Origin of the sequence: Lentzea sp. NPDC058450 (assembly GCF_042721395.1) — a bacterium.
Taxonomy (GTDB): Bacteria; Actinomycetota; Actinomycetes; order Mycobacteriales; family Pseudonocardiaceae; genus Lentzea.
Genome location: NZ_JBHXLO010000040.1, coordinates 1 through 93546 on the forward strand (window position 1 = coordinate 1; position 93546 = coordinate 93546).

The window sequence follows — 93546 nt, forward strand, 5'->3', positions numbered from 1 at the left end:
GGCCTTTTCCGGCCGATGAGCGCCTCGCAAGGGCCCCGAAGTCAAGCCCCAATCTCTATCGACGCGGCAGCGGCGATGACTCGACCACGCTCGTCCGCAGTTTCTTTGCACCCGACGCAACCACCGCACTGGTGACGTGACGTGCCAGCTACGCAACCCACCTACGTAACGACTACCGACGCGAACCGGGCCAGGCCACCACCAAGCTAGCTCTCGTGACAACACGAACTGCGCCAACGCGAACGGCAAGGGCGGTGGTCCTGGCCTCCGCCACCCTCACGATCATGGCAGCGGCCATCATCGCCCCCAGCCTCCCCGCGATGGGCGAGGTGTACGGCGAGGGCGTCCTGATCCGCCTGGCCCTCACCATCACCTCCCTGGCCATTGCGGTCAGCGCACCAGCAGCGGGCCTGATAGCAGACCGAACGGGCAGGAAACCCCTGCTCACCGCCAGCCTGGCCCTCTACGCCACCGCAGGCACCGCCGGCTACTTCGTCACGAGCATGCCCCTGCTCCTCACCACCAGAGCCATCCTGGGCCTGGCGGTAGGCGGCATCATGACCGCCGTAAGCGCCCTCATCGCAGACTGGTTCGAGGGCGCAGAACGCAGCAGGTTCCTCGGCTACCAACAAGCGGCAGCAAGCCTGGGTGGAGTCGTCTTCCTCCCGCTGGCAGGCATCCTCGCGGCCAGCGACTGGCGCCTCCCGTTCTGGCTCTACAGCGCAGCCGCCGCAATAGCCGCAGCAGCCGCAACGGGCCTGACCAACGAACGCCCAGAACCAAAACCCGCACACAAACAAAAAATCCCCAACCAAGCCATCGCAATCTACGCAATGGCCCTGACCGCCACGCTCATCTTCTACATGGCCCCGACCCAGCTGCCATTCCTGCTCAAATCCCTCAACGCCACCCCGACCACGATCGGCATCGTGATCGCCGGTAGCACAGCGGCAAGCGTCGTAGGTGCCCTGCTCTTCCCCAAACTCACGACCAAACACACCACCGCCATCAGCGTGGCACTGCTGGGCGCAGGCTGGCTGACCATCGGCGCCGCACCGAACACAGCCCTGATCACCACAGGCCTGCTGATCGGCGGCCTGGGCGTGGGCCTGGTCGTCCCGAACCTCAACACCACCCTCGCCAACCTGGCCGAACCGTCCCAACGAGGCCGGATCCTGAGCGGCCTGGTCGCAGGCATCTTCCTCGGCCAGTTCCTCTCCCCACTGGCACTCGAACCCCTGATCCAGGCGACTGGCATCGCGAACGCCTTCACCTGGACCGGAGCAGCAACCACCGCAGGGGCAGCAGCACTGGCCCTCATCTACAAGGAGACGAAATGATCTACCACGGCAACCGCCTCACCCTGCGCAAGGACGCCTCCCCGGAGCAGATCGAGGAGGCCCTGGAAAGCCTGCGTAACCAGGGCCGCGTCATCCCGAGCGTCAAGTCCTTCGTGGTCGGACGGGACTACGGCGGCGAGTACGAGTGGGGCGCCACGTTCGTCATCGAGGACCTGGAGGGGTACTGGGAGTACCTGATCCACCCGGCGCACCGCAACACCGACCGCGTCGGCCTCCCGCTGGTCGACAAGTTCGTGTCGTTCGACATCACCGACGACGAGGACCCGGAGATGGGCGCGAAGATCGCCGCCCTGCACCAGAAGCGGTACGACGCGGACCCCGAGCTCACGAAGCTCGTGTCGGACCTCGGCGAGTACTCGGGCAGCGCCGCCCCCGGACAGCACGGAGACAAGTGATGGACACGCACGCCTGGATCGACTTCTGGAACGGCGACCTCGCCAAGGCCGGCGACATCGTCGCCGACGACTTCACCTGGCACGTGGCACCGCTGACCGGCGGCCCGCAGCAGGACCACACCGGCCGCGACAACCTCGTCGAGTGGGTCCGGAGCTCGCACGAGAACATGCCCGGCCTGAAGTTCACCGTCGACGTGGGCCCGATCGAGCAGGCGCCGTTCACCGTCATCCGCTGGTTCGCCGAAGCCGGCGAGATCTCCTTCCACGGCACGGACATCCTCCGCGTCGAGGACGGCAGGATCGCCGAGTACTGGCTCAACGCGGACGGCCTGTGGGCCGCCCAGCAGCTCGGGATCATGCCGAGGAGCTGAACACCCCGGCCAGCTGACGACGTGAGTTGATGCCCACCTTGCGGTAGATGTTCCGCAGGTGGGCATCGACCGTGCGGGGACTGAGGAACAACCGGGCCGCCACCTCCTTCGAAGTGGCACCGGCGGCCACCAGCCGCGCGATGTGCGTCTCCTGCATGGTCAACGAATCGACCGCATCAGCCGACCGGCTCCGGGCCACCTCCCCGGTCGCCTGCAACTCCGCGGCCGCACGGCCAGCGAACGCCGACATCCCCACAGCACCGAAGATCTCGTGCGCCGAACGCAACTGAACACGGGCGTCGACCCGTCGACCGGCCCGCCGCAACCACTCGCCGTAGACAAGATGCGCCCGGCCGAGATGGGGACGAGCGGAACTCGCCGACAACTGCTCCACAGCCGCAAGAAAACACTCCTCCTCACCCGACACGAGCGCCTGCGCATAGGCCGCCACACCACCAGCCCACGGCGTGCCACAAGGAGAAGTCCGGGCGACCAGATCGGCCAGCGCCTCCGCCGCCAGGTTCGTCTCACCACAACGGACAGCCGCCTCGACCAACTCGGGCAACGCACTCCCGGCCAGGTACAGGTCGCCCGGCTCGACCGCGGCACGGGCAGCGGCCAACGCCACCGGATACTCACCAAGACTGTTGTGCAGCACCGCGGAGGCCCAGAAACCATTGGCGACCAGCACCCCGGCCCGCCGAGAAACCTCCCGCGCGGAGTGCTCGGTCTCCGCGAGCACCTGCTGAGCCTGCCCGCGATACGCCGCCAGGTGCAGCCGCGCGTACCGCAACGGCGGCACCCCGAGAGCGTCCGCCAAGGCCTCCTCCTCGGCGATGGCGGACACGGCAGCACCGAAGTCCCCGTGCAGCACGGAACCCACGGCCGACTGCGCCAGCCCGAGTCGCAGCACGAACGGCGACCCGGCCTGCTGCCCGGTCTTCATCAACCACGAAGTCACCGAAGAGTGCACATCGGTGTCCCACAGCTCACCCGCGAGCATCGTCGCCAGCGCCGGATGCCGGGTCCACACCTGCTCGTCGCCGGAGAACAGCCGCCGCAGCAACGGAACAGCCGCCGCATGCCCCTCGTCGGCGAGCACCACCAACGCTTCCAGCACATCCGATCCGCCAGAAAGACCCCGAGCCACGGACACCACCGAGTCCATCACGCCGCTGGGCCGCCCGAACGCCAACGCGATCTCCAACGCGTCCAGCACCCGGTCCCGCACGTCGATCCCGGAGGCCAACGCCGCCCGCAACACGTAACCGGGCCCGTCGTTCGCAGCGGAACGCACGAACGCGATCCGCCCCCGCAGCAGATCGGCCCGGGAGTCATCGGCCGAGAACGTGGACAGCAGCTCAGCCGCCACGTCCACCGCACCCGCGTCGAGCTTCAACTCCGCCGCCGCCAACGTCCGCGTGGCGCGCACGGAAGGATCGACCGACAACGCCGCCGCACGCTCCAGAAACGCCGCGGCGGCAGCCACCCCGCCGCGGGACCGCGCCCGATCGGCCGAGAGCTCCAGTTCGGCGGCCAGCGAGTCGTCCGGCGCGGTCTGGGCCTGGGCGAGGTGCCACACCCGCCGATCCGGATCGGTCTCCGCGTCCGTGACCGCGGCCAGCGTCAGGTGCACGGCCCGCCGCTCGCCCGCCGACGCCGCCAGGTACACGGCCGACCGCGCCAGCGGGTGGCAGAACCGAACCCGAGCCGAGATGCCCACCAGCCCGGACGCCTCCGCCTCCGCACCGGCGACGGTCACGGCGTCCCCCAGCAGCACGCGGGCGGCCGCCCACAGCAGTCCCGGTTCCCCCGTCGGGTCGGCACTGGCGAGGGTCAGCAGCATTCTGGCCGGGTCCGGCAGCCGGGCGGCGCGGTCCTGGAAGCTGCGTTCGATCATGCTCGGCACGGACGCGACGTCTGGCATCGCGAACCCGCCGGCCTTCGGGAGTTCCAGCAACGCCAACGGGTTCCCGCGCGCCTCCGACAACAGCCGTTCGCGCACCTTGTCGTCCACCACCGCGGACGTCAGCAACGCCCGCGCGTCGGCGTCGGCCAGCCCCCGGAGCTCCAGACCGGGCAGTTCGTCCATTCGGGACGGTGCGCCGGGCCGGGCCGCGAACACCAGCACCACGGCCTCGGACGCGAGCCGCCGCCCGAGGAACGCGAACACCCCGGCCGACGCCTCGTCCAGCCAGTGCGCGTCGTCCACCAGGCACAGCAACGGCCCCGACCGGCTCAGCAGGTCCAGGGTGGCCATGCCGACCCGCAGGACATCAGGTTTTCCGATGGCCAGCCCGAACGCGACGTCCAAAGCCTCCCGGTGGTGGCCGGACGACGACCCGAGCAACGGCTGGCACAGCTGGTGCAGCGCGGCGAACGGCAAGGAGGTCTCGAACTCCGACCCGGACGCCTCCAGCACCCGGAACCCCGCCGCGTCCCGCACGTGGCCGAGCAGCGTGCTCTTGCCGATGCCCGCCTCTCCCCGCAGCACCAGGGCACCGCCCCGGCCTTCGAGACCGGCGGCGAGCATCCCGGACAGACAACGGATCTCGTCGTCCCGCCCGAGCAGCGAAGGGGTGGTGAGCGCGTCCATGGAACGAACCGTATGCGAGGCCAACCGAGACGCGTCACCCGTTCGGCCCACAACCTGAGGAGGATGAGTAGTCGCCTGAAGTCGGATGCGTCCCCATTGCGAACCTCAATAGCCTGAGGTCCACACGAGGGGGAACTTGTGATGAGACGTGTTCTGGCGGCCGCGGGGGTGGCCGCACTGACGGGTGTGATCCTCACGGGGGTACCGGCGCAGGCCGCGCCGGGAGTGACGCTCCTGGCCGACACCGACCGCAACGGCACGGTCGACTGGGCCGACCAGGCCGGCAAGACGAAGTGGACGCAGACCAGGGGAGCGATCTTCCTGCCCAACCTGGACGACGACGCGAAACGCTGCAAGGTCACCGAGGAAGACCTCAAGGACCGCGCCATCGCCGTCGACGAACGCCTCGCGGCCTGCAACGACGCCCAGGACGACGTGCTCAACGGCCCGCAGGACGCCCAGGACTTCGCGCCACTGCGCACGATGCCGCGCACGACCCAGGCCGACGGCACGGTGGAGATCGGCGCGGACCAGGGCCGCTACGCCCGCCTGTGGGTCGAACGCAACGGCACCTGGACGTCCCTGAACGACAAGGGCACGCTCACCGCCGCCGAACTGCGCAAGGGTGTCAAGCTCGGCCTGGAGGGCAAGGACGTCATCCGCGACAGGGCCGTGTGGGACGGCACCGTGACCGTGACGCTGAAGGCCGGCGGCACCGACTCGGTGCGGCTCCGCGTCGCCCCGCTGATCATGCAGAACGACCTGAAGGCGCCGAGCAAGGTCGTCACCTCCAAGCCGATCACGCCGGGCTACGACGCGGGCTACCCCGAGTTCCTCGCCGGCCTCAAAGCCGCGATGAAGGCCGCCAGGCTGCCGGACGAGACCCTCCAGATCGTCGGCAACGACGACCGCTGGTTCCAGGACATCTTCGAGCCCACCACGGCGTCCATGCCGGGCCCGAACGGAAAACCGCAGGTCATGCGCGTGCTGTTGCGCAGCGCCAACTACCGGCCGGGCGTGGAGTTCGAAGGCGTCTACTACCCGCCTGCCCTCCGAGCGGCCGGACGCGTCGTGTTCAGCGCCCTGCGCGGCCCGGACGTCGGCGTCGTGCAGCAGTACACCCCTGACCGCACCGAAGCCGTCGACGACAGCCTCAACTCCACCGGCAACTACGAGAGTCTGCCGCCGTACCGGGGCCACGAACTGGGCAGGCCGCTCTTCGGCAGCACGGCCGGACGCATGCCCGACCCGTCGTTCGCCAGGATGATCGGCTCGCAGTACGCGGACCCGGTCGTCATCGACACGTCCTGGCTCGCCGTCGGCCACTCCGACGAGACCGTGCACGCCGTCCCCGCCCGCAACGCCCGCGGCTGGACGCTGATGGTCGCCGACCCGAGGCTGGCCCTCGACGTCATGCGTAAGGCCACAAAGGACGGTCACGGCGGCGCGGTCCTGTTCGAGGGCACCAGCGAGCAGGACAAGCCCACGATCGACCAGGCGCTGGCCGACCAGGAGTTCCTGCGGCGCAACGAGACCGCGGCGCAGCACATCGACACCCAGCTCGCCGTGCTCACCAGGGAGACCGGCCTGACCGACCGCGAGCTGATCAGGGTTCCCGTGCTGTTCCAGGAGTTCCGCTGGCCGCAGCTCGCCGCGGCCGCCGGCGAGCTCACCGCGTCCGGGCGGATCACCCGCGAGCAGCTCACCGGCCTGGGCGAACGGATGCGCCGGGGCCAGGCACCGGAAGCGGTGTTCGTCGCGCACTCGGCGGGCATCCCCAACGGCATCTCGCTCGGCGGCGGCGTCTTCGGCGCCCCGGACCCCCACGGACCGCGCGTCAACGGCGTCGACCTGTTCAAGGCGAAGACCGAACAGGCGCTCGCGCACACTGCGGTCAAGATCAAGTGGGTGGAGGATTGGGACTTCCTGCACGCCGGTGCGGGAGAGGTGCACTGCGGGACCAACGCGTTCCGCGAGCCCACCAGGGCGGACTGGTGGCGCGCCTGATGGAGTCACAGGGGGTTTCACCGGAATGAAGAGGCTGAGCCTCGCGCTGGCGGGCGCCGCCAGCGCGGCTTTCCTGATGGGCACGTCGGTGGCGGCGCCACCGGAGCAGCCGGTGGCGCAGGAAGGCGCCACCTACGTCTACCGCGTCCCCGCGCCGCTGGGGCAGAAGGCGCAGGACCTGCTGGCCCGCGGGTTCGACGTCCTCGAACAACGTGACGGCGACGACCTGTTCGTGCTCGGGTCGAAGACCACGCACACCGACCTCGCCGCCGCCGGGTTCACCGGCAAGGTCGAGTCGGTCATGGCCCCGCCGTCGGCGGACCAGAAGACCCAGGGCCACGGCGTCACCGAGACGTACTACGGCGGCTACCGCACGGTCAAGGCGCACTACGCCCACCTCGACCAGGTGGCGTTCAAGTACGCGGGCCTCGCCAAGGTCGTCGACTACGGCGACTCGTGGCGCAAGACCCAGGGCGCCGGCGGGTACGACCTCAAGGCCGTCTGCCTCACCAAGTGGCGTCCGGGCGACTGCAAGCTCGCGCCGAACTCCCGCAAGCCGCGCATGGTCGTCTCGGGCCAGATCCACGCCCGCGAGATCACCACCGGCGACATGGCGTGGCGCTGGATCGACCACCTGACCCAGGGCTACGGCAAGGACTCCGAGGTCACCTCGCTGCTCGACACCACCGAGGTCTGGGTCATCCCGATCGCCAACCCGGACGGCGTCCAGATCGTGCAGTCCGGCGGCGACTCGCCCAAGCTCCAGCGCAAGAACGCCAACTACACCAACGGCCCGAAGGAGTGCCCGACCACGCAGGACCCCGGCGCCCAGATCGGCATCGACGTCAACCGGAACTTCGACGCGCAGTGGGGTGACAACGGCACGTCGGCCGACCCGTGCCACCAGGTCTACCGCGGGCCGAAGCCGGACTCCGAGGTCGAGACCAGGGCGCTCGAGAAGCTCATGCGGTCGCTCTTCCCGGACACCCGCGGCCCCGCCCTGACCGACCCGGCGGACCCGAAGACCCGCGGCATGGTCGTCACCATGCACGCCGCGCTCAACGTCGTGCTGCTGCCGTGGGGCTACACCACCACGCCGTCGCCGAACGACGGACCGCTGCGCGCGATGGCGAAGGACATGGCGCAGCTCGCCGGGCCCGACTGGCAGTACGGCCAGCCGGGGGAGCTGCTCTACACCGCGGGCGGCTCGATCGACGACTGGGTGTACGGCGAGCTCGGCGTTCCCCACTACACGTGGGAGATCGGCAACTGGGAGGGCGAGTGCACCGGGTTCCTGCCCGCGTACTCGTGCCAGGACGGCCACTGGGCCAAGGTCAAGCCGATGCTGACCTACGCCACGAAGAAGGCCGCGAACCCCTACGGCGGGTGACTGATCGGATACCCGTACGGATGTCCTGCATCACGTTTCCTGGACACCCCGTACGGGTATCCGCCCGGCATGGACCGCGGCATGACCATTGACTTCGGCTTCGACATCGACTTCGACGACTCGGCGGCGCGGCAGCTCCGCCGGTACGTCCGCGAGGTGGTCACCGGGCTCGGCCTGCGCGGTGACAGCTCGTGCTTCGAGCTCACGCCGCTGCCCGGCGCGTACATCGCGCTCGAAGGCCGCCTCGCCGAGCACCCCGACCACTACGTGGCGCTGGTGTGGAAGGAGAGCGCGGGCTGGTCGATCGCGATCGAGAACCGCCTGGGGGAGCTCGTGGAGGTGGCCCGGCTGGAGGGCCTGCACCCCGCGCCCGCCTCAGTGGTGAGCTGGGTGAGGGAAGTGCTGCACGGCGACAAGCGGTCGAACCGCGACTTCGCCGCGCTCCTCCCGGAGCCGAGGACTTCCTCGTCCTAGTGCCGCGTCAGCCAACCTTCACCGCGTCTTCGGTGTTCAGCAGGTCGCCTCGCCGCACCGGCCCCACATCCCGGTACGCCCAGTACAGGGATGTGGGGCCGGCACCACGATGCGACCGTCTGAACACCGAATACGGGGCAAAGGCTGACTGACGCGGCACTAGTTCCGGGACAAACCGAAGAGCGTCGTCCCCGTCGCGGGACAGCAGAAAGGCCCGGTGTCCGCCGTCTTCGGACACCGGGCCTTTCGTCTATCCACCTACGCGGGCACGGTCCACCGCTGGTTGGCCCCGCCCGTGCAGTCCCAGATCTGCAACTTCGCGCCGTTGGCGTTGTTGTTGCCGATCACGTCGAGACACTTGTTGCTGCCGACGTTCACCAACGTGCCGCCGGACGCCGTCCACCTCTGGTTCGTGCCGCCGAAGCAGTCCCACAGCTGCACCGCCGCGCCGTTCGCCGTGCCGTTGCCGGTCACGTCGAGGCACTTGCCCAGGCCGCGCACCGTGCCGTCCGAGGACAGGGTCCACGTCTGGTTCGGGCCGCTGAAGCAGTCCCAGATCTGCGGCAGGTTGCCGTTGGTGGTCGAGCCGTTCGTCACGTCGAGGCACTTGCCGCCCAGACCGGTGATCGCGCCGGTGCGGCCCGTCGGCGGCTGACCCGGGTCGAGCGTGCCGGGCCACGTGAACGTCGCCATCGCGCCCGCGGGCATGTTGTAGCCGAACGTCTGGCCGTTGTACTGGACGCGGAAGTTCTGCTGGCCGCCCGAGTTCAGCGCGACGAGCACGATCTGGCCGTCCGGGTTGCGGAAGGCGACGTTCTGGATGCCGCCCTCGCCGTAGCCGGTCGAGTCGATGCGGACCGCGCCGGGCTTCACGAACTTCGACAGGTGCCCGAGCACGTAGTACTCGGCGTTGTACGTGACGTTGCCGCCCGCGGTGGTGACGACGCCCGTGCAGTTGGTGCAGCTGCCGATCACCGGTCCGTTGTTCTGGTCGAGGGCCATGTTCCAGATCGCGACGCTGCGCGCGTGGTTGCGGGTCGCGCCGATCGCCAGGTTGATGCCCTGCCAGCGCAGCGTGTCGCGGAACGTCGCCGCGTCGTTGGCCGACTTCGTGCCGGAGCACTCGGTGAAGAAGATGTCCTTGCCGGGCTGGTTCTGCTTCACGACCGACTGGCCGCTCGGGTTGCCGCCGTAGCAGTGCCACGCCGAGCCGATCACGTTGTTGCCCGCGCCGTTGTTGACGGTCTGCGGGTAGTTCGTGTCGTCCCAGTTGTGGTCGTAGCCGAGCAGGCGGGCCTGCTCACCGGCCGCGCGCAGCTTCGGCACCAGGGTGTTGATGACGTTGACCTGCTGCTGCGCCGACATCCTCATGCCGGGGTAGCCCGGCGGTTCGAAGTTCGGCTCGTTCTGCACGGACAGGTAGTCGATCGGGATGCCGGCGGCCTTATACGCCTGGGCGAACTTGACCAGGTAGTCGGCGTAGACCCCGATGCGGCTGTCGTTCAGCTGGCCCTGGATGAGGCTGTTGTTGTTCTTCATCCACGCCGGCGCGCTCCACGGGGTCGCCATGAAGGCGACCTGCGGGTTGAGCTGCTTGGCCTGCTGCAGCAACGGCAGGATGTACGCGCGGTCGTGGTCGATGGAGAACCGCGACAGCGACGGGTCCGCCGCGCCGTCGTTGTAGGTGTAGAAGTTGCGCGAGAAGTCCGACGCGCCGATCGGCTGGCGGACGAAGCTCAGCCCGATGCCGCTTCCCGTGTTGAACAGGTTGTTCATGATCTCGTTGCGGCGCGGCGAGTTGAAGATGTTCCACGCCGCCGCGTCGGTGAACGACGCGCCGAAGCCCACCATGGACTGGAAGGTGGAGTTCGGGTTCACCGTGATCGTCGATCCGGAACCGCCCGAGCCGAACGTGACGTCCGCCTGCCGGGTCAGCTGGGCGGAGCGGTCACCGGTCGTCAGCCAGACACCCGCGTTGGTGGCCGCCGTGGCGGCGGGGGAGGACACCAGCGTGCTTCCCACCGTCACCACGGTTGCCGCGATCGCGATGCCGCGCCAACGTTTCGTCATCATTGACATAGCGCTCCTTGCAGGGGTGTAAGCGCCCGATAGCGTTTATTCAGTTGTAAAGCCGGAAATCGGCGATGCTCCACCAGTTGCTCGCGGCACCGGTGGACGTGATGCGGACGTAGCGCGCGCTCGTGCGGCGGACGTCGACGGTGGTCAGCTGGCCGACACCCTCACCGGACGCGATCCTGCGCCAGCTGGTGCCGTTGTCGCTGACCGAGAGCTCCCAGCTGCGGGCGTAGTCGCCGAGGTTGCCGCCGGAGTCGACCGCGACGCGGCGGAAGTCCTTGCGGCGCCCCAGATCGACCTGGAGGAACTGGCCGGGAGCCTGGGCCCCGTTGTTGGACCAGCGGGTCGAGGCGTCGTCGTCGATCGCCGCCGCGCCGTCCGGGGTGGCGGTGGCGCCGGCCAGCGACACGGCGTCGAGCCTGCTCTTGTGCTGCGTGGTCCAGGTGAACGTCGCCAGCGCGCCGCCGGGCAGGGTGTACTCGAACGTGCGGTCGCCGACGTTGACCGCGAACGACCGCGGGTCGTCGTGCTGGTTGTGCACCACGAGCGCCGTGGAGCCGTCGGGGTTGCGGAACGCGGCGTCCATGATCTGGCCGTTCCAGCCGGTGGTGCCGAACGACGTGCTGTGGATGCGGCGCGCGCCCGGCTTCACGAACTTCGACAGGTGGCCGATCGTGTAGTACTCGGCGTCGGTGACGACCGAGCCGTCCGGCTGCACGGTGACGAGGCCGGTGCAGGTGGCGCAGCCGCCCAGGTGCGGGCCGCCGGTGCTGTCGAGCGCGATGTTCCAGTTGACGGCGCTCTTGGCCCAGTTGCGGGTGGTGCCGAGCACGACGTTGCGGGCGTGCCAGCGCAGCGTGTCGCTGAAGACCTTCTCGGGCGGGTCGGCCGCGCCCTTGGAACCCGAGCACTCGGTGAACCAGATGCCCTTGTCCGGGAAGGCGTTGTGCAACGCGGTCTGCGCGCTCGGGTCGCCGTAGTAGCAGTGGTACGCGGTGCCCGCGACCCACTTCGCGGCCTTGGACCGCAGGACCTGGTACGGGTAGTCGGCTTCCGCCGTGCCGTCGTTGGGGTGCGTGGCCCAGTTGTGGTCGAAGCCGAGGATCTTGGTGCGCGGGCTGGCGAGCTTGAGCTTCGGGCCGAGTGCGGTGATCACCTCGACCTGCGCCGCGACGCCCATGTCGGTGCCGGGGTAGGCGTCGGGCTTGCGGTTCTGCGGCTCGTTCTGCACGGACAGGAAGTCGACCGGTACGCCCGCCTTCGCGTACGCCTGCACGAACTTCACGAGGTAGCGCGCGTACGCGTCGTAGATCTTCGGGTCGTCCTTGAGCTTGCCGCCGACCAGCGAGTCGTTGTCCTTCATCCACGCGGGCGGGCTCCACGGCGTGGCCATGATCTTCAGCCGCGGGTTGAGGCGCTTCGCCTCGCGCAGCAACGGAAGGATCTTCGCCTCGTCGTGACGGATGCTGAAGTGCCGGAGCGGGAAGTCCGTCTGCCCGGCGGGCACGTCGTCGTAGGTGTAGTGCTCCTTGGCCGCCGTGAAGTCGGACGAGCCGACGGGCTGGCGCAGGAAGCTGACGCCGATCCCGTCCTTCGGGTCGAACAGCTTGCGCATGGTCTCGGCGCGGGCGGCAGGGGGCAGGCCCGCGAGGACCTCGGCGGACGAGTCGGTGATGGACGCGCCGAAGCCGTCGATCTCCTGGTAGCGGCGGTCGGGGTCGACCACGATCGTCGGGTGCGCCGACTCGCTGGTGCCGAACGTGACACGGGGGCGTTCGTGCATCAGTTCCGCCCGGTCCGGGGTGGTGACCCAGACGCGGACCTGTGGGGCACTGGAGGCCTCGGCGGCCGGCACGGCGGTGAGCCCGACTACCAGGGCGACGATCGCGGTTGTTCTCATTGACGTCCTAACGGCGGCGTGTAACACGTCTAGATCACTGTGAAACAGTGGTGTTTCAGGATGAAACACCGGGGTGTGCCGATCGTCAATGGCCTGGACGAGTTCCGGTACAGTGACCTGGTGGAACGCAAGATCGAGAACGTGAAACAACGCGCGAGCCTGCGGGACATCGCGGCGGAGACCGGTGTCTCGATCGCGACCGTCTCCCGCGTGCTGAACGATCACGTCAACGTCGCCCAGCGCACCCGTGACCTGGTCCTGCAGGCCGTGGAACGCCGCAAGCGAGTCGTTCCCGAACAGCGCACGCGCACGGTCTACGTCCGCTGCCCGTACGTCCTCACCGACTACTTCGGCCTGATCGTCTCGTCGATCGCCGAAACGCTGAAACTGCACGGCCTGCGCATGCTGCTGGACGCGGGGGAGTCAGGCCAGGGCTCCGCCGCGTTGCGCGCGCTGCCGGACATGGACGACGTGGACGCGGCGATCCTGATCCTGCCGCCCGAGGAGGGCGCCGAACTGCTGGCGCTGACCCGCGCGGACTACCCGTTCGTCGTGGTCGACCCGCGCATCCTGCCGCTGCCCGACATCGCCTCGGTGTCCGCCGCGCACTTCGCGGGCGCCCGAGCCGTCGCCGACCACCTCATCGCCCTCGGGCACCGCGACATCGCCGTGATCGCGGGCCCGGAGGAGTGGCTCGCCGGCGACGCCCGCCTGGCCGGCCACCGCGCCTCGCTGGCTCAGGCCGGTGTGCTGCTGTCCCCGGACCGGCTGCGGCACGTGGAACCCACGACCGCGCACGGCAAGGCGGCGGCTTCCGAGCTCCTGGCACTGGAACCGCGGCCGACCGCGGTCGTGTGCTTCAACGACAAGGTCGCCGTGGGCACCCTGCAGGCCGCGCGCGAGTACGGCCTGCGGGTGCCGGAGGACCTGTCGGTGGCCGGATTCGACGACATCGACCTGGCCGAGGCGACCAACCCGCGCCTCACGACCGTGCGGCAACCGTTGCAGGAGATGGGAAGCATCGCCGTCACGCAGCTCATGCGCGTGCTGGACGGCCACCGGCCCGAGGCGTTGCACATCGAACTGGCGACGACGTTGGTGGTGCGGGACTCCACGGCCGCTGTCTAGTGCACGACGGCCCAGGTGCGGTCGCTCGGGTCGACCAGCACCGGGAGGTGCTTTTGGTCGCGGTAGCTGGTGCACTGGTGGCGTACCTCGAATCCGCTGTCCTCCAGCGGAATCCACAGCGTGAGGTCGTGCGTGACGGACTCGCCGTCGAAGTCCTTGGTGCTGCTGACGACCTCGGCGGTGGCGGTGGTTCCCTTGGCGTGCAGGGCCGTGGTCCTGGCGGCGGACCTGCCGGCCGACGACCAGACCGCGTACATGACCGACACGCCGCCGAGCAGGGCCAGTTCCCAGAGGACGATCGCCCACCACGGCTCGTCCGAGAAGGCGAGCGCGACCATGCCGACGGCCAGCGCGGCGGCGACGGTCCCCGCGAACGCTCGTTGCGCGACGGCGATGGCCGGGTTCGTCAGGACGACTTCGGCCGCGGTGGTGGTCACCTGCCGATCCTAGTTCGGCCGGGAGACGGCCCGCCTGCCAGCTGGTGTTCTCCTCGCTCACACCGTCGGAACGGTGCCGCCGTCGATCACGTACTCGGCGCCCACGATCGCCGAGGCGCGGTCCGAGGCCAGGAAGCCGACCAGGTCCGCGATCTCCTCGGTGTGCGCGAACCGACCCAGCGGTACCCCGCCGAGCGAGTCGAAGATCGTCTGCTTGGCAGCTTCACGGGTGAGTCCGTTGCCCTCGGCGATCCGGTCCACGAACCGTTCGTAGGCCTCGGTCTCGATCCCGCCGGGGCTGATCGCGTTGACCCGCACGCCGCGCGGCGCGAGCTCGTTGGCGAGTCCCTTGCTGTACGTGCGCAGAGCGGCTTTGGCCGCCGCGTACGCCAGGGAGGCGTCGTACTGGGGCAGTTCGCGCTGGATCGAGGTGAAGTGCAGCACCACGCCCGACCCGGACTCGATCATCGCCGGGAGCAGGGCCCGGTCGAGCCGCACCGCTCCCAGGAAGTTGAGGTGCAGTTCGGTGAGCCACTGGTCATCGGTGATGACCGCGAACCCACCGGCCGGCGTCGACGCGCCTCCGACGACGTGCACCAGGACGTCGAGCCCGCCGGCCTCGGCGATGCGGGCGGCCACCGCGTCGGTGCCCTCGACCGTCGTCGTGTCCGCCGCGATGAACCGGTCGGGGTGCTCGTACCCGTCGGGCATGGTTCGCGCCGTCACGTACACGTCGGCCCCCATCTCCCGCAGCCTCTCCGCCACGGCCTTGCCCGAGCCCTTCGATCCGCCCGTGACCAGTGCCCGGCGACCGTCGAGACGATCGCGATCCGAACTACGCATTTCTCTTGTCTCCGTTGATGATCGGCGCGGTCAGGCCGGGTGGTTGGCGATGACGAGTTCGGCGACGAGGTCGTTCCGCACCGCGAACCGGTAGTCGAGCTCGGCGACGCCGCCCGGGAAGGTGCCCTCGAGCCGCAGGGTCACCACCCAGTGGGCGTCGTCGACGCGGCGGGCGCCGATCTGCTCGGTCGTGTACTCGAACTCGGACCCGGCGTCCCGCAGGAACGCGTGGACCTCCTCGCGGCCGCGGAAGGTCTCGTCCTGGTCGACGATCACCACGTCCTCGGTGAGGAACGACGACGCGGTGCCGGCGTCGCGGACGACGTGGGCGGCGAGGAACCCGCGCACGGTGGCCGGGAGCAGCTCGGACGGGAGATCGGTGTGCTGTGTCATGAGCACACCGTGCGGCCTCGCCGCGCGGGAGGGTCAAGCCGTGGACCCTCTCCCAGGGGGAGAGTCCACAATGGCGGGATGCTGACCATCGGGGAGTTCTCGCGGCTGACCCACCTGAGCGTGCGGACGTTGCGCCGGTACCACGAGGCCGCCCTGCTGGAACCCGCCGTCGTGGACGAGAGCACCGGGTACCGCTACTACGGCCTCGACCAGATCCCGGCCGCGCAGGTCATCCACCGGCTCCGCGAACTCGACGTCCCCCTGAGCGACGTCCAGCGGATCCTGCGGACCCCCGACCCCGGCGTCCGGGCGGCCCTGGTCGCGGACCACCTGCAACGCCTCGAAGGCGTGCTCGACCGCACGCGGGCCGCGGTCGTGTCGCTGCGCCGCCTGCTCCGGCCCGACCCCGCACCGATCGACGTCGAGCTGCGCGCGGAGCCCGCCCGGACGGTCGCGGCGGTGGAGGCCGTGGTCGACGGGGGCGACGTCGAGGCCTGGTTCGCGGGCGCGATGGCCGAACTGGAGGCGGCCGTCGGCGATGCCGCGACCGGACCACCGGGCGGCTGCTACGACAACGCCCTGTTCGAGGAGGAGCGCGGTCACGCGCTCCTCTACCTGCCGACCGCCGCGCCACCTCGCACCGGACGCGTGCACCCCGTGGTCCTCCCGGCCGCGGAACTGGCCGTCACGACTCACGTCGGCGAGCACGACGGCGTCGAGGTCACCTACGGCCAACTCGGGACCTGGGTGGTGGAGAACGCGATGTCGGTGGCCGGGCCGGTGCGGGAGGTCTACGCCGTCGGCCCGCGTGACTCGGGCGATCCCGCCGCGTGGCGGACCGAGATCGGCTGGCCGGTCTTCCGCGTCACCTGATGCGTGGGGTCATCGGCCGAGCGCAACGGCCGATGACCACACACCGCCGTGAGATCAGGGGCGCAACGTCACCGACTGACCCTTGTTCAGCTTGACCTTCTTCTTCCAGGTGCCGAAGCGGACCTCGGTCTCCGTGCCACCGACGCTGCGCACGGTCACGCTGGTGACCTTGCTGTCCTTCCACGTCAGGTCGACGGTGAAGCCGCCGCGCGCGCCGATCCCGGTCACCGAACCGGTCTTCCACGCCTTCGGCAGCGCGGGCAGCAGTTCGATCACGCCGGGACGGCCGTACAGCAGCATCTCCAGCATGGCGGCCGGAGCGCCCAGGTTCGCGTCGATCTGGAAGATCGAACGGTCGCCGAAGCTGTACATGTCGAAGAAGTTCGGCGCCGTGCCGTTCGCGTAGTCGATCGAAGGCCGGATGACCTTCTGGATCAGCTCGTACGAGCGGTCGGCGTCCTTCAGCCGCGCCCAGCAGGCCGCGCGCCACGCGAGTCCCCAGCCGAAGCTCTCCATGCCGCGCGTGATCAGGTGCTGCTTCACGCCGTCGAGGATCGCCTTGGGGGAGTCGTCGCGGTTGATGCGGTCACCGGGGAAGAAGCCGACCAGCGGAGACAGGTGCCGGTGGGTGGTCTCGCCGAGGTCGTCGGGCGACATCCACTCCTGCAACATGCCGGTCTTCGGGCTGACGACCGGCAGGTACAGCTTGTCCCGCAACGCCGACATCTTCCGGCCGTACGCCTGGTCGCGGCGCAGCACGTCGGTCGCGGTGCGGTACGTGCCGAAGAGGTGGTGCACCAGCTCCTGGTTGTAGGTGTTGCCTCGGGTGTCCTGCGGGCCGTGCTCGGGTGACCAGTCGTGGTCGTCGACGAGGCCCTGCGGGGTCTCGACGAGCCGGGCCTCCCAGAACTCGCAGGCGCCCTTGAGCAACGGGTAGATCTTGGCCAGGTAATCGCGGTCGAGCGTGTACTCGTAGTGCTCGTACAACGACATGCACAGCCACGCGTTGCCGCCGGGGTGCCACCACCAGCCGCTGCCGCCGTAGATGTTGGTGGAGAAGGCGATCGCCCACCCGGCCACGCGGTTGTTGGTGTTGCGGAACCGGTTGCGCTCGTCCTGGTACACCGCCTGCGTCGTGTTGGTCCACGCTGGCAGCTGGGAGACGCAGTAGTCCGCCAGCGCCTCGAACGTGTCCGACAGCGCGGCCCGGTCCGCGAGCCAGTAGTTCATCTGGATGTTGATGTCGGTGTGGTAGTCGCTGTACCAGTCCGGGTTGTTGTTCGACAGCCACAGACCCTGCAGGTTGATCGGCAGGTTGTCGCGCGACGCCGTGATGGCGAGGTAGCGGCCGAACTGGAGGTAGCTCGCCTCCAGCTCCGGGTCCGGCGCGTTGCTCGACGCCCTGGCCTGCAAGCGGGTCCAGGTGTCCATGGCGCGCTGGGCGTCGGTGGAGCGGCCGAGGTCGACGCGCTGCCGGTCGTACTTCTTGCGGTAGTCGGCGACGTGCGTGCGCAGCAGGGCGTCGGCCTTGGCGCGCACCCTGGCCTTCTCCAGCGCGAGCTTCGCCGGTTCCATCAGCGGGTCCATGAACCCGACGCTGTGGTCCGGGACGTAGTTCGTGCCGCCGGAGAACACGATCACCAGGTCGGAGCAGCCGGTGAACGACAGCTTCGCGCCGTCCACCTTGACCGTCCCGTCAGGACTGAACGCCGTGACGACACCCGCGTACGCCAGCTTGTTCGCGAACGAGCCGGTGAAGACGGCCGCGGTGTGCGGGGCGTCGCCGACGGCCGGTTCGCCGTGCGCGCCGACGAGGTCGATCGTGCCGGTCTGGTTCGGGCCGACCAGCCGGACGATCACCACGTCGTCCGGGTGGCTCGAGTAGATCTCGCGGCGGTACTGCTTGCCGCCGTGGGTGTACTTCGTGGTGACGAGGCCGTTGCTCAGGTCCAGTTCGCGGCGGTAGTTCGTGGCGCCCGCGTGGCCGGGGACGTTCACGTAGAGCTTGGCCAGCATGGAGAACGTGCCGAAGTGCGTCGGGTCGTACGGCAGCTGGCCGTCGCCTTCGAGGGCGTCGTTCAGCTCGCCGGTCCACAGCGTGACGTCGGTCAGGTACAGGAAGTCCTTCTCGACGCCACCGCCGACGAGCGCGCCGAGGCGCCCGTTGCCGATCGGCAGACCCTGCTCGATGATCTTCGCCTCGTCGGCGGGAGCGGGGTACCAGAGCGTGGTCGGGTCGGCGGTGAGCGGGTTGCCGCCCGGCCGGTACGGCTCGGCGTGCGAGGTGAAGGTAGGCAGGACCATCGCACCCAGGCCGAGGGCGCCGGTGGCTTTGAGGAACGTGCGGCGTGAGGTCATCTTTGAGCTCCGGGGAGGTTCATCGGGTGACTCCTGGCAAAGGGCCTGGTCAGGGTGCGGTCAGGTTCGACACGTGCACCGCGTTGTCCGGTCCGCGCACCGCGACCCAGGTCGTGCCGCCGTCACCCGCGGCCGCGCCGACCGCGCCGGTGAGCGCGTTGCTCACGAACTGGTCGCGCTTGAACCACCAGGTGCCCGCGCCGCCGACGAGGTCCTGCTGCCACAGCGTGTAGTCGCTGCCGCGCACGAACACGTTGACCCGGTCGCCGTTCGCGACGGCCGTCGGGCTGCCGCTGATCACGCCGCCCAGCGAGGTCCACGCGGACCAGCCGTTCGCGGTGCGCCTGCGGTACCAGGCGGAGTCGTCCTGCAGCCGGACCGTGACGAACGTGCCGGCGGACACCGTCGCGGCAGAGGGCCTGCCGTAGATCTGCTGGTTGCCGGGGGAGCCGACCGACGTCCAGGTGGCGTTGCCCTTGTCGCGCGTCCACACGCGACCGTCGGCGCCGCGGCCGAAGAGGCTCCAGCTGTCCGGGCTCGTGAACGCCACCGACACCGAGTCGGTCAGGCTGCCGCCGAGCGAGGACCAGTTGCCCCACTTGTTGTTCGCGAAGGTCCGTTGGTACGCGACGTTGTCCGTGCCGCGCACGAAGAGGTCGATCCGCCCGTTCGGGCTCGCGAACGCACTCGGCTGGCCGAGGATCTGGCCGTTCTTGGGACCGCCGAGCACGACCCAGTTGCGCCACTCGCCGTTGACCATCGACCGCTGCGTGAGGCGGCCGGACTTGTCCCGCGCGAACGTCGCCATCGTCCGGTCGTCCCATCGGACGAGCGCCGGGCTGGCCGAGGTCTCGCCGCCGACGTCGGTGCCGGGCACCGCGGTCTCGCCGCGCAGCTTGAGGAACGCGGTGCCGTGCGCGGGAACCGTGACGGTGATCTTGTCGGTCGTCGTGCCCTTGTCCGCCCGCGCCCGCAGGTCCCGCACACTGACCGTGCCCTTGAGGCCGGTGTCGGCGACGTTGACCGTGAACTCGGCCGGCTGGTCGTTGCGGTTCAGCACCGCGACGGCCCGCTCGCCCTTGCCCTGCAACACCTTGCTGTACACGTCGACGTTGTTCGAGCCCGCCACCCGGACGCCCTGGACGGCCAGCGGGTCCTGGTTCACCGCGATGATCTCGGGGTTCTTCAGCGTGTCGATCATCGACTGCGGCAGCGTGCGCGGGTCCGACCCGATGATGAGCGGCGAGGCCATCACCGACCACATGACGAGCTGCGAGGTCGACTCCTCCTCGTTGAGCTCGTACGTCCCCTGCTCCGTCTTGCGCATCGGGATCAGGTAGTCGGGGTCGTTGTAGTGACCGGGCCCCTGCGCGCCGGGCCGGTAGAGGTTGCGATCCATGTTGCGCAGCACGTCACGCCAAATACCTTCGTACGGCGTGCCGAACGCGACGTCGGTGCTCGTCCGCCACGAGTCACCAACCCGCGGCCCGTACGTGTAGGCCACATAAGCCGTCTGGTCCCACCGGTGCGGCACACCCCACTCGTCGGTGACGGGGTTGCACAGGTTGAGGATCATCTTCCGCCCGGCCTTCTGCACGGCGGCGGAGAACTGCGTGAAGGCGACGGCCGGGTCCATGTTCTGCGCGATGCCGCACAGGAAGTCGATCTTGATGGCGTCGAACTTCCACCCGGCGAACTGCTTGGCGTCGGCCTCGTAGTACCCACCACCACTGCCGGCGGCGCAGTTCTTGCCGTCCCAGGCCCCCGCGTCCGTGTAGATGCCCGCCTTCAACCCCTTGGCGTGCAACGTGTCCACGAGCTTGGTGAACCCGGACGGGAACCGCGCCGGATCAGGCACCAGCGAACCCTTGCCGTCCCTGGGCGGGCTGGCGTTCCACCCGCCGTCGATCCACACGATGTCGTAACCGGCCTTCGCCAGGCCACTGCTCACGAGGTGGTCAGCCACCCCGAGCACCTTCTCCTCCGACGCCGCGCCAACGGCGAAGTAGGAGTTCCAGCCCATGTACGGCGTGCGCGCAACGCCGGAGTCGTAGTAGGTGGGCGCCCCTTGGTCAACGCCCGCGTGCTCAACGGGGGCGGACGTGGCAGCAGGAGCGGCGGCGACCGCCGTGGGCGCCACCAACGCCAACGCGATGGTGGCCGCGGACAGCAGGGTTCTCGGCATACCCGTACCTCTCGTCGTCGAGTGGCCACAGCATGCGTGGGTCACTCGATCGCGTCAAGAATAAATACTAAATTAAGTTTAGAAATCCCTGCGCCCGTACGCACCGTAACAGCCCTCCGACCTATGGCAACGGTTCGTGGCCAATCGGCCACGAACCTGTCCGATCCGAGCCAAGGTCCTCCGAGGTATGCCGTCTCTTCGGGTAACGCGACCTGCCCCCGAACGCACGTCCGCCCGGCTCGTGACGACGAGCCGGGCGGTGCGCTGGGGGTGTGCTGGGAGAAGGCGAGGAGTGGGTGAGGCGGAGGAGCGATGGTGCCAGCCGTGATCGCCATCGCAAGGTGACCACCCGCATGGTCCGGCGCGCGGTGCCAACCGGACAGCCGTCAACGCAAAGCCAACCACCTACGAAACCTGGCACGCGATGCCGCAGGCGAGCCCGAACGGGCTGATGCCCGCCACAGAGCCGGTTACGCCCCTCAAGGCGATTGGGGCTTTACCTTGAGGGGGCGGGATGCCAACCTGTTCGGTCCGGCCGGGGCGCTTTCAACCCCGGCTTTAGAGGCCGCGAACGCATCCCGCCAGAGGCTCAAGGTCAAGCCCCAATCGCAACCCCCCAGGTCTTTCGTCACGACCCGCGCGCCCACCCTCGCAACCGCCGGCCGAAGTGTGGGACGTGACCAACCCCGCTGGAACAGGACCCCAGGGCATCACGGCACCACGAGCACCGGCCAGTGCCCGGACCGGATCAGCCGAGTGGCCACCGACCCGGCGAACCGGTGCCCGGCCTGCTGCGAAGCCCCGACCACCACCATGTCCGCCTGACACTGGTCGGCCGACTCCCGCAGCACCGTGTACGGATCCCCGAACGCCTTCACGAACGTGACGGGCACGTCCAGCTCCTCGGCGAACGACCGGACCTGATCCCGCAACTCCGCGTACAACGTAGCCGCGGCTTCGTGCTCGAACACCGAGGCCACCGCCGGACTCAAAGCCGCCAAGGACGAGTGGCAGGCCACGAACGTGACCACCAGCCGGGCCCCCTGCCGCCGGGCGAACCCGAACGCCGACGCGGCGGCCCGCATCGCGGTGTCCGAGCCGTCCAGCCCGACCAGGACGGTGCGGGCGGACGGCAGGGGAGCGGGACCGAAGTCGTCCACTGTGGACTCGAAGGCGTTGGACCTGAAGGCACCGGCGCTCATTGGGTTTCCCCCTCCAGAGATCAGCGAGCGACCGCTGAGTCTGCTTCCTTCTTCTCGAGGTCGATCGTCGTCCGCAACGTGATCGGCTTGAGCAGCAGCGCCGCGATGATCCCGACGACCCCGACCGCGGCCGAGATCAGGAAGATGTGCGCCGTGGCGTCGCCGTACACCGTGTGCACGACGGTCTGCACCTGAGGCGGCAACGCCGAGAGGTTCAGCGCGCTCGTGCTGCCGGTCGACTGCCCGGCCGGCACGTGCAACGCGGCCGACAGATCCGCGGTGACCCGGTTGGCCAGCACGGCGCCCAGCACCGACACGCCGATCGTGCCGCCCAGCGAACGGAAGAACGTCACGGTCGCCGAAGCGGCACCGAGCTCGCTCAACGGCACGCTGTTCTGCACCGCCAGCACCAGGTTCTGCATCGTCATGCCGACACCGATGCCGACCACGGCCATCGCGATGCCGACGATCCAGAGCGCCGTGGCGTGGTCGACGAACCCGAGCCCGAGGAACCCGAGCACCAAGATGATCGTGCCGGCCACGATGTACGGCTTGATGCGGCCCGTGCGGCTGATCATCCGGCCGGACACGGTCGACGACACCAGCACACCCGCCATCAGCGGGATCGTCAGCAACCCGGCCTCGGTGGGGGAGTAGCCGCGGCCGATCTGGAAGTACTGGCCGAGGAACACCGCGCCACCGAACATCGCCATGCCCACCGAGAGCGAGGCGATGATCGCCAGCGCCGGGGTGCGCTGGACGACGATGTGCAACGGCACGACGGGTTCGGCGACGCGCGTCTCCACGGCAACAGCCGCACCCAGCAACACGAGGCCGGCCGCGACCATCGCGCCGCTCTGCCACGAGATCCAGTCGAACGAGTTGCCGACGAACGACACCCAGATCAGCAGCACGCTCACGCCCGCGGCGATCAGCGCGGCGCCCAGGTAGTCGATCTTCACGTTCTCCCGGCGCACGGTCTCCAGCTTCAAGGTGGCCTGGAGGACGACGAACGCGATGGCGGCGATCGGCACGGCGACCCAGAAGCACCAGCGCCAGCCGAGCCACGACACGTCGACGATGAGGCCGCCGAGCAGCGGGCCGCCGACGGTCGCGACGGCCATGACCGCGCCGAGGTAGCCGTTGTAGCGACCGCGTTCGCGGGGCGGGATGATCGCGGCGATCACGACCTGGACCAGGGCCTGGAGGCCGCCGACGCCGAGGCCCTGGAACGCGCGGGCGGCGATCAGCTGGCCGGTGTCCTGGGCGAAGCCGGAGAGCAGCGAGCCGATCACGAAGATCACGATCGCGGCCTGGACCAGCGTCTTCTTGTTGAACAGGTCGGCGAGCTTGCCCCAGATCGGGGTCGTGGCCGTCGCCGTGAGCAGGGTGGCCGTGACCACCCACGTGTACTGGGTCTGCGTGCCGTTCAGCGAGCCGATGATCCGCGGCAGCGCGGTGGAGACCACCGTGGAGCTGACCATGGCCACGAACAGCGCGAGCAGCAGTCCGGACAGCGACTCCAGCACCTGCCGGTGCCCCATCGCCTGAGTCTCGATCTTCACATCCGCCCCTTCGTCGCCCTAATTCTTGCGCGTCGTGCAAATTTGCGCAATGGGCAACGTACACCCGCTAGGCTGGACGGCATGGAGACCCTCACCACTCGCCGCGAGCACAAGAAGGCGGTGACCAGGCGGGCGCTGGCCGGAGCGGCGTTGCGGCTCGCGATGGAGCACGGCCTGGACGGCGTGACGGTCGAGGACATCGCGGACGCGGCGGGCGTCTCGCGCCGGACGTTCTCCAACTACTTCACCAGCAAGGAGGACGCGGTCCTCGACGCCGACCGCCAGCGCATCCAGGCCCTCGTGTCGCTGGTCGGCGACCGGCCGGAAGCAGAAACCGCCTGGCAGGCCCTGCGCGCGTCGACCGCCGAGCTCTACGAGGCGTGGCCCGTCCCCGACGTCGAGTGGATGGCCCAGCTCCGGCTGCTGCGCCGGCACCCGTCGTTGCTCGCACGACAGGCAGGCGACCAGGTCGCGCTCGAACGCGACCTGACCGCCGTTCTCGTGCTCCGCGAACCCGACGGGGAGATCGCCCGCCTGATGGCCGCGACCTTCCTCGCCACGATCCGCACCGGCATCGCCCTGTGGCTCGAAGGCGCGGGCGAGCAGCACCTGCCCACCCTGGTCGACCGCCTGCTCAGCCGCGTCGGGGTTCAGGGAACGTAGACCTGCCCGGTCTGCCGCCCCTCGATCGACCGCACGTACGCCCGCGTGACCTCGGCCAGCGGCACCGGCTTCAGGCCGGGGAAGAAGTCGCCGTACGCGTCGAGCGACTCGGTGAAGACCGTCGGACTGATCGCGTTCACCCGCTTCGGCGCGATCTCGACAGCGGCCGTCCGCACCCACCCCTCCAGCGCGCCGTTGGCCAGCGCCGCCGCCGCGCCACCGGGCACGGCCTCGCGCGCCAGCATGCCGGTGATCAGCGTGAACGAGTCCGTGACGTGCGCGAGCCCTTCGCGCACGAGCAGGATCTGGGGGAGCACCTTGCCGGTCATCGCGGCCTGGTAGTCGTCCACGGTCAGCTCGCTCACCGGCCCGAACGGAATGTGCCCCGCGGCCGACGCGACGGCGTCGAACGGACCCGCCGTCCGGTACATCTCGGCCACCTGGGCCGGGTCGGACACGTCGTACCGCAGGTCGCCCGAGGTGCGGGAGACGGTGACGACGTCGTGCTTGCGTTCGACGAGCTCCGAGTGCAGTGCGGTGCCCAACGTGCCTGAAGCTCCAACGAGCAAAATCCTCATGACACCGACGCTAGGTGCGTTGCGCGCGCCTGAGAAATGCCGATCGTGCAGCACTTATACTCGGCAGTCATGAATGTCGAGCTGCGTCACCTGCGAGCGCTCGCCGCGATCGGCGACCACCTGTCGATCACCGCGGCGGCCGAGGCGCTGCACGTCACGCAGCCCGCTCTGTCCCGCACGCTAGGACAGCTCGAACGCCGCGTCGGCGTCAAGCTCGTCGACCGCACCACCCGCCACGTCGCGCTGACCGACGCGGGCCGCCGCCTGTGGGAGCACAGCCACCGCATCCTCGCCTCGCTCGACACCGCGCTCGCGGAAACCGCTGCCCCGCAACCACTCAGGCTCACCTTCGCGTGGGCCGCGCTCGGCGGTCACACCACCCCGTTCCTGCGCGAGTGGCGCGCCGAACACCCCTCGGTCGACGTCCGAATCCACCAGTCCGAGGACCCGGTCGGTGCGTTGCGCCGCGGGGAGGCGGACGTGGCGATCCTGCGCACGCTGCCCGACCAGCCCGGCGTCGAGCACGTTCCGGTGGCCGAGGAACCCCGCGTGGCGGCCTTGGCGAACGATCATCCACTTGCGACCCGAGACACGCTGGTGCTCAGCGACCTCGTGGGCGAAAACGTTGCGGTGTGCGAGATGTCGGCGACCAGCTCGGCCGAACTCTGGCCCGCCGGCGACCGCCCGCACACCGTCGACGTGCCAGGCGCGGTCGAGTGGATCACCGCGATCGCGGCCGGCACCACAGTAGGCGTGACCACGGCCGGGTCGAGCCACGACTACCCGCACCCGGGCGTGACCTACCTCCCGCTGACCGACGCGGGCCTGATCACCGTGCACCTGGCGTGGCCGACACCGGCGGCTCACCCGGAGACGGCGGCGTTCGTCGCCCTGGCACGGCGCCATCTGGCCGCCACAACCGCAGCTGGAGCATCGCCGCGAACCGCGCGTCCGAGTCGCTGAGGTCGATCTCCCCGACCTCGGCCAACCGCCGCAGCCGGTACCGAAAGGTGTTGGGGTGCACGAAAACGGCGGCCGAAGCGGCAGTGACGTCCCCGAACGCGTCGAGCCATGCGGCGAGCGTCTCGACCAGGCAGGCACCGTGCTTGCGGTCGTACGCCACGAGCCGCGCAACGGGCCCGGTCAACACGTCCCCGCGCTCCGCGATGAGATCCGCCAGCTCCAGCAACAACCCCTCACCGTGCACATCGGACACACGCGCGACCCGCAACGACGACCGCCCTGCCCGCAACACCCGCAACACGAGATCGGCACCCGCCCGCGACCGGGACAACGCCAGCCCGTCCGCCTCCAGCCCGACCCCGACCAGCACCGGGTGGCCGATGCGGCTCTGGAAGTCCGCGGCGATCCGCAGCGCGCGGTCCTCGTCGACAGGCAGGATCGCGTAGGCGACATCCCCGACCAAAGCCGCCGCCGCACGCGGATGCACCGCCGTGAGGTGCATCGCGAGCGCGTCGGCGACCTGACGCCGTTCGGCCAGCAAACGAGCGTGCGAGGCAGGGTCGTCCCCATGCGAGTCGGCGAGGGCCAACGCCAGCACGACGCACGTCTGGTTCAGGCCCAGCCGCCGCACCGCCTCCGCCGCCCCCTGACCACCCTCGACGGCCGTGGACACCAGATCCGCGCGCAACCGCCGTTCGACGTCAGCGCCTGCCCGCTGCCGCATCAGGTGCAACGCCACGAGCTTGGCCGCGTCCCGGAACGTCTCGGTGCTCTCCGGCGACAACGGCTCCCGCACCGCGGCCCAGATCGAGCCGAGCAACTCGTCGCCCGCCCGCACCGCGACGGCCACCCTGGGCAGGCAGAACGTGCCGTCCTCCTCGGGGAGTCCTTCGACGTGCACGGGCAGATCACTGCGGTGCAAGTGCTCGAAAACCCCGCGCTCGGCCAGCATTCGCGAGTACCGCTCAGGCACCTGCCGCCCCAGGATCGTCTGCACCCGCGAAGGGTCCGCCTCGTCCTGCCGCCCGGAGAACGCGAGCACGCGAGAGCTCCGGTCCTCGATCGTCACGGGCGCGTCGATCAACGACGCCACCGCGTTGGCCAGCGCGAACAGGTCCCCGGACGGCACCCCGCCGAGGGTCTCGGACGGGTCGGGCTCCAGCAACGACCGCACCATCGCGGCGAGTTGCGTCCACGACGCCCCAGGCGCCAGCCCGAGCAGGACGACACCGGACCGATCGACGGCGTCGGCGAGTTCGTCGGTGAGCACGACCGGCCCGCGCACCACGAGTGCCGCGGCGCCACCGAGCCTGTCGAGCAGCGCCGCCGGATCGCGCACACCGACGCCCAGCACCAGCGCGGACGGCGGCACCTGGTCGTCGTCGGGGTCGTGGATGACGACGCCGCCGACGGTCCGGCTCGGGTTACCGCGCACGAGGTCGATCAGCGTGGTGCCGAGGTCGTCCAGCACGCGGGTCAGGCCTGTCATGCCACCGCTCCGCCCACCGTCCACAGAGGAATTCGAGATGTGTTCAACGAGGGGAGTCTACGGGCGAGCCCAACTCGTTCAGGCAGGTCAGGTGGTCAGCAGGTCGAACGAGAACCCGACCACGACGAGCGCGACTCCCACGGCTCGCAGGGACCGATCGGGCTGAGGGCCACGCAGCACCAGCAGGGCGGGCATGACCAGCAGGGAGTAGGCCCCGACGGCCCAGGCCCGGCGCACCAGATGAACGATCACCGGGACCGCGTCGGTCACCCACCCGAACGCCAACGCCACCACCACGGCGAGAGGCACGCTGGCGATGATCAGCAGTGCGGTGCCCCACCAGGGCAGCGAAGGCGGAACGACCGGCTGCCACCAGAGCACGAGCCCGACGCCACCCAGCACTCCGAACATCCCGAAGAGAGTGCCGCAGCCGGAGGCTTCCGTCGCTCGCCGGGCGTCCTCGGACAGCCGGTCGCGGCGTTCTGGCTCGTCGTAGACCGGTTGAGCTTCCGGGTACATGGCGTAGTAGAGGGCTTCGCCGTCGTCCGGCTCGCGCAGTTGCACGATCGTCGTGAGTTCGTGCGACCGGAACTCGTGGAACGTCTGCCAGCGGGCTCGCCAGCTCTGGGCGAGCGAGTGGTGGGCGGGCTCGGCCTGGCGTGCGCGCAGTTGCCGGCCCCAGGCCGCGATCCGCTCCGGTCCGATCACGTCGATGACCGCGGCGAGCCCTCCGGTGAACTGGAGGATCTTGCCGATCCGTCCCCACCACAGCACGTCGAGTCCCCACAGCCGCGTTCCCGCGAGCGACTGGCCCTGCCACCAGCGGCTCACGGCTTCCCAGTACGAAAGAGATTGCGCCAAAGCGGTACCCCCAGGAGGTGACCAGCGGGCCGCGGTCGACACCCCCTGTGTCAGCCGACCGCGGCCCACTGGTGGCCGGTCAGGTCTGCGAGTAGTACGAGCCGCGATAGGTGCCGTCGGCGAGGCGGAAGCAGACCCGGAACTTGCCGCGGCTGGACCAGGTGCCGGTGTTGACCCCGATCTCGCCTGGCGGGACGACCGCCGAGTCGACGACGTTGCTGAACCAGTTCTCGGCCCAGACCTTCGAGCCCGGGGCGGCGTTGTGGATGTTGGCGTGCCACGTCCACGCGCCGGCCGGTTGGATGACCCGCCAGAGCGAGCCGGTCGCCCCGCCCGCCCTGACGACGGCCATGCGCTCGTAGCCCGCCGCGCGCAACTGCTCGTCGCTCATCGTCGCGGTCGACGACGTGGCCGCATCCGCCGAAGCAGTCGAACCGGTCGTGGCGGCGACGGACAGAGCGAGCAACGCCCCCAGCGCTGCTGCTGTGATTCTGCGAAACATGATCGCTCCCCTGATTGAACCTGTGTGAACTCGGCTGGTGCGACAGGCGGCCGACCGAACGACGCCGGTTGAACCTCTTGGCGCCCTGACGGCTGCGGCACCTGGCCGAACACAGGTTGTAGTCGATCAGCCGCTGTCCGCAAGCGTGTCCCGGTTGCTTCAAGTCATTTGGGACCGCTAGGTTCCTGACCTGCTGGGACAGGCCCGTCCCGGGACAGGTGCCGTCGGCTGAATCATGCCGCCGGCCCGGCATGAACGAGGTCTCGATGGCTGGTGGCCAGCAGAACGAGAACGACCCCGTGCGCAGCCTGGCCAACGCGCTCAGCACCCTGCAGCGGGACTCCGGACGCACCCTCCGGTCGCTGGAACCCGAGATCCACGTCAGCGACTCGTCGCTCTCGCGCTACCTGCGCGGGCACTCCTTCCCGCCGTGGGACGTCGTGCGCGCGCTGTGCACGGCCCTGGGCGCGGACCCCGCCGAGTACCGGGCGCTGTGGGAGGCCGCCGAGGCGACCCAGCCCCGCGCGGCGGCGGAACCCGTGCCGGAGGAGAAGCCGGTCACCGCGCCGTCCGGACCGGGCCGACGCTGGCGGTGGGCGCTGGCGGGCGGACTCGTCGGAGCGGTGCTGGGCAGCCTGGTCACCCTGGCGATCGTCGCGGCGACCACTACGCCACCCCGGTCGACCACAGACAGCTCGACCAGCCCTGTACCGGCAGCGGGGGACGGCCGAATCTTCGTCAGCAGGGCGACCGGCGCCTGCCTGGACGACAGCCTGGACGGCGGACTGAGATCCTTCCGCTGCAACGGCATGAGCTACCAGCGGTGGACGCAGCAGGTCGCCGAGGACGGCACCTTCCGGATCAGCAACCACGCCACAGGCGCGTGCCTGGATCTCGGCCCCACGGGGCTCAGGAGCTCCGCATGCGCCGAAGACCAGTCGCAACGGTGGAAGGTCGTGGTCTCGCAGAACGCCGCCGAAGTCCGCAGCGCCGTCGACGACACCTGCCTCCACGACACCAACGCCGGCCTGCAGCTGGCCCCGTGCGATCGATCCCGCAACCAGCAGTGGGGATGACGCCAGTGGAAGGCTGACGGCATGTCTTCACCAGAACAAGAGGGCGCCCCCTCGTGGCGTGAGCTCCTTCCCGGCCAGCGAGCCGACCTCCGGCTGCTCGACGTAGCCACGGGGGAGTCCGAGCTCGTTCTGAGCAGCACCGATCGGCTGATCGAAGCCCCGCAGTTCCATCCGGGCGGCCGGTATCTGGTGGTCAACGGAGACGGGCTGCTGCTGCGGATCGACCTGGTGGGGGACCGCACGCCAACGGTGATACCGACGGCCGGGCTCCCGCCGGTCAACAACGATCACGTCGTCACACCGGACGGCCTGTGGCACATCGCGTCCGCTGTGGACGGTCACCTCTACCGGTTGCCGTGGAACGGCGGCGAGGCCGTGCGCGTGACGGCAGACAAGGAACCGGAACGGTGCTTCCGTCACTTCCTGCACGGCATCTCGCCGGACGGCCGTCGCCTCACCTACGTCGGGGTGGAGATGGCGGACGGCGACGAATGGGGGCGTCGCGCCGTGTGGACTCTCGACCTTGGCACAGGAGCCGAGGCACAGGTCGGCGACGGCTACTCACCCGCCGACGGACCGGAGTTCTCGCCCGACGGGAAGACGTTGTACTTCAATTCCGAGTTCCGGTCGGCGATCGAGGGCCACGCCCAGCTGTTCCGGCGGGATGAGGCGTCCGGCACCGTGGAACAGCTGACCGACGACGAGCGGGTCAACTGGTTCCCGCACCCGTCGCCCGATGGCGCCCATATCGCGTACCTGAGCTATCCGGCCAGAACGGTTGGACACCCGGCCGACCTGCCGGTGGAGCTTCGGCTGATGACGTTGCCGAAGTCGGCTCCGCGCACCCTCGTCGCGCTGCACGGAGGCCAAGGCACGATCAACGTCAACAGCTGGTCGCCGGACTCGCGCCGCATCGCCTACGTCGAGTATCCGATCATCGTGGAGAAGGTCCCGTGATCATGGCGACTTGTGGCCTAGAGGCGTGCTGCGGCTAGTCCGCGCGCACAAGCGTTTCCAGCACGGCCTCGACGACGAGTCGATCATCGCCGGTTGATCGCGCCGCCCACGTCTCCCTGACTTGCGCGACGTGGGCGGACGCGGCTGGGGAGGCCTGCTTCGTGACTGCTGATGTGTACTCGGGGAGCTGGAAAGTCCTGTACGAATTCTTGCGTATTGTTGTGATCTTCCTCCGGAAATACGGTTGTGCGTATTCGCGGTAGGGGGTCGGCAATGGCGTTGACGTTGGCTGTGGTGCTCGGAATCGCTGGTTCGGTTCTTGTCTTCGCAGGGCTGATCGGTGGTGGGTTCCGGTTCTCCGGAATCTCCGTGCCGGTCGTCGGGTGGTTCGTCCGGCTGCCGTGCGTTCTCATCGGCGCTGTTTTCATCCTGTTCGCCTTGAGCGTTGAGTTCTCCTCGGGTCCAGGCCCGGTCCCGACGCCTGAACCGGCCGCGCCGCCCGCGCCGCCCGCAACCGTCGCACTGGGACAGGTCATGGCGGACGTGGACGTCCACCAGCAGCCGACTCTCGGGTCGCCCGTGGTGATGACGCTGAGGGCGGGCGAGGTGATCGAGATCCACTGCACCGCTCAGGGCGAAGCAGTCGAGCGGCTGGCGGACGGCGTGATCAGCAGCCTGTGGAACGGCGTCGAGGGCGGATTCGTCCCGGACGTCCTCATCAACACCGGAACCGACCAGGCCACCGCGGGAAGTTGCTGAGTCCGGGGTGACGCCCCGGTTGTCCTCGAGGAGTCGAGATGCCCGATCCCGGAACCGAACTGTCGTCCCTGAACTTCGAGAGCCTCATCGGTGGCCCGCTCGTCGCCGCGGTCCACGCGCAGGTGCAGAGCGCCCTGGCGACGGTGAACTTCGTCAAGCAGGTGGGCTTCAAGCCACCGGCGGGCGGTTCGGTGGAACCCGGCGACACCTCGACGGGTGATCCGGCGACCGTCACGTTCACCTACCGGAAGGACGTGCCGAAGCCGGACGGGACCACTGAGTCCAGGGACGTTCAGCTGACTGTTCCGCTGCTCGCGATCCTGCCGGTGCCGTTCCTGCGGATCGACCAGGTCGACGTCGACTTCCTCGCGAAGATCGAGTCCGTGCAGTTCCGCCAGGTCGACCAACAGGTCGAGGTGGGTGCCGATCTCGACGCCCAGGCCGCGTGGGGCTGGGGTTCCGCGCGGCTGCGGGCGAGCTTCGCGTTCCAGCGCGACACGAAGGAGGGCTCGAAGGACACCCGCACCTACTCGATGGGGGTCAAGGCGAGAGCCGTTCAGGACGAGATGCCCGGCGGGATGTCGAAGGTGCTGACCATCCTCGAGAGTCTGATCAAGGAAGAGGTCGCGTCGTGACGTGGCTCGCGGATCTCGTCGGCGCGATCGGGGCCGGTCTCGTGGAGGGGCGGGTGGTGGCCGACCGCGCCTCCTGCGAGGTCGCCGGTCTCTACCGCGACGAGGTCCTGCTGAACGGGGCTCGGGTGCCGAGGATGGTGCTGTCCGAGGTGACGGTGGAGGTGCGTTGTGCCACCGCCGGCGTGGACGGGAGGCGAGTCGATCTGCTCGTCACCGCCGAGGAGCTCGCGAGGACGAGGCCGGAGAACATCGGCACGCTGGTGCTGAAGTACGCGGAAGAAGATCTGGAACCGCCAGCGCGGACTGAATAGTTTCGTTATTCATGAGTGTGGCGAGTTGGCCTGCCTCGCTGATTGTTTCAAATGACGTGGAATCTCTTCGGACGATCGGGTGAATGGTGGCGAAATGGCTAACGGTGTGCGGAGTCGCACGATTCACGGTCATGGCCCGTCGATCACTGTGAAAAGGCTGCGTTCAAGGGGAGGCTGTGTGCACGCACACGGAACGCGTGTCCCCGAGCCGGCTTTCGTCGCCCGGGGCGGTGAACTCGCCCGGCTCGACGTCCTGCTCGACCGTGCCGCCGACAGGAAGCCCGCGGTGGTGGTGTTGCGTGGAGAGGCTGGTGTCGGCAAGACCAGGCTCCTCGCGGAGCTCGCGGATCGGGCCCGTCGCCGCGGTGCGGTCGTGCTGTGGGGAGCGGGAATCCCGCTGGGCTCCGGCGAACTGCCCTTCGCGCCGTTGATCGAGGCCCTGCGCCGGCTGGTGCGGGAGGCAGGTGAGGAGGCCGTGCGCGAATACGCGGGTGACGACACCTACCGCCAGATCGCCGGTCTCGTCTCGGACTGCTCCACGGACACGTCCGCCGCGCAGCCCGGCTCGCGGCTGCGGGTGTTCGGGGCGGTCCAAGCGCTCGTCGACCGGCTGGGTGGCGTGGACCCGGTGCTGATGGTGGTCGACGACGTGCAATGGGCCGACACCTCCACCCTCGACCTGGTGACCTACCTGGCCCGCACGCTGACCGACGAGCGGTTGCTGCTGGTGTGCGGCTGCCGCACCTCGAGCCTGCCGGCCCGGCACCCCGTGCGGACGTGGGCGGCGGAGCTCGAACGGGAACGCCGGGTCGAACGGATGGAGCTGGCCCGGTTCACCGTCACGGAGCTGCGGCGCTTCCTCGAGGCGTCCTTCGGTGTGATGCCGTACCCCGACCTCGTCGACCGTGCCTTCGAGCTGTCGGACGGCAACGCGTTCTTCGCCGAGGAGCTCATGGTGGCCGGGGTGCTCGAGTCGTTCCCCGTGCGAGTTCCGGAGTCGCTGCGGGACCTCCTGCTGAGCCGGTTCGGGGCGCTCGGGCGCGACGCGTGCGACGTGCTGCGCGTCGCGGCGACCGCCGGGCGCACGGTCAGCCACGACCTGCTGGCGGTGGTCTCCGAACTGACCGGGCGACGGCTTCTCGACGCGGTCCGCGAGTGCGTCGAACAGCAGATGCTCGTGGTGGACGGCGATGGTGGCACGTACGCGTTTCGCCACGCGTTGCTCCGCGAGGCCGTGCACCAGGAACTGCTGCCCTCCGAACGGAGATCGTTGCACCAGGCGTTCGCCCGGACGCTCACCGCAGACCCGAGCCTCGGCTACGCGGAGACGTTCAGCGTCGCAGCCGAGCTGTCCTACCACTGGTACGAGGCGGGAGAACTCGACGAGGCCTTCGCCGCCGCGGTGCGGGCCGGTGACACCGCGGTGGCGGTGCGAGCCTTTCCCGAGGCCGAACGCCAGTACCTGCGGGCGCTGGAGGTCTGGCCGAAACTGGGCGCCGCGCGGCCGCCGACGTCCGATGACCGGCTGCTCGTCGCGGCGGCCGACGCCTCTCGGTGGTCCGGGCATCCCGGTCGTGCGGTCGGCCTCGTGCGGGCCGCACTCGCGAAGGCAGCGCTGGAGGATCGCGACCACCTCGGTGAACTGCACGAACGCCTCGGCAGCTATCTCTGGGAGAGCGGGGAGATCGTCGAGTCCCAGCAGGCGTACGCGGAGGCGGAGCTCCTGCTGGCAGGTCGGCCCCGCACCGCGGTGACGGCACGAGTGCTCGCCGCTCGTGCGACGGCCGAGCTGCGGGCCGGGAGGTTCTCGGCGGGGCTGGTGCTGAGCCGCGACGCGGCGGGCATCGCCAGCGAGGTCTCCGCACGAGCGGAGGAGGGACGTGCCCTCAACACCTCGGGCGTCGCGCTCGCGATGCTCGGCCGGTCCGCCGAGGGGGTCGACGCGCTGCGGCTGGCTGTCCGGATCGCCGACGAGACCTCGCACCACGAGGATCTCTACCGGGCGTACGGCAACCTGACCTTCGCCCTGGATCTCGCCGGTCGGCTCGAAGAAGCGTTGTCCGTTGCGATGACCGGCCTGCGGCGTGCCCGGGAGTCCGGCTTCGAGCGCACCAGGGCGGCCGGTGTGCTGGCGAACAACGCGAGCGCCACGCTGGTGCGAATGGGCCGGTGGGACGACGCGAGCGAGTTCATCTCGGACGTGCTGGTGGACCGGCCGGCGTCGGAGAGCCGCTATCCGCGGCTGACGCTCGCCGAGATCGAGACGGCACGGGGCCGGTTCGACGAGGCGGCCGAGCTGCTGGCCTCGGTCCACCAGGTGGGTGGTGAGGACGCCGAACTCACCGGTCACCTCTGCGCCTGCGAGGCGGAGCTCGCGATCTGGCGGCGGGACTTCGGCACGGCGGACAGGGCGCTGGCCGACGGTCTGGTCGTGCTGGCGCAGGCGGAGAACGGCGCGCTCGCGCTGTGGCTGCACGCATTGGTCCTGCGGTCCGCCGCAGACCAGCGCCTGCGCTCGCCCGAACCGGACGGGCACGACCGGCTTCAGTCCGATGTGGACAGAGCGGTCGCGGCCGTCGCCGAGCTCGTCGAACCGGGAGGCCGGACGGCACTGCCGGACGTGGTGCCGCTGGGCCTGCTCTGCGCGGCGGAGCGGTCGAGGTTCGACGGTGAGGCCGATCCGTCGGCATGGGCGGAGGTCGCACAGAGCTGGGACGCTCTCGGCAGGCCGTACCGGGTGGCGTACGCACGCATGCGTGAGGCGGAAGCCGCGGCCTTCAGCCGCGATCCGGATCGTGCCGCCCGTGCGGCAAGAGCCGCGCGCGAGGTGGCGACTGAGCTGAAAGCGGAGCCGCTGCGTCGTGAGATCGAGGCATTGGCACAGCGCGCCAGGCTCGACCTGGAGACGCGCGAGCCCAGGCCGAGCACGACCGGGCGTGCAAATCCGTTCCACCTGACCAGGCGCGAACTCGAGGTGCTCGAGCTGGTTTGTCGTGGACGGTCCAACCGGGAGATCGGCCAGGAACTGTTCATCGCGGAGAGCACCGCGAGCGTCCACGTCTCCAACATCCTCACCAAGCTCGGCGCCGCCAGCCGCCTGATGGCGGCCACGAAGGCGCACGAGCTCGGCTTGTTCGACTGACGAAACCGTCAACCTGAAGGAGAGGGTCATGACACTGCGAAACCAATGGCTGCACGTCGGTGGGCACTCGTACGTCCTCGACCTGCACGACACCGACCTGGCGACGGTCGTCGCCCACCTCAAGAACGCGGTGCAGAACAACGCACTCGTCGAGATCTCCGTGCTGGACGAGCGGGACCGGGTCGTGACGCTCTACCTCAACGGCGGGCTCGTCGACAGCTTCGTCGTCGACGAGAACAAGGGCCCGCGCCCTCACGAGATCTCCTAGCCGCCGGATCAGCCGTGAGTGGCGATCAGACCGAGGCGCTGGGCCAGCAGCACCGTGCCCGTCCGGGTCGACGTGCCGAACTTGCGGTAGACGTGCTCCTGGTGCTTGGTCACCGTCCGCGGCGACATGCCGAGCGCATTCGCGATCGCCGCGGCTGTGAGATCCGTGCACAGCATCGCCAGCACTTCCCGTTCCCGCTGGGTCAGTTCGATCTGCTGGTGACCACCGTGCCTGGCCCTGCCCACCGCGGCGTGCGGCTCGGCGGGACCACGCGTCAGCGAGTCCAGCGCCTCCAGTTGGCCGGGCGCGAGGCGGGCGCTCCCCGCCTCGATCAACGCGACGAGCCGGGCGGCGGGCGAGCCCGGAGTCGAGCCCCAGTGCCAGAACCCGTCGTGGAACACGAGCTCACCCAGTGCGAGACCGGCGAGGACGAGCTCCCGCACCATGTCCTGGTCCCCGCCGGCGGCGGAGATCAGCAACCGTGAGGTGGCCCGTCCGATCGGGCCGTCGAGCGGCGCGAATGCCGAACCGTCGGTGTCCATGCGGGGCCTCCGGATTCCGTCCTGTGCTGATGCCGTCAGCGTGCTCGTGAGCCGGCCACGGCTCATGAGGCGAAGTACGTAGATCGCCCCTCAGATCTGCCGTCTGAGGCCTTAGTTCGTCGCGAGGAGGCATTCGTGGAGCGCAGGGCACTAGTGATCGGGTCGGCCACGTACGGGCTCACCGGGGTCCACAACGACGTCACCGCGGTCAGCGCGGCATTCGAACAGCGAGGCTTCACCGTGGACCGGCGGGAGGGGGAGGATGCCACCAGGGCAGGCATCCTGGACGGCTACGAGAAACTGATCGCCGAGTCCGGCTCCGGTGACGTCGCGGCTGTCTTCTACAGCGGCCACGGCTCGTCGGAACCCCCTGACGAACCGAGGCGTGGCCCGCAGGCGAACATCCAGTGCATCGTGTCGTACGACTTCGTGCACTCGGCCCCGGACGACTTCCGCGGGATCACAAGCCTGGAGCTGAGCGTGCTGCTCGCGCGGCTCACCCGGCGGACCCGGAACTGCCTGGCGCTGCTGGACTGCTGCCACTCCGCGCACATGTCACGCGACCCCGCCCACCGGCCACGCGCGATCCCGTCCTCGCCCTACCTCAGACTCGCCGCGCACAACGAGCGCAGGCGGAAGGAGGGCATGGAGGTCGGCCTGCCCGACGTCATCGGCAACAGGTACGCGGTGCGCCTAGTGGCCTGTGCGCCCGAACAGTCCGCCTACGAGTACACGAACGCCCAGGGCACGCCGATGGGGATGTTCACCGAGTCCTTCTGCCTCGCCTTGAACGAAGCCGGCGACCAGCGGGTCACCTGGGCGTCGTTGCTGAGGCGGGTGCGCAGGAGGGTCGAGTTGCTCGCGCCGACCCAGACCCCGGCGGTGGAGGGCCCGTCGAGCAGGCTTCTGTTCGACGAGGAGGAAGCCGACCAGACCGGAGTGCTCGCCGTGGTTCCCCTGGTTCCCGATCGGATCGAGCTGCCGGGGGCCCGCCTGTCCGGCGTGGTCGTGGGCGATGAGTTCACCGTCGAGCCAGATGACGACGCAGGTGTCGTGATCGCCGACGCCACCGTCGACCGCTTGCGCGCGCTGCGGGCCGAGGCCCTGGTCAAGTTCCGGAGCCCGGGCACCACGATTCCCGTCGGTGCGGTGGCGCGTCCGTCCAGGGTCGCGGCGCTGCGGTGGCCGGTCCGCGTCAACGGCGACGACGAGGTCGCCGACAGGGTGCGCGCGGCCCTGACCGCGGACGCCGTGCTGCGACCGGCTGGAGACGAACAGGACTCCGACACCCCGGAGCTCGCCGTGGTCGACGTGACCGACGAGTTGTCCGTGCGCGACAGCGCCGGGCCGCTGTTCGCACCGGTCGGCGGCACCGACGACGTGGCGGTCAAGCACCTGGTCAACGGTCTGGCCCGGCTGGCCAGGGTCGCCACGCTGCGGGGACTGCGGCCGGTCGGCGCTGAGGCGCTGGACGAGCCGTTCTCGGTGGAGTGGGGCCTGGTGGTGGACGGGGGGAAGCAGCCGCTGAGGCCGTCCGGAGAGGTGCTCCACCCCGGAGATCAGATCTACTTCACCCTGCGCAACGACAGCGCGCGCAAGCTCTACTTCGCCGTGCTGGACCTCGGTGTCGACGCCTCGGTCACGCTGGTGCTCTCCGCCGACCACGCCGGGCTCCGGCTCGACCCCGGCGAGGAGTACGTGATCGGGGAGCGCGACGACGGCACGCTGGAGGGTGTGGAGATCACCATGCCACCGATTCCCGCGGGCGTTCCCCGGCCGGAGACGGTGCTCGTGATCGTGTCCGGCACGAGTGAGGACCTGAGCGTCTTGGGCCAGGAGGGTGTCCGGGAACCACGATTCGCGGAGAAGGCACGCCGCACACTCGCCGAGGGCACCACCCTGCAGCGGGTGCTCGCTCAGGCGGTCGTCGGCGGATCGCGCAACATCAGGCCGGCCAGGGCGCGCGACATCAGCAAGTTCGCCGCGTCGCGCCTCGACTTCCTGCTGAGCCCGGTGGAGCGGCCACCGGGGGAGGAGGTCCGGTTCCACGTCGATGAACGCCCTGACCGCTCCGTCACCCTGCTGCGGCCGCGTGCGGACGAGGCGGTCGAGGTGGAGATCCGGCTGCGTGACCTGGTCCTGGGGGACGTGGGCCGCGGACAGCGGGTGGACGTGCTGGTGGTCGCGGGCGGTGCCGGCGGTGTGCCGGTCTGGCGCGCGAACACGATCCGGATCGGCGGCACCACCTCCGTGCCCGACGTGGTGCTCGATCGGGGCACGGTGGTGGGACAACTCGACCTGGCGGTGTGGCTCTCCGATGACGACGGCGCGCTCGACGACCTCGTCGCGTTGCTGGACCCTCACGGTGACGAGAAGGAGTTGCGGAGGACCGCTGTCCGCCTGGCAGGGCAGGCGTCCGCGCAGCCGTGGACGGCGGCTCCCGTCGCGTCGGCTTTCGTGTCGGCCTCGCTCGTGAAAGCCGCACACGCGCTGCTCTCCGGGCTCGGCACCCGCAGCCCGCTCCTCCGCACGACTCTTCTGGCGCACCAGGACTTCGGCGCCGGTCGTCATCCGCATCGCACGGACACCGTCTCGTTCGCCTACGACGTCGTGGTCGGCTGAGGAGGAAGTCATGGGCGGTACGGCGGTGGAAACGGTGCCCGGCGGTGTGATCGACCGGTTGCTGATGGGAGGCGGGAAGCCGGAACTCGCCGCGGTCCGGGCGCAAGGAGCCGTGTCCGCCTACGCGAGGGCGTTCGCCGAGGCCGGTCGGCTCGACGCCGCAGACGTCTCGGTGGCGTCGTGGCGGCGGTACACGTGGCACGGGAGCTGGCTCACGCTTCCCGACGGCACGGCGCGCCCGATGACCGACATCGGCGAGCGGCTGCGGGAGCTGCCCAGGCGACCTGTCGCGCCGCGCTCGGCGGAGGACCTCGTCGTCGGCGAACTGCTCAGCGAGCTCCGGGACGTCCGGTTCGCGCTGAGACCGCTGCCGAGTGGCCTCGCGTCGGCTGGAGACGTGGTGCCGGAGTACCGCGCCGGGATCGCCGCGATCGCCGCGGTCCGGTCGTCGCTGGCCGATCGTCTCGACCTGGTGGGACACCTGGACCTGCTGGCCGCGGACCTGACCGTGCGGGCGGGACAACCCGGTGCGGGGGAGTGGTGGGAGGCCGCGAGGGCGAGGCTGGCGGAGGCGGGCGACACCAGAGGACAGGCGGCCGCGATGCTGGTTGCGGGCGACTGGTACGCAGCCCCGCTGTCTTCACCGCTCGTGTGGAACTGCCTTGTCGCCGTGACACCGGTGAACATGGGCTGGGAGTTCGCCCACGACGTCGAGGCGCAGGAGTTCGCCGGTGCTGCCGTCCAGCCGGTCCGGGCGGAGGCCATGTACGCGGCCGCCTCCGCTCTGTACGAGGAGGCAGGGGACCAGGTCGGTCTGGCGGCGACAGCCCTGCGCCGGGCGTTCCTCGCTGTCGTGGACGGTCGGCCGCAGAACGCGATCACGTTGTGCGCGTGGGCAAGAGAGGTGTTCGAGACCGCGGACCGCCCACTGGACACGGCGATCGCCGCGACGCACGGCGCGTTGGCCGCGATCGCCGATGACCGATTTCCCGAAGACGTCACCGTCGCGGATCTCGTCGTGCGACTCGGACGTGATCGGATCGGGCACGCTCCCGTGCTCGGCCTGGGAGTGATGTGCGCGCGTGTCGCTCGGGCCTGGGTTCGCGATCACCAGGCTGAACGAGCGACCGCGGCCCTCGCTCTCGCCGAGCGGATCTTCAGAGGGCTCGGGGAGTCTCATCTGCGCGCACAGGCACTGGCCGAGGCGGCGAGCGTCGCGGCGGCGGTCGGAGACGTGGTGGCCACCCGCATCGCCGCGCTGGAAGCGTTGGCCGCGGACCCCGGGCCGCTGGCAGAGCCGGCGGACCCGTTGGACGCACGGCGGGTGTGGCGTGCCGTGCTCGCGGGCTGGCTGCGCAACGTGTTCGGGGCCCAGCGAGACCTGGACGGCATGACGATGGCGACAGACCTGCTGACGGAGGTGCTCGAGCCGCTGCGACCCCTGCTGCCGCGGTTCGACGTTCGCCGGCGGCTCGTCGCCGAGCACCTGCTGGAGGTGCTGGACGACACCGCCGGTGGCGTCGAAGTGGTGTTGTACCGGGCAAGACGAGCCCAGGACGACGGTCAGGACTCACTGGCAGCGGAGCTGATCTCGCAGGCACGTGCCATCGTTCCGACGACACCGCCGCATCTTCACGACTACTACGACGCCGTGATCTCTCTGTACGCGGACGAGTGCGACCGTGCCTCGGAAGCGTTCGAACGTCACGTCGCCGCGGCTCTGTCCAGAGTGGATGACTCGCCCACTGGTCGCAGGCAGCGGCGAATGCTGCGCGCGGAGGCGATGGCGTTCCAGGTGAACGCACGAGGCCACGGTCGTGCGCGGGCGCATTTCACGGCGCTGGCCGACGCGGCCACGCCTTGGTGGTCGGGTCTCGGCCCCGGCTGGCAGCACCTCGATCTGCTCGCCCGCCTGCACGAACTGGAGGGCGACCTCCCCGCTGCCGCGGCGCTTGCCGGCGAGGCGCTCGCGGAGATCGAGTCGACGCGCGCCGGCCTGCGTCACGACGATCGCAAGCGCGCTTACCTCGGGACCGACGAGGTGCAGAACACCTACGTCGACGCGACGAGGATTTCGTTGGCGTTGGTCGAGAAGGCCCGCGCCGATGGCGACGCGGGCGGGGTGTCCCGGTGGAGCGCGGTCGCGTTCGCCACCGCGGAACGAGCCAGGGCCCGTGCCCTGCTCGATCTCGTGGTGGCGGACCGCGAAGTGGAGAGAGCCGGACTGTCCCGCGATCTCGTGGCCCGGTGGCGGTTCGCGACGGCCGAGGTCGCACTCGCCCAGCAGCGCCTAGCCGCGGCCGAGCAGCGGGAGACCCCGGTCGATGACCAACGCGCACGGCTCTTCGCTGCCATCGCCGCCCTCCGTGCCGTGGAGGTCGAACTCTCCGAGGCGAACCCGCGGTTCGCGGCCTTCATCAACCCGCAGGCGGAGGTGGGTGAACTCGCCGAGGTCGCGGCCCGGTTGCCGGACGGCGCGGTCCTGGTCCAGTACGTCGTGGGGCGAGCCGACCTGCTCGCGTGGGCGATCACCCGCGACGGGATGGTCGCCGAGTGCGCGGTGCCGGGCCGCCACGGCCTCGCCCGCCTGGTCGACCTGGTCGTCGACGAGTGCGCGCGGGGCGGCGACGGGTACACCGAACCGGCCGAAGAGCTGTCGGCCCTGCTGCTGGAACCACTGCGGCCGGCGATCGACGGATGCGCTTCGCTGCTCTTCGTGCCCGCGGGACCGATGCTGCGCCTTCCGTTCGGCGTGCTGCCGTGGAACGGCGCGCCACTCGTCGACAGCGCGCCGGTGGTCGTCGTCCCGAGTGCGAGCGTGCTGCGCGGCGAGCGACGTGAGCGGAACAACTCCTCCGCTCCGCTCGTCGTCGGAGATCCGCGAGAAATGGCTCACGGCAGCAGACCTGCCCTTCCGCTGCCAGGCTCGAGAGAGGAAGCGATCGCGGTGGCGCGACGGCTTCCTGGCTCGATCCTGCTGCTGGGGGAGACGGCGACCGAGGACAACGTGCGCGGAGCCTTGCCGAACGCGCCTCTCGTACACCTGGCCACACACGGCGTCCTCGACGCGGAAGCGCCACTGGCATCGGCGATCCTGTTGGCGTTCGGACAGAACCTGACCGTGGCGGACCTGATGGGAGCGGAGCTCGAAGCGGACCTGGTGGTGCTGAGCGCCTGCCACACCGGCACTGGTGAGATCGTGCGCAACGACGAGTTGCTCGGGTTCGGACGCGCGCTGCTGGCCGCCGGTGCCCGCTCCGTCATCGTCACGCTGTGGGCAGTGAGCGACCGCTCCGCGGCTCTGCTCATGACCGAGTTCTACCGGTTGCGGTCGGAGGGCCTGCCGGACCGCGAGGCGCTGCAGCGAGCAAGCCGGCACGTCCGGACGCTCAGCCGTGACGAGATCCTTGCCGCCGCAGCGGAACCGGACGGGCCTGACGCCGTTGCGGTGGGGGAGGAGGCGGGCGGAGCGCGCAATGTCAGTCCTTGGCCGGTGGACCGCGTTCCGCACGCCCACCCTCGCCATTGGGCGCCGTTCGTCCTCATCTCGGCGGAATGACAGGCTGGGCGTCAGAACCACCCGCTTGTCGTCGGAAGGCAGCGCCAGCCTGCCGGGCATGCCCGGCAGGCGCGCCGCGAAGCCGAGGGCTCGCTGATGGCGTTCGTCGAGGAGCTGCACGGCCGGCAGCTGACGCGCGTGCCCCTGGACCGCCGCGTCTAGGTCGACGACCCGGGCTACTCCGACGGGACCGTCTCGGAGGGGTCCTCCACGAGTGCCGGCATGCCGCTTGACCTGTGCGGACGTAATTTTCGCGCGCACAGGGTCTCGTGACGCGTGCTCGAACACCTGAGTGCGGTGAGCAGGACCCGGTCTCGGTGTTCGGCCCGGCCGGATCGCAGATCCAGTCAGTCGATAAAACGGTACGGTAGAGTATACTTTGCGGTGGCCGAACGCCGCGGACGAGCCTCTAGCCGAAGGATCACGATGACCGACATCGAAGGTCGTGCCCTGGTGCGGACCCGTCTGCAGGTCGACGGCGAGGCGGCTGACCTGCTCTGCGACGCCCGCGTGACCCTTCTGGACGGTCTGCGCGACCACCTCGGCAACACCGGCCCCAAGAAGGGCTGCGACCACGGCCAGTGCGGCGCCTGCACCGTGCACGTCGGCGGCCGGCCCGTGCTGGCCTGCCTGACGTTGCTCGCCTCCGCTGCGGACCAGGAGGTCAGCACCGTGCGTTCCCTCGCGGCGAACGGAGAGCTCTCCGAGTTGCAGGAGGCGTTTCGGACGCACGACGCGTTCCAGTGCGGCTACTGCACACCCGGTCAGCTCATGTCCGCGGCCGCCGCGGTCGGGCGGGCCGATCTCGAGTCCGACGAGGACATCCGGGAGTTCATGTCCGGCAACCTCTGCCGGTGCGCCGCCTATCCGAACATCGTCACCGCGATCCGCGAGGTCAGGAAGGGACGGACCGGTGCGTGAGTTCACCTACGCGGCGGCCTCGACGGTCGAGGAGGCGCTCGGCGCGCCCGGCGGCACGGCGTTCCTGGCCGGCGGCACCACGCTCGTGGACCTGATGAAGCTCGACGTCCTGCGACCCACGAGCGTCCTGGACATCAACCGCCTGCCATTGCGCGAGATCACCTGGGGCGACACCGGGGTCACCGTCGGCGCGCTGGCGAGGATGAGCGAGCTCGCCGACCACCCGTTGGTACGCCGGGAGTTCCCGTTCGTCGTGGAGGCGTTGCTCGCCAGCGCCTCGCAGCAGATCCGGAACATGGCGAGCATCGGTGGCAACCTCTTGCAGCGCACCAGGTGCGGCTACTTCCGCGACGTGGCGTCGGCGTGCAACCGCCGTTCGCCGGGCAGCGGGTGCGCGGCGATCAACGGTTCCAACCGGATGCACGCGGTTCTCGGCACCAGCGACGACTGCGTCGCGACCCACCCGAGTGACCTGGCCGTCGCGCTGGTGGCCAGTGACGCGACCGTGCACCTGGCGGGTGAGGAGGGCTCGCGCGCCGTCCCGATCCAGGACTTCTACCGCCTGCCCCGAAGCACTCCGCACGTGGAGAACGCGCTCCGGCCCGGCGACCTGATCACGAGCGTCCACCTGCCCTGGCCGCCGGGCGGCGCGCGATCGGCCTACGTGAAGATCCGCGACCGGGCGTCCTACGAGTTCGCCCTCGCCTCGGCCGCGGTCCGTCTCGTGGTCGTGGACGGAACCATCGCCGACGCGCGGATCGCCGTCGGTGGCGTCGCCACCGTTCCGTGGCGGCTGCGCACCGTCGAAGACGCACTCGTCGGCCTGCCCGTCGACGGCGACTTCGGACCGGCCGTGTCGTCGGCCGGCCACGGTGCGCGCCCCCTCGGCCACAACGCCTACAAGGTCGTGCTGCTGGAACGAACTCTGCTGCGAGCGATCGACAAGGTGGTGGGGAGCCGATGAGCACGGCGTCCGCGAACGTGCTCGGCGATCCGGTCGACCGGGTCGACGGGGCGGCCAAGGTCAGCGGGGAGGCCCGGTACTCGCTCGACCACGCGCTGCCCGGCATGGCCTGGGGCCTGCTGGTCACCAGCGAGATCGCCGCCGGCCGCGTGCTCGACGTCGACGTGGAGCGGGCCAGAACCGCGCCCGGAGTGCTGGCGGTGCACACGCCGTTCGATCCGCTTCCGCTGAAGGCGTTGCCCTCTCCCAGCAATCCGGGCGGGGGCGTCTACGGCCCGCTGACGGACACCGCCGTGGAGCACTACGGCCAGGTGGTCGCGTTCGTCCTCGCCGAGACCTTCGAGCAGGCCCGCGCCGCCGCGAGCCTCGTCCGGCCCCGCTACGAGCGGCGGCCCGCGGCGGTCGACCTCGACGCATCGGGACGCGAGACGACCCCGGCCCAGGTCGACCACGGCAAGGACCCCGACACGGGGTTCGGCCCGGACGTCGAGGACGTGCTCGCGGCCAGCGATGTCGTGGTGTCGGGCACCTACCGCACGCCGGCGCAGAACCACGCGGCGATGGAACCGCACAACGCGCTCGCGTGGTGGACCGACGACGGACGGCTGCACGTCCGCACCGGCCACCAGGCCGTTCCGTTGCTGGTGATGGAGCTCGCGAACTCGTTCGACGTCGAGCCGTCGGCCATCGACGTCGTCTCCACCCACGTCGGTGGCGGGTTCGGCGGCAAGACCAGGGCCGGCGTGGACGTCCGGCTCGCCTGCGCCGCCGCGCGCGAGCTGCGCCGGCCGGTCAAGGTCGTGATGACCCGCAAGCAGGTCTTCACCGCCACGGTGGTCCGCGGGATGACCGAGCAGGAAATCACGCTCGGGGCGCGGCACGACGGCAGGCTCACCGCCGTGCGGCACGCGTCGCGGTCGGCGGAGTCGGCGTTGATCTCCGACCTGCTCATCGCCCCCGGACACGCGAGTTCGCTGATGCTCTACCGGACCGACGCGCTCGCGATCAGCCAGCGCGCCGTCAGGCTGAACGTGCCGCGGACCGGCTTCATGCGCGGGCCCGCCGAGATGCCCGGCCTGTTCGCGATCGAGACCGCCGTGGACGAGCTCGCCTGCCGGCTCGGGATCGACCCGATCGAGCTCCGCCGCCGCAACGACGCCGAGGTGTACCCGGGACTCGGGGTGCCGTGGAGCGGCAAACGCCTCGACGAGTGCCTCACCATCGGCGCCGAGAGGTTCGGCTGGTCCGCCAGGGCGAGCGAGCCCGGCACCCGGATGGACGGCGACGACCACGTCGGCCTCGGGATGGCCGTGACGGCGTTCCGCGCCGTCCAGGTCACGCCGGCCTCGGCCTCGGCGACGCTGCGCGACGACGGCACCGTCGAGGTGGCGACCTCCGCGGTCGACCTCGGGACCGGCATGGCCACCGTGATCGCGATCGCCGCGGCCGACGCCCTCGGCCTGCCGGTCGACCGGGTCGACGTGCGCTACGGCGACTCCGGCATGCCGCCGGGCGGCGCGGCGTTCGGTTCCACCGGTGCCGCCGCGGTCTCGCGCGCGGTGCAGGCCGGTGCCCGTGCGGCCATGGCGGAGCTGCTGACGCATCTCGTCGCCGACCCGGCCTCGCCACTGCACGGCCGGCCGGTGGACGACGTCACCACGTCCCGCGGCACCTTCACCGCCGGCGGCGGTCCCGCCATCGGCTTCGCCGAGGCCCTCAAGTACGCGGGCCTGGAGACGGTGATCGGCACCGGACGCACCGAGCCGATGCACGAGATCCGGGACGGGCACGCGCACTGGTCGTTCGGCGCCCACTTCTGCGAGGTGCGGGTCAACCGCTGGACCAGGGAACCGCGGGTGCGGCGCATGCTCGGCGTGATGGACATCGGCCGGGTGCTGAGCGCCAAGACCGCCAGGAGCCAGATCATGGGCGGCATGATCTGGGGCCTGTCGGCGGCCCTGTTCGAAGCCCTCGAGTTCGACGCCGACGGCGTGATGACCAACGCGAACCTGGGCGACTACCTCGTGCCGGTCAACGCCGACGTGCCCGAGGCCGACGTGGTGCTCCTCGACGAACCCGACCTCATCGCCAACGACCTCGGCGTCCGCGGGGCGGGGGAGATCGGCGCGTGCGGCATGAGCGCGGCGATCGGCAACGCCCTCTTCAACGCCGTCGGGATCCGGCTGCGCGAGCTGCCGATGACCGTGGACCGGCTGCTCGAAGCCGAGAGCCGCCGCGGATAGGTATACTGCGCCGTACCGTTTACACCGACCGAGCAACGGGAGTGCGGATGGCGAGGCGGGGAGAACCGCTGCGGGCGCACATCCTGTGGACGGCCAAGGACGTCTTCCTCGAACTGGGCTTCGAGCGCACGTCGATGGACGTCGTCGCGGTGCGGGCCGAGACGTCGAAGCGGACGCTCTACGCGCACTTCGAGAGCAAGGACAAGCTCTTCGTCGAGGTGTTCGCGCTCGTGTCCGAGCTGTACCTCGGCCGGATCAGGACGCCGGAGGCCTACAGCGACGACCCCGTGGAGGCGGTCGTCCTGTTCTGCGGCCGGTTCCTGCAGTTGCGCCTGTGGGAGCCGGCGCTGCGCACGTTCCGGATGGCCATCGCCGAGGCCGACCGCCTGCCGGAGGCCGGGGCCCGGTTCTGCGACGCCGTCGTGGACGCCACCCAGGACCGCCTGGCGGTCTACCTGGGGCAGCGCTACGACCTCGGCAGCGCCGCCGCGGTGGCCGCGGCCGCCGAGATCGTGGGCAGCGCGATCCACCCCCGCCTGCTCCGCGCGCTCCTCGGCGTCGAGAAGCCCTTCGCCGACCTGCCGGCCGAGACGACGATCGCCGCGGACGTCGACCTGGCGCCGATCCGCGCCACCGTCACCAGGCTGCTGCCGCCCTGATCCGCGGCGCCACGCGAACGCGGCGCCACGGATCTCCTCAGCCGAGCAACGACTCGCGCGTGATGGGCAGTTCCCGGACGCGGGTGCCGGTCGCGTTGAAGACCGCGTTGGCCACCGCCGGGGCGACGCCGCAGATGACGACCTCGCCCAGCCCCTTGACGCCCAGAGGATCCGCCTCGGTGTCGACGCCGTCGACGTAGATCGCCCTGATCTCCGGGATGTCGGCGTTGGTCGGCACCAGGTAGTCGGCGAAGTTCGCGTTGACGATCCGGCCGTCCCGCGGGTCGGTGTCGGTGTGCTCGAGCAGTGCCTGGCCGATGCCGCCGATCATGCCGCCGAGCGCCTGGCTGTCGGCGAGCTTCGGGTTGACGATCCGGCCCGCGTCGAAGACGCCGAGCATCCGCCGCACGCGCACGGTGCCGAGCCGGACGTCCACGCCGACCTCGGCGAAGATCGCCGCGTAGGCGTACGTCGAGAACGCGCTCTCCTCCGGCGGCTCGTAGGTGCCGATCACCTCGAGGTGCGTGCGGCTGTTGCGCCGCAGCAGTTGCTGGTACGTCTCGGCCCTCGTCGGGTCGTTGCGCACCTGCATCCGTCCACTTCGGACGAGGATGTCGCCGGGGTCGCGGCCGTGCAGCGGCGACCGGGGATCGTGGACGGCCAGGGTGATCGCCTGCCGCCGCAGCCGGTCGCCCGCCGTCTGCACGGCCGATCCGACGCTCGCCATGGTCCACGAGACGGCCTGGATCGGCGCCGTCGGCATCGTGGTGTCGCCGAGCAGGAATCGCACGGACGCCACGTCGACACCGAGGGCGTCCGCGGCGACCTGCGACATCGAGGTGTAGGTGCCCGGCCCGATCTCGCTGGTCGCCGACTGCACCACGACGGTGCCGTCGGCGTCGAGCCGGGCGTGGGCCGAGGCGAACACGCTCTCCGTCGGGTAGACGCCCGCGGCCATGCCCATCCCGACCAGCCAGTCGCCGTCCCTGGTGGAACGCGGGGCCGCCTTGCGCCGGTTCCAGCCGAACTCGCGGGCGCCGGTCGTGCAGCACTCGCGCAGCCGCCTGGTGGAGTACGGCTTCCCGGTCTCCGGGTCCGAGCGCGGGTCGTTGCGCAGACGCAGTTCGATCGGGTCGAGCCGCAGCTCGTGGGCGAGCTCGTCCATCGCCGTCTCGACGACGTGCGCGCCGGTGCCCCAGCCGGGACCGCGCATCCACGTGGGCGTGCTGATGTCGAGCGGCACCAGCTGGTACGAGGTGCGGACGTGGGGCGTGGCGTACATGACGCGCGCCGGCGTCACCACGTCCTCGTTGTGGAACTCGTAGCGCGAGGACTCGCCCCTGGCCTCGTGGATCATCGCGGACACCCGGCCGGTCCGGTCACTGCCCACGCGGGCGCGGAACTCGTAGGCAGGGCGGAACCCCGTGCCGAAGTACTGCTGCCGGCGGGTGAGCACGAGCTTCACCGGGCGGCCCACCTGGCGTGCGGCCAGAGCGGCGACGACGGAGTGGACCCAGGTCCGCCCGCCGTTGCCGAAGGCGCCGCCGACGAACGGCGAGATGCAGCGCACCGACTCCTCGGGGATGCCGAACACCGCCGCGAGCTCGTTGCGCGAGTCGGCCACCCACTGCGTCTTGTCCCACACGGTGAGCCGGTCGCCGTCCCAGCGCGCGATGATCGCGTGCGGTTCCATCGCGTTGTGGTGGTTGCGGGAGAGCCGGTAGGTCAGGTCGAGCTTGACGTCCGCCGACTGCCACGCCGCGTCGGCGTCGCCGCGCGAGTAGGCCTCCGGCTCCCGGCCGGGTGCCGGACCGAGCTCCAGGACCGGCTGCTCGGTGGCGTACCGGACCTCGACCAGGCGCGCCGCGTGCCGGGCGGCCTCCAGCGTGGTGGCCACGACGACCGCGACCGGCTGGCCGAAGAACCTCACCTGGTCGTCCTGCAGGGCGCGCAGCCGCTCGCCCTCCGGGTTGATCGAGCCGGGGAACGGGTTGTCGCGGTAGGGGAGCCTGGGCGCGGTGCGGTGGTCGATCACGGCCAGCACTCCCTTCGTGGCCGCGGCTGCACGAGTCTCGATGCTCGTGATGCGACCGCGGCCGACAGCGCCTTCGACCAGGACGGCGTGCACGACTCCGGTCAGGCCGTCGCCGGGACCGTGGTCGGCGGCGAACTTGGCCCTGCCGGTGACCTTCAACGGTCCGTCCACACGGGACTGCGGGGTGCCGACCGCGCGCTGGGGTTGCAGGGTCACCGGGTACCTCCCACGACGGCCAGCTGCCGTTCGACGGTGCGCTTGAGCAGCTCCACCTTGAAACCGTTGTGCGCCAGCGGGATCGCTCCGTCCGCCGCTCTGCCGGCCGCGGCGGCCCACAACGCGGTCGAGGGTCGTTGCCCGACGAGTGCCTCCTCCACGGCGGACAGGCGCCACGGGACTGTTCCGACACCGCCGGCGGCCACCTTCGCGGCGCGGATCACACCGCCCTGGACGTTCAACGCGACCGCGGCGGAGGTCAGGGCGAACTCGTAGGTCTGCCGGTCGCGGACCTTGAGGTAGCCGGACCTCAGCGGCTTCGGGTGGGCGGGGACCTCGACCGCGGTGATCAGCTCGCCGCGCCGGAGGTCCTGTTCGCGGTCCGGGGTGTCTCCCGGCTTCAGCAGGAAGTCGGTGAGGGCCACCTGGCGGGTGCCGTCCGGGCCTTCGAGGTGCACGACCGCGTCCAGCGCGGCGAAGGCGACGGCGACGTCCGACGCGTGGGTGGCGACGCACGCCGCCGAGGTGCCGAGGATCGCGTGCGACCGGTTGACGCCTTCGCGGGCGGCGCAGCCCGAACCGGGAGTGCGCTTGTTGCAGTTCGCACTCACGTCGCGGAAGTACGCGCACCTGGTGCGCTGCAGGACGTTGCCGCCGATGGTGGCCATGTTCCGCAGCTGTGCGGACGCGCTGAGCTCGAGCGCCTCCGAGATCACCGGGTACGTCGACCGCACGACCGGGTGGGCCGCCGCCTCGGACATCCGGACCAGGGCACCGATCCGCAGGCCGCCGCGCCCGGTCGTGGTGATCTGGCGCAGCGGCAACGCGCTGATGTCGACCAGGGTCTCCGGACGTTCGACGGTCTCCCGCATCAGGTCGACGAGGGTGGTGCCGCCCGCGATGTAGCGGCCGCCGCGCCTTCCGGCGGCCAGTGCCGCGTGCGCGGTCGAGACTCGGGTGTAGGAGAAGGGGAACACCGTCTCACCTGCCCTTCGCGGTCTGCGCCACCGCGCGGACGATCTTGACGTAACAGCCGCAGCGGCAGAGGTTCCCGCCCATCCACTCCCGGATCTCCTCGGGGGAGCCGGCGTGCCCCTCGCGGATGCAGCCGACCCCGGACAGGATCTGGCCGGGGGTGCAGAAGCCGCACTGGAAGGCGTCCTGGTCGATGAACGCCTGCTGCAACGGGTGGAGCCGGTCGCCGTCGGCGAGGCCCTCGATCGTGGTGACCTCGGCGCCCTCCAGCCGGATCGCCAGCGTCAGGCACGCGGTGACGCGGCGGCCGTCCACCAGCACCGTGCACGCGCCGCAGGCGCCCGCGTCACAGCCCTTCTTCGACCCGGTGAGCTCCAGCCGTTCGCGCAGGAGGTCGAGCAGCGACGTCCGGTTGTCGACGGTGAGGGAGTGCCGCTTGCCGTTGACCAGCAACGTGACCCGGCTCTCGTGACCACCGGCGGCGGCCTTCTCGGGCGGGGCGCCGAACACGGGCTTTCCGGCAGCCAGAGCGGCTACTCCGGTCGCGGTGCCGGTGGCCGCGATGAACGTGCGGCGGGACGGCCCTGGCGGCGGTTCGGTGGTGGGACCGGCCGTGGGAACTGCGTGGTTGTCGGACATTCGCTCTCTCGCTCGGGTGACGGGAAGTGCGGTCAGGCGTTCTGGAGGAGGGCGACCGTCTCGGCGATCCAGTCGCAGATGTGGTCGCGCACGACGGGGAGGTTGTCGACGCTGCAGTGCTCGACGCCGCCCTCACGGTCGGTGAAGATCTTCAGCTCACGCCGGGGGCTGTTCACCAGTTCGTCGAACAGGGTCTGCGCGTAGTGGGCGGGGATCTGCCGGTCCTGCTCGCCGTGCACCACGAGGAACGGGACCCTGATCCGGTCGACTATCCCGCGCAGCGTGATCCGCGGTGCCAGCGCGAGGAACTCGTCGAGGTCGCGGCAGCCCCAGACCCACTGGACGTGCTCCCAGTAGTGCGGCACCGGCCGGGCGCCCCGGTTCTCCAGCCGCTGCAGCTGGACCTGTCCCCAGTCGTAGTTGGCACCCCAGGCGACGCCGAACCGGAGGCGGGGCTCGAACGCCGTGGCGCGGGGGCCGTAGTAGCCGCCCAGCGACCACGCGAGCATCCCGACCACGTCCTCGTCGGTCTCCGGGCGGGTGGCGAGGTAGTCGATGCACGCGGCCGCCCACCTTTCGGTGTCCGGGGTCGCGGTCAGGCCGCGCAGCCGCAGGGCCTCACCGGCACCCGGCGTGTCGACGATGAGCGTGGCGATGCCGCGCCGCCGCAACTCCTGGGCGGTCCCGGTGCCGTAGATCTGCTCCTTGGTGCTGTCCAGGCCGTTGAAGAACAGCACGCACGGGACGGGACCGGGCCGGTCCGGCAGCACCAGGATGCCCGGCAGACTCGTTCCCTCGTAGGGGATCTCCACTCGCCGGGCGGGCTGCTCGGTCAGTTCCAGGTACTTCCCGAAGCTGTCCAACGCCTTGCGATACGCCGTTTTGCGCGGCCCGTAGGAGTGCGCCTGCATGCGTTCGGCGGTCTGGTAGTAGACCGCGGCACGGCCGTGCTTCAGACCCGCACTGCGGTGGCGCTCCCGTTTCTCGTCCTCCTCGGCGAGGTCGACCAGGCCGTCCGCCAGCGCGCACCACGACTCGAAGAAGGCCTGGGTGGCCTCGTCCTCCGAGCCGGTGCCGAGGTCGCGCAGCGGGCGGCAGGCCCGGTCGACCTCACCGATCTGGCCGCCGACGGCCAGGGCGATCCCGGCCGAGAGGTTCCACACGTACTTTCCGGGAAACGGTTCGAACACGCTCGGTCCTCTCCTCGCTCACTTGATCGCCACACCGCTCACCGGCGCGCCGGAGGCACCGGTGAGCGGGAGCGGGGACGCCACGAACATGAACTCGTAGACGCCGTCCTCGGCGCAGTCGGCGGCGAGCGCGTCGAGGTCGAACATCTCCCCGAAGGCGATTCCCCCGTGCACCAGCGAGACGATGTGCAATGGCTGGAAGTGGTCGATCTCGTTGGGACGCACCTCGACGCCCCACGTGTCGGTGACGACCGCGGCGATGTCGTGCTCGCGCAACCACGGCGCCATGTGCAGCGACAGGCCCGGCGCCGGGCCGCCGGCGTAGTCGCCCCAGGCGCCCCGCCGTGCCGCCATGAACCCGGTGCGGACGAGCAGCGCGTCTCCCGGGTGCACGGTGAGGTCGTGCGCCCGCAGGAAGTCCTCGACGTCGCCGGGCTTGATCGCCCAGCCCGGCGGCAACGACGGCACCTCCTCCAGCACCGGCAGGTCGACGAGAACGCCGCGCATCACGATGCGGCCGGTGTAGTTCTCGATGCCGTTCGCGTGGGCGCCGTCGCTCGTCACCTGCCCGGCGGACCGGCCGTTCCACATCCGGCCCTCCCAGAAGATGTGCGACAGCGAGTCCCACTGGGTGCCGGACTGGGTCGGCATGACGAGCACGTCGTCGGAGAACCCGAACCCCTTAGCGGGACCGAACCCACCCGGCAACGGGTCCTGCGCCCCCGAGACGTGGTCGCTGCCGGTCGCGGTCACGAACAGCTGCGGGTTGTTCCGGAACCCGCCCGGCTGGGGACCGTTGCGGTCGTAGGGCAGGCTCAGCGGGATCGTCCTCCCGGCCTTCACCAGGCTCGCCGCGTGCCGGACCTGGTCGGGACCGACCAGGTTCAACGCTCCGAGCTGGTCGTCCTCGCCCCAGCGGCCCCAGTTGGAGCACTGGTCGATGTAGCGGTGCAGCAGACCGGAACCGGTCTCTTCGGTGGTCATGGTGTGGGGCTTCCGGTCAGAAGGGCTCGGCGAGACGCCCGAAGGCCTCGGCCATGACCCGTTGGTGGTCGGCACCGGGCGTGCCGGGGTGGGTCTGCCAGTAGCTGAGCTGGACCGACGTCTCGACCACGTACTTGCACCGGTCGTACCGGCGGGAGGAGAAGGCGCGCAGCGCGTCGTCGAGGTCCGGCGCGGCCGCGATCTCCTCGCCGAGTGCGAGCGCGTCCTCCAGGCACATGGCGGCACCGGCGGCGAGGTGCGGTGTCGTGCAGTGCGCCGCGTCGCCGAGGATGAGGACCCGTCCCCGGTACCACGGACCGGGAGCCAGGGTCGTCTCGAACGCGGCGTAGTTGATCTGGCCCGGTTCCCTGACCTCGTCGCGGATCCGTGCGACGACGCCGCCGAACGGCTCGATCCGCGTCCTCACCAGGTCCACGAGGTCCTCCTCGCGGGGCCGGTAGCCGGCCTCCACGGGGAACATGCAGTACATGTACATGCTGTCGGCGGAGGTCGGCGTGAAGCCGACGGTGACGTCCCCGGCGGGCCGGAACTGCACCTCGGCGGTCACCTCGGCCGGCCGAGGCAGCACGACCCGCAGGACGCACTGCCCTTGGAACTCCGGTGCGGCAGGGCCGAACACGAGGTCGCGGACCGTGGACCGCAGGCCGTCGGAGCCGATGACGAGGTCGTAGTGGCCGGTCTCCCCGGTGTCGAAGGCGACCTCGACCTCGGCTCCCGCGGGTCCGATGTGGACGGGGGAGACACCGGTGCGCAGCACCGCACCCTCGGCCTCCGCGCGGTCGAGGAGGATCCGGTGCAGCGTCGGGCGCATCATGCCCAGCAGGCCGGGCTGTCCGGTGCCGACGGGGGAGGGCAGGGGGAACTTGTCGGCGAGGACGCCGTCGGGCGTGTAGATCTCGAAGTCGGTGACGCCGAACCCCTCCGCCACGCACTCCTCGTAGATCCCCAGCCCGTCCAGGGCACGCAGCGCGGGCCCGATCAGGGTGATGCCGCTGCCGAGCGCCTCGATCCGCGGGGCGCGTTCGACGAGGTCGATCTCGATTCCCCTGCGGGACAACACCAGTGCGGTCGCGAGACCGCTGATGCCCCCGCCGACGATCAACGCCTTGGTCATGCCGGCGCTCCTTTCCTCACAGCGGGGACGGGGTCCAGAGACCCTTGTCCGGGGAGTTGAACATCGCGGGCACCATGGGCTCGAACGGCCCGGCGGTGCCCCACTGGTCGGCGACCTCGGGCTCGGTGGTGAACACGCGCGGCTCCCACGTGTCGTCGTCCTCGATCACCTCCAGCTCGGTCGTGTACTCGACGACGTTGCCGACCGGGTCGGTGAAGTACGAGAAGGTGTTGTCGCCCGCTCCGTGCCGGCCAGGTCCCCACAACGGTTCCTTGCCCTGGCGGATCATCCGTCCCGTCCCGCGCATGAACTCGTCGATCCCGCGCATCTCGAACGACACGTGGTTGAGCGAGGTGTGCGGTCCGTGCGCGATGGCGATGATGTGGTGGTCCTGCCGGACCCGCATGAAGCACATCCGGTCCTCCAGCCAGTCGGAGAGCCGGAAACCGAGGTGCTGCTCGTAGAAGTGCTTGGTGGCCAGGACGTCCGTGGAGTTGATGACGACGTGGCTGAGCTTCTTCGGGATCGACTCCTTCGGCTCCAGGTCGCGGAACGGGCGCTCCTGCACCCCGTGCGAGACTTCGAGCAGCCGGCCGTCGGGGTCGAAGAAGCGGAAACCGTAGCCACCGCCCGGTGTCTGCAGCCGGTCCGGTTCGGACACCAGCTCGACGCCGTCCGAGCCGAGCCGTTGCGCCAGCTCGTCGACCGCTTCCGCGCTCTCGGCGGCGAACGCGATCAGGTCGAGCCGCTTGCCGGAGTCCTCGCGCACGCGGACGATGTAGTGCTCGGGGTTGGCCGGAGTGCCGAAGAAGACGACGTCGGAGTCCTCGTCCACCACCTCGAGACCCCAGCTCGTGCGGTAGAACTCGACGACCTCTGCGAAGTCGGGGACCGCGAGCCCCACGTGCCGGACGTGGGTGAGCGGTGACCTGGTTGGCTGTGCCATGGACGTCCTCACCTCGATGTGAGTGAATTGCCTGCGGTGCAAGGAGTTCTCACCTGCTCCCGCGTCGTGCCGATACGAGGACGCTAGTCGGGGAACGGCCCGGCCGGTGAGCGACGGGCGTCGATGAGAGGCATCACCGGCAGCGATGCCGGCATGCCCGCGGCGGTGCGCCGCACGCGTTCGCGCAACCACAGGTGCGCGGGGTCCACGCCGGCCGACGGCGGCCAGAACATCGCCTCGCTCAACGGCGCCAGCGGGAACGGCGGTTCGAGCAGCCGGATGCCGACGCGGCCGGCGAAGTAGCGGCCGAGCCGTTCGTGCACCAGCGCCATGAGGCGCGAACCCGGCAGCATCAACGGCTGGATCACGAAGCTCTGCGTCCCGATCTCGATCGGACGGTCGATGCCGAGGTCGCGGAACCGCAGCTCGCTCACCGTCCGCAGGTGCGCCCCGTCGTAGGAGACGTACGGCAGCGTCCGGAACTGCTCCTCGGTGATGTGCTCCCGCACCTCGGGGTGGTGGCGGTGGGCGGCGACCACGCGCCGGGCGGGGGACCCCCTCGCCGACCCGGCCTCCAGGCCGGCCGGCACGAGCTCCTCGGGCAGGACGAGGAGATCCAGCTCGGACCGGGCGATCTGCTCGGCGAAGTCCGCGGCGATCGGGCGCACGGTGAAGCGGACGTTCGGCGCCTCGACCTCCAGCTCGGCCAGCAGACCGCCAAGCAACAGCAGCAGGACGTAGTCGCTCGCCATCAGCGTGAACGTCCGGTGGTCCACCCGCGGGTCGAACCGCGACCCGGTCGCCACCGTCGACTCGATCGTGTCCAGCGCGGCGCGGATCGGCGTCAGCAGGCTGAGCGCCCTGCTGGTCGGGACGAACGACCTCCCCTCCCGCACCAGGAGCGGATCGCCGAAGAACTTCCGCAGCCGCGCCAGGGAAGCGCTCATGGCCGGCTGTCCCACGCACATCCGCTCGGCCGCCCTCGTGACGTTCCGCTCGCTCATCAGCGCGTCGAACGCCAGCAGCAGGTTCAGGTCCAGTCTGCGGAGCTGGTCTCGGTGCACAGCGCCACCGTCCGATCTGGTCTGGTGCATCAACGCGGTCGATGCTCGTCATCGGCGAGCACTGCTAGGTGGCGCCGGGCGCGCGAACCTACCCTCGGTTCCCATGGCCGAAGGTGAACCCGACTGGATCCCGTCCCCGGAAAGCGTTGCGGCATCGAGGATGGCGGCCTTCGCACGGGCCGCCTCCGCACGCACGGGGGAGGACCTGAGCGACTACCGGCAGCTCTGGCGGTGGTCGACGGAAGACCTCGCCGGCTTCTGGGGGCTGGTCTGGGACCACTTCGGACTCCCGCACCGCTCGGACGGTCCGGTGCTCGCCGAGCGACGCATGCCGGGAGCCCGGTGGTTCCCGCGCGAGCGCCTCAACTACGCGGCCGAGGTCTTCCGCGACCGGGACGACACCGCGGTCGCCCTGGTGCTCGTCGACGAACGACTCCAGCCGGTCGAGGTGACGTGGGGCGGGCTGCTCCGCCAGGTGGCGTCGGTCGCGGCGGTGTTGCGAGGGCTCGGCGTCCTGCCCGGCGACCGGGTGGCCGGCTACCTGCCCAACGGCGCCGAGGCGGTGGTGGCCCTGCTGGCGACCGCGTCCGTCGGCGCCGTGTGGGCCGTGTGCGGCATGGACTACGCGGCGGACGCCGCCATCGCCCGCCTCGGTCAGCTCGAACCGTCGGTTCTCTTCTGCGGCAGCGAGTACGTGAACGCGGGCCGGCACATCGACCGGCGCCAGGAGGTGGCACGGCTGCGCGAGTCGTTGCCGTCGCTCAAGGCGACGGTCAGCCTCGATCCCACCGCCGCCGGCACGATTCCGTGGTCCGACGCCGCGGGGGCGGCTGACGAGCCGTTCGCACCGCTGGAGGTCCCGTTCGACCACCCGCTGTGGGTGCTGTTCTCGTCGGGCACCACCGGCAAGCCCAAGGGCATGGTGCACGGCCACGGCGGGATGGTGCTCGAACAGCGGAAGGTGTGCGCGCTGCACTTCGGCATCGGTGCGGGCGACACGGTGTTCTGGCACACCACGCCGAGCTGGATGATGTGGAACTTCATGGTGGGCACGCTGCTGCTCGGCAGCACCGTCGTGTGTTACGAGGGCAGCCCGGGACATCCGGGCACGACCGCGTTGTGGCACCTCGCCGAGCAGCTCGGCGTCACCGTGCTCGGTGTCAGTCCGAGCTACCTCCAGGCCTGCCGCAAGAACGGCACCGGCCCGGACGACCACGAGCTGCCGCGGCTGCGGTGCGTCGGCGTCACCGGCTCCGTCTTCCCGGCCGACCTGTTCCGGTGGCTCGCGGCGCGGGTGGGTCCCGAGGTGCAGGTCGCGTCCGTGACCGGCGGCACCGACGTGTGCAGCGCGTTCGCCGGACCCGCGCCCACCGTCGGGGTGTGGGCGGGTGAGCTGTCGGTGCCCTGCCTCGGCGTCGCGCTCGACTGCTACACCCCCGACGGGCGCCCGGTCCGCGGCGAGGTCGGTGAGCTCGTCGTGCGCGAGCCGATGCCCTCGATGCCGCTCCGTTTCTGGGACGACGCCGATGGCGAGAAGTACCGCGCCGCCTACTTCGACCGGTTCGCCGGCGTGTGGCGGCACGGCGACTGGATCACGATCACCGGCCACGGCTCGGTCGTCGTGCACGGCAGGTCCGACGCCACGCTCAACCGCCACGGCGTCCGCATGGGCAGTGCCGACGTCACCGAGCCCGTCGAACGGCTGCCGCAGATCACCGAGGCGCTCGTCGTCGGCGTCGAGGAGGCGGACGGTGGCTACTGGATGCCGTTGTTCGTCGCACTTGCCGACGGATACGAGCTGGACGACGAACTGCGCGGCGAGATCCGTCAGGTGATCAGGACGCAGGCGTCGCCCCGGCACGTCCCCGACGAGATCATCGCCGCGCCGGGGATCCCGCACACCCGCACCGGCAAGAAGCTCGAGGTCCCGGTCAAGCGCGTGCTGGCCGGAGACGATCCGGCCGTCGTCGTGGATCCGGCCAGTGTGGACAGTCCGGAGCTGATCGCCTGGTACGCGGCCGTGGGCGAGCAGCGGAGCTCCCGCCGGGTCTGAGAGGACCACTGCTCGCACCGCCTAGCTCGCCAGCGCCGCGGTGAAGTCGTCGAGCAGGCGCGAAGCCCGCTCACCGTGGATGAACGGCGCGTCCGACCCGAACACGACGCGGTCGGCCCCCGCGAACGCGGTGAGCGCGGCCAGCGCCGGTCGGCCGAGCAATGCCGAGTCGAAGTGACTGGTGCGCAACAGATCCGCGAAGCCGTCCCCGCCGTCGATCGTCCCCGGCGGGTCGTCGAGCCTCCCGGCCACGTACGGCAGGGTCCCGCCGCCGTGCGCGAAGACCCAGCGGATCCGCGGGAACCTGGTGAAGGCACGGCGTTTCGCCAGCAGCACGGCCACTCTCGTCGTGTCGAAGGTGTACTCGACGAGATGGGGACCGAGGTGGTCCCGCAGAGGCGCGCCGGCCGGAGCGGTCGGGTGCACGTGCACCAGCGCTCCCTCCTCGTCCAGCACCTCCAGCAGGTCGTCCCAGACGGGCTCGCCGACGTGCCGGCCCGCGTACTGGGTCAGCAGCGAGACTCCGTCCACCTCGTCGTGCCGCAACGCCCGCCGGACGTGGTCCAGCGAGGCGTCGAGGGACGGCAGCGGCAGGGGAGTGAGCACCCCGAACCGTTCGGGGTGCCGGTCACGGAGGTCGAGCAGTTCCTCGTGCGCGGCGCGGGCGAACGAGAGCACCTCGTCCGCGCTCCCCGCACCGAACCCCCGCGCCGCGGGGGAGAGCAGCGCCCGTTCCACACCGGCGGAGTCCATCCACTCCAACGACTTCCCGGCCGACCACTCCGGCAGGCCCGGGATCCGGGCCGCGCCGCCGCGAACGGCACGCTGGGCGAGCCGTTCGCGGTACCGCTCGGTGATCGCGTGGTGGTGGACGTCGGAGTTCACGCGTTCGTCCTGACACCGGTGGCGAGATCGTCGCCGGTGGGATGCCGGATCAGGCCCAGCACGTGCGCGCGCAGCTCGGCGAACCGGGCGAGGCTCTTCGTGCCGACCTGATCCCGCGGCCGGGGGAGGTCGATCTCGACCGTCTCGACCACGACGCTCGGCCGTGCCGACATGACCACGACGCGGTCGGCGAGGTAGACGGCCTCGTCGATGTCGTGCGTGACGAGCAGCATCGTGACGCCGGTGGTGTCGCGGACCTGCAGGATCAGGTCCTCGAGATCGGCGCGCGTCTGGGCGTCGACGGACGCGAACGGTTCGTCGAGCAGCAGGATCTCGGGTTCGTAGGCCAGGCCGCGGGCGATCGCCACGCGCTGCTGCATGCCGCCGGAGAGCTCCCACGGATACCGCGAACCGAAGGACTCCAGACCGACCGCGGCGAGAGCGCCCGAGACCTTCTCCTCGCGCACGCTCGCGGATCGGTACTTGTTGCGCAGCGGCAGGTCGACGTTGCGCGCGACGGAGAACCACGGCATGAGCGACCGGCTGTAGTCCTGGAACACCGACGCCATCGCCTTCGGCGGCCCGGTGACGGTCTCGCCGTCGAGCACGACGGTCCCCGACGAGGGGGACAGCAGGCCGCACAGGCACTTCAGCAGGGTCGTCTTGCCGGCACCGGACGGTCCGACGATGCAGACGAACTCGCCCTCCTCGACGGTGACGGTCAGGTCGCGGATGGCCTCGACCGCCGCGTCGCCCGTGCCGTAGGTCTTCTTCAGGTGGGTGACCGACAACATCTCAATTCCTCCCGGTCATGCCGATGTGCCAACGCAGGACTCGTCGTTGCAACGCGAGGAACAGAGCGGTGACCGCCACTCCGAGCAGGCCGAGCAACACGGTGCCCGCCCACATCTGCGGAACGTCGAAGGTGTTCCGCGCGCTGACCGTGACGAACCCGACGCCGTTGGTCGCCGCGTACAGCTCGGTGACGACCATCATGATGAAAGCCATGCCCAGCGCGGTGCGGATCCCCGCGAGGATCTGCGGGCCGGCCGCGGGCAGCAGCACCGCCGTGAGCCGTTGCGCCCGCGTGAGGCGGTAGGAGCGGGCGACGTCCTCCAGCTGCGGATCGACGCCGCGCACGCCGTCGATCGTGTTGAGCAGCACCGGGAACAGGCACACGAAGGCGATCACGACCACCTTCGCGCCGTCGCCGATGCCGAGCAGCACCACGCTGACCGGGATCAGCGCCGTGCCCGGCACGGACCGGCAGAACTGGACGATCGGGTTGAACGCCCTGGCCAGCGACCGGTTGCGGCCGAGCAGCACACCCGCCGCGACGCCGGCGGCCGACGCGATGGCCAGTCCCAGCAGCAGTCGCAGCACGCTCGGGACCACGTCAGAGCCGAACCGCGCGAACAACCAGGTGTCCTGGAACGAGCCGAGCACCTCGCCGAGCGGCGGGTAGAACGGTGACGTGCTGCCGGCCGACGTCGTCCACCACACCAGGAGGATCAGTGCGGGAACCACGAGCCGGAGTGCGAACCTCGTCATGGTCTGCTCCTCACACCTGTCGGGTCCGGTAGGACGCGTGCCAGCGCAACGTTCGCCGTTCCACCCGCTCGAACCCGGCGTTGAGAGCGACGCCGAGGAGTCCGGTGAGGACGATGACGCCGTACATCGCGTCGTACACACCGTTGGTGGCGTAGGTGCCGAGCACGTTCCCCAGGCCGGGGACGGCGCCGATGAGCTCCATCGCGATCGCCACCAGCAGCGTGATCGTCGACGCGATCCGCACCCCGGTCGAGAAGTACGGGAGGATGCTCGGGGCGATCACCCAGGCCAGCCGTTGCGAGGTCGTCAGCCCGTAGACCCTGGCGGTGTCGCGCATGACGGGTTCGACGTTCTTGACGCCGTACATCGTCTGCAACAGCATCGGCCAGACCGAGGCCACCGCGGCGAGGGAGATGACCACCTCGGGAGTGGCGCCCAGCAGCAGCAACATGATCGGCAGGTACACGACCACCGGGATGGCGCGGAAGAACTCGACCACGCCGAGCAGCAGCTCGTTGACCACCGGGATCGTCGCCATCGCACCGCCGACGGCCGAACCGACCACCACGCCGGTCAGCAGCGCGACCGCCCAGTGCCCGAGTGTCTGCCCGACGGCCGTCCACAGCGCGGCACTGCCGAGACCTTCCAGCAGCCACGACGCGATGTCGCTGATCGGCGGGATCTCGGCCGGGAGGACGCTCGACAGCGAGAGCACCTCCCAGGCGGCGAGCACGAGCGCGGTCGCGCCCGCGGGAAGCAGGAAACCGAACCTCATCCCGTCACCCCGAGATCTCGAGCCCGCGGGGCGGGGTGGTGAGGTCCGTCGCGTCCGGCGCTTCGGCCCACGTGTAGTCGGTCAGCGCGGGCTCCGACTCCAGGCGGCCCTGGTCGACCATCAACTTGGTGATGAGCTGGGCGGAGCGGCGGTCGACACCGCTGACGTACCAGGGCAGCGGAAGGCGCGCGACGGTCTCCGCCGGCGCCCCGGTCGTCGACGCGATGGTCTGGCGGACCTCGTCGGGGTGGTCGTTGGCGTACCGCGTCGCCTCGGCCCACGCCTCGGTGAAGCGGCGCATGACGTCCGGGTTGCGCTGCACGAAGTCGCGTGACGCCATCAGCACGGCCGCGACGCTGCGCGGGCCGAGTGCGGCGGTCGACGGGTTGCCGATGGAGCGGAACCCGCCGGCCAGCAACTGTCCCGCGAACGGCTCGATGGTGCTGATCGCGTCGACCCGGCCTTGGCGCAGGGCGGTGAGCTGGTCCTCGAACGGCACGGCGATGATCCGGACGGCGGCGGGGTCACCGCCCTCCTTGCGCACGGCCTCGGTCACCGTGAGGTCGAAGAGGCTCTTCAGGCCGTTGACCGCGACGGTGCGGCCGGCCAGGTCCCGGAACGACCGGACCGGGCTGTCCTGCGGCACCACCAGGGAGAACGCGTCGCCCTGCGGTGAGCGGTAGTCGGCGGACAGGGAGTTGACGATCTGCACCGGGAACCGGGCGCCGACCGCCGCGGGAACGGCGGTGATCTCGGTGACCGCCAGGTTGACCTGACCGTTGAGCAGCAGCGCGACGCTGTTGGCGCTGGCACCGGAACCGGGGACCTGCTCGATCTCGATGCCGTGCTTCTGGAAGAGGCCGCGGGAGATCGCCAGCGACAGCTGGGCGTTGTTCGCGGTGGGGTTGTAGTCGACGACCAAGCGGGTGCGACCGGACTCGGTCGTCTGCAGGCCGCCGCCCTCCGAACTGCACCCCGCGAGCGTGAGGGAAGCGGCGAATCCCATGGCGGCGAACGCTTTCCGGGTGCTCCGGGATCGTGCTGTCGTTCCTTGCATGTCGATCACTCTCCTGGCTCTGGGAGGCTGGGCGGTGCTGGTGCTCAGGCGTGCGGCAGTCCCAGGACGCGCCTGGCGGTGCGGTGGGCGACCTTGGCCTTCACGTCGGGGCTGAGCGCGGACCGCTCGACGGCGGCGACCGCGGCGCCGGTGTCCTCGTACGGGTAGTCGATGGAGAACATGACCGCGTCCTCACCGGCGGTGAGCACGGCGGCCTCGACCTCGCGCGGGCCGAGGATCCCGCTGGTGGTGAGGAGGATGTTGGTGCCGATGTACTCGGACGGAGCGCGCTTCAACGGTTCGTCGACGCGCAGCGTCCGATAGCGACTGTCCAAACGGGACTTCTGGAACGGCAGGAACTCGCCGAGGTGGCCGAGGACGAGCGTCGCGCCGGGATGCCGGTCGAAGACGCCGGAGTAGACCAGCCGCAGCGCGTGACCGCCGGTCTCCGCCTGCCAGCTCCAGGTGGCCCCGTACAGCTCCGGCCGTCCGTCGAGGACCTGCCAGTCGTCCGCGGGCACCGACCCCGGATGCAGGTACAGCGGAACTCCGAGCTCCTCCAGCGCGGCCCACAGCTGGTCGTAGGCCGGGTCGTCCAGATGACGGCCGCGGGTGTGCCCGTTGACGAGCGCTCCCCGGAAGCCCAGCTCCTCGACGCCGCGCACCAGTTCCGCGACCGAGGCGTCGGGGTCCTGGGTCGGCAGGGCCGCGAAGCCCGCGAACCGGGTGGGGTGCCGGGAGACGACCTCGGCTAGGAAGTCGTTGGCCAGCTTGGCGTTCTCACGTGCCGCGGCCGCGTCGACGTCCGCCTGGATGCCGGGGACGGTCAGCGACAGGACCTGCACGTCGATGCCGTGCGCGTCCATGTCGGGCAACCGCTCGTTCTCGAAGTCCACCAGTCTGCGGCCGCACATCTCGGCGTAGTCCTCGGTGACGCGGATCCGCATCTCGGTCACCGGTTGCCGGGCGGCGAGCTCGGGAACGGCGAACGCTTCTTCCAGAGCGACGTACCTCATGGGTTCTCCGCATCAACGGTGGGCAGTGCGGCCAGGGGCGCGGAGCGGCCCTGCCGGTGCCACGACTCCCGCGACGACGAGTCACGGGGCGGCTACGCCTTCACCGTATCAAGAACTTGATGCATGACAAGTCCTCGATCTAAATTAAGTACCTTATCTTGCCTGAGGAGACGCGGACATGCGAGAGCCGGTGAGGTCCGCGGTTGCGGGACCTCACCGGCTCAGGGGGAACGTGCTAGCCGACGTCGGGCGCGGACCAGGTGCGGAGGTGCTTCGTGAAGTCGTCGAGCAACCCGCACAGGTCCTGGTAGCGGTCTTCGCCGAGGGAGTCCCGCATGTGGCGGTCGAGGTGGACCATGACCTGGTCGGCGCCGCCGTACTCGCGCTGGCCGACGGCCGTGAGGTGGAGCTCCTGGACGTTGGCGTGCCTCGGGTGCGACCGGCGTTCGACCCAGCCGCGGTCCACGAGCTTGCTCACCAGCGGGCCGACCGCCTGCGGGGTGACGCCGACGAGCCGGGCGAGTTCCGCGCCGGTGAGGCCGGGCGTCACGTGCAGGTTGCCGAGGATCGCGTACAGCGAGCCGGACACGCCGACTTTGCGCAGCGGGGGTTCCTTGGTGCTCTGCAGCGCCAGATCCGCTCGTCGCAGCAGAGTCAGGGCGCGGCCGAGCACTTCCGCCGCGTCGTCGGGCACGCCTGCTTCCTCGGTCACGTACGTCAAATTACCGCACCGGTAGCCGCATACACGTCTTGTTCCGCAACAAGCGCCTGTTGAATCAGGCACTTGAAGCGTATCAAGTTCTTGATTACTGTGGCGGCACATTCAGTGGCGATGAGGGGACGACGATGAGCACTGAGACCGTGCGCACCACCTCGCGGGACGGTGATGCCGGAGCATCCGGCGGGGAAGTGGTGACGATCGACCAGGCGACGGGACAGGTGCTGCACCGCTATCCCGTCGCGGCACCGGACCAGGTGGAGGCCGCGGTCGGTTCCGCTCGCGCGGTGACCGGCCCGTGGTGGGACCTGGGCTTCGAGGGCAGGGCGGACCGGTTGCGGGCCTGGCAGCGCGACATCGTGCTCGGCGCGGACGACCTGGCCGCGCTGATCCACGACGAGAACGGCAAGTCCGTCGAGGACGGGCTCTCCGAGGTGCTCGCCATCCTGGGGCACCTGACGTTCGTGATCGACAACGCGGAACGGGTGCTCGGCCGCCGCGACGTGCCGGTTCCGCCCACGATGGCCGCCCACCGGGCGTGGGTCGAGCACCTCCCGTACGGCGTGGTCGGCGTCATCGGGCCCTGGAACTTCCCGCTCGGCACGCCGGGCGCGATCGTCGTGCACGCGCTGGCGGCCGGCAACGCCGTGGTCCTCAAGCCCAGCGAACTGACCCCCGGCGTGGGGGAGTGGCTCGCGCGGTCGTGGGCCAGGGCGGTGCCCGACCTGCCCGCCGTGTTCCAGGTGGTCGTCGGGTTCGCCGCCACCGGCAGGGCGCTGACGCGGTCCGGTGTGGACAAGATCGCCTTCACCGGCAGCGTGCGCTCCGGCCGCGCGGTGGCGGCGGACGCGGCCGCCCGCCTGACCCCGTTGCTGCTGGAACTGGGCGGCAACGACGGCGTGATCGTCGCCGAGGACGCCGACCTCGATCTCGCCGCGGCGCGCATCACCTGGGGCGCGTTCCAGAACACGGGCCTGGGCTGCATCAGCCTCGAGGTCGCCTACGTGGTCGACTCCGTCCACGACGAGCTGGTCGCCCGCATCGCCGAGCAGACCGCCCGCGTGCGGGTCGGCAGCGGCGAGGGCGACCACATCGGCCCGATCCCGCTGGTGTCGCAGATCGACGTCGTCCGCGAGCACGTGGAGGACGCCCTGAGCCGCGGCGCGAACGCCGTGGTCGGTGGTCCTCGGACGGACGGCGGTCGCTACGTGCCGCCCACGGTGCTCGTCGACGTCCCCGGTGACGCGCTGGCCGTCACCGAGGAGACCTTCGGCCCGGTCCTGTCGATCGTCCGCGTGCGCGACACCGACGAGGCGATCGACCGCGTCAACGCCGGTCCCTACGGCCTGGGCAGCGCCGTCTTCAGCCGCAGCCGCGGCGAGGAGATCGCCCGCCGTCTGCGCGTCGGCATGACCAGCGTCAACGACGCCCTCGCCGTCTCCATGGTCGCCGGTCTGCCCTTCGGCGGGCGCGGGGACAGCGGCTACGGCCGCAAGCACGGCGACGAGGGCCTGCTCGAGTTCGCCTACCCGCACGCCATCACCGCGTCACCCGGCGCCGCGCCCCTGCCGGCGGCGACGTTCGACCGCCCGCCCGGCACCGTGGCCGCCGCTGTCCGAGCGGTGCGCGACCGACTTCTCGGAACGACCCCGAAGGGAACTCAGCACCATGCCTGACGTCACGGCAGCACCCTCGCGCAGCGAGGAACAGACCCAGCAACTGCTGGAGCAGATCGCGTTCGGGTTCGCGTACCTGCCGCGCTCTCCCGTGCTCCACTCACCCGCCGAACGAGACCTGGAGTTCGAGGACGTCACCTTCCCGGCGACCGACGGCGTGCCGTTGGAGGGGTGGTTCATCCCGGCTCCCGGCTCGTCCAGGCTGGTCATCGCGAACCACCCGATGGGCTTCACCCGGTCCGGCCTGCCCACCCACCTCGAACCCTGGCAGTCGATCTGGGCGCCCAGCGGCAACGGGGCCGAGATCGACTTCGTCCCCGACTACGCGGTCCTGCACGAGGCCGGCTACAACGTCCTCGCCTACGACCTGCGCAACCACGGCCTCAGCGGCACCGGCAACGGCGGCATCAACTCGAGCGGGATCTTCGAGGCCCGCGACGTCGCCGGGTCGATCGCGTACGCGCGGAGCCGTCCCGACACCCGCGACATGTCGATCGGCCTGTTCAGCCGGTGCCTCGGCGCGAGCTCCACGTTCGCGGCGGCGACCCAGTTCCCGGACGTCTTCGACGAGGTGAAGTGCCTCGTCGGGGTCCAGCCGGTCACCGCCAGGACCATCTTCGGCAAACGGCTCGGCGGCCTCGGCCTGGCGGACCGGATCGACGAGTTCGAACAGCGAGTCGTCCGGCACACCGGCATCGGCTTCGCTGACCGCGCTCCCCGCGAGTGGGCGCGGAACGTCACCGTCCCCACCTACCTCTACCAGGTCCGCGACGACGTCCTGACCGAACCCGAGGACGTGCAGACGATCTTCGACAACCTCCCCGTCGCGGACAAGCAGCTGCACTGGATCGAGGGCACGAAGGCCCGCTGGGACGGCTACCTGGAGTTCCAGCGCCGGCCCCAGTCGGTGCTCGACTGGTTCGACGGCCACCTCTGACGTCATGCGCGAGGTCCTGTTCGACCTGGCGGACCGGGTGGCGAACGGGGAGACCGTGGGCGTCGGCACCGTGGTCGCCACGTTCAGCTCCGCGCCGCGGCCGCCGGGCGCGGCAATGCTCGTGACGCAGGACGGCGAGGCGATCGGCAGCGTGTCCGGCGGGTGCGTCGAGGGCGCGGTCCACGACCTGGCCCAGGGGACTGATGTGCCTGTGCTGCAGCGGTTCGGCGTGAGCGACGACGACGCGTTCGCCGTCGGCCTGACCTGCGGCGGAATCATCGACATCTACGTCGAGAAGATCGACGCCACCTCGTTCCCCGAACTCGGCGAGGTGGCCGAGGCCGTCAGGTCGGACAAGCCGGTGGCCGTGGCGACGGTGGTGGAACACCCGTCCGGCGTCGGCCGCCGCATGGTCGTCTGGCCGGACCGGAGCACGGGAAGCCTCGGCACCCAACGGGTCGACGAGGTGGTCGCCGACGACGCGCGCGGGATGCTGGCGTCGGGCCGCAGCGGCGTGCTGCGCTACGGCCCGGACGGCCGGCGGCGCGGCGAAGGCTTGAGCGTGTTCGTGAACGCGTTCGAGCCGCCGCCGCGCATGCTCGTGTTCGGTGCGATCGACTTCGCCGCGGCCATGGCCCGGCTGGGTGCCTTCCTCGGCTACCGCGTGACCGTGTGCGACGCACGGCCGGTGTTCGCGACGCGCACCCGTTTCCCGGAGGCAGACGACGTCATCGTCGCGTGGCCGCACAAGTACCTGGAGGCCGAGAAGTCCACACTGGACAGACGCACGGTGATCGCCGTCCTCACGCACGACCCGAAGTTCGACGTGCCGCTGCTGGAAGTCGCGTTGCGGCTCGATGTCGGCTACATCGGGGCGATGGGATCCCGGCGCACACACGACGACCGGCTGGAACGGCTGCGGGAAGCGGGCCTGACCGACGGCGAGCTGGCGCGGCTGGCGTCGCCGATCGGCCTCGACCTGGGCGGGCGGACCCCCGAGGAGACCGCCGTCTCGATCGCCGCCGAGATCATCTCGTTGCGGTGGAACGGGACTGGCCGGAGGCTGACGGATCTCGACCGGCCGATCCACCGCTGAACCTCGGCGTTGCCGAGGCGCCTCCGAGGCGCCTCCGCCGTGCGGGGGTACCAGAACTCGGCGCTCGCTCGCTGAGGTGCGGTGATCAGGTAGTTTCGTCCCGCAGGCATGATCGTGGACGTGGCACTGCGACTGCTGTACGTCGACCTTGTCCAATTGGGTTGCCGGATCGTTCTGCGCGGCGGCCAAGGACGTGGTGTTGCGGATCTTCGAGCGGGTGACTTCAGGCGGTCGACTCGCGCACGACGAGCCTGCAGGGCTGACGGACGACGCCTGCGCCCGGCGTGCCCTCGATCGCCGCGAGAAGGTGCGTCACGGCGTTCGTGCCGAGCTGATGGAGGTTGAGGTCGATCGTGGTCAGCGGCGGCCTGCAGTCGGCGGCGAAGATCTCCCAGTTGTCGTAGCCGATGATGGCGATGTCATCGGGCACGCGTCGGCCGAGATCGGTGAGCGCCTGCACGGCACCGCTCGCGATCTGGTCGTTGCCGCAGAAGATCGCGTCGACCTCGGGGGCGGTGGTCATCAGCAGGCGGGCGGCGTGTCTGCCCCAGCGCTGGGACCAGTCTCCGTGCAGGGGCTGACCGCCGGCCAGCTCCAGGCCGTGTTCCTCCAGGACCGTGAGCACGGTGGCGGCGCGATCGCGGGCGGCGCGGTAGGAGTGGGGACCGGTGATGTGGGCGATGTGCTTGCGGCGCAACGCGATCAGGTGCTCGATCGCGAGTCGTGCGCCACCCTCGTCGTCGGAGACGAGACTGAGATCGTCCGGGTTGGTCGACCTGCAGTAGACGTAGACCGCGGGTACCGGGATGTCGGCTGTCAGCGACGCGCGGACGTCGTTGCTGTCGCCGACCACGATGAACCCGTCGACCTGGCGCGCGAGCAGGGTCCGGATGTAGTGGTTCCGGCGGATCGCGTCGCCGCGCGTGTCGCACAGCAGAATCGACATCTCCTGGTTCGAGAGAGCGGCTTCGGCGCCCAGCAGGATGGGGATGGCGAACCGGCCGTCGAGTTCGTCGGTGAGCAGTCCGATGGCGCGGGTGCGTCCGGCCACGAGTCCCTGCGCGAGGACGTTGGGCTGGAAGGACAGTTCGGCCGCCGCGCGGATGACGCGGGCTCGGGTGGCCGCCGCGACCTCGCCGCGGTTGTTGATCGCCTTCGAGGCGGTGGCGATCGACACGCCCGCTCGCTTGGCCACTTCGCCCAGGGTCACCGTCTCTGAACGCTTTCTGCCCATCGAAAACCTTTCGAACGTCATTCGACTTTTCATTCGACGATCTGTGCAACGAATGGCGCATTGTCGAAATCGTTTTCGGACACCAGAGTGCGTCACGTGGCGATGATGCGCAACACCCAGTCGATCCGCGGCCCGGTGGTTCCGGAGCGCGGACTCCTTCGTCCACTTGGGACAGACGAGGTGCGCGTCGTCGGCGGTTTCTGGGCGCAACGCCAGCAGGTCAACGGCGGGGCGACGCTCGGGCACGCGCTGGAGTGGCTGGACGAACTCGGCTGGACCGGCAACTTCACGTCCGTCGCGAACGGTGCCGGGTCGCGGGAGCGGAGAGGACGCGAGTTCTCCGACTCCGAGGTCTACAAGATCGTCGAAGCGATGTCCTGGGAGCACGGCAGAACCGCCAACAGCGACCTCGACGCCCGGATCGACGCTCTCACGTCGGCGTTCGGTGTCGCGCAGTTCGAGGACGGTTACCTCCACACCGCGTTCGGGAGGCCGTGGCAACGGCCGCGCTACAGCGACATGGCGTGGGGACACGAGCTCTACTGCGTCGGGCACCTGCTGCAGGCGGCTGTCGCTCGCACGAGGACAGCGGGCGCCGGGCCGTTGCTCGACATCGCCCGCCGTGCCGCCGACCACGTGTGCGAGGTGTTCGGACCGGACGGGTCGCCGAGCGTCTGCGGGCATCCCGAGATCGAACCGGCGCTGGTGGAACTCGCGCGGCTGACAGGCGAGCAACGCTATCTCGACCAGGCCACCTTGTTCGTCGACCGCCGTGGTCATCGCACCCTGCCCGCGCACGAGTTCGGCTGGTCCTACTTCAGCGATGACATCCCGGTGCGCAAGGCGACGGTGCTGCGCGGACACGCTGTGCGTTCGCTCTACCTGGCGTGCGGCGCGGTCGACGTCGCGGTCGAGACGGGCGACGACGACCTGCTGGCGGCGGTGATCGAGCAGTTCGACCGCACGTGGGCGCGGCGCACGCACATCACCGGCGGCATGGGGTCGCGGCACCAGGACGAGGCGTTCGGCGACGACTTCGCACTGCCCGCCGACCGGGCGTACGCCGAGACGTGCGCAGGCGTCGCGACGATCATGCTCGCGCAACGGCTGCTGCTGGCCACCGGAGAAACACGCTACGCCGATGTCGTGGACCGGTTGCTGCACAACCTGATCGCTGCGGCGATCAGCGATGACGGCCGGAGCTTCTTCTACGCCAACACGTTGCACCAACGCACACCTGCTCAGGCACAGGGCGACGGTGAACGGCTCGACGTCGGCGGCGGGCTTCGCGCGCCCTGGTTCGAGGTGTCGTGCTGCCTGCCCAACATCGCCAGGCTGCTGGCGAGCCTGTCGTCCTATCTCGTCACCGCGGACGACACGGGGCTGCGGCTGCACCAGTACGCCGACTACGACGTGGTGACCCGGCTCGCCGATGGCGGTCCGGCCGGGCTCGAGGTGCGCACGTCGTACCCCGAGGGAGGAGACGTGGCCGTGCGGGTGACCAGGAGCGGCGGCACGCCCTGGTCGATCAGTCTGCGCGTGCCCGGCTGGGCGGCCGGTGCGGTGCTGGTCCTCGATGACGAGCGTCGCCCGGTCGCGCCAGGTGACGTCGTGCTGAACCGCGAGTGGGCCGTGGGGCAGGAGATCCGGCTGGAGTTGCCCGTGCGGCCGAGGTTCACCTGGCCGGATCCGCGCATCGACGGGGTGCGCGGCTGCGTCGCGATCGAACGAGGCCCACTCGTGATGTGCGTCGAGTCGCTGGGCGACATCGATCTCGACGCACTGCGCGTCTGCACCGGGCGCGACCCGGAGCAGGCCGGTGACGGTGCGGTGGTGCGAGCGAGGTTCGACGCCGCGAGGGAGTCGTCCTGGCCCTACGGCGAACCGGCTGACAGGCCCGGCACGCTCGCACCACTGCACCTCCTGCCGTATCACCGCTGGGCTCGCCGGGGTCCGGCGACCATGCGGATCTGGTTGCCCACGACCTGACCACGTCTCAAAGGAGAGACCGTGAAAGCGATGCTCGCGGCAGTCGTCCTGGTGCTGGCCACCGCGGCGTGCGGGGCGGAGAAGCAGGGTGCCGCCGACGACGGGACGACGCTCACGTTGTGGACGCGCGCCGCTACCGAGTCGGTGTCCAAGGCGTACGCGGACGCCTACAACGCCGGTCACCGCAACAAGATCGAGGTCACCGCCTACCCCAACGAGGAGTATCCGGCGAAGCTGGCCTCCGCGGCGGGCGCCAGGTCGTTGCCCGACCTCTTCGCCGCCGACGTGGTGTTCGCACCGCAGTACGCGTCACAGGGTCTGTGGGCCGACATCTCCGACCAGTTCTCGGCCCTGCCGGTCAAGGACTCGGTGGCCCCCTCCCACGTGCGTGCGGGTACGTGGGAGGGCCGCAACCACGCGGTGCCGCACACCATCGACCTGTCGGTCATGCTCTACAACAAGGACCTGTACGCGAAAGCCGGCCTGGATCCGGAGAAGCCGCCACGCACGTTGCAGGAGTTCGCCGAGCACGCCCGCAAGATCGACGAGCTCGGCGGGGACGTGCACGGCACGTACTTCGGCGGGAACTGCGGTGGCTGCATCGAGTTCACGCTGTGGCCGTCGGTCTGGGCGGCCGGTGGTGACGTGCTGGACACCGACGGGCGGAGCGCGCGAGTCGACTCGCCGGAGATGGCGGGTGTGTTCGCCCTGTACCGAGATCTCTACGACGAGGGTGTCGCGTCGCCCGGGTCGAAGGGGGAACAGGGACCGACGTGGCTCGGTGCGTTGCAGGGCGGGAAGGTCGGCATCGCGCCCGGCCCGTCGGTGTGGCTCGACGCCATCGAGGCCAAGGGCGTGAAGACGGGCCTCGCCCCGATTCCTGGACTGACCGGTGGCGAGTCCACCTTCGTCGGCGGTGATGCCATCGGCATCGGGGCCACGACTGCGAAAGCCACGCAGGCGTGGGACTTCCTCGCCTGGACGACGTCGGAGGAGGCTCAGGTCGAGGTCATCGCCCAGCGCAAGGGAGTGCCCTTCCGCACCGACCTCGCCGCGAACAAGTACTCCTCGGCGGATCCGCGGCTCGTGACGGCCAACGGGTTGGTGGCCAAGGGGAAGACGCCGTACGCCCGCAACTTCAACGCCACGTTCAACGATCCTCAGGGCCCGTGGCTGACCACCGTGCGCGGTGCGTTGTTCGGCGATCCCAGTGCCGCACTGATGGCGGGCAACGACGCGATCAACCAGTCCCTGCGGAAGGAGTGATCCGTGCGCAGGCGAGCGGTGACCGGTGCTCTCTACGCCACGCCCGCCGCGGTGCTGGTGGGGCTGTTCTTCGTCGTACCGCTGCTGCTGATCGCGTGGATGTCGCTGCACCGCTGGCCGTTGCTCGGCAACCCCAAGCTCAACGCTCCCGACAACTACAGCGCGATCGCGGACAACGCGCTGCTGGGTTCCGCAGCCTGGTTCACCCTGCGCTACACGGTGATCATCACGATCCTGCTGTTCGTCGTCGCGTTCGGGCTCGCGCTGCTCGTGCAGAACCGCCGCAGGGGAGTGGGTTTCTTCCGCACGGCGTTCTTCCTGCCGGTGGCGGTGGGATTCGCCAGCGCGTCCCTGCTGTTCCTCGGCCTGCTGAGTGAGGAGGTCGGGCCGCTGCCGTTCTCCGGTGACAGCCCGGCGCTGGGGTCGGTGGTGCTGCTCGTGCTGTGGAGGTTCGCCGGGTTCAACATGTTGATCCTGCTGACCGGGTTGCAGGCGATCCCGGTCGACGTCTACGAGGCCGCGCGCATCGACGGCGCGACGCGCGGGCAGATGTTCCTGCGGATCACGTTGCCGTTGATGCGCCCGACGATCGCACTGGTCCTCACGATGATGGTCACCGGGTCGCTGCTCGCGTTCGACCAGTTCTGGATTCTCACCAGGGGAGGACCGGACAACAGCACCACCTCACTGGTGATGGTGATCTACCGGGAGGCGTTCGTCCGGCTCGACCTCGGTTCGGCGGCCGGGATCTCGGTGGTGCTGCTGGTGCTGCTGGCCGTGCTCAGCTCACTCCAGTTCGCCTTCCTGCGGAGGCGGTCGGCATGAGCCGGTGGAGCTACTACGTGACCGGGACTGCGCTCGCGATCCTATTCCTGTTCCCACTGGTGTGGAGCGGGTGGGCATCGGTGCGCACGGACTCCGGGTTCGGAGCGGAGAACTACGCGCGGCTGTTCACCTCCAGCAACGGGATCCGGCCGGTGCACGTGCTCAACAGCATCGTCGTGAGCGCGTTGACGGTGGGGGGCACGCTCGTCGTGGCCACCTTCGCCGGGTACGCCTTCGGCCGGTTCCGCTTTCCCGGCCGGGACGTGCTCTTCCTGCTGACGCTCGCGATCCTGATGGTGCCCTACGCGACGATCCTGATCGCTCTGTACGTCCTGCTCGGCTGGCTCGGCCTGGAGGACTCCCTGGTCGGGCTGAGCCTCGTGCTGATCGTCTTCCAGTTGCCGTTCTCGGTCTTCATGATGCGCAACAGCTTCGAGGCCGTGCCGATCGAACTCGAGGAGTCCGCGCGCGTCGACGGCTGCACGAGCTTCGGCACCCTGGTCCGCATCATGCTCCCGGCGGTCCGGCCAGGGCTGGTCACCGTCGGCCTGTTCGCGTTCCTCACCTCCTGGAGCGAGTTCTTCGCCCCGCTGATCCTGCTCAACTCCACCGGCAAGTTCACCGCGATCCTCGCCGTGGTCAACATGCGCACCGCGAGCCACGGCTCGATCGACTACGCCGCGCTGGAGGCCGGCGTGGTCTTCATGGCGGTGCCCTGCCTGGTGCTGTTCGCCTTCCTGCAACGAAGTTACGTGCGCGGATTCACTTCCGGCGCGCTGAAGGGCTGACGAAAGGAGAGACGAGGATGTCTCGACTGTGGAAAGGGCTCGTGGCCGCGATCTTCGCGGCGGTGATGGCGGCGAGCGTGGCGGCGCCCGCGAGAGCGGACACGTGGAACCCGCCCGCGAACCTGGTGACTCCGCTGAACCAGGTCTGGCAGCACCAGGAGAGCACCTACGGTGACCTCTACGGCTTCCGCAACTACGGGTGGGACCAGGTCTTCGCCAACGGCGGCTACCTCAACTTCTGCGTTCGCTGGGACTCGCCCGCCTCGGTGACAGCGGCGCAGCGGGACGCGATCCACGCCCAACTGTCCCGCCAGTACAAGAAGTGGATGGACGTGATGGCGGGCCACAACAACTGGCCGTACGCCACCGTGCCGATCAAGGTCGTCGGCTGGGCCGTGCGCGACCGGGCCCAGTTGAAGTGGACGGACAACTCCGTCGACATCTACGTCAACGACATCAGGGAGAACGCGCCGCAGTGCTCGGAAGGGTGCGGCAGGTTCTTCAACCGCAACGGCTCGTACCCGCGCTGCCCTGGTGGCGTCGCGCGGCACTACGACCAGTCGTTGTGGCTCACGGCCGGCTTCGGCGGCGGCGCCGGCGGTGACTGGGGCCAGCGGATCGGCAGCGAGTACTACCTGGCCAACCTGAACTCGTCCGACGTGCACATCCTGCTGCACGAGATAGGCCACACGTTCGGCCTGGACGACTTCTACGACTGGACGCCCAGCGGTGTCGGCGGGTTCATCATGAAGGCGGGCAGCTCAACGGTGATCACCGAGTTCGACAAGTGGATGCTGCGCGACTGGTGGCGGCACCTCAAGAACCGTTACGGGCGCTGAAGCCGTGGCCACCCCCAACCGACGCACGGTTCTGCGTGCGGGCGCGTTCGCCGTCGCGGCGGCGGCGTTGCCCGCACGCGCGCTCGCCGCGGCACGCCCCGACTTCGGGGTCTCCGCCGAGCTGTTCCCACTCGGGTCGGTGTCCCTGCTGCCGGGACCGTTCCGCGACAACACCACCCGCACCCACTCCTACCTGAAGTTCCTCGACCCCGAGCGTCTCCTGCACACGTTCCGGCGCAACGTCTCGCTGGCGTCCGGCGCGGTCCCCTGCGGTGGGTGGGAGTCACCCACCACGGAACTGCGCGGTCACTCGACGGGGCACGTGCTCACCGCGCTCGCGCAGGCGTTCGCCGCCACCGGCGACCAGGCCTTCGCGACGAAGGCGAACTACCTGGTCGCACAGCTGGCGATCTGCCAGGACCGCGCCGGAACAGCCGGGTTCAGCACCGGCTATCTCTCCGCGTTCCCGGAGACCTTCATCGGCAGGGTCGAGGCGCGTGAACAGGTCTGGGCGCCCTACTACACCCTGCACAAGATCATGGCCGGCCTGCTCGACGTGCAGCTGCTGATCGGCAACACGCAGGCGCTGACCGTGCTCACCGGGATGGCGGCGTGGGCGGCCTGGCGCAACGGCAGGCTGACCCAGGCTCAACGGCAGAACATGCTCGACACCGAGTTCGGCGGCATGAACGAGGTGCTGGCGAACCTCTACCAGCTCACCGGCGATCCACAGCACCTCACCACCGCCCAGTACTTCGACCACGCGGAGGTCTTCGACCCCCTGGCGCAGAACCGCGACGCGCTGAACGGCTACCACGCCAACACCCAGATCCCCAAGGCGATCGGAGCGATCCGCGAGTACCACGCCACGGGCACGGCGCGTTACCGCGACATCGCGAGCAACTTCTGGGAGTTCGTCACGGGCGCGCACAGCTACGCGATCGGCGGCAACTCCAACGGCGAGTACTTCAAGGCACCCGGCCGCATCGCGACCGAGCTCTCGGACAGCACCTGCGAGTCCTGCAACTCCTACAACATGCTGAAACTCACCGCGCAACTGTTCCGCGGCAATCCCGCGGACGCGCGGTACTTCGACTTCTACGAGAAGACGCTCTACAACCATCTGCTGGGCGCGCAGAACCCGGATTCCGAGCACGGCCACCACAGCTACTACACCCCGCTGCGGCCCGGCGGAATCCGCACGTACAGCAACGACTACAACGACTTCACCTGCTGCCATGGCACCGGGATGGAGACCAACACGGCGCACACAGGCCGCATCTACGCCCAGTCCGGCTCCACTCTGTACGTCAACCTGTTCATCGCTTCGACCGTGACGTGGCGCGGTTTCACCGTGCGACAGGAGACCACGTTCCCGGAAGCCGGCAGCACGAGGCTCACGGTGACCGGATCGGGCACGATCGACCTGCGGGTGAGGATCCCGTCCTGGGCATCCGGCGCACAACTGCGCCTCAACGGCACACCGCAGGCTCAGGTCAGTCCCGGCAGCTACGCGCGGATCAACCGCACCTGGACCAGCGGGGACGTCGTCGACCTCGGCCTCCCGATGGCGCTGACCCGGGAGTCCACTCCGGACAACCGGGCGGTGCAGGCGGTCCGGCACGGGCCGATCGTGCTGGCGGGCGCCTACGGCAGCACCAACCTCTCTTCGATGCCGGCGCTGCAGCCGTCGACGATCAAAGCCACCTCGACGCCGTTGCAGTACACGGCGACGGCGAGCACCGGCCAGGTGACGTTGCTGCCGTTCTACAAGGTCCACGGCCAGCGGTACACGGTCTACTGGACCGTCGCCGCGGAGACCCCGCCGTTCATCGCCCACTACCCGTTCGACGGCAACGCCAGCGACGCCACGGGCAACGGCCTGAACGCGGTTCTTTCAGGTGGAGTCGCGTGGACGGCAGGGCGCACGGGGCAGGCGGCGGACCTGTCCGGCTCCGGTGCGCACGTGCAGCTGCCCGGCGGTCTCCTCGCCGGAGCGGCGGCGTTCAGCATCGCCACCTGGGTGCGGCTGGACTCGGTCTCGCCCTGGTCGCGCCTGTTCGACTTCGGCTCCGGAACCGGCGCGTACGCCTTCCTCACCCCGCTCAGCCCGGCGGGCGGGGCGAGGTTCGCGGTCACCACCGCAGGTGCGGGTTCAGAACAGCGCATCGACGCGCCGTCACCTCTGCCCCAAGGGGTGTGGACGCACGTCGCGGTGACTCAGAACGGCGATCTCGGCGTGCTGTACGTCAACGGCGCCGAGGTCGCACGCAACGCCGCGCTGACCGTCCGGCCTGGCAACACCACGCAGAACTGGATCGGGCGCTCGCAGTACGCGAACGACCCGTATCTAGACGGCGCCGTGGACTCCTTCCGGATCTACGGCCGCGCCCTCAGCGCCGCAGAGGTCGCGAACCTCCACTCCACCGGTTCCTAGAAGGAGGATCGATGCGCGCCACCCTGCTGGGCGCCGCGATCGCACTCGTCGCGGGCGTTGTCGTGGCAACGCCCGCGCACGCGGCCAACCCGGTCATCACCTCGATCTACACGGCCGACCCCGCCCCTCTGGTCGTCGGCAACACCATGTACATCTACGCCGGACGCGACGAAGCGGCGACCGGCCAGTCGAACTTCCTCATGCGCGAGTGGCGCGTGCTGTCGTCGACCGACGCGGCGACCTGGTCCGACCGGGGCGTCAAGGCGAACATCGGCACGTTCCGGTGGGCCGGCGCCGACGCCTGGGCCAGCGAGGTCGAACCCCGCAACGGCAAGTACTACTGGTACACCTCGGTCAACGGCAACGGCGCGGGCTGGATGGACATCGGCGTCGCGGTCGGCGACAGCCCGCTCGGACCGTTCACCGACGCCAAGGGCGGGCCGCTGATCAGCGACAGCACCCCGAACTCGTCCGGGCTCAACATCGACCCCACCGTGTTCACCGACGACGACGGCCAGGCGTACCTCTACTGGGGCGGCTACTGGGGCGTGCGTGCGGCGAAGCTCAAGTCGAACATGATCGAGCTCGACGGCCCGGTCGTGACCCCTCAGGGGCTGACGGACTACTGGGAAGCGCCGTTCATGTTCAAGCGCAACGGCCTCTACTACATGATCTACGCGGCCAACGACACCAACGGCTGCGTGACCTCGTCCAGCTACGCGTGCCAGCGGTACGCCACGGCCACCAACCCGATGGGACCGTGGACGCACAGGGGAGTGGTCCTCGGTCAGGTCTCGTCGACCACCAACCACGCGGGTGTCGCCCAGTTCAACGGCCAGTGGTACATGGTCTACCACAACGCGAACGCGCCCGGCGGTGGCAACTTCCGCCGTTCCGTCGCGGTGGATCTGTTGCGCTTCAACACCGACGGCACCATGCAACGCGTCACCCAGACCACCGCCGGCCCGCCGCCGAACCCCGGTACCGGCACTGGCGGCAACGTCGCACCGAGCGCGACAGCCGGCACGTCCTACGTGTCTCCCTGGGAGAACCTGGCCGCGGTCAACGACGGGGGAACCCCGGCGAGCTCGGCGGACCGGTCGAACCCCGTCTACGGCAACTGGCCCGAACGCGGCACGCAGTGGCTCGAGTACACCTGGCCGTCCGCACAGCAGGTCAGCCGCACGTCCGTCTACTGGTTCGACGACAACCAGGGCATCGACCTCCCCGCGTCGTGCCGCCTGCAGTACTGGACCGGCACGGCCTACGCCGACGTGCCCGGCCAGTCGTCCTGCGCGACGGCGGCGAACACCTTCAACACCGTCACCTTCCCCACCGTGTCCACGACCCGGTTGCGGTTGAACATCACCGCCAGGGCCGACCTCTCGACGGGAGTCCTGGAATGGCAAGCCTTCGCCGCCTGACGGCACCCGCGCTGGCACTGGCGTTGATCGCGGGGCAGACCGTTCCCGCCTCCGCCGCGCAGCCCATCGGCTATCCCACGTTCACCGGTCCCTCCATCCCCGCGCCTCCGGTCGGCTACAGCACCGCAAACACCATGCGGGCGATCTACGACGCGGAGAGCGCGGGCACCGACTTCTGGATGGACCGGTTGCTCGCCCGGCCCGGCAGCGACCCGGCTGGCAACTTCCTGATGACCCGCGGCCGCGGGTTGTTCATGTACACCCACAACCCCGCCGTGATCGGGTTCGGCGGCCGATCCGCCTACTGGGACGACATCAGCGGCCAGAACGCCTACTCGGTCGCGTTGTCGCCCGGCACGTTCACCGAGCAGGTCGGCAGCCGGGTCCAGAAGCCCAGCCACTACAAGGGCGTCTTCACCAGCGGGTCGATCCGGGTGGAGATGACGAAGTTCATCACCCACAACAACGTCGCCGTCACGAACCTGGCCATCGTCAACACCGGCGGCGCGGCCGCGACCCTGCAGTTGCGCGCGACCTCGCCCTACGCGACGACAGCGAGCGGCAGCGAACTCACGGGCAGTAGGCCGGTGAAGAACAACCTCACGACGATCCGGCCGCGCCTGTCCGGCGACGGGTTCGGGGTGAACAACGGCGGGCTGGACCGCTCGGTGACGATCGGCGCCGGGCAGACCGTCACCACCAAGGTGGCCATGGGCTTCCTCACCACGGAGATCCCGGAGTCGGCGACCGAGTACCAGGCGTACCGCGGCTACACCCCCGAGACGGCGTTCGCCACCCACGTGCGCACCTACAACCGCTGGTGGGCCGACAACATCCCGTACATCGACGTGCCGGACGCGGCGATCAAGAAGAACATCTACTACCGCTGGTGGCTGATGCGCTTCAACCACCTCGACGTCGACATCCCCGGCCAGGACTACCAGTTCCCGATCTCGGTCGAGGGCGCCACCGGGTACAACAACGCGATCGTGCTCACCCAGCCGATGCACATCGACGACCTGAAGTACCTGCGTGATCCCGTCTATTCCTACGGGCCGTGGCTGTCCGCCGGGCAGACCTCGCGTGGCGGTCGGTTCATGGACAACCCGGGAGACCCCGAGAACTGGTCCAACTCCTACACCCAGTACATCTCCGAGGCCGCATGGCGCGCGTACCAGGTGCACGGGGGACAGCCCTCGATCGCCGCCCTGCTGGCGCGGTACGCCGAAGGTGACGCGAAAGGACAGCTCTCCTTCTACGACACCAACAACAACGGTGTGATCGAGTACGACTGGGGCGCACTCACCGGTAACGACGCCGACGCCGTGTCGTTCGACTGGCGAGCAGGCAGACTCGACCGTGCCGAGACGGCCTACGTGTGGAGCGGCGCCGTTGCCGCACAACAGGCCTACGCGCTGGCCGGCAACACCACGAAGGCATCCGAGATGCAGGCACTGGCCGATCGCATCCGCAACGGCGTGATCAACACTTTGTGGAACCCGGCGCGGCAACTGCTGGAGCACAAGCACGTCGCGACCAACACGCACGTGCCGTGGAAGGAGATCAACAACTACTACCCGTTCTCGGTCGGCCTGATGCCGAACACCGACCAGTACAAGCAGGCGCTGCGGCTGTTCGCCGACCCCGCCGAGTACCCGGTCTTCCCCTTCTACACGGCGAACCAGCGAGACAAGGCAGCGGCCGCCGCAGCCGGGCACCCCGGTTCGAACAACTTTTCCACGATCAACTCGACCGTGCAGTTCCGGCTGTACTCCTCGGTGCTGCGCAACTACCAGAACCAGTGGATGTCGCCGGAGGACTACAAGAAGCTGCTGTACTGGAACACCTGGGCGCAGTACATCGGCGGCAACACGCAATGGCCCGACGCCAACGAGTTCTGGGCCGACTGGAACGGAAGCACCATCCAGTACCGGTCGTGGATCCACCACAACATCCTCGGCAGCAGCAACTGGACCGTCATCGAGGACGCCGCCGGCCTGAGGCCGCGCACCGACGGGCTGATCGAGCTCTCGCCCATCAACATCGGCTGGTCGCACTTCGCGGTCAACAACGTGAGGCACCGCAACGCCGATCTGAGCGTCGTGTGGGACGACCCGGCTGACGGCGTGACGCGCTACAACGGTGTTCCGCAGGGCTATTCCGTGTACCTCAACGGAACGCGCGCCTTTACCGTGGACCGTCTCACCCGCGTGCTCTACAACCCGGCGACGGGACAGGTCACGCTGCCGTCCGGCGGCTCGGTGGTGTACCAGGCGACGGTCGGGGGAGTGCAGGCCCCGCGTGACGTCGTCCAAAGCAGCGCGCGAATGGTCGACGTGTTCGCCAAGGCAGGCGTCGACCTGACCTCCACGCGGCCCAACCTGGCACAGGGCGCGGCGGTGTCGGCGTCCTACACGGCTTCCGGCACGTCGACAGGGGCCGCGGTGGACGGCTTCCCGATCAACGATCCGATCTGGGGCACCTCCGGCTCGCCCAACGGCACTGACTGGTACGAGGTGAACTTCGGTCAGCAACGCACAGCCGGTGAGGTCCGGCTGCACTTCCGCGACGACCGCGCGGGCAACCGCTACCGGGCGCCGGCGGCGTACCAGGTCCAGTACTGGAACGGTGGCAGCTGGGCCGACGTGGCAGGACTGACCAAGACCCCGTCCGCACCACAGGCCAACTTCAACCTCGCCCGCTTCACTCCGGTGAACACACAACGGCTGCGAGTGGTGCTGACGCACGCCTCCGGGTTCCGAACCGGACTGACAGAGGTGAAGGTTTACTGAGCAATCGAAGGAAGTGACTCGAAAGCGAGCGGTCAATCGAATGTCGAACAGTGTCGAAGAAAGCACGCGTTGGATTCGAGAATTCGACTCCTGTGAATCTCGATCTGTTCGCCGTTGTGAACGTCCTCGCTCTTTCGTTGCGTGCTGGAAAACAGTGCGTTAGCTTGCTGGGGGAGCGCTCCCTTCCGGTGTGAGTCGTGAAAGGGAGAAGTGTGATGATGATGAAGAAGTCCTTGGTGGTGGCCGCGGCCGGTGTTCTGGTCATGCCGTTGCCCGCGGCCGCCGCCGACAGCGTTCTGTACGTCTCGCCGAGTGGCCGTGACACCGCGGCCGGCACCATCTCGGACCCGACGACACTCACGCGGGCGATCACGCGGATCGCGTCGGGCGGGACGGTCTACCTGCGTGGCGGTTCCTACGCCTTCAGCAAGACGGTCACGATCGCCCAGGGCAACAACGGTACGGCCGGCGCGCACAAGAAGATCGCCGCCTACCAGAGCGAGAGGCCGGTGCTGAACTTCGCGGCCCAGACCGAGGCCTCGGAGAACCGCGGCCTGGCGGTCAACGGCTCCTACTGGCACGTCCAGGGCATCACGGTGGAGCGAGCAGGCGACAACGGGATCTTCGTCGGCGGTAGCAACAACATCCTCGAACGCACCGTCACCCGGTTCAACCGCGACACCGGTCTGCAGCTCTCGCGCATCGCCTCCGACACGCCGCGCGGCCAGTGGCCGGCCAACAACCTGGTGGTGAGCGCAGAATCGCACGACAACGCGGACTCCGACGGGGAAGACGCCGACGGATTCGCGGCGAAGCTGACCGTCGGCTCAGGCAACGTGTTCCGCTACGCCGTGTCGCACAACAACATCGATGACGGCTGGGACCTCTACACCAAGAGCGACACCGGCGCGATCGGACCGGTGGTCATCGAGGACTCGCTGGCGTACCGCAACGGCACGCTGAGCAACGGCGGCCAGGCGGGGAACGGCGACCGCAACGGCTTCAAACTCGGTGGCGAGGACATCGCGGTGAACCACGTCGTACGCCGCACCATCGCGTTCGACAACGGCAAACACGGGTTCACCTACAACCGCAACCCCGGCTCCATGAGCGTTTCGAATAACCTCAGCGTCGACAACGACGAGCGCAACTTCTCCTTCGACGCCGGCAGTTCGGTGTTCCGCACCAACACCTCGTGTCGCAGCAGCAAGGGCACCAACGACAAGACGGCTGGCAACGTCGACGGCTCCAACCAGTTCTGGTCCGGCAGCAACGGGTCGCGGTGCTCGACCTTCACGGGAGCTCTCGGCTGGTCGTTCGCCTCGGACGGGCGTCTCGTCGTGACGCTCGGGGGCAAACCCGTCGCGCTCCAGGTGTGAGCCGATCTGTTCGTCCAGTTCGGACTCTGGTGGCGCCTGCTCTGAGGAGCCCGGGAGCTGCGCGTTGTCCGAATCTTTACGCGCTCTTGGAGTTCCTCTGCACCGGGCGCCGCCAGGATGGTCGTGGTGGGACTCGCCGACGTCGACGGAGGATGGGACATGCCGGAGACGGGTGATCCGACCGCGATGACCAAGGTGCTCCTCGTAGAGGACGACTCGGCGATCGCGGAGTCGTTGGCCACCGGCCTGGCGCGGTACGGGTTCGCGGTGCAGTGGGAGAGCACCGGTTCCGCCGCGCTGGCCGCCTCCGGCTTCGAGGTCGTGTTGCTGGACCTCGGGCTTCCCGACATGGACGGACTTGACCTGTGCCGGGAGCTTCGTCGTCACACGGACGTGCCGATCATCGTCATCACCGCGCGCTCCGATGAGATCGACACGGTCGTCGGTCTCGAGGTCGGGGCCGACGACTACGTGTCCAAGCCGTTCGGCGTCCGGGAGATCGTCGCCCGCGTCCGAGCCGTGTTGCGGCGCTATCGGCCACGGACGGCTTCGGGGCCTGGTCATGCCGGTGAGTCCGGAACTGTGGTGGGGCGGATGAGGCTGGACCGCCGTGCCCGGCGGGTGTACGTCGACAGCCGCGAGGTTCCGTTGACGCTCAAGGAGTTCGACCTGTTGTCCTTCCTGGCCGAGGACCTGGGAGCCGCCTTCACGAGGGAACAGATCCTGGAGGCCGTCTGGGACGCGCACTGGCACGGACCGACCCGCACGCTGGACGTTCACATCGGCACGTTGCGGCGCAAGCTGGACGGGGTGGTGAACATCGAGACGGTGCGCGGTGTGGGATTCCGGCTGGAGGTCCTGACCTGATGCAACGCCGGCTGGTGATGGCATCGCTGACCCTGGTGGTGATCGCGCTGGCGGTCTTCACCGTGCCCGTGGGCATCAGCCTGGCTGAGCTGCTACGGGGCAACCTCCTTGAGATCGTGCTCAGAGAGGCCAGGACCATCGCCTTCCTCCAGGCTGACGGCGGTTCGGAAGCGGCTCTGCGGTCGTTGCGGGGCGAGTTCGAGGTCCAGTCGCACGGCAAGGTCGAGCTCGTTGACGAGCGGAGACGTCCGGCGCTGGGACGTCCCGTGGACGAACCGGACGCGCCGGCCCTGACGGGCGCGTTGCGGGGACAGGAGAGTTTCAGCTGGCAGGACACGTCGTCGCTGGGTACTCCGGCGCTGGTCGTCACGGTGCCGGCCCGCACAGGAGATGGACGTGTAGTCGGGGCGGTCCGCCTCAGCTATCCGACGAGCGAACTGGAAAGTCAGATCCGCACCATCTGGATCTTCAGACTGGGCGCCGGACTCGTGACGCTGGCGATCACCGCAGGACTCGCGGTGATCATGGCGAGGTCGTTGACCAGGCCACTGCGGTCGCTTCAGCAGGCGGCCACCAGGTTCGGCCAGGGAGACCTCACCGTCCGAGCTGACGAGATCGGTCCGGAAGAGACTCGCAAGGTTGCCAGGGCCATCAACATCGGAGCTCACCGGATCGACGGGCTCGTCGCGGCGCAACGCGCCTTCGTAGCCGATGTCTCCCACGAGTTGCGTTCGCCGCTGACCGCGTTGCGGTTGAGCCTCGACAACGTCAGGGACGGCGTCGAGGGCCAGGATTCCGCGCCCGCACTCGACCTCGCCATCACCGAGGTCATCAGGCTTTCGCGACTCGTCAACGACCTCCTTTCCCTCGCGCGAGCACAGGCCAACACCGTCCAGCGCGAGCCACTCGTGCTGGACGACATCGTGATCACCAGGGTGCGCGCCTGGACCGCGGCCGCGTCGGACCGAGGTATCGAGCTGCGTTGCGTGGTCGACCCGTCCGCGGTGCACTGGTCCGCCGTGCTCACACCCGGCCACGTGGAGCAGATCCTCGACAACCTCGTGACGAACGCACTGGATGCCGCTCCGAACGGCACAGCGGTCACGGTGAGTCTGACCCGTGATCGTGATGCACTGCTCGTCTCCGTGGTGGATCAAGGACCCGGCCTTGACGACGAGCAGAAAGCCAAGGCCTTCGACCGCTTCTGGCGCGGACATCCGGGTGGAACGGGCTTGGGGCTGTCCATCGTCCGTCAGCTGGTCGACGACAACCAGGGGACCGCGACCCTGCTCACAGCGCCCGGCGGCGGTCTCGAGGTCCGGCTCCGGTTCCCGATCCATCATTCGTCGGGAAGACGCGATCGTGCGGAAGATTGACTTCGTCCTGCTGTTCTCCTGACAAGGCGTTGCAGGGGCGGCTCCGAAGCTGGAATCACCGGCGATCGCCGGGATACCGGACGGAGGAACATGTCGAAGCCCCTCATCGCGACCGCAGCAGTGGTTCTGCTGCTGGCAGGAACCGGCGTCGCTCAGGCCATCGAGCCACGAAGGGACGCCGCTGGGCGACCGAGCGCGACCGAGTTGTTCGACCGGTGGAACGCGAGTCTCGCCACCGGTGACCCCCGCAGGGTCGCGAACATGTACGCCGCCGACGCGGTTCTGCTCCCCACCGTCGCAGGCCACGTCCACGACACCCGAGCCGAGATCGTTGAGTACTTCACCGGCTTCCTCGCCCTCAAGCCGCGCGGCACGCTGGTCGAGACGAAGCAGCGCGCGCTCGGCGGCAAGGCGCTGGTCCTTTCCGGACTCTACGACTTCGCCATCACCCGTGACGGAGCACCCGAGACCGTGCACGCCCGTGTCACGTTCGTCTTCGAGAAGCGAGGTCACGACTGGAAGATCGTGGAGCACCACTCGTCCAAGAAGCCGTGACCTGAACCGGGAGCGGCGACCGCACCGCATCCACTGTCGTCTGGCCGACGATCTCGCCGGCCAGACGACGTGCAAGACCAGAAGTGTGGTCCGAAGTCGCATCTCAAATCGTTTGAGGTCCGAGAGGCGATGAATACCCAGTCTTGCCGGCGACGCCACAACCTGGTCAACATAGGCCATCCGCAGCTTCGGCGCCGAGACGGCGACCATGCGCGCCTACGCCGTGCCTGCCGGGAACACGAGCGACCGGCCGGACGGTCTCAACGACCATGCTTACGGCCGGCTCAAGCGCCTGAGGCGGCCTGAACGGTACTTTGGTTGCGGCCCAAGCTGATCGTAGAGAGAACTGTTGAACGTTCTTGTGGCTTAAGGGTTGTAGTCCGCGAGGAAGAGAACCTGTTCAAAGCGTCGTGCGACCAGATCGTGTCGGCGGATCATCCAGAACATGGTGGCGCCGCCAGAAGCGGGGTGCTCCACGTCGAGTTCGGCCAGCAGAATCCAGTCGTGATCGTCGCTCGCGGCGTCGCCGGCCACGCTGTAGGCGGCCATGTCGGCAGGGTTCATACCGTTGCACGCGGTGCCATGGCCGCCGAGCAGGAACCTCCTGCCCGAGCTGCCCCAGTCTGTCGCGAGCGCCTCCACCATCATCTCTGTTTCGTCGACGAACGGCAGAGAAAGCCCAGGTACGAGCCGTATGTCACCTTGCGGGAATTGGTCGCACACCTCGTCGAAGTACGGAGAACAGGTATGGGCATCGGGATGGAGGCTTCGTTCGCTCACCTCAGTGCCCGGTGGGACGTACAGCACCTCACCACTGTCGTCTTCCTCGGGATAGCCGAAGAACAGCAGTTGCCCGTCGGGCGGCAGCACGAGGTCGGTCACACCGGGTGGTATGGCAGCGCAGGCGATCGTCGCCACGAGAGGTAACCAGCAGTCGCGAACCTGGTCGGGAACCAGGAGCGGTCCGCCGAAGTGGCCTACGACCTCGCCGTCATCGCGGTGCACCCCGCACAACCGGACACGTGGCGCCCATCGCCCCACCTCGGACTCGGCGAACCCCAACCCGAGTGCCTTGGTGCGGAACTGGTCATGAATGGTCAATGTCCTCTGGCCCCTTGATCAGTTTCAGGACGATGCCGCGTGCCTGTCGCCTACACAGTGGTCGATTTGGTCACCCACAGGCAAGACGGCCAGACGGCCGTCAAACGCCCTGTCGAGCGCGCGTTCGGCACGGGGTTTCCGTCCGTACTGTCCAGTGTGCGCGGTCGTGGGCTTCATCGCCGAGGGCAAGGTCCTGGCGCTCGGAGTGACGAACTTCGCCGCGTGGCAGATATCCGAGCTGACGAGCGCGGGCTGACCCGACCCGTTGTGGCACAGCAGTTCTACAACCTGCTCGACCGTCGTGTCGAAGACCTGGAGCACTGCCCGCACGAACGGCCTCGTCATGGTCTGCAAACCCGTTCGGCGGCGGGCTGCTCGCCGGCCGGCACCAGTACTCCGACGAGCCCGCGGTCGAGGAGGAACCCGTCGCACTCTCGGTCGCCAGGTAGCCGCTAGGTCGTGTGGAGGAGCGCGGCACCGTCGACCACCAGTCGAACCGTCCCGCCACGCTCGACCGCGGTGGTGCCGGGGACCCTGGCGACAACGGTCGACGTGTCCGGAAGCTGGAGTGAGACCAGCAGGTCGTGGCCGTGGTACTCGATGTCGAGGATCGTCGCCGTGATCCCGTGACCGTTGGGGGAGAAGCGGATCTGTTCCGGGCGGACCAGTACGGTGAACCGGTCGCCGGCCGGTGGGTCGGCGACCGCGACCTTCCCGAGCGGCGTCGTGAAGCCCTCGGGCGTGCGCTCTGCGGACAGCGAAACGGCGTCTCCGACGAAACTCGCGACCCACGGCGTGAGCGGGGACCGGTAGATGTCCGTCGGCGGACCGGCTTGCACCACGGAGCCGTCTCGCATCACCGCCACCAGATCAGCCATGGACAACGCCTCGTCCTGGTCGTGGGTGACGAGGAGCGCGGTCGCACCGTCAGCGAGCAGTGCCTGCCGGACGTCACGGCGCAGGTCCGCGCGGAGGGTGGCGTCGAGCGCGCTGAACGGCTCGTCGAGCAAGATCAGCGGTGGGCGCGGGGCGAGCGCCCTGGCGACCGCGACCCGTTGTTGTTGCCCGCCGGAGAGTTGATGCGGCCAGCGGGCCCCGTGGTTCGCGAGGCCCACCAACGCGAGGACCTCGTCGACGCGATCGCCGGAACGGGTGGCGCGGTCCAGTCCGAACGCGACGTTGGCGGCGACGGTCAGGTGCGGGAACAGGCCGCCTTCCTGCGGGACGATCGCGATTCGCCGCCGGTGAGCGGGGACGCGGGTCACCGGTGCGTCGGCCACGTGGACCTCGCCGCGGTCCGGTCGTTCAAGACCGGCGACGCACCGCAGGAGCGTGGTCTTCCCGCAGCCGGACGGGCCGAGGATCGCCGTCAGCGTTCCGGCTGGAACGTCGAGATCGACGTTCCGCAACGCGGCTACGTGGCCGTAGGACTTGGTGAGGCCGACCAGGCGCAGCGCGGTCATGGGCGAGGTTCCCTTGCCAGGATTCCGGTACGGGCGACGAGCGCGTAGGCCGGGACGGCGGACAGCAGGACGAGGAGCGCCGCGTATGGCGTGGCGGCGGCGTAGGCGGCGACGGTGGTGTGGGTCCACAGTTCGGTGGCGAGCGTGTCCACGCCGGTCGGGCGCAACAGCAGCGTGGCCGGCAGTTCCTTCATCGCGTTGAGGAACACCAGAGCGGCTCCTGCTCCGATGCCGGGCAGGACCAGCGGGAGGGTGACCGTCACCAGGACACGGACTGGGTTTCGGCCCAGCGAGCGAGCGACGTCCTCCAGAACGGGTGGCGCGTGTGCGGCGGCGCCGGCGACGGAGGCCATCGCCAAAGGCAGGTACAGGGCGGCATAGGCGAGCGTCAACAGCCAGGACGTCTGGTAGAGCGGCTGGACGACGTTGATGCCCAGGAACACGACGGAAAGCCCGACGACCAGGCCCGGCAACGCGTGCGTGAGGTAGCCCAGGCGCTCGAGCACCGTCGCTGCGAGGCTCTTCGACCGTGCCGCGAAGAGCCCGAGCGGTAGCGCCAGGAGCACCGTGAGGGCCGCGCCTGCCGAGGAGAGCATCAGGGAAGACGTTGCGGCAGTGGCGATCTCGGTCCACGCGCCGGGCTTGGACACACCGGACGCCATGCGTACGCCGAGGCTTGCCGCCACGATGCCCAACGCCACCGCGGCGACGGCGAGCAAGGCCAGCGCCGTCGGCAGTTTCCCAGCGCCCAAGGACAGCCTGCCTGCCGGGCGACGGGCTCCGCCGAGAGCGGAGTACCGAGCGCCTCGACGCCGGGTGGTCGTTTCGGCGGTGAGGATGAGCAGCGTCAACACCAGCAGGACGCACGAGAGGACCAAAGCTCCGGTGCGGTCGAAGCCGAGGTCGAACGCCACGAAGATGGCGCGGGTGAACGTGTCGGCGCGCAGCACGGCCACCGCGCCGAAGTCGGACAGGACGTAGAGGGCGACCAGCAGGCCGCCGCCCGTGATCGCCGGCCGGACCTGCCTGACCGTGACGGTGAGGAACGTCCGCCACGGTGAAAGCCCCAGGGAACGGGCGACTTCCTCCTGCGCGGTGTCCGCGGTGCGGAGCGCGGCGGCGACGGGCAGGAAGACGTACGGATAGGAGCCCAGCGTCAGCACCAGCGCCGCGGCGCCAAAGCCCTCAAAACCGTCCACGGTCGAGGTCCAGGCGAACGCGGCGACGTAGGACGGGACCGCCAACGGCAAGGCGGCCAGCACGGCGAACATCCGTCGGAACGGCAGGTCGGTGCGCACCACGACAACGGCGGTCGCCGTACCCAGGATCAGACAGGCTGCCGTCACAACCCCGGCGAGCGCGAGGCTTCGCAACGCGAGTTCGGCGACCCTGGTGGTGAACAGTTCCGAGGCGATGCGGTCCCAGCCTGCCTCGGCGGTGCGAATCACGAGGTAGGCGAGCGGGATGAGCGCGACCGCGACTGCGGCGGTCGCGCTCCACGCCAACGGCGAGCGGTGCGCGGGGATCAAGGAACGAGGCCCGAGTCCTTGATCAGCTTGACCGTCGAGGCCAGATCGTCGATGTCGTTGAGGTCGACCTTCGGCACGTTCAGGCTGTCGAGCGCGGGAACGAACGCCGGAGCGGCGACGCCGGCGACGACGGGGTACTCGAAGGTCTTCTCGACGAAGTACTTCTGGCCTTCCGCGCCGAGCAGGTAGTCGACGAACGTCCGGACGTCGGCGTCCTGGGCCGCGCGCTTGAGCACGCCCACGCCCGCGATGTTGACCAGCGCGCCGCTGTCGCCGCCGGGGAAGAAGTGCAGGCGCGACTTGAGCGCGTCGGGCGCCTTGCCCTGTTCCTTGGCCAGTTCGCCGAGGTAGTAGTGGTTGATGAGTCCGACGGCGATCTTGCCGGACTCGACCTCTTCCATGATCTTGGCGTTGCCGTCGCGGATCTGGGGCTCGTTCGCGGCCAGTCCCTTCAGGAACTCCTGCGCCTTGGCCTCTCCGTGCTGGACGGTCACCGCGGTGACGAACGCCTGGAAGGACGCGTTGGTCGGAGCGACGCCGACCTTGCCCTTCCACTTCGCGTCGGTGAGCTCGAAGACCGACTTCGGCAGATCCGCCGGTGGCGTGGTCTCGGGGTTGTGGACGAGGACGCGAGCCCGCGCCGTCACACCGACCCACTCACCGCTCTTGGCCCGGTAGACCTCGGGGACCTTGCCGGTTACGTCCGACGGCTGGGCGACGAACAGCCCGGCCTTGGCGACCGCACCCAGCGCACCGGCGTCCTGGGCGAAGAACACGTCGGCGGGGGACTTGTCACCCTCTTCGAGCAGCTGGGTCGCCATCGCCGATGTGCCCGCGTATCTGGTCTCGACCGCGATCCCGGTCTGCTTGGAGAACGCCTCCAGCAGCGGCTTCACCAGGTTCTCGCTGCGTCCGCTGTAGACGGTGATCTTCTTGTCGGACGGTGCCGCCGCACTCGAGTCGCTCCCCGCGGGCGCGTCGCCGGAGCTCCCGCACGCTGTCATCGCGGCGGTCAGTACGGCTGCCACCAGGGCAGCGGCGGGACGACGTGCAACTCGTCGCATAACAAACGCTCCTCAGGGCATGAACCGAGCAAAACGGTCATCTACTTCCCTGTAGAAGATAGCTTAGGCTTAGCTAATGTCCAGTCCTGTTCAGGCCACATCCCGGTCAAGCAGGAGGCCGTGGCCCACGTGGCGGCCGGCCGCGCCCCGGGCAGCCTCGGCATCCCCGCGTCGGATCGCCTCGAAGATCTCGACGTGGTCCGCTTGGCGGTCCGTCGGCCGGTGTGCCGGCGCGTGGCGCAGTGCCGCCAGGACGGATCGATGAATCTCGCCGAGCAACGGGTTGGCCGCGGCGAACACGGCTGAGTGGAACGGGTTCGGGGTGGTGCCGGTGCGCCCGGTGGCCGGGTCGAAGGATGTCGTCCAGCGCAGCGGTGAGTGGAGTGCGAGCGAGTCGCGGATGAGATCGAGTTGTTGCTCGGTGTGCTGCGTCGCGGCCAGGCCCGCCGCCTCGGTCTCCAGTGCGCGCCGCAGTGAAAACGTCCACTGTGGAGGCTGGGTGTCCAGGTGGGAGAGCAGCGTCGCACTCAGGGCCGATCGCTCGCGGACGAACGTGCCGCGGCCTCGTGCCGACTCCAGGATGCCGTTGCTGATCAGCACCTTGACTGCCTGTCGCACGACGGCGAAGGCGAAACCGCTGTCCTTCACCAGATGCGACTGGATCGGGATCCGGGAGTTCAGCGGCCAGGTCCCGTCCTCGATCCTGACTCGCATCCAGTCGATGGCGTCGTCGCAGCGCGACCGCTCCTGCGACATGTCCTGAGCCCTTCATCTGAACTGCTACATGCTTGTAGAAGTTCAGCTTAGGGCGGCCCGAGGAGAAGGGGCAAGGTCAGTTGCCGAGTTCGCCCAGCAACTCGCGCAGGAGCTGCTCGTCCTGAGGGCTCAACGAGTTCACGAACCGGGCGAGCACCGGGCCGTGATCCTCTTCGCTCTCCAGCAGACGGCCCATGCGCCACGCGGTCAGCGCGGGAGGATCGGCGACCGCCGAGTACCGGTACGCGCGGCCGTCGCGCTCCCGGGAGACGACCTTCTTCTCGTGCAGGCGGGTGAGCGTGGTCACGACGGTGCTGTACGCGAGTGTGTCGGTGGTGTCCAGGAGATCACGCACCTCACTGGGCGTGAGAGCGCTGCCGGAGTCCACGAGTGCTTGCAGGACCTGGGAGGCGAGCGTGCCGGGCAGACGGCGAGCGGGCTGCTGGCCTGCCTTCCCCGGCCTGTCGTCGGTCACAGGACCGAATCGTACAGATCATGCGGGGTCCTGGCGGGCGCGGCGCCGCGTGTGAGACTGTGCGACGAGCGGAGGAGGATGCCCGTGTTCGACCACTTCGCATGGTCTGTGCTGGTCACGCCGGTGCTCGTGGTGGTGGGCACGTGGCTGCTCGCGGACCGCTTGCGCCCCGACCTGGCGCTGCGGGTGTTCGCCGGCGCCGCGGCGGTGGCGGCCGCGGCGAGCACCGTCAACGTCGTGGTGTTCGGGCTGAAGGCGTTGGCGGAGGTGCCCGCGATCGCGCAGGCCGGCGGCTGGTCGTACGAGGTCGTGGTGGCCGACACCGCTCATGTGCCGTGGGTGTCGTGGCTCTCGCTCATCTGGTCGTGCGTGGTCGTGGTCGCCGTGGCCATCGCCTGCGTGCGGCGGCGCGCCGCGCTGAGGGCCGTTCGATCCGAAGTGGACTGGCTGGAGCCGCGTGGTGACGTGGTCACGGTGCACGACGACCGGATCGAGGCCTTCGCGCTGCCGGGCGCGTCCGGGCGGCGCGGCCGGATCGTGGTGACCACGGGGATCCTCGACGTGCTCGGTGAGCAGCGGAGCAAGGCTGTCATCGCACACGAACGCGCGCACCTCGAAGGTGATCACGCCTGGCTGTCGTGGGTGACGAGGCTCGCCGCGATCGCGCACCCGGTGCTGTGGCCGGTGGCGCGCAAGCTGGCCTACGTCGTCGAGCGCGCCGCCGACGAAGCTGCCGCCGCAGAACTCGGTGGAGATCGCCGGGACATCGCGCGGACCATCGCGGTGGCCGCACTCGCCGCCTCTCGCACGGGCAGCAGACCTCGCCCGCATCACGCGCTCGGTGTGCTGGGCACCGCTGGGGCGGTGCCGCTGCGCGTGTCTGCACTCATGGTGCCCGGCGAACGACGGCGCTGGCCCGCTCTGCTGCCGGTGCTCGTGGCGGCCGGCACCGTGTTCTGGACCGGTGAGTGCCTCTACGACCTGCACGAGTTGCTGGTCCTCGCCTCGGTTCGGTGATCGTTCACGCGAAGAGCGTGTCTCCCCAGTACCCGCCTTCCTTCACCCCAGGCGGGACGGCGAAGTGCCCGGAGCCGGTGTGCTCCACGTACTCCATCATGTCGTCCTTTGTGGACAGCGCCTGCTGCATCGGCACGAACTGCGTGCGCGAGTC

76 protein-coding genes and 2 pseudogenes are annotated in these 93546 nt (G+C 69.7%); 40 read left to right on the forward strand and 38 right to left on the reverse strand.

The features are described 5' to 3' along the window. Positions 1 to 284: 284 nt before the first annotated feature. Genes ACFWNN_RS39875 through ACFWNN_RS39885 form a run of 3 tightly spaced genes read left to right on the forward strand, consistent with a single transcriptional unit; the run spans position 285 to position 2127 of the window. Positions 285 to 1340, forward strand: a complete 1056-nt coding sequence (locus ACFWNN_RS39875) for an MFS transporter (protein WP_382445157.1) — start codon at positions 285 to 287, stop codon at positions 1338 to 1340. Next, positions 1337 to 1756 (forward strand): Dabb family protein, encoded by a 420-nt coding sequence (locus ACFWNN_RS39880; protein ID WP_382445158.1) that lies wholly within the window; start codon positions 1337 to 1339, stop codon positions 1754 to 1756. The genes ACFWNN_RS39875 and ACFWNN_RS39880 overlap by 4 nt, the downstream gene beginning before the upstream one ends. Then, positions 1756 to 2127, forward strand: a complete 372-nt coding sequence (locus ACFWNN_RS39885; protein WP_382445159.1) for an ester cyclase — start codon at positions 1756 to 1758, stop codon at positions 2125 to 2127. The genes ACFWNN_RS39880 and ACFWNN_RS39885 overlap by 1 nt, the downstream gene beginning before the upstream one ends. On the opposite strand, the gene ACFWNN_RS39890 is transcribed toward ACFWNN_RS39885, so the two are convergent. Continuing rightward, a complete protein-coding gene (locus ACFWNN_RS39890) occupies positions 2111 to 4723 on the reverse strand; it encodes an AAA family ATPase (protein WP_382445160.1) in 2613 nt (870 codons plus the stop codon). The genes ACFWNN_RS39885 and ACFWNN_RS39890 overlap by 17 nt on opposite strands. A 141-nt stretch (positions 4724 to 4864) precedes the next feature. On the opposite strand from ACFWNN_RS39890, the gene ACFWNN_RS39895 reads away from it, so the two are divergent. From ACFWNN_RS39895 to ACFWNN_RS39905, 3 genes are all read left to right on the forward strand, one after another. After that, the gene (locus ACFWNN_RS39895) at positions 4865 to 6730 is read left to right on the forward strand and encodes a protein-arginine deiminase family protein (protein WP_382445161.1); all 1866 of its coding nucleotides are present in this window, start codon (positions 4865 to 4867) and stop codon (positions 6728 to 6730) included. A 25-nt stretch (positions 6731 to 6755) separates the two neighbouring features. Continuing rightward, positions 6756 to 8120 carry a M14 family zinc carboxypeptidase gene (locus ACFWNN_RS39900; protein ID WP_382445162.1) on the forward strand — a complete coding sequence of 455 codons (1365 nt, stop codon included), beginning with the start codon at positions 6756 to 6758 and terminating at the stop codon, positions 8118 to 8120. 81 nt (positions 8121 to 8201) lie between these two features. After that, the gene (locus tag ACFWNN_RS39905; protein ID WP_382445163.1) at positions 8202 to 8594 is read left to right on the forward strand and encodes a DUF6292 family protein; all 393 of its coding nucleotides are present in this window, start codon (positions 8202 to 8204) and stop codon (positions 8592 to 8594) included. A 258-nt stretch (positions 8595 to 8852) separates the two neighbouring features. On the opposite strand, the gene ACFWNN_RS39910 is transcribed toward ACFWNN_RS39905, so the two are convergent. After that, positions 8853 to 10667 (reverse strand): ricin-type beta-trefoil lectin domain protein, encoded by a 1815-nt coding sequence (locus ACFWNN_RS39910; RefSeq protein ID WP_382445164.1) that lies wholly within the window; start codon positions 10665 to 10667, stop codon positions 8853 to 8855. 46 nt (positions 10668 to 10713) lie between these two features. Next, positions 10714 to 12570: a discoidin domain-containing protein gene (locus ACFWNN_RS39915; RefSeq protein WP_382445165.1), complete on the reverse strand. Its 1857-nt coding sequence runs from the start codon at positions 12568 to 12570 to the stop codon at positions 10714 to 10716. Between the two features lie 120 nt (positions 12571 to 12690). Between ACFWNN_RS39915 and ACFWNN_RS39920 the strand changes: the two genes are divergently transcribed. Beyond that, positions 12691 to 13698: a LacI family DNA-binding transcriptional regulator gene (locus tag ACFWNN_RS39920; protein WP_382445166.1), complete on the forward strand. Its 1008-nt coding sequence runs from the start codon at positions 12691 to 12693 to the stop codon at positions 13696 to 13698. Here the strand turns inward: ACFWNN_RS39920 and ACFWNN_RS39925 are convergent. The 3 genes from ACFWNN_RS39925 to ACFWNN_RS39935 are packed head-to-tail and all read right to left on the reverse strand — an operon-like array spanning position 13695 to position 15371. Beyond that, complete coding sequence (locus ACFWNN_RS39925; protein ID WP_382445167.1) at positions 13695 to 14135, reverse strand: hypothetical protein; 441 nt, start codon at positions 14133 to 14135, stop codon at positions 13695 to 13697. The two genes, ACFWNN_RS39920 and ACFWNN_RS39925, sit on opposite strands and share 4 nt — an antisense overlap. Before the next feature lie 57 nt (positions 14136 to 14192). Beyond that, entirely contained in the window at positions 14193 to 14978 is a 786-nt protein-coding gene (locus ACFWNN_RS39930; RefSeq protein ID WP_382445168.1) for an SDR family oxidoreductase, read from the reverse strand. Between the two features lie 30 nt (positions 14979 to 15008). Beyond that, a complete protein-coding gene (locus tag ACFWNN_RS39935; protein ID WP_382445169.1) occupies positions 15009 to 15371 on the reverse strand; it encodes a nuclear transport factor 2 family protein in 363 nt (120 codons plus the stop codon). Between the two features lie 78 nt (positions 15372 to 15449). Between ACFWNN_RS39935 and ACFWNN_RS39940 the strand changes: the two genes are divergently transcribed. Further along, positions 15450 to 16244, forward strand: coding sequence for a MerR family transcriptional regulator (locus tag ACFWNN_RS39940; RefSeq protein WP_382445170.1), 795 nt, complete (start codon positions 15450 to 15452; stop codon positions 16242 to 16244). Positions 16245 to 16298: 54 nt separating this feature from the next. Here the strand turns inward: ACFWNN_RS39940 and ACFWNN_RS39945 are convergent, their stop codons facing one another. From ACFWNN_RS39945 to ACFWNN_RS39960, 4 genes are all read right to left on the reverse strand, one after another. Next, positions 16299 to 18602 (reverse strand): glycoside hydrolase N-terminal domain-containing protein, encoded by a 2304-nt coding sequence (locus tag ACFWNN_RS39945; protein WP_382445171.1) that lies wholly within the window; start codon positions 18600 to 18602, stop codon positions 16299 to 16301. 49 nt (positions 18603 to 18651) lie between these two features. After that, positions 18652 to 20787, reverse strand: coding sequence for a hypothetical protein (locus tag ACFWNN_RS39950; protein WP_382445172.1), 2136 nt, complete (start codon positions 20785 to 20787; stop codon positions 18652 to 18654). Between the two features lie 710 nt (positions 20788 to 21497). Then, complete coding sequence (locus tag ACFWNN_RS39955; protein ID WP_382445173.1) at positions 21498 to 21989, reverse strand: universal stress protein; 492 nt, start codon at positions 21987 to 21989, stop codon at positions 21498 to 21500. Positions 21990 to 22009: 20 nt separating this feature from the next. Next, positions 22010 to 23533, reverse strand: a complete 1524-nt coding sequence (locus tag ACFWNN_RS39960) for an MDR family MFS transporter (protein WP_382445229.1) — start codon at positions 23531 to 23533, stop codon at positions 22010 to 22012. A gap of 102 nt (positions 23534 to 23635) precedes the next feature. Between ACFWNN_RS39960 and ACFWNN_RS39965 the strand changes: the two genes are divergently transcribed. After that, positions 23636 to 24217, forward strand: a complete 582-nt coding sequence (locus ACFWNN_RS39965; RefSeq protein ID WP_382445174.1) for a TetR/AcrR family transcriptional regulator — start codon at positions 23636 to 23638, stop codon at positions 24215 to 24217. On the opposite strand, the gene ACFWNN_RS39970 is transcribed toward ACFWNN_RS39965, so the two are convergent. Next, entirely contained in the window at positions 24205 to 24795 is a 591-nt protein-coding gene (locus ACFWNN_RS39970) for a short chain dehydrogenase (protein WP_382445175.1), read from the reverse strand. The genes ACFWNN_RS39965 and ACFWNN_RS39970 overlap by 13 nt on opposite strands. Before the next feature lie 69 nt (positions 24796 to 24864). Between ACFWNN_RS39970 and ACFWNN_RS39975 the strand changes: the two are divergent. Beyond that, positions 24865 to 25644, forward strand: a pseudogene (locus ACFWNN_RS39975) (LysR substrate-binding domain-containing protein); the annotation flags it as partial. Here ACFWNN_RS39975 and ACFWNN_RS39980 read toward each other — a convergent pair. From ACFWNN_RS39980 to ACFWNN_RS39990, 3 genes are all read right to left on the reverse strand, one after another. Then, positions 25625 to 27247, reverse strand: a complete 1623-nt coding sequence (locus ACFWNN_RS39980) for a PucR family transcriptional regulator (RefSeq protein WP_382445176.1) — start codon at positions 27245 to 27247, stop codon at positions 25625 to 25627. The pseudogene ACFWNN_RS39975 and the gene ACFWNN_RS39980 overlap by 20 nt on opposite strands. Before the next feature lie 87 nt (positions 27248 to 27334). Further along, a complete protein-coding gene (locus ACFWNN_RS39985) occupies positions 27335 to 28078 on the reverse strand; it encodes a hypothetical protein (RefSeq protein WP_382445177.1) in 744 nt (247 codons plus the stop codon). Positions 28079 to 28187: 109 nt separating this feature from the next. Beyond that, on the reverse strand, positions 28188 to 28610 hold the full coding sequence (locus ACFWNN_RS39990; protein WP_382445178.1) for a hypothetical protein: 423 nt from the start codon (positions 28608 to 28610) through the stop codon (positions 28188 to 28190). Positions 28611 to 28876: 266 nt separating this feature from the next. Here ACFWNN_RS39990 and ACFWNN_RS39995 point away from each other — a divergent pair, with 266 nt between their 5' ends. From ACFWNN_RS39995 to ACFWNN_RS40025, 7 genes are all read left to right on the forward strand, one after another. After that, the gene (locus tag ACFWNN_RS39995; RefSeq protein ID WP_382445179.1) at positions 28877 to 29686 is read left to right on the forward strand and encodes a helix-turn-helix domain-containing protein; all 810 of its coding nucleotides are present in this window, start codon (positions 28877 to 28879) and stop codon (positions 29684 to 29686) included. Positions 29687 to 29707: 21 nt separating this feature from the next. After that, positions 29708 to 30643, forward strand: coding sequence for a TolB family protein (locus tag ACFWNN_RS40000; RefSeq protein ID WP_382445180.1), 936 nt, complete (start codon positions 29708 to 29710; stop codon positions 30641 to 30643). A 273-nt stretch (positions 30644 to 30916) separates the two neighbouring features. Continuing rightward, positions 30917 to 31402: a hypothetical protein gene (locus ACFWNN_RS40005; protein ID WP_382445181.1), complete on the forward strand. Its 486-nt coding sequence runs from the start codon at positions 30917 to 30919 to the stop codon at positions 31400 to 31402. 38 nt (positions 31403 to 31440) lie between these two features. Then, positions 31441 to 32037, forward strand: a complete 597-nt coding sequence (locus ACFWNN_RS40010; protein ID WP_382445182.1) for a DUF2589 domain-containing protein — start codon at positions 31441 to 31443, stop codon at positions 32035 to 32037. Beyond that, complete coding sequence (locus ACFWNN_RS40015; protein WP_382445183.1) at positions 32034 to 32348, forward strand: hypothetical protein; 315 nt, start codon at positions 32034 to 32036, stop codon at positions 32346 to 32348. Before ACFWNN_RS40010 ends, ACFWNN_RS40015 begins: the two co-directional genes overlap by 4 nt. Positions 32349 to 32526: 178 nt before the next feature. Next, positions 32527 to 35490 carry an AAA family ATPase gene (locus tag ACFWNN_RS40020; RefSeq protein WP_382445184.1) on the forward strand — a complete coding sequence of 988 codons (2964 nt, stop codon included), beginning with the start codon at positions 32527 to 32529 and terminating at the stop codon, positions 35488 to 35490. Positions 35491 to 35518: 28 nt separating this feature from the next. After that, a complete protein-coding gene (locus tag ACFWNN_RS40025) occupies positions 35519 to 35758 on the forward strand; it encodes a hypothetical protein (RefSeq protein WP_382445185.1) in 240 nt (79 codons plus the stop codon). Positions 35759 to 35766: 8 nt separating this feature from the next. Here ACFWNN_RS40025 and ACFWNN_RS40030 read toward each other — a convergent pair whose 3' ends face one another. After that, positions 35767 to 36300 carry a response regulator transcription factor gene (locus ACFWNN_RS40030; RefSeq protein WP_382445186.1) on the reverse strand — a complete coding sequence of 178 codons (534 nt, stop codon included), beginning with the start codon at positions 36298 to 36300 and terminating at the stop codon, positions 35767 to 35769. A gap of 135 nt (positions 36301 to 36435) precedes the next feature. Between ACFWNN_RS40030 and ACFWNN_RS40035 the strand changes: the two genes are divergently transcribed. From ACFWNN_RS40035 to ACFWNN_RS40060, 6 genes are all read left to right on the forward strand, one after another. Further along, a complete protein-coding gene (locus ACFWNN_RS40035; RefSeq protein WP_382445187.1) occupies positions 36436 to 38922 on the forward strand; it encodes a caspase domain-containing protein in 2487 nt (828 codons plus the stop codon). 10 nt (positions 38923 to 38932) lie between these two features. After that, entirely contained in the window at positions 38933 to 42481 is a 3549-nt protein-coding gene (locus ACFWNN_RS40040) for a CHAT domain-containing protein (protein ID WP_382445188.1), read from the forward strand. A gap of 426 nt (positions 42482 to 42907) precedes the next feature. Beyond that, positions 42908 to 43402, forward strand: a complete 495-nt coding sequence (locus ACFWNN_RS40045) for a (2Fe-2S)-binding protein (RefSeq protein ID WP_382445189.1) — start codon at positions 42908 to 42910, stop codon at positions 43400 to 43402. After that, a complete protein-coding gene (locus tag ACFWNN_RS40050) occupies positions 43395 to 44366 on the forward strand; it encodes an FAD binding domain-containing protein (protein WP_382445190.1) in 972 nt (323 codons plus the stop codon). The genes ACFWNN_RS40045 and ACFWNN_RS40050 overlap by 8 nt, the downstream gene beginning before the upstream one ends. After that, entirely contained in the window at positions 44363 to 46609 is a 2247-nt protein-coding gene (locus ACFWNN_RS40055; RefSeq protein ID WP_382445191.1) for a xanthine dehydrogenase family protein molybdopterin-binding subunit, read from the forward strand. Before ACFWNN_RS40050 ends, ACFWNN_RS40055 begins: the two co-directional genes overlap by 4 nt. 47 nt (positions 46610 to 46656) lie before the next feature. Continuing rightward, positions 46657 to 47268 (forward strand): TetR/AcrR family transcriptional regulator, encoded by a 612-nt coding sequence (locus ACFWNN_RS40060; protein WP_382445192.1) that lies wholly within the window; start codon positions 46657 to 46659, stop codon positions 47266 to 47268. Positions 47269 to 47305: 37 nt separating this feature from the next. On the opposite strand, the gene ACFWNN_RS40065 is transcribed toward ACFWNN_RS40060, so the two are convergent. The 8 genes from ACFWNN_RS40065 to ACFWNN_RS40100 all read right to left on the reverse strand — a co-directional run bounded on the left by ACFWNN_RS40065 (position 47306) and on the right by ACFWNN_RS40100 (position 56452). Continuing rightward, positions 47306 to 49519, reverse strand: a complete 2214-nt coding sequence (locus tag ACFWNN_RS40065; RefSeq protein WP_382445193.1) for a xanthine dehydrogenase family protein molybdopterin-binding subunit — start codon at positions 49517 to 49519, stop codon at positions 47306 to 47308. Then, positions 49516 to 50496, reverse strand: a complete 981-nt coding sequence (locus tag ACFWNN_RS40070; RefSeq protein ID WP_382445194.1) for an FAD binding domain-containing protein — start codon at positions 50494 to 50496, stop codon at positions 49516 to 49518. Before ACFWNN_RS40070 ends, ACFWNN_RS40065 begins: the two co-directional genes overlap by 4 nt. 4 nt (positions 50497 to 50500) lie before the next feature. Continuing rightward, positions 50501 to 51133 carry a (2Fe-2S)-binding protein gene (locus ACFWNN_RS40075; RefSeq protein WP_382445195.1) on the reverse strand — a complete coding sequence of 211 codons (633 nt, stop codon included), beginning with the start codon at positions 51131 to 51133 and terminating at the stop codon, positions 50501 to 50503. A 32-nt stretch (positions 51134 to 51165) separates the two neighbouring features. Continuing rightward, on the reverse strand, positions 51166 to 52323 hold the full coding sequence (locus ACFWNN_RS40080) for an alpha/beta hydrolase family protein (RefSeq protein ID WP_382445196.1): 1158 nt from the start codon (positions 52321 to 52323) through the stop codon (positions 51166 to 51168). A gap of 18 nt (positions 52324 to 52341) precedes the next feature. Continuing rightward, a complete protein-coding gene (locus tag ACFWNN_RS40085) occupies positions 52342 to 53307 on the reverse strand; it encodes a cyclase family protein (RefSeq protein ID WP_382445197.1) in 966 nt (321 codons plus the stop codon). A gap of 16 nt (positions 53308 to 53323) precedes the next feature. After that, positions 53324 to 54442, reverse strand: a complete 1119-nt coding sequence (locus tag ACFWNN_RS40090; RefSeq protein WP_382445198.1) for an FAD-dependent oxidoreductase — start codon at positions 54440 to 54442, stop codon at positions 53324 to 53326. A 16-nt stretch (positions 54443 to 54458) separates the two neighbouring features. Then, entirely contained in the window at positions 54459 to 55388 is a 930-nt protein-coding gene (locus ACFWNN_RS40095) for a VOC family protein (protein ID WP_382445199.1), read from the reverse strand. Between the two features lie 83 nt (positions 55389 to 55471). Further along, positions 55472 to 56452, reverse strand: coding sequence for a LysR family transcriptional regulator (locus ACFWNN_RS40100; protein WP_382445200.1), 981 nt, complete (start codon positions 56450 to 56452; stop codon positions 55472 to 55474). Positions 56453 to 56555: 103 nt separating this feature from the next. On the opposite strand from ACFWNN_RS40100, the gene ACFWNN_RS40105 reads away from it, so the two are divergent. Next, positions 56556 to 58505, forward strand: a complete 1950-nt coding sequence (locus tag ACFWNN_RS40105) for an acetoacetate--CoA ligase (RefSeq protein WP_382445201.1) — start codon at positions 56556 to 56558, stop codon at positions 58503 to 58505. Between the two features lie 21 nt (positions 58506 to 58526). On the opposite strand, the gene ACFWNN_RS40110 is transcribed toward ACFWNN_RS40105, so the two are convergent. The 7 genes from ACFWNN_RS40110 to ACFWNN_RS40140 all read right to left on the reverse strand — a co-directional run bounded on the left by ACFWNN_RS40110 (position 58527) and on the right by ACFWNN_RS40140 (position 64501). Beyond that, positions 58527 to 59390: an amidohydrolase family protein gene (locus tag ACFWNN_RS40110; RefSeq protein WP_382445202.1), complete on the reverse strand. Its 864-nt coding sequence runs from the start codon at positions 59388 to 59390 to the stop codon at positions 58527 to 58529. Beyond that, the gene (locus ACFWNN_RS40115; RefSeq protein ID WP_382445203.1) at positions 59387 to 60184 is read right to left on the reverse strand and encodes an ABC transporter ATP-binding protein; all 798 of its coding nucleotides are present in this window, start codon (positions 60182 to 60184) and stop codon (positions 59387 to 59389) included. Before ACFWNN_RS40115 ends, ACFWNN_RS40110 begins: the two co-directional genes overlap by 4 nt. 1 nt (position 60185) lies before the next feature. Continuing rightward, entirely contained in the window at positions 60186 to 60941 is a 756-nt protein-coding gene (locus ACFWNN_RS40120) for an ABC transporter permease (protein WP_382445204.1), read from the reverse strand. 10 nt (positions 60942 to 60951) lie between these two features. Continuing rightward, positions 60952 to 61716: an ABC transporter permease gene (locus ACFWNN_RS40125; RefSeq protein WP_382445205.1), complete on the reverse strand. Its 765-nt coding sequence runs from the start codon at positions 61714 to 61716 to the stop codon at positions 60952 to 60954. 4 nt (positions 61717 to 61720) lie between these two features. Continuing rightward, positions 61721 to 62722: an ABC transporter substrate-binding protein gene (locus ACFWNN_RS40130; protein WP_382445206.1), complete on the reverse strand. Its 1002-nt coding sequence runs from the start codon at positions 62720 to 62722 to the stop codon at positions 61721 to 61723. A 95-nt stretch (positions 62723 to 62817) separates the two neighbouring features. Then, on the reverse strand, positions 62818 to 63789 hold the full coding sequence (locus ACFWNN_RS40135; protein WP_382445207.1) for an amidohydrolase family protein: 972 nt from the start codon (positions 63787 to 63789) through the stop codon (positions 62818 to 62820). 235 nt (positions 63790 to 64024) lie between these two features. Further along, positions 64025 to 64501, reverse strand: a complete 477-nt coding sequence (locus ACFWNN_RS40140) for a MarR family winged helix-turn-helix transcriptional regulator (protein WP_382445208.1) — start codon at positions 64499 to 64501, stop codon at positions 64025 to 64027. Between the two features lie 134 nt (positions 64502 to 64635). On the opposite strand from ACFWNN_RS40140, the gene ACFWNN_RS40145 reads away from it, so the two are divergent. The 3 genes from ACFWNN_RS40145 to ACFWNN_RS40155 are packed head-to-tail and all read left to right on the forward strand — an operon-like array spanning position 64636 to position 68216. After that, positions 64636 to 66183: an aldehyde dehydrogenase family protein gene (locus ACFWNN_RS40145; protein ID WP_382445209.1), complete on the forward strand. Its 1548-nt coding sequence runs from the start codon at positions 64636 to 64638 to the stop codon at positions 66181 to 66183. Continuing rightward, on the forward strand, positions 66176 to 67120 hold the full coding sequence (locus tag ACFWNN_RS40150) for an alpha/beta hydrolase (RefSeq protein ID WP_382445210.1): 945 nt from the start codon (positions 66176 to 66178) through the stop codon (positions 67118 to 67120). Before ACFWNN_RS40145 ends, ACFWNN_RS40150 begins: the two co-directional genes overlap by 8 nt. 4 nt (positions 67121 to 67124) lie before the next feature. Further along, positions 67125 to 68216: an XdhC family protein gene (locus ACFWNN_RS40155; RefSeq protein ID WP_382445211.1), complete on the forward strand. Its 1092-nt coding sequence runs from the start codon at positions 67125 to 67127 to the stop codon at positions 68214 to 68216. Between the two features lie 223 nt (positions 68217 to 68439). Here the strand turns inward: ACFWNN_RS40155 and ACFWNN_RS40160 are convergent, their stop codons facing one another. Beyond that, complete coding sequence (locus ACFWNN_RS40160) at positions 68440 to 69411, reverse strand: LacI family DNA-binding transcriptional regulator (RefSeq protein WP_382445212.1); 972 nt, start codon at positions 69409 to 69411, stop codon at positions 68440 to 68442. Between the two features lie 141 nt (positions 69412 to 69552). Here ACFWNN_RS40160 and ACFWNN_RS40165 point away from each other — a divergent pair, with 141 nt between their 5' ends. From ACFWNN_RS40165 to ACFWNN_RS40220, 12 genes are all read left to right on the forward strand, one after another. Next, complete coding sequence (locus tag ACFWNN_RS40165) at positions 69553 to 71439, forward strand: glycoside hydrolase family 127 protein (protein ID WP_382445230.1); 1887 nt, start codon at positions 69553 to 69555, stop codon at positions 71437 to 71439. A gap of 30 nt (positions 71440 to 71469) precedes the next feature. Continuing rightward, complete coding sequence (locus ACFWNN_RS40170) at positions 71470 to 72705, forward strand: ABC transporter substrate-binding protein (protein WP_382445231.1); 1236 nt, start codon at positions 71470 to 71472, stop codon at positions 72703 to 72705. Positions 72706 to 72708: 3 nt separating this feature from the next. Next, the gene (locus ACFWNN_RS40175) at positions 72709 to 73530 is read left to right on the forward strand and encodes a carbohydrate ABC transporter permease (RefSeq protein WP_382445213.1); all 822 of its coding nucleotides are present in this window, start codon (positions 72709 to 72711) and stop codon (positions 73528 to 73530) included. Beyond that, positions 73527 to 74318, forward strand: coding sequence for a carbohydrate ABC transporter permease (locus ACFWNN_RS40180; protein ID WP_382445214.1), 792 nt, complete (start codon positions 73527 to 73529; stop codon positions 74316 to 74318). The genes ACFWNN_RS40175 and ACFWNN_RS40180 overlap by 4 nt, the downstream gene beginning before the upstream one ends. A gap of 17 nt (positions 74319 to 74335) precedes the next feature. Continuing rightward, on the forward strand, positions 74336 to 75157 hold the full coding sequence (locus tag ACFWNN_RS40185; RefSeq protein ID WP_382445215.1) for a hypothetical protein: 822 nt from the start codon (positions 74336 to 74338) through the stop codon (positions 75155 to 75157). Between the two features lie 4 nt (positions 75158 to 75161). Beyond that, the gene (locus ACFWNN_RS40190; RefSeq protein ID WP_382445216.1) at positions 75162 to 77594 is read left to right on the forward strand and encodes a beta-L-arabinofuranosidase domain-containing protein; all 2433 of its coding nucleotides are present in this window, start codon (positions 75162 to 75164) and stop codon (positions 77592 to 77594) included. 11 nt (positions 77595 to 77605) lie between these two features. After that, entirely contained in the window at positions 77606 to 79018 is a 1413-nt protein-coding gene (locus tag ACFWNN_RS40195) for a glycoside hydrolase family 43 protein (protein WP_382445217.1), read from the forward strand. Beyond that, complete coding sequence (locus ACFWNN_RS40200; RefSeq protein ID WP_382445218.1) at positions 78997 to 81810, forward strand: discoidin domain-containing protein; 2814 nt, start codon at positions 78997 to 78999, stop codon at positions 81808 to 81810. The genes ACFWNN_RS40195 and ACFWNN_RS40200 overlap by 22 nt, the downstream gene beginning before the upstream one ends. 221 nt (positions 81811 to 82031) lie before the next feature. After that, positions 82032 to 83189 carry a right-handed parallel beta-helix repeat-containing protein gene (locus ACFWNN_RS40205; protein ID WP_382445219.1) on the forward strand — a complete coding sequence of 386 codons (1158 nt, stop codon included), beginning with the start codon at positions 82032 to 82034 and terminating at the stop codon, positions 83187 to 83189. A gap of 186 nt (positions 83190 to 83375) precedes the next feature. Then, entirely contained in the window at positions 83376 to 84056 is a 681-nt protein-coding gene (locus ACFWNN_RS40210) for a response regulator transcription factor (protein ID WP_382445232.1), read from the forward strand. Further along, complete coding sequence (locus ACFWNN_RS40215) at positions 84056 to 85432, forward strand: ATP-binding protein (protein WP_382445220.1); 1377 nt, start codon at positions 84056 to 84058, stop codon at positions 85430 to 85432. The genes ACFWNN_RS40210 and ACFWNN_RS40215 overlap by 1 nt, the downstream gene beginning before the upstream one ends. Positions 85433 to 85522: 90 nt before the next feature. Continuing rightward, a complete protein-coding gene (locus tag ACFWNN_RS40220; RefSeq protein WP_382445221.1) occupies positions 85523 to 85987 on the forward strand; it encodes an SgcJ/EcaC family oxidoreductase in 465 nt (154 codons plus the stop codon). A gap of 366 nt (positions 85988 to 86353) precedes the next feature. On the opposite strand, the gene ACFWNN_RS40225 is transcribed toward ACFWNN_RS40220, so the two are convergent. The 6 genes from ACFWNN_RS40225 to ACFWNN_RS40250 all read right to left on the reverse strand — a co-directional run bounded on the left by ACFWNN_RS40225 (position 86354) and on the right by ACFWNN_RS40250 (position 92375). After that, entirely contained in the window at positions 86354 to 87088 is a 735-nt protein-coding gene (locus ACFWNN_RS40225) for a DUF1963 domain-containing protein (RefSeq protein WP_382445222.1), read from the reverse strand. Between the two features lie 452 nt (positions 87089 to 87540). Beyond that, entirely contained in the window at positions 87541 to 88551 is a 1011-nt protein-coding gene (locus ACFWNN_RS40230; RefSeq protein ID WP_382445223.1) for an ABC transporter ATP-binding protein, read from the reverse strand. Then, positions 88548 to 90080: an ABC transporter permease gene (locus tag ACFWNN_RS40235; RefSeq protein WP_382445224.1), complete on the reverse strand. Its 1533-nt coding sequence runs from the start codon at positions 90078 to 90080 to the stop codon at positions 88548 to 88550. The genes ACFWNN_RS40230 and ACFWNN_RS40235 overlap by 4 nt, the downstream gene beginning before the upstream one ends. Further along, on the reverse strand, positions 90077 to 91144 hold the full coding sequence (locus ACFWNN_RS40240; protein WP_382445225.1) for an iron ABC transporter substrate-binding protein: 1068 nt from the start codon (positions 91142 to 91144) through the stop codon (positions 90077 to 90079). Before ACFWNN_RS40240 ends, ACFWNN_RS40235 begins: the two co-directional genes overlap by 4 nt. Positions 91145 to 91234: 90 nt before the next feature. Beyond that, entirely contained in the window at positions 91235 to 91900 is a 666-nt protein-coding gene (locus ACFWNN_RS40245; protein ID WP_382445226.1) for a FadR/GntR family transcriptional regulator, read from the reverse strand. A gap of 76 nt (positions 91901 to 91976) precedes the next feature. Then, the gene (locus ACFWNN_RS40250) at positions 91977 to 92375 is read right to left on the reverse strand and encodes a BlaI/MecI/CopY family transcriptional regulator (protein WP_382445227.1); all 399 of its coding nucleotides are present in this window, start codon (positions 92373 to 92375) and stop codon (positions 91977 to 91979) included. 84 nt (positions 92376 to 92459) lie between these two features. Here ACFWNN_RS40250 and ACFWNN_RS40255 point away from each other — a divergent pair, with 84 nt between their 5' ends. Next, positions 92460 to 93392 carry a M48 family metalloprotease gene (locus tag ACFWNN_RS40255; protein WP_382445228.1) on the forward strand — a complete coding sequence of 311 codons (933 nt, stop codon included), beginning with the start codon at positions 92460 to 92462 and terminating at the stop codon, positions 93390 to 93392. Positions 93393 to 93396: 4 nt separating this feature from the next. On the opposite strand, the pseudogene ACFWNN_RS40260 reads toward ACFWNN_RS40255, so the two are convergent. After that, a pseudogene (locus ACFWNN_RS40260) lies at positions 93397 to 93546 on the reverse strand (deferrochelatase/peroxidase EfeB); the annotation flags it as partial.

Coding starts and splice junctions, on each gene's coding strand:
- ACFWNN_RS40170 (WP_382445231.1), top strand. CDS start 71,470: ATGCTCGCGGCAGTCGTCCTGGTGCTGGCCACCGCGGCGTGCGGGGCG.
- ACFWNN_RS40240 (WP_382445225.1), bottom strand. CDS start 91,144: ATGCGACGAGTTGCACGTCGTCCCGCCGCTGCCCTGGTGGCAGCCGTA.
- ACFWNN_RS39905 (WP_382445163.1), top strand. CDS start 8,202: ATGACCATTGACTTCGGCTTCGACATCGACTTCGACGACTCGGCGGCG.
- ACFWNN_RS40165 (WP_382445230.1), top strand. CDS start 69,553: ATGATGCGCAACACCCAGTCGATCCGCGGCCCGGTGGTTCCGGAGCGC.
- ACFWNN_RS40000 (WP_382445180.1), top strand. CDS start 29,708: ATGTCTTCACCAGAACAAGAGGGCGCCCCCTCGTGGCGTGAGCTCCTT.
- ACFWNN_RS39960 (WP_382445229.1), bottom strand. CDS start 23,533: ATGGGGCACCGGCAGGTGCTGGAGTCGCTGTCCGGACTGCTGCTCGCG.
- ACFWNN_RS39980 (WP_382445176.1), bottom strand. CDS start 27,247: ATGACAGGCCTGACCCGCGTGCTGGACGACCTCGGCACCACGCTGATC.
- ACFWNN_RS39995 (WP_382445179.1), top strand. CDS start 28,877: ATGGCTGGTGGCCAGCAGAACGAGAACGACCCCGTGCGCAGCCTGGCC.
- ACFWNN_RS40215 (WP_382445220.1), top strand. CDS start 84,056: ATGCAACGCCGGCTGGTGATGGCATCGCTGACCCTGGTGGTGATCGCG.
- ACFWNN_RS40045 (WP_382445189.1), top strand. CDS start 42,908: ATGACCGACATCGAAGGTCGTGCCCTGGTGCGGACCCGTCTGCAGGTC.
- ACFWNN_RS40135 (WP_382445207.1), bottom strand. CDS start 63,789: ATGAGGTACGTCGCTCTGGAAGAAGCGTTCGCCGTTCCCGAGCTCGCC.
- ACFWNN_RS40195 (WP_382445217.1), top strand. CDS start 77,606: ATGCGCGCCACCCTGCTGGGCGCCGCGATCGCACTCGTCGCGGGCGTT.
- ACFWNN_RS39970 (WP_382445175.1), bottom strand. CDS start 24,795: ATGAGGATTTTGCTCGTTGGAGCTTCAGGCACGTTGGGCACCGCACTG.
- ACFWNN_RS40145 (WP_382445209.1), top strand. CDS start 64,636: ATGAGCACTGAGACCGTGCGCACCACCTCGCGGGACGGTGATGCCGGA.
- ACFWNN_RS40040 (WP_382445188.1), top strand. CDS start 38,933: ATGGGCGGTACGGCGGTGGAAACGGTGCCCGGCGGTGTGATCGACCGG.
- ACFWNN_RS39915 (WP_382445165.1), bottom strand. CDS start 12,570: ATGAGAACAACCGCGATCGTCGCCCTGGTAGTCGGGCTCACCGCCGTG.
- ACFWNN_RS39940 (WP_382445170.1), top strand. CDS start 15,450: ATGCTGACCATCGGGGAGTTCTCGCGGCTGACCCACCTGAGCGTGCGG.
- ACFWNN_RS40010 (WP_382445182.1), top strand. CDS start 31,441: ATGCCCGATCCCGGAACCGAACTGTCGTCCCTGAACTTCGAGAGCCTC.
- ACFWNN_RS40220 (WP_382445221.1), top strand. CDS start 85,523: ATGTCGAAGCCCCTCATCGCGACCGCAGCAGTGGTTCTGCTGCTGGCA.
- ACFWNN_RS40075 (WP_382445195.1), bottom strand. CDS start 51,133: ATGTCCGACAACCACGCAGTTCCCACGGCCGGTCCCACCACCGAACCG.
- ACFWNN_RS40230 (WP_382445223.1), bottom strand. CDS start 88,551: ATGACCGCGCTGCGCCTGGTCGGCCTCACCAAGTCCTACGGCCACGTA.
- ACFWNN_RS39910 (WP_382445164.1), bottom strand. CDS start 10,667: ATGATGACGAAACGTTGGCGCGGCATCGCGATCGCGGCAACCGTGGTG.
- ACFWNN_RS39935 (WP_382445169.1), bottom strand. CDS start 15,371: ATGACACAGCACACCGATCTCCCGTCCGAGCTGCTCCCGGCCACCGTG.
- ACFWNN_RS40245 (WP_382445226.1), bottom strand. CDS start 91,900: ATGTCGCAGGAGCGGTCGCGCTGCGACGACGCCATCGACTGGATGCGA.
- ACFWNN_RS40200 (WP_382445218.1), top strand. CDS start 78,997: ATGGCAAGCCTTCGCCGCCTGACGGCACCCGCGCTGGCACTGGCGTTG.
- ACFWNN_RS39880 (WP_382445158.1), top strand. CDS start 1,337: ATGATCTACCACGGCAACCGCCTCACCCTGCGCAAGGACGCCTCCCCG.
- ACFWNN_RS39900 (WP_382445162.1), top strand. CDS start 6,756: ATGAAGAGGCTGAGCCTCGCGCTGGCGGGCGCCGCCAGCGCGGCTTTC.
- ACFWNN_RS39945 (WP_382445171.1), bottom strand. CDS start 18,602: ATGACCTCACGCCGCACGTTCCTCAAAGCCACCGGCGCCCTCGGCCTG.
- ACFWNN_RS40155 (WP_382445211.1), top strand. CDS start 67,125: ATGCGCGAGGTCCTGTTCGACCTGGCGGACCGGGTGGCGAACGGGGAG.
- ACFWNN_RS40030 (WP_382445186.1), bottom strand. CDS start 36,300: ATGGACACCGACGGTTCGGCATTCGCGCCGCTCGACGGCCCGATCGGA.
- ACFWNN_RS40055 (WP_382445191.1), top strand. CDS start 44,363: ATGAGCACGGCGTCCGCGAACGTGCTCGGCGATCCGGTCGACCGGGTC.
- ACFWNN_RS39875 (WP_382445157.1), top strand. CDS start 285: ATGGCAGCGGCCATCATCGCCCCCAGCCTCCCCGCGATGGGCGAGGTG.
- ACFWNN_RS40150 (WP_382445210.1), top strand. CDS start 66,176: ATGCCTGACGTCACGGCAGCACCCTCGCGCAGCGAGGAACAGACCCAG.
- ACFWNN_RS39990 (WP_382445178.1), bottom strand. CDS start 28,610: ATGTTTCGCAGAATCACAGCAGCAGCGCTGGGGGCGTTGCTCGCTCTG.
- ACFWNN_RS39890 (WP_382445160.1), bottom strand. CDS start 4,723: ATGGACGCGCTCACCACCCCTTCGCTGCTCGGGCGGGACGACGAGATC.
- ACFWNN_RS40185 (WP_382445215.1), top strand. CDS start 74,336: ATGTCTCGACTGTGGAAAGGGCTCGTGGCCGCGATCTTCGCGGCGGTG.
- ACFWNN_RS40090 (WP_382445198.1), bottom strand. CDS start 54,442: ATGACCAAGGCGTTGATCGTCGGCGGGGGCATCAGCGGTCTCGCGACC.
- ACFWNN_RS40085 (WP_382445197.1), bottom strand. CDS start 53,307: ATGACCACCGAAGAGACCGGTTCCGGTCTGCTGCACCGCTACATCGAC.
- ACFWNN_RS39950 (WP_382445172.1), bottom strand. CDS start 20,787: ATGCCGAGAACCCTGCTGTCCGCGGCCACCATCGCGTTGGCGTTGGTG.
- ACFWNN_RS40105 (WP_382445201.1), top strand. CDS start 56,556: ATGGCCGAAGGTGAACCCGACTGGATCCCGTCCCCGGAAAGCGTTGCG.
- ACFWNN_RS39930 (WP_382445168.1), bottom strand. CDS start 14,978: ATGCGTAGTTCGGATCGCGATCGTCTCGACGGTCGCCGGGCACTGGTC.
- ACFWNN_RS40120 (WP_382445204.1), bottom strand. CDS start 60,941: ATGACGAGGTTCGCACTCCGGCTCGTGGTTCCCGCACTGATCCTCCTG.
- ACFWNN_RS40130 (WP_382445206.1), bottom strand. CDS start 62,722: ATGGGATTCGCCGCTTCCCTCACGCTCGCGGGGTGCAGTTCGGAGGGC.
- ACFWNN_RS40025 (WP_382445185.1), top strand. CDS start 35,519: ATGACACTGCGAAACCAATGGCTGCACGTCGGTGGGCACTCGTACGTC.
- ACFWNN_RS40210 (WP_382445232.1), top strand. CDS start 83,376: ATGACCAAGGTGCTCCTCGTAGAGGACGACTCGGCGATCGCGGAGTCG.
- ACFWNN_RS40005 (WP_382445181.1), top strand. CDS start 30,917: ATGGCGTTGACGTTGGCTGTGGTGCTCGGAATCGCTGGTTCGGTTCTT.
- ACFWNN_RS40115 (WP_382445203.1), bottom strand. CDS start 60,184: ATGTTGTCGGTCACCCACCTGAAGAAGACCTACGGCACGGGCGACGCG.
- ACFWNN_RS39955 (WP_382445173.1), bottom strand. CDS start 21,989: ATGAGCGCCGGTGCCTTCAGGTCCAACGCCTTCGAGTCCACAGTGGAC.
- ACFWNN_RS40180 (WP_382445214.1), top strand. CDS start 73,527: ATGAGCCGGTGGAGCTACTACGTGACCGGGACTGCGCTCGCGATCCTA.
- ACFWNN_RS40060 (WP_382445192.1), top strand. CDS start 46,657: ATGGCGAGGCGGGGAGAACCGCTGCGGGCGCACATCCTGTGGACGGCC.
- ACFWNN_RS40125 (WP_382445205.1), bottom strand. CDS start 61,716: ATGAGGTTCGGTTTCCTGCTTCCCGCGGGCGCGACCGCGCTCGTGCTC.
- ACFWNN_RS39895 (WP_382445161.1), top strand. CDS start 4,865: ATGAGACGTGTTCTGGCGGCCGCGGGGGTGGCCGCACTGACGGGTGTG.
- ACFWNN_RS39885 (WP_382445159.1), top strand. CDS start 1,756: ATGGACACGCACGCCTGGATCGACTTCTGGAACGGCGACCTCGCCAAG.
- ACFWNN_RS40095 (WP_382445199.1), bottom strand. CDS start 55,388: ATGGCACAGCCAACCAGGTCACCGCTCACCCACGTCCGGCACGTGGGG.
- ACFWNN_RS39965 (WP_382445174.1), top strand. CDS start 23,636: ATGGAGACCCTCACCACTCGCCGCGAGCACAAGAAGGCGGTGACCAGG.
- ACFWNN_RS40205 (WP_382445219.1), top strand. CDS start 82,032: ATGAAGAAGTCCTTGGTGGTGGCCGCGGCCGGTGTTCTGGTCATGCCG.